Here is a 114,460-nt window from a genome sequence, read left to right as displayed (position 1 = left end):
GTTGTCCTCGCGGGACTCGACGTAGGCCTTGAGGAAGCCGTGGAAGGTGATGGTGCGACCAGACGCCGTGAACTCGACCGGGGCGCCCGCGTCGGCACCCGCGGCGTCGGAGGCCGTGGCCGCCAGCCTGATCGAGACCTGCTCGCCCCGGGCGTCCTTCATCTGCGAGGCGAGCGTGCGCTTCCAGATGAGCTCGTACAGCTTGTACTCGTCGCCGCGCAGACCCGTGGCCTGTGGCGTGCGGAACTTCTCGCCCGCCGGCCGGATGGCCTCGTGCGCCTCCTGCGCGTTCTTGACCTTGCCCGTGTAGGTGCGCGGCTTCTCGGGCAGGTACTCGGCACCGTAGAGCTCGCGGACCTGCGACCGGGCCGCGTTCAGCGCCGTCTGCGACAGCGTGATCGAGTCGGTGCGCATGTAGGTGATGTGCCCGCCCTCGTACAGACGCTGCGCCACCTGCATGGTGCGGGCCGCGCCGAACCCGAACTTGCGCGACGCCTCCTGCTGCATCGTCGTGGTCCGGAACGGGGCGTAGGGCTTGCGGGTGTAGGGCTTGGCGTCGACCGCGGCGACCGCGAAGGACTCGTCGCGCAGGCCAGCGGCCAGCGCCGTCACCCGGGCCTCGTCGAGGTGCGCGACCTCGGCGTTCTTGAGGGTGCCGTCGTCGGCGAAGGCCGAGCCGTTGGCCACCTTCTTGCCACCCACGCTCACCAGCCGCGCCGGGAACAGGCGGGCGTCCTCGTGCTTCTCGCCCGCGTCGAAGGTGGCGTCGAGGTCCCAGTACGACGCGGACCGGAATGCCATCCGCTCCCGCTCGCGCTCCACGACCAGACGGGTGGCCACCGACTGCACGCGACCGGCGGACAGGCCCGACATGACCTTCTTCCACAGGACGGGGCTGACCTCGTAGCCGTAGAGACGGTCGAGGATGCGCCGGGTCTCCTGCGCGTCGACGAGGTCCATGTCGATGTCGCGCGGGTTCTCGACCGCGCGGGTGATCGCTTCCTTGGTGATCTCGTTGAAGACGATCCGCTTGACCGGCACCTTCGGCTTCAGCTCGTCGTACAGGTGCCACGCGATGGCCTCGCCCTCGCGGTCCTCATCGGTCGCGAGCACGAGCTCGTCGGACTCCTTGAGCAGCTTCTTGAGCTTGGTGATCTGCGACTTCTTGTCGGCGGCGACCACGTAGACCGGCTCGAAGCCGTTGTCGATGTCGACGCCGAGGCGCGCCCACGGCAGCCCCTTGTACTTGGCCGGCACCTGGTCGGCGCCCTTCGGGAGGTCCCGGATGTGGCCCACGCTGGAGTCGACGACGTACCCGTCACCCAGGTACGACTGGATGCTGCGCACCTTGTTCGGCGACTCGACGATGACGAGCGTGGTCACGGTGATACTCCCTGCTGGACGGCGTCGGCCCCACTGGTCGGGGGCCGGACGGGGCAAACGCTAACGCGTCCTGTCAACAAACATCGTGCCCCGGGGGCCGACGTGGCGCGCGCCACGCCCTGCGCCGACGCCCTCAGGGCACCAGGAACCCGTCGGCCACGAGGTCGTGCACGACGGGTCGGTACGACTCACGCAGCTCGGTCGGGTCGCGGTCGAGCAGCTGGGCGAGCGCGTCGATCACCTGACCGGCCGTGAGGTCGCCGTCGAGGGCGCCGAGCAGCCCCGCCTCCACGGTGTCGACCTGCCTCGCACGACGCAGCCCCTCGCCCAGCCGCACCACGATCGCCTCCGGGTCGGCCGCGCCGGGCGGACCGTACGTCTCCTGCGCCAGGCCGGTGGCCTGGGTCCAGCGGACGTCGAGCACGTCGTCGGCGTCGGCCAGGGCGTCGACCCGCTCGGCCCAGTCGAGCACGGCGGCGCCGACCGGCGGCACGACCTCGTGCCGCCACTGCTCCATCCGCAGCACCGGGACGTCGCGGTGGACCGCCCGCAGGTTGATCCACCCGAAGGCCATCGCTTCCACGCCCTGCTCGTCGAACCAGCCCAGCCACGCGTCGTAGCGCTCGGCGTAGTCGGGTCGGTGGCGTGCGCCCGCGTCGGCCAGCCACATCTCCACGTACGCCGGCAGGTCGACGACCTCGCGCTGCACCACCCAGGCGTCGAGACCGGTGGGGGCGATCCAGCCGTGCAGACGTTCCTCCCACGGCTCGTCGGTGTGCACCCAGCTGCCCAGCACCTGGCACCAGCCGCCGGGACGCAGGTGATCCGCGGCGCCCGAGACGACGGTGCGCACCACGCCGTCGGTCTCGAGCGACCCCTCCCGGTACACGAGCCGCTCCCCCGTGGGCGGCGAGACGACGAACGGCGGGTTCGTGGCGATCACGTCGAACTGCTCGCCGGCCACCGGCTCCCAGAACGAGCCGTCGCGCACGTCGACGTCGGCGCCGTTCAGCTCAGCGGTGAGCCGAGCCGCCCACAGCGCCCGCGGGTTCACGTCGGTGGCGACCACCTGGTCGTGACGCTGCGCCAGGTGCAGCGCCTGCACCCCGCAGCCCGTGCCGAGGTCGAGCACGCGTCCACCCGACGTGGGCACCGTGAGCTGCGCGAGCGACGACGACGCCTCGCTGATGCCGAGCACGTGCTCCGGTCCGACCTCGATCGGGCTGGTGTCGAGACCGGGCGTGAGGTCGCAGACCACCCACCAGTCGTGCTCCTCGTCGCCGTAGGGCCGGACGTCGACGAGCGCACGCACGTCGGACCCGTCGCGTCCGAGCAGCCCCCGCTCGAGCAGGTCGTCGACGAGCCCCGGGAGGGCGGCCTCGACGGCACGGGCCGGCTCGGCGCGCTGGAGGGAGAAAAGCCGCACGAGCGTGGAGAGCGCGGAGCCGTCGCGCGTGGCGCGCTCGGCCGGCGTCGTCTCGTTGCGCAGCAGGGCGGCGTGGGCGGCGGGGCCGAGGAGCTCCTGGACCCGGTCCACCGTGAACCCGACGTCGGCCAGCCGTGCGCGCACCTGTTCCATGCGGCCAGCGTGTCACGCCGCCACGTCGATGCCACCCACTCACCCTGGTTCTCCCCCACTCACCTGGGCGGGCATCCCCAGGTGAGTCACGGAGTTCCGTGGTGGGCTCGCGATTCCCATCACCTGATGGGAATCGTGGGGACGGAGGGACGCGACGGTGCGCCAGACGCACGTGACCCCCGCGGCGGGGCCGCGGGGGTCACGTGGGGTGGTGCGGTCAGGCGGGCCTGGTCGCCTCGTCCATGGCGCCGTCCTCCTGTACGTCGCCGATGGCGATCGGACGACGCTTGGAGATGTACACGGCCACCACGATGATGAGCACCGAGACACCGGCGATGGTGTACCGGACCCAGTCCTTGGCGTCCTCGCCGTAGGTCACCTGCACGACGACCGGGACGATCAGCAGGGCGACGAGGTTCATCACCTTGAGCAGCGGGTTGATCGCCGGGCCGGCGGTGTCCTTGAACGGGTCACCGACCGTGTCGCCGATGATCGTCGCCTCGTGGGCGGGCGATCCCTTGCCACCGTGGTTGCCGTCCTCGACCAGCTTCTTGGCGTTGTCCCACGCGCCGCCGGAGTTCGCGAGGAACACCGCCATGAGCGTGCCGGCACCGATGGAGCCGGCCAGGTAGGCGCCCAGCGGGCCGACGCCGAGGCCGAAGCCGACGGCGATCGGCGCGAAGATCGCCAGGATGCCCGGCGTCGCCAGCTCGCGCAGCGAGTCGCGCGTGCAGATGTCGACGACCTTGCCGTACTCGGGACGACCGGTGCCCTCCATGATCCCGGGGATCTCGCGGAACTGGCGGCGCACCTCGTACACGACCGCGCCCGCGGCACGCCCGACGGCGCTGATCGCGAGCCCGGAGAAGAGGAACACGACCGAGACGCCGATGATGAGGCCGACGAGGTTGCTCGGGTCGGCCACGTTGAGGATGCCGGAGATGACCTGCCCGTCGGAGGAGCTGAGCCCACCGAGGAAGGCCTGCAGCGGCTCGGGGTCCTGGACGTCGAAGCCGGAGAGCACCTCGCCGAAGCCGTCGCGGATCGCGTCGGTGAACGACCCGAACAGCGCGGTCGCGGCCAGCACGGCCGTGGCGATCGCGATGCCCTTGGTGATCGCCTTGGTGGTGTTGCCCACCGCGTCGAGCTCGGTGAGGATCTGCGCGCCCTCCTCGCCGACGTCGCCGGACATCTCCGCGATGCCCTGGGCGTTGTCGCTCACCGGACCGAAGGTGTCCATGGCCACGATGACGCCCACCGTGGTGAGCAGGCCACAGCCCGCCAGGGCCACGGCGAACAGAGCCACGACGAGCGAGCCCGAGCCGAGCAGGAAGGCGCCGAACACCGCCGCGCCGATCACGAGAGCGGTGTAGACCGCCGACTCGAAGCCGACCGAGAGGCCGGACAGGATGACCGTGGCCGGCCCCGTGAGCGACGTCTTGCCGACGTCCTTGACCGGGCGCGTCTCCGTGCCGGTGAAGTAGCCGGTGAGCGCGAGGATCACGGCGGCCAGGACGATGCCGATGATCACGGCGACCATGGCGATGACGCGGGGGTCGCCGTCCAGGCCGGCCACGCTCTCCACGGGCAGCACCTGCGACAGGATCGACGACTCGTCGGCCGTCGGCAGCGACAGGTCCGCGAAGGACGACGGCAGGTAGAACCAGGAGAAGGCCGACGACCCCACCGCACCCAGGAACGCCGAGATGTAGAACGACCGGTTGATCGTGCTCAGGCCGCTCACGCCCGGCTGGGCGCGGGTGATGAAGACGCCGAGGATGGCGGTCAGCGCGCCGATGGCCGGGATGACGAGCGGCAGGACCAGGCCCTGCTCGCCGAACGCCACCGAGCCGAGGATGAGCGCGGCGACGAGCGTGACGGCGTAGGACTCGAAGAGGTCGGCCGCCATGCCGGCGCAGTCACCGACGTTGTCGCCCACGTTGTCGGCGATGGTCGCCGCGTTGCGCGGGTCGTCCTCGGGGATGTTGTTCTCGACCTTGCCGACGAGGTCGGCGCCGACGTCGGCGGCCTTCGTGAAGATGCCGCCGCCGACTCGCATGAACATGGCCAGCAGCGCGGCACCGAAGCCGAAGCCCTCGAGCACCGTGGGCGCGTCACCCTGGTAGATCAGCACGACGACCGAGGCACCGATGAGGCCGAGGCCCACCGTGGACATGCCGACGGTGCCACCGGTGCGGAAGGCGATGCGCATGGCCACCTCGCGCCCCTCGTTCTCGGCAGCCGCCGCCACGCGGACGTTCGCCCGCACCGCGAGCCACATGCCGAAGTACCCGATGAGGGCCGAGAACAGCGCGCCGGCCAGGAACGCGACCGAGCGACCGATGCGGACGTCGGTGGCACCGGGCAGCGCGAACAGCAAGGCGAACGCGGCCACCGCGAACACGGCGAGCGTCTTGAACTGGCGGGTCAGGTAGGCCGAGGCGCCCTCCTGCACCGCCAGTCCGATCTCCTGCATCTTCTCGGTGCCGTCGTCGGCAGCGAGGACCTGGGAGCGGAACAGTGCAGCGAAGAGGAGCGAGACGACTCCGATCCCGGCGACCACAGCGACGAACGTCGTGTTGCCTCCCGAGAGCTCGAGATCACTCGCCGCCGCAACGAACGTCGCGTCGACCATGTATTCCTCCGTGGTGTGGGACAGGGGTGTCGGCCCCAGCCAACCAGGAAAATGTGACGCGGGCTACACCCGGGTAACAATCCTGCGCGTGTCGTCCACGGCGGGCGCGGTCAGGCCAGCGACGCGGGTCCGTGGGCGGCGCGCGCCGCCTCCACGGAGTCGTGCAGGCCGAACACCTTGTCGAGGCCGGTGATCTCGAAGATCTTGAGCAGCCGCGGGTGGGTGCACACGATGTCGAGGGACCCGCCACCGGCGCGCACCTTCTTGAGGGCGCCCACGAGGACGCCGAGTCCCGTGGAGTCGAGGAACTCGACCCGCTCGACGTCGACGATGAGGCGCAGGTGCCCGGCCTCGACGGCCTCAACGATGGCCTCACGCAGGCGTGGTGCGGTGTACACGTCGATCTCTCCGCCGACCTCGATGATCTCGAACGGGTCGTCGGTGCGCGTGGTGAGGAGCAGGTCCATCAACGTCCTTCCGAAGGTGTGACCAGTCAACCACGAAGGAACCGAGCCCGCCCCCGTCTCGGGGGAGCCGTCGCGTGCCGCCTGGGAGACTGTGGGGGTGGACATCGGACGCCTGCTCTCGCGCCACGGCGACCGCATCCTCCACCTGCACGACGTGCCCGCCCGGGAGGCCGTGGTGGAGCCGTGGCCGGAGTGGGTCGATCCTCGCGTGCGGACGGCGTTCGCGGCCCAGGGCGTGACCCACCTGTGGGGGCACCAGGCCGAGGCGCTCGCGCACGTGCACGCCGGGCGGCACGTGGTGGTCTCGACCGGGACCGCGTCGGGCAAGTCCCTGACCTACCAGGTGCCGGCGCTCGACGCGCTGGTCCGAGGCAGGTCGGGCGACGCGCTCCAGGGCCACCGCGCTCCCACGGCGCTCTACCTCGCCCCCACCAAGGCGCTGGCGGCCGACCAGCTGCGTCGGCTCCCCCTCGGGCCCGACGGGGCGGCGCTCGTGCGCGCGACCACGGTCGACGGCGACAGCTCGCTCGACGACCGGGCGTGGGCCCGCGACCACGCCCAGCTGGTGCTCACGAACCCCGACACGATCCACCACACCCTGCTGCCCGGGCACGAGCGCTGGTCGCGCCTGTTCGCCGGCCTGCGCATCGTCGTCGTGGACGAGTGCCACCACTACCGGGGGGTCTTCGGCGCCCACGTCGCGCACGTGCTGCGTCGCCTGCTGCGGGTGTGCGCCCACCACGGGTCGCACCCCGTGGTGGTCCTGTCGTCGGCCACGGTCAGCGAGCCCGAGGCGTCGGCGCGACGTCTCACCGGGCTCGACGTGGTGGCCGTGACCGACGACGCGTCGCCCCACGGACCGCGGACGATCGCACTGTGGGAGCCGCCCCTGGTGGGTGCGGCGCACCCGTCGCAGCCGCCGACCCGTCGCTCGGCCGGGCGCGAGGCGGCCGAGCTGCTCACCGACCTCGTCCTCGACCGCACCCGCACCCTCGTCTTCTCCCGGTCGCGCCGCGGGGCCGAGTCCATCGCCCGCGGCGCCCAGCAGCGACTGGGCGAGGTCGCGCCCGAGCTGCCCGGCCGGGTCGCGACCTACCGTGGCGGCTACCTGCCGGAGGAGCGGCGCGAGCTGGAGGACCGGCTCCGATCGGGTGACCTGCTGGGCCTGGCCGCCACGAACGCGCTCGAGCTCGGGGTCGACGTGAGCGGTCTCGACGCGGTGGTGAGCGTGGGGTTCCCCGGCACCCGAGCGGCCTTCTGGCAGCAGGTGGGACGAGCCGGCCGCGACGGGCAGCCGTCGCTCGGGGTGCTCGTGGCCCGCGACGAGCCCATCGACACGTTCCTGGTGCACCACCCCGAGGCCTGGCTGGGCGCGCCGGTCGAGGCCACCGTGTTCGACCCCGACAACCCCTACGTGCTCGGGCCTCACCTGGCGGCCGCGGCACAGGAGCTACCGCTCACGGAGGACGACCTGCCGCTGTTCGGTCCTCGGGCGCGCGAGGGGGTCGACGCGCTGGAGGCGGCGGGGTGGCTGCGCCGGCGACCCGGCGGCTGGTTCTGGACCCGGCGCGACCGGGCCGCCGCCCTGGCCGACCTGCGCGGCAGCGGCGGTGCACCGGTGCAGATCGTCGACGGTCCCACCGGACGGCTGATCGGCACCGTCGACGCGGGGTCCGCCGATGGCGAGGTGCACGAGGGCGCCGTGTACGTGCACCAGGGCGTGGCCCACGTGGTCGACGAGTACGACGTGGAGGACGGCGTGGCGGTCGTGCACACCGAGGACCCGGGCTGGTCCACCTCGGCCCGGACCACGACGGAGGTCTCGGTGGTGTCGACGCAGCGCACCCGCACGTGGGGAGCCACCACGGTCCACGTCGGAGAGGTCGACGTGACCAGCCAGGTGGTCTCGTTCTCGCGCCGGCGGCACGACGGCAGCCTGGTGGGCGAGGAACCGCTCGACCTGCCCGCCCGCACGCTGCGCACCGTGGCCACCTGGTGGACGCTGCACCCCGACGTGGTGCCGCAGGTCCTGGAGCACACGGACGTGCCGGGAGCAGCGCACGCGGCCGAGCACGCCGCCATCGGCCTGCTCCCCCTGCTCGCCACGTGCGACCGCTGGGACCTCGGAGGACTGTCGACCGCGGTGCACGCCGACACGGGAACGCTGACGATCTTCGTGCACGACGGGCACCCGGGCGGGGCGGGCTTCGCCGAGCGAGGCTACGAGGTGGTGGAGCGCTGGCTCCGCGTCACCCGGGCCACCATCGCGGGCTGCGAGTGCCCGACCGGGTGCCCGTCGTGCGTCGTCTCCCCCAAGTGCGGCAACTTCAACGAGCCGCTCGACAAGGCCGGCGCGGTGCGGCTGCTCGACGCCCTGCTGGACGGCGCGCCGGAGGACGGGGCCTGACCGACCACCTGCGCCGGGTCAACGCTCGTACCAGGAAGGGGCGGCGCGGGCCTCGATGCGCGTGGTCCACGTCCCGCCCCACCAGGGGCGGGCCGAGCCCACCGCGGTCACGGTGGCGACGTCGAGGTCCATGCGGCAGCGTTCGAGCCGCACGTCGTTGCGGTGGGCCAGCCGGTGCGCGGCCGCGCAGCCGTCGGCGCCCTCGGCGCTCGCGCGGCTGCCCGCGAGTGCGGCCAGGTCGGCAGCGGACGCCACCTGGTGGCGCAGCGCCACGAGGGCCATGACCTGCAGCCCCAGCGCCACCACGCCGACCAGGACGGCGACGACCCAGAGCGCGTGCACCGTGACCGCACCGTCCTCGGGGTGTCGGCCGGACGCGGCCGAGCTCACGGTGCCTCCGCGGCCGCGACGGCCGTCGCACTGAGCTCGCGGGACCCGACGGTGGTGCCGAAGCCCAGCGGTGCGCGGGACCGGACCCTGACCGTGACCACGACCGTGCCGTCCTGCTCCTGCACCCGTACCCGGGCACCGGCCGGCGCGAGTCGGCGGACGAGCGCCGTGGCCCCACCGTCGGCCTCGCCACGTGCGACGAGCCGCGCACCCTCGCGAGCGGCGTCGACGAGCCGGACCTGGGTCACCCCGAGCGACGCCACCCACACGAGCAGCAGCACGAGCACGAGCGCGAACGGGGCGAGGACGGCCAGCTCGGCGGTGGCCGTGCCCTTCTCGCCGCGCCCGGTCATCGGATCGGGGTCCACGGCCTGCCCCGGCGCAGGTGCTCGACGAGCGTGGTCGGGTCGAGCGCGCGAGCGAAGATCTCGCGCAGCTGGTCGAAGAACCAGCCGTCGGCCCCGAGGTGGACCAGGACGGCGGCGCAGGTGGCGGCCCCGAGGGTGCCGACGGCGTACTCGGCGGTGGTCATGCCGTGCTCGCGTCGAGCGCCGCGGCGGGAGCGGCGGGCGGCGGTCCGGCAGAGGGACGAGACGTCGAAGGTGGAGGAGGTGCGCTGGTGCACGGTGGGCTCCTGGGGAGTCGGGTCGGTGCTGTGGTCGAGGTGCGGTGGCTCGATCCGGTGGGGCCGTCGGGGCCTGGTGAACGCCGCGACGGCCCCACCGGAGGTCGGTCAGAAGAGGTTGGGCAGGAGGCTCGGGATGTTGTCGATGACGTCGCGGACGAGCTCGCCGAACCACTCCGACTGGCCGACCTTCACGAGCACGCCACCGACGGTGCAGGCGCCGAGGGTGCCGACGGCGTACTCGGCGGTGGTCATGCCCTGGTCGCGACGCTGGGCGCCGCGGGCGAGCAGACGCGAGAGGCCGAGGGTCGCCCGGTCCTGGAGGGTGGAGTGCTGGAGGTTCTTCATGGGGTGTCCTTTCGTGGAACGTGCTGACACCCAGGAGATGGGTCGCACCCGTGCCCGGACGACCACCTCGTCGGCGACCTGTGGACGAGCGGGCCCGCGGGCGGTCCGGCCTGTGGACGGCCGAGCGGGCACACTCATCCGCCCAGCAGGTCGAGCCCCGACGCGACGCCGATGAGGGTCGGGACGATCCCCACGAGGAAGAAGGCCGGGAGGAAGCAGAGCCCGAGCGGGGCGGCGGTGCGCACGCCGACCGCCCGCGCGCGTTCACGCGCCTGGGACGCCCGGTCGCGGCGCAGGTCCGCTGCCGCGGCGGCCAGCACCGCGGCCACGGGCGAGCCGGACTGCTCGGCCCGCCGGAACGCGCGACCCAAGGCGCCCAGCACCCGGTGCCGGGCGAGCACCTCCCACACCGCAGGCAGGTCCGTGCCCGAGCGCAGCCGTCGCCCGACCTGCTGCAGCTCCGTCGCGAGCGGCTCAGGGACCACCTCGCCGACCACCTCGAACGCGACGACGGCCGGTCGCCCGGACGCCAGCACGGCGACGACGAGGTCGAGCGCCACGGGCAGCTGGCGCTGCAGCTGCTCGTCACGCCGCCGCGAGGACGCCGTGGCCATGGTCGCGACCGCCGCCCGCGCCGCCGGGGTGGCTGCGAGGGCGACGAGGAGACCGATCACCGGTCCGAGCACCACGAGGCAGGCGATCGGGGTGAGGACGGTCGCCACGCTGGTCGGCGACGGACGCCGACGCGAGGTCGGAACGGTGGTGAGCGCCCGGAGCCGGTCGGTGGCCGGGACGGGCACGGCCAGCCAGGCCGCGGCGGCCGCGACCAGCGCCGCTGCCAGGCTCATCGCGCGCCCACCTCGGCGCGGGTGGTGATGCGCTCGACCCAGGCCAGCCCCGTGGCCGCCAGCGCGCACCCGGCCGCGAGGCACACGACGCCCGGCAGGGTGCCGGTGAGCACGTGCACCGGGTCCCCGCCGAGACCGGAGCCGAGGCCGAGCCCGAGCAGCGGCAGGACCGCCAGCAGCCGAGCGGTGGCACGAGCCGAGGAGCACTCCGCCCGGACCTCTCGAGCAAGGTCGTGGTCCGCGCGCAACGCCTCGACCACGTGGTCGAGCACGTCCGCGACCGGCGCACCGGCACGTTCGGCCACACACCAGGCGGCAGCGACGTCGGCGAGGTCGCCGGCGCCCGGGAGACGGGACACGCCGTCGAGCGCGGCCGGCACGTCGCCGCCGCGGGCCGCCACCTCGGCGACGGGCCGCAGGTCGGGCAGGTCGTCGCACGCTCCGCGCAGGGCCACGGGAGGGAGCACCCCGGTGCGCAGCTCGGCCGCGAGCAGCTCGACTGTGGCCGCGACCCGCACCGCCAGCTCGCTCGCGGCGCGCGCGGCGCGGTGCCGCTCGACGAACGACGACGCCACCACGGCGACGGCCGCGACCGTGGCCAGGAGCAGGGCGGACACGGGCGACGTGACGAACCACGGGGCCGCAGCGGCTGCGAGCGCGACGGGCACCCACGACCGCCAGCGGCGCCACGCCACCACCCGCAGCAGGAGCGGGCGTGCCGCTGCGGACGGCGGCCCCTCACCCTGGTGCGGCGGCGACGTCGCGGGCCCGAGGCGCAGGGCGACCAGCCACGTCGGAGGCGGCAGCCAGAGCAGGACCGCGCACCCGGACAGTCCCGCCGCCACCACGGCGACCAGGACCGTGGACCCCGTCATGCGTGGCTGTCCAGCAGGTCCTCGAGCCGGTCACGACCGGGGCCGTCGGTCCAGCGACCGTCGACGAGCCCGGCTGCGCGCACGGAGCGGACCGTCCCGTGCCCGTCGGGCCCCGCCGCGTGCAGCACACCGACCTCCTCGACTCGACGAAGACCGTCGCGACCGCGACGCAGGTGCACCACGACGTCGACCCCGGCCGCCAGCTGGCTGTGCACGGCGTCGCGTGCCAGGCCTCCGGCCACCCCCAGCGCCTCGAACCGGGCCGGGACGTCGGCCGCGGAGTTGGCGTGGATGGTGCCGCAGCCGCCCTCGTGCCCGGTGTTGAGCGCGGCGAGCAGGTCGACGACCTCTCCCCCGCGAACCTCGCCGACGACGAGCCGGTCCGGCCGCATGCGCAGCGCCTGCCGCACGAGGTCGCGCACGGTCACGAGGCCGGCGCCCTCCGCGTTGGCGGGTCGGGCCTCCAACGATACGACGTGGGAGTGGTCCGGGGCCAGCTCGGCCGCGTCCTCGACCACGACGAGTCGTTCGGCGGACGGCACGAGCCCCAGCAGCGTGCCGAGCAGCGTGGTCTTGCCGCTGCCGGTGCCGCCGCTCACGACGAAGGCGACCCGGGTCGCGACGACGCGCTGCAGCAGCCGAGCGGCCTCGACGTGGATCCCGCCGGCGGCCACCAGCTGCTCGAGCGTGAACGAGCGCCGGGCCGGGACGCGCAGGCTGATGGCCGTGCCGGGGCGCACCAGCGGTGCCAGCACGGCGTGCAGACGGGTGCCGTCGGGCAGCCGCGCATCGACCCAGGGGCTCGCGTCGTCGAGCCGTCGGCCGGCCTGGGCGGCCAGTCGCTGGGCCAGTCGTCGCACCGCCGCGTCGTCGGGGAACCGCAGGTCGGTCCGCTCGAGCCCGTGCCCACGGTCCACGTGCACGGCGCCGGCCCCGTTGACCACCACGTCGGTGACGTCGGCGTCGTCGAGCAGCGGCTGCAGGACACCCGCGCCGCGCCGCTCCCGCTGCAGGGCGTCGACCACGGCGAGCACCGTGGCGCTGCCGTGCAGCCCGGCCTCGAGCCCCAGGGCCTCGGCCACGGCCTGCGCGCTGGGCTCGCGCACCTCGGCGGCGAGCCGCGAGCGCACCCGTCCGACGAGCGCGGCGTCGATCGTGGTCACGACGGACCTGCCGCCGCGAGGCCGAGGACGTCGAGCACCTGCCCCGACGCCCGCCGCAGCGGGCGCGACCGTCCGGGGCCGCGGCCGTGGTCGAGGTCGGCCCTCAGCCGACGGTCGTGGGCGACCCGCGCGACCACCGGGAGCCTCAGCGCCTCGGCCACCGGGCCCGAGCCGACGCCTCCGGCGCGCCGAGTCGTCACGAGCGCCACCCGTGGGACGTGCTCGCGCACCTGGGCCAGCACGATGCGCGCGGCCGCCACGCACCGCACGTCCTCGGGCACCAGCAGCACCGCTCCCTCGCACCGCGCGAGCACCGCCGACCCGAGCGGGTCGAGGTGCCGGGGCACGTCGGCGACGACCACGTCGAAGGCACGCGAGGCGGCGGTCAGCACGTCGGGGGCGACGTCGACCGGCACGGCGGAGCCGTCGCGGGGGCAGGCCAGCACGGCCACGCCGTGGTGCACGGGCAGCAGACGCGCGAGCCGGGTGGCGCCGACGTGCCCGCCGGCGCCACCGAGCTCGGGCCACCGCACCCCCTCGGCGCGCTCTGCGCCGAGGACGAGGTCGACGCCGGCCCCCCTGGTGTCGGCGTCGACGAGGACGGGGCGGTGGCCGCGCCGACCGGCGTGCAGGGCCACCGCGGTGGCGAAGGTGGAGGCGCCCGCCCCGCCGACGGCACCGACGACGGCGAGGAACGCCGCCTCGTCGCGTCCGTCGAGCAGCTCCCCGAGTCGCGCGAGCACGGCGGTCTCGTCGGTGGGGTCGAGCACGGCCGTGGCGCCGAGCAGCACCGCGTCGCGCCAGAGCGTGTCGCCGGCGGTGCCGCCGGGCTCCCCACCCAGCACGAGCACGCCGTCACGACGTGGCGGAGCCGTGCGGGCGAGCGGTCCCGCCAGGTCGGCCGAGAGCAGCACGGCCGACGCCGTGGACCAGGCGCGCCGAGCGGTGACCGCGTCGGACGCGACCTCCGGCGTGACGCCCACCGCGGCGCACCACCGGAGGGCGTCGTCGAGGAGGTCGGCGTCGCCCGTGGCGACCAGCAGGTGTGCGGCGTCCATGGCGCCCACAGAACCAGGGACGGGAGCCGCGGACGAGACCTCACGAGCGGCCTGTGGACGACGCCGCGCACGCCGCCGGGCGCCCTGTGGACGACGCGACCACCCAAGCCGTGTCCACGCGGGGACCACCTGACGGCCGGGTCGGCCTATCCTGGGCGGGTGAGCCCCCGTACGGCCGCGTTCTTCGACCTGGACAAGACGATCATCGCCCGGTCCAGCACCCTGGCCTTCAGCAAGCCCTTCTTCGAGGGCGGGCTGCTCACGCGCCGTGCGGTCCTGCGGAGCGCATACGCGAACTTCCTGTTCGGGCTCAACGGCGCGGACCACGACCAGCTCGAGCGGATGCGCACCTACCTCACGGCCATGGTCGCCGGGTGGGACGTGGAGATCGTGCGCGAGTCCGTGCGCCGCACGCTGCGCGACGTCATCGACCCCATCGTCTACGCCGAGGCCGTCGACCTGATCGAGCACCACCGACGTGCCGGTCGCGACGTCGTGATCGTCTCGGCCTCGGGGTCGGAGGTCGTGGAGCCCGTCGGCGAGCTCCTGGGCGTCTCTGACGTCATCGCCACGCGTCTCGTCGAGCACGCCGGCCGCTACACCGGCGAGGTCGCGTTCTACGCCTACGGCCCGCACAAGGCCACCGCGATGAAGCGACTGGCCGAGGAACGTGGCTACGACCTCGACGCGTGCTTCGCCTACTCCGACTCCGAGACCGACGTGCCCATGCTCGAGACGGTGGGTCACCCGTTCTGCGTCAACCCCGACAAGACCCTGCGCAGGATCGCCGCCGAGCGGGACTGGCCGGTGCTGGCCTTCGCCCGGCCGGTAGCGCTGCGCAGCAGGCTCGGCCTGCACAGCCCCACGGGTCGCGCCGCCTGGACCCTCGGGGCGGTCGCAGCGGCAGGTGGCGTCGCCCTGCTCGCCCGTCGGCGGTCGCGTCGCGCGTCACCGTCGCTGCTGCAGCGGGTCCTCCCCCACACCTGAACCGATCCGCCCCGACCCCGCACGGGCCACGTGCGCTTGTGAACCGCGGCACGCAAGGTTACGGCCCCGTAGGGCTACCGCGCGTCCTGGCAGCGGCGTACAACTGAGGGCAGGACAACTCCACAGACGGCCCGGCACCTCAGTACCCACGCGGCGATCTCCCGTCCCACTGGGCAGTCGCTCCCGGGACATCCGCGACGAGCGGCCCCGAGGCGACGATGACGAAGTGCACGCCTGGTAGCTGCAGCGCGGCCGGACCCATGGACGGCGTCACCCGAGCGGTGGCGCCGTCCTTCTTCGTGCGCGACCGTCGGTGCCGGCGTCCCCAGGGGGCCGACGTCAGACCGCGACGTGGGGCGGCAGCGCGTCGCGCGAGAACCAGGCCAGACCGAAGCCGGGGCCTCCGGTCTCGTGCCGCACCAGCGTCATGCCCGTGCCCTCGAGGAACGTCCGCAGGTCGTCGAAGCCGTGCTGTTCAGAGTGGTGGTACTCCATGACGAGCCGCCGCACGCCCGACCAGAGGGTCGGGTCGGAGTCGAGCAGGATCCCGTACTCCGCTCCCTCGGCGTCCATCTTCAGCAGGTCCACCCGACCGCCGGCCGCGGCGAACGCGTCGGCGATGCTGTCGCAGGCGACCTCGATCTCGACGGACCCGGCCTCGCCGAGGTGCAGGACGCCGTTGTGGCCGCTGCCCGGTCCGTTGTCGGCCATCACCAACGTGCCGGCCCGCGAGCCGACGGCGGTGCGGTGCACGGTGATCCGGTCGGCGAGACCGTTGGACTCGACGTTGCGCACGGTGTAGGCACCGGTGGACGGTGTCGGCTCGTAGGAGTGGACGGTGGCCCCGGGGAACCGCCGCAGGAGGTCGGTCGAGAAGCAGCCGATGTGCGCCCCGATGTCGACCACGTGCACGTCGTCGGGCAGGCCGTGCCCGAACCAGTCCAGCGAGTACTCGTCCTCGGCGAACACCTCGTACACGGGGACCCGCGCACCCGGCACGTTCGGGCAGTGGATCGTCAAGCCGTGCACCTCGAAGGCCAGCTCGTCGGCACGGGCGGCCAGCTGGCGCAGGACGCTCCAGCCGTTGTCGAAGACCGACACGGTCTGGCGGGTGCGGCGCGCCACCCAGGTGGCGCGGTCGAGGACGGTCATGCGGTCTCCCACTGGTCGGTCGAGGGAACGGTGTCGGCGGGGTCCGCCTCGGGGGCGCCGTCACCGAGACGGACGAGGAAGGGCAGCGCGAGCACGGCCCAGACGTAGCGGTCCCAGAGGATCGTGGTCATCAGGCCGATCATGGCGTAGCCGAGGACGGGCAGGGCCAGGAGCGCGGACGGGCCGGGGAGGGTGATCGCCCTCAGCGCCACTGACGCGAGCAGCACCAGGTAGACCGCGGTGCCGACGATGCCGACGGCCGCCGCGACCTGCAGGTAGATGTTGTGGGCCTCCATCACGTCGCCCAGCCCGATGCCGAGCACGGGGTGGGACGTGAAGGCGTCGAGCGCCACCTTGGCGAGGTACTCCCGCTCGGCGTCGGACCCGGCGGCCGTGCCACCGCCGAGGAGCCGGCCCAGCACGTTGTTCTGCATCGAGCCGCCGCCGGTCAGGGCGTTGCCGACGATCCACAGGGCGGGGATGGCGAGCCCGAAGAGCGCGAGGGCGACCTCGACCCGACGCTCCAGCGCCACGAAGAGCACGGCGACCGCGACGGCGACCACGAGCGCGGCCCGGCTGCCGCTGACCCAGACGTTCCACGCGCACGCGGCGCCCAGCAGGAGGACCAGCCAGGACCACCGGCGGGGAAGCACCCGCAGGAGGAACGGCACGAGTGCGAGGCCGAGCATCGCGCACAGGCCCATCACGTTGGGGTGCGTCGAGTAGCCGATGCGCCGTCCGTCCCAGGAGGACTCGCCGACCGTGTACGCCGCCACGAGGTTGCCCACGTTGCCGACCACGTACATGAGCGCGAAGCCGACGACCACGCCTCGCGATGGCCGCCAGACCATGAAGGCGACGGGCAGGAGCAGCGCGCCCACGAGCAGCCGGAGCAGGCTGTTGAGGCTCGCACCGCTCTCCTCGGCACCGGCGGACGACACCAGCCCGACGACGACGAGCCCTCCGGCGGCGGCGAGGAACAGCCACTCGCTCGGCAGGGGCTTGCGCAGCAGCACGGGCAGGAGGACAAGCAGACCCGCCAGCAGCACCAGGTCGGACAGCGACGCGAACGCCAGCGCCCCGATCGGACGGAAGTTGTCGAGCGGCGACAGGGCGATCCCGATCGCGAGGACCGCGACCGCCGTGCTCTCGACCCCGACCGCGGCGAGGACGACGAGACCGACCGCGAAGGTCAGCGCGAGCCCGGCCCCCACCCCGCCGAGCGACGACAACGGAACCAGCACGACCAGCAGCACACCCACGACCAGGACGGGCAGAACCGCGGCCCTGATCGCCCGACGCTCCCGTGGGCCCACGCGCTCCTTCACCGACTCCAGCACGGCCATGAGGCCTCCGTCAGCGCTTCACGCGGCGGCCGATGCGCCGACCGCGGGTCGAGGACGCCGGCTCGGCCGCCGGGGTGGGCGCGTAGCCGTACCCGTACCCGTGCCCGTAGCCGTACCCGTAGCCGTCGGCGTCGCCCGAGCGTCGCGGCGTGCGATTGAGGATCGTGCCGAACAGCCGGCCGCCCACGGCGTGGATGCGTGCCACGGCCAGACGCAGCTGCTCGCGCGTGGTGGAGCCGTGGCGCACCAGCAGGAGCGCCCCGTCGACCTCGGTCATGAGGATCGAAGCGTCGGCCACCGGGAGCATGGGGGGCGCGTCGATGATGACCGCGTCGTACTCCTTGCGCACCCGCGAGATGAGGTCGCGCATGGCCTGGGTGTCGAGGACCTCGGCCGGGTTCGGCGGGGCGGGTCCGGTGCCCATGAAGCTGATGCCGCTCACGTGCGGCTGCGTGGCGTCCTCGATGGACGTGCGCCCCACCAGCACCGTCACGATGCCGACGGAGTTCTCGAGGCCGAGCAGCTCCGCGACGTTGGGGTTGCGCATGTCGGCATCGATGAGGAGCACCGAGCGGCCGGACTGGGCCATGGTCAGCGCGAGGTTGGTGGCCACCAGCGTCTTGCCCTCGTCGGGCAGGGCGCTCGAGACCAGGATGGCCTGACGCTCGGCGTCGAGGTCGGCGAACTGCAGGTTCGTCCGCAGCACGCGGAAGGCCTCCGCGAGGCTGCCGCCCACCTCCGTGGCCAACGGGGTCTTCTTGACCTGTGGGTCGTAGGGCAGCGTCACGAGCACGGAGTGGCCGCTGATCTTCTCGACGTCCTGGCGCGACTTGACCGTACGGTCGAGCAGGTCGCGCAGCAGGGCGCCGACGATCGCGACGAAGAGGCTGACGAGCAGCCCGATGCCGAGGTTGAGCGGGATGTTGGGCGAGACCGGGGTGTCGCTGATGCTGGGTTCGGCGGCGATCCGGGCCGCGATGGCGGGCTCCTCGTCCTCGACGGCGGGCCGCTCGAGCTGCTCGACGAGGGCCACGACCTCCTCGGCCTCGGCCTTCGCGATCTGCTGGGCCAGCTCGGGCGTCTCGGCGGTCACGTCGAGCTCGATGGTCTGCGTCCCCGTGATCACGGAGGCCGACACACGGCCCTCGAGGTCCTCGCGCGTCATGTCCAGATCGAGGGAGTCCACCACGCGTTGGAGCACCGACGGGTCCGTGGCCAGCTCGGCGTAGGACGCGACGCGCTGGGTGACGATGAAGGAGGCCGCGTACTCGGCGGACCCGCCGGACGGTGTGGAGACGAACAGCTTGACGCTCGAACCGTACTGCGGGGTCATGAGGAACACCGCCGCGACGGTCAGGACCGCCCCGGCGAGGAACGTCACGGTGCTGAACACCCAGCGCGCGCGCAGAGCGCCCAAGAACTGCCGCAGCTCCACGGCTGTGCCTCCTCCTCCCGCCGAGCACGGCGGGTCTCCCGAGTGTAGGTGACCTGGGGGAGCCGGGAGGCTCCCTCGCACCACAACCCTGAACGAGTCGGGGCGCCCGCTGTCACGCTCTGGAGGCGACGGATCGAGACCGTCCGTGACGTGGGGTGCATCACGATCCACTCGTAACCTCTCGGACCTCGGTCGTTGTTAGGGGTACGACGGACCGCGGACGCAAGACGCCGCGGACCCCACAACTTCCCACGGAGGACGAGAGCGATGACGGTACTGGTGACGGGAGCGGGCGGCTTCATCGGCGGCCACCTTGTGGCGGACCTGCTGGCGCAGGGACGCGAGGTGCGCGCGGTCGACAAGAAGCCGACGTCCGAGTGGTACCAGGTGCACGACGACGCCGAGAGCCTCGTGGCGGACTGCTCCGACATGGGCGACGCCCACAAGATGTCGGTCGGCACCCAGGCGATCTACAACCTGGCCGCCGACATGGGTGGCATGGGCTTCATCGAGAACAACAAGGCCGAGTGCATGCTCTCGGTGCTCACCAGCACGAACATGCTCGTCGCCGCGCGCGACGCCGGCACCGAGCAGTTCTTCTACAGCAGCTCGGCCTGCGTCTACAACGGGACCAAGCAGACCGACCCGAACGTGACCGCGCTCAAGGAGTCCGACGCGTACCCGGCGGAGCCCGAGGACGGCTACGGCTGGGAGAAGCTGTTCAGCGAGCGCATGGCCCGCCACTTCCGCGAGGACTACGGCCTGCAGACCCGGGTGGCTCGCTACCACAACGTCTACGGCCCCGACGGCACGTACGAGGGGGGCCGCGAGAAGGCGCCCGCCGCGCTCTCGCGCAAGATCGCCTGGGCCAAGCTGACCGGTGAGCACACCATCGACGTGTGGGGCGACGGCGAGCAGAGCCGCAGCTTCATGTACATCGACGACTGCGTGCGCGGCACCCAGGAGATCCTGGCCGGCGAGAACGTCGAGCCGGTCAACCTCGGCTCGTCCGAGCTCGTGACGATCAACCAGATGATCGGGATCCTCGAGGACATCGCCGGGATCACGGTCAGCAAGGAGCACGACCTCACCGCGCCGCAGGGCGTGCGCGGCCGCAACAGCGACAACACGATGTTCCACGAGATCTACGGCTGGGAGCCCTCGATCTCGCTGCGCGACGGTCTGGAGAAGACCTACGCCTGGATCTACGACCAGCTCGCCCCGCGCGTCTGACGCCTGCCGACGCCCGGCTACCCGTGGGGTGGCCGGGCGTCGTCGTGTGCGGGCGCCGGCTGCGGCCAGGCCGCTCCGGTCGGCCGGCTCCGGTCGGTCGGGGCCGGTCAGCGGCGGCCGACGGCCAGGGGCGAGGCCTCGGCCGCGCGGGCCTGGGCCTGCGAGGCGTACTGGAGCCACTGCTGGATGCCGGTGGCGTCGCCCCGGGCGTAGGCCGTGAGCGCCGCCCCGTAGCCGGCGGGCTCGGCGGCGTGGCCCGCCTCCGGCACCACGACCGACGCCGGGTCGACGCCCTTGACGACGAGCACGAGCCGCTCGGCGGCACGCGCCACCATGCCCCCGTGGGCCGCGAACGCTCCTGACGTCGCGATCTCGGCGTGCACGAGGGCCGCCACCACCAGGCCGGGCGCCTCCGTGGGCTGGGCGACGACCCGGGCCAGCTCGCCGAGCCGGGCGGCGCCGGCGGCGTCGGCGGGCCGACCCAGCGCGTCGTCGGGCACGCTGCCCGCGGCCGCGAGGGCGTGCAGGCGCGCGAACGCCTGGAGCGGCGAGCGGCTCCACACCGGCACGAGCCCCAGCAGCTCCGTGCCGAGCCGGACCGCGGCACGCGCGACGGCGTCGCCACCGCCGGCCGCGAGCAGCTCGACCGCGGGATCGTCGTCGTCGACCGCGGGGAGGTCGCTGCCCTCGAGCCGAGCGGTCGCCACGGCACCCAGGAGCAGGGAGCGGGCGGTGTCCTCGGGGGTGCTCCGCCGCAGGCCCCGGTCACGCAGGAGCGCGTCGATGCCGTCGCGCGTTGCCGCGAAGGCCGACGGCACACCCTCGAGGGACGCCGCGGGCAGGAACGGATCGGGGGAGGTTGACACGCCCGAAGCGTACCGAGGGGGCGCGGTGCGACCGGTAGCCTGCGGGGGTGAGCGAGCTGTTCGACCAGTCGGCCCGCGCCTCGTCCCCCGGAACCGACGAGGCGCACGATCGACTCGTCAAGTGGCTCGTGGGCGACCGGCTCTCGTGCGTGCTGCTGCTCGAGGACTCCTCGCTCGCGTTCCGGCTCGCGGGCCAGGGCCACGAGGTCGTCGTCGCGGGAGACGACGTGCGCACCGTGCGCTCCGAGGACGTCCTCTACGTCCGCTCGGCCGGACCGCGGCTCCCGTTCGTGGCCGACTCCTTCGACGCCGTGGTCGCCCCCCAGCTGAACGACGACCAGACCGTGCTGGCCGAGTACGCCCGGGTCCTGCGGGCCGGCGGCGTGCTGTCGACGCTGTCGCGCACGCACGACGAGACCTTGCCCTGGGTGAGGCGCCTGCGGGAGGTGGTCGGACGTCGACCCACCGCTGCAGCCCCCGTCACCGACACGCTCGCCGCCTCCGGCCTGTTCGCCGCACCCGAGACCACCGAGACCGCGACGTGGGAGGAGCTGGACCTCCCGGCGCTGCTGCAGTACGCCCGCGAGACCGGCCGCCAGCCCGTCGAGGAGTCCACGCTCTCGCGGGTCCGTGAGCTGTTCGACCAGAACACCGCCCAGAGCGGGAGCCTGCGGCTGCGCCACCTGCTGCGCGGCGTGCGGTCCCGTGTGCAGAAGAGCAGTCCGCCGCCGGGGTCGCAGCAGCCCGAGACGCTGCTCTTCGACCTTCGGTGAACGACCTCCTCGGTCCCGTGCCCGGGTACGAGATCCGCATCCCCGTGACCTTCGCCGACGTGCGCGGTTGAATGGTCGAGGTTCGGCGACGAAGGAGAGACATGGCACTGCGCGGACTCGGGTACGCGGCCCGGCGGGTACGCCAGTCGTTCACCCACTTCCGGAACGGACCGCAGCTCCTGACGGCCATGGCGCGGGGTGGCGAGGTGACGTTCCGGACCCGCTCCGGGCTGACGATCCACACGCCTAACGCACCCGGAGCACGGTTCCCGGTGTACGAGATCACGGCCGACGACGTGTACCGCATCGACGAGCTCACGGCGGGCCTGCGCCCCGACTTCGTGGCCGTCGACGTCGGCGCCCACATCGGCAGCTTCTCGGCCACGCTCTGCTCGCGGGCGCCCGGGGCCACCGTGCACGCCTACGAGGCGTCGCCCTCCACCGCCGAGTGGACCCGCCGCAACGCCGAGGCCAACGGCTTCGTCGACCGGCTGCACGTGCACGCCCAGGCCGTCGCCGACCACCGCGGCACGCTCACGTTCGTCGACAACGGCGAGGCGAGCGCCCACAACGGCCTCACGGCGCCGGAGGGGCTCGGCGCCGAGGTGGAGGTCCCGTGCGTCACCTTCGCCGACGTGCACGCCGCGGCCGGCGGACGGGTCGACCTGCTCAAGAGCGACGCCGAGGGCGCCGAGTACGGCTACATCCTCACTAGCGACCCGGCGCTCTGGCGCGACGTCCAGCGGGTCGTCATGGAGTACCACCCCGTCGAGGGCCACCAGCTGCTGGACCTCGTCCGGTTCCTGCGCGACGTCGGCCTCGACCTCGTCCGCGACGAGCCCTCGCCGGACAAGCCCGGTCTGGGCAACGCCTGGTTCGCCCGCGCGGCATGACCCGTCTCCCCCCGGCGCTCATGCCGCTGTGGCCCGCGGCCAAGCGGGCCCACCGCGCGGCGACCCGGGCGGTCGGGGTGGCCACTCGGGCGGTCGGCGACGGTGGACCACGGTCGGTCCCCACGCGCATCAGCACCGAGTCCCGGGCCACCGCCGCCGCCGAGCCCGAGCACGTCCGCGTGCACGAGACCGGCGATCCGCTGGGCGTCGTGCGCGACGCGCCCGCGGGGCGACCGGGTGGTCTGCGCTTCTGGGACGACGTCCGCGTCCTGCAGCGTCCACCCCGCTCGGTGCTGGAGGTCAGCGGCGGACGGCTCGTCGGCGAGGCCGCCGCCACACTCACGCCGCGCGGCACGCTCGACCTCGAGACGAGCCCGTACTTCGGCATCCGACGCCCCACCGAGCACCCGGTGCACCTGCGACTGCGCCTGCCGGAGCCGGAGCACGTCCCGGGGACGGTCCTGTCGCTGGCCTCGCACGCGTCCGGGCGCAACTACTACCACTCCCTCATGGACGCCCTTCCGCGCTGGGGCCTGTTCCAGGACCTCTTCCCCGACGAGCGGCCCGACCAGGTGGTCGTGGGCCACACCAGCCGCTGGGACCGTCAGCTCGTGGCCATGACGGGCCTCGACCGGTACCCCCTCGTGCAGCCGACGTCGCGTCTGCACCTGCGGGCGGACCGCCTGCTCGTGCCCACGATCGACAACCACAGCACCCTCGCGCCGCCGTGGGTCACCCGCTGGCTGCGCGAGAACCTCCCCGCCCGCGACGTGTCCGACAAGCCGCGCCGGCTCTACGTCACCCGCGGCGACCGGCCGCAGACCCGCCGCTACGTGCAGGAGGCAGCCCTGCTGCCCCACCTGGAGCGGCAGGGGTTCGTCCGGTTCGACCCGGGCTCCGTGAGCGTGCAGGCGCAGATCGACCACTTCGCCGCCGCCGAGGTGGTGGTGGCTCCGCACGGCGCCGGGCTGGTGAACCTGAACTTCGCTCCCGAGGGTGTCAAGGTGCTGGAGCTGTTCGCCCCCCGCTACCTCAACCCTGGCTACTGGGCGATCACCTCCAACGTGCCCGCCTCGACGTACCGCTACGTCGTGGCCGAACCGGTCGAGCGCGACCGGCCCGAACGCGCCATGAACCGCGTGCAGGCCGACGTCGACATCCCGGTCGCGGTCGTGCTCGACGCCCTCGAGGAGCTGCTCGCCGCACCGACGTGAGGACCGGCCCGGTCAGCGCACCCGGCGGATCCAGAGCGACGACGGCGGGTTCGGGTCGTCAGCCAGCGGGACGTAGTCGTCGAGGAGGTCGACGAGCGCCGACTCGTCGTGGTGGCGCACGAGGGGCGTGGAGAGCGTGACCTCGAAGGCGCTGTTGAAGGCCAGGAAGGTCTGGACGACCATCGCCTCGTTCCAGTACACGGGCCACCGCTCGCCGAACAACCAGGTGTCGGCGGGGAACGGCGTGTTGTACGGGAAGTGCACGTCGTGGATGTGCACGTGCACGCCGGGCGCGAGGCGCGGCAGCACCTCCAGGAACAGGTAGGCGACGTCGCTGTCGATCTTCAGCGCGTGCGAGGAGTCGATGAACAGCACGTCGCCGTCCTCGAGGTTCTCGAACGTGGTGAGCGGGACGTCCTGCACGAAGCCCTCGACGAGCTCGAAGTCGGGCAGGGTGCGCAGCGCGTCGAACGGGTAGGGCTCGATGCAGGTGAGGCTCAGCGGCGATCCCTCGGCGGCGTTCTGCTGCGCGGCGAGCGACGCGTAGTAGGTGGACAGGCCCGAGCCGACCTCGAGGTAGCGGCGCGGCTTGTGCTCGCGCAGCACGTAGTAGAGGGTGCGGGCATCGAGCTCGGGGTAGCCGGGGCCAAAGCCGCGACCGGTGTTCTGGAGGTACTCGCCCGTGGTGGCGGCGAACTCCGGCTCCCACCGCTGCGCCAGGCCACGCAGCGTCGCGGTGAGGGCGTCGACGTCGAGATCGAGGCCTACCAGCGCGCTGGGACGGTCCCACCGCTCGCGGGTGTCCTCGATCTCGGACAGCACCGGCAGCGTGGAGTAGTAGTCGGCCCTCTTGACGATGTTCAGACCCGCCTTGCCGAGGACGGCGTGAGCCGCGCGGACCCTGCTGCGGCGCAGCCCGAACACGGCGCGGTCGAGGCCGGCGACCACCGGACCGGGCAGCACCTTGGCGGCGCGCTCCTTCGCCGAGGGCGGTCGGTGCGCGGGGACCTGCGACGTCGTCATGCGAGCGATCGTACGGAGCGCGGGGCGCTGCCGGAGGTGGAATCGCCGCGGTGGCGCAACGTCGTGGCGGTGGTGCCGGTGTGCATCGTCTGGTCCTCCCGGGACGCGCTCGGGTGGCGGTCCACCGGTCTCAACGAGCCAGGGCGGCCCAGGTCACCCGGCACCGGTCACCCGGCACCGACCTAGACTTCCGCGGGTGGAGTTCCTCAACGGCCTGCAGCCCGCGCACGACCTGACCTACAGCGACGTCTTCATGGTGCCGCGGCGCTCCGACGTCACGTCCCGCTTCGACGTCGACCTGTCCACCGGCGACGGCACGGGCACCACCATCCCGCTGGTCGTGGCCAACATGACGGCCATCTCGGGTCGCCGGATGGCCGAGACGATCGCTCGTCGCGGCGGGATCGCGATCATCCCGCAGGACATCCCCCTCGACGTGGTCGCCGCGACGGTGCAGCAGGTCAAGTCCGCGCACACCGTGTACGACACCCCGGTGACCGTCCCGCCAGCGACGACGGTCGGCGAGGCGCTCAGCCTCCTCCCCAAGCGCGCTCATGGCGCCCTCCTCGTCGTCGAGGACGGCCGGCCGCTGGGCGTGGTGACCGAGCGGGACGGTCTGGAGGTCGACCGCTTCACCCAGGTCCACGAGGTGATGTCGACCGACGTGCGGACCGTCGCGGCCGGCCTGGACCCCCGGGACTACTTCGACGCCCTGGCGGGCAGCCACCTGGCGGTGGCGCCGGTCGTCGAGGACGGTCGCCTGGTCGGCGTCGTCACCCGCACGGGCGCGTTGCGCTCCACCATCTACACCCCCGCCACCGACCCCGACGGTCGCCTCGTGGTGGGCGCGGCGGTCGGCATCAACGGCGACGTGCGGGCCAAGGCCCTGGCACTGCTCGATGCCGGCGTCGACGTGCTGGTCGTCGACACCGCGCACGGTCACCAGCACAAGATGCTCGACGTCCTGCCGCTCGTCCGCGACGCCCGCGACGAGGTGGCCGCGCGGACCGGCCGGCGCATCCCGGTGGCGGCCGGCAACGTGGTCTCGGCCGACGGCGTCCGCGACCTGGTCGCGGCCGGCGCCGACATCGTCAAGGTGGGCGTCGGACCGGGCGCCATGTGCACCACGCGGATGATGACCGGTGTCGGGCGCCCCCAGTTCTCGGCGGTGCTCGAGTGCGCGGCCGCCGCGCGCGAGCTCGGCACTCACGTGTGGGCCGACGGAGGGGTCCGCTACCCGCGCGACGTCGCGCTCGCGCTCGCCGCCGGTGCGGCCAACGTGATGATCGGGTCGTGGTTCGCAGGAACGCTGGAGAGCCCCGGCGACCTCAAGGTCGATGCCGACGGACGGGCCTACAAGGAGTCGTTCGGCATGGCCAGCTCGCGCGCCGTGGCGAACCGCACCCGCGACGCCGCCGGCTTCGAGCGCGCGCGGATGGCCCTCTTCGAGGAGGGCATCAGCTCCTCGCGCATGTACCTCGACCCGGAGCGGCCGGGCGTCGAGGACCTGGTGGACGCCATCACCGCAGGGGTCCGCTCGAGCTTCACCTACGCCGGCGCTCGCTCGCTGCCGGAGTTCGCGGAGCATGCCGTGGTCGGCCTCCAGAGTGCTGCGGGCTACGACGAGGGACGCCCGCTGCACCGGTCCTGGTAGTCGGCCGGCGGCGATCTACGGAGCGAGGTGGGGCTGCCCCTCGGCCCACTGCGTGATGCTCGCCGCGATTCGCTCGCCCACGGCCCGGTGCATGGCCGGGGAGTAGTGGAAGCCGTCGGGGATCGCGACCGCGAGATCGCCGCCCGCCACGCTGTCGACGAGGTCGGCCACACGCACGAACCGGACCTCGGGGTCGTCGAACCGGCGCACGAGGTCGTCGAGCGCCTCGTTCATGCGGTGGATGCGCCGCGGCATGCCCGGGAACCAGCTCACGTACTTCTCGTGCGGGGGCAGCAGCTCCACCAGGTGCACCAGCGGGCTGCCGACCTTGCGCACGTGGCGGACGTACGCCTCGAGGTCGGCGACCACCTTCTCGTGGCGACGGGTGCGGACACGGTGCCCGACCCTCACGTCGACCGCGGCCTGCACGCGGGCCAGGAACATCCAGACCGGCCGGACCACGCGGCGCCGGTAGAGCAGCCGGACCCGTCGCGGACGACCGCGCAGGCTGTTGGCATGACGCTCGAGCCACCGGGGCAGCAGCAGGTGGATGGTCTCGTAGTGGCCGTAGACGAGCACGATGGCGTCGGGCGAGAGACCCAGGACCTCGCGCTCCCACGTCTGCAGGACGCCGTGGGTGGGCTCCGACGCGACGCTGTGGGTGTGGACGGTGCACGGCCGACCGCTCGCGAGCAGCCGCTCCTCGATGACCCGCGGCAGGATGAAGTCGGTCCGCGGGCCGCCCATCCACGAGATCCAGTTGACGGTCGACGCACCCTTGACGAGCACGCGGACCGGCAGCGGCAGCGCCGGCGCGCCGTCCGCCCCGGAGGCGTCCGGGGCGGTCACGCCGTCAGACCACCGTCGACGACGAGGACCTGCCCGGTGAGATAGGTGTTCGCGGGGTCGGTGAGGAACCGGCACACGCGCGCGATGTCCTCGGGGTCGCCGAGGCGACCGGCCGGGGTGCGCCGCTCGATCTGGACCAGCTGGCCCTCGTCGAGCCCGTGGCTCATCTCGGTGCGCAGGTAGCCGGGGGCGATGCCGTTGACCACGATCCCCCGCGAGCCGAGCTCACGGGCGAGGGCACGGGTCATGCCGTCGAGCGCGGCCTTCGACGCGCTGTACACGGCGAGTCCCCGGTAGCCCGACAGGCCGACGATGGACGAGATGTTGACGATGTGGCCGCTGCGCCGCGCGAGCATGCGGCGGCTGACCAGGCGGGTCATGTAGACGGTGCCCTTGATGTTGAGGTCGACCACCGTGTCGACGTCGTCGTCGGAGAACAGTGCCAGGATCCCGTCGCGCGCCACCCCGGCGTTGTTGATGAGCACGTCGACCCGTCCCCACCGGTCGACGACGGCCTTCACGAACGCCTCGGCGTCCTCCACGCGCGACAGGTCGGCCGGCTGGAAGAGGAAGCGGTCGGCCGTGGCCGGGTCGGACTCCCACGCGTCGACCTCGTCGGTGCGGCTGCGCGAGCACGTGGCCACCAGGTCGCCCTCGGCGAGGTAGGAGCGGACGATGCCGGCACCCAGGCCACGGCTGCCGCCGGTGACGATGACGACGCGGCCCCCGGTCTGCTCGGTCTGCCCGGTCTGCTCGGTACTGGTCACTGCTGTCTCCTGACGATCTTCCCGCCGGCGGTCGCGACGTCGTCGACGAAGCGGATGCTGCGGGGGCGGGCTGCGGGTGGGAGGTCGGCGCAGGCGGCCTTGAGGCTCGCCTTGAGGGCGTCGTGGTCGTGCCCGGGTGCGGCCACGACCTCCAGCGCCACGACCGACCCCGTCATGGGGTTGGGGCGGGCGAACACCCGGGCGACGTCGACGCCGGGCACCGCCCCGACACGCTCCTCGATCGGCAGCGGGTGGACCTTGACCCCGCCGACGTTGATCACCTCCGAGGACCGGCCGCGGAAGAGGATGCGGTCGTCGACGACCTCGACGAGGTCCCCGGTGGGGCGCCACGCGTCGGGGTCGACCGGCTCGTCGCCGTGGTAGCCGAGCATCCCGGTGCGCGACCGGATCCACAGCTCGCCGTCGACGATCCGCAGGTCGACGTCGGCGTCGTCGCCGCGGTCGAGGACGTCGGTCGAGAGGCCCGGGCGGTCGTCGCGCTGCGACCCGGTGGAGCCGAACTCGGAGGCGGCGTAGACCTGCGACACCGAGGCGGAGGGGAACGCCGCGTGCACGTCGCCGAGCAGCGGACCGGGGATCGCCTCCCCACCCATCGTGACCTGCTCGAGCGGCGGGAGACCGAGACCGTCCCCGCGCGCCTCGGCCAGCAGGAAGCGCCAGTAGGTGGGGGTGGCGCTGGCGTGGGTGACGCCGAGCGCGCGCATGGCGGCCAGGCCCTCGCGGGGGCGGCGCGGTGCGGGAGCCACGAGCGTGGCGCCCGCGGCGAGCACGTGCAGAAGGACCTGCAGCCCGGCGAACTGGTGCAGGCCGTAGGCCAGCAGCCAGCGCTGCTCGGGAGCGGGGCCGACCCGGCGGACCCCGCGCAGCAGCCGCTCCCAGTCGTGCCGCACGCCCCGTGGTGCGCCGGTGGTGCCGGTGGTGAGGACGAGGTGGGGGCGGGCGTCCGCGTCCGCGACGGCCGCGGCGGAGGGCCCGCGGGGGCCGTCGTCGAGCAGGTCGCGGACGTCGAGCACGGTGGCGGCGGCCCCGTCGAGGTCGTCGCGGTCGGTCACGAGCACCTCGTGGTCGAGCCGACGTGCCAGGTCGGCGACCTCGTCCGGCTCCACGGGCGGGTAGAGGCAGACCTCCGCCCCCACCAGCGAGGCGGCTGCGAGCAGCGGCACGACGTCGGCCGCCTCGAAGTCGACGACGCCGAGCCGGCGGCCGCCCTGCGCGTCGCCGGCGAGGTCGGTCAGTGCCGACGCCGCACGCTCGGCGGCCTCGAGGACCTGCGCGTACGTCCACGAGCCGTCGTGGGTCACGACGGCCACCCGGTCGGGGTCGACGTCGGCGACCCGGCGCAGCAGCTCGTGCACGACGGTCTAGGAGGCGCCGGCGACCGAGGCGTAGAACGCCTGGATGTCCGCGAGCGTCTGCGGCATGTCGCCCGCGGAGTAGGGGTCGCTGCCGTGCTCGTCCTCGAGCGTGGCCGACAGCTCGGCGGTCTCGAGCGAGTCCAGGTCGGCGCCCCCGACGTAGAGCGGCGTCGTGGCGTCGAAGCCCTCGGGCAGCTTGTCGAGGCTCGTGAGGAACGCGACGACCGTGCGTTCGACGTCGGCGGGCGCGGTGCTCATGCTGTCTCCTGCGTCTCGGGGAAGGTGGCTGGTCCGCCACGCCGTGCACAACGACGTGACCGGGCGGGCGTCACGTACGGACTCAGCCGGGTCGACGGGCGGCCACGAGGCCGTAGCCGAAGGTGCCGTCGCGCCAGAACTCCTCGAGCACGTCGCACGAGCGCACGAAGGCCTCGTGCCCCTCGTGCCCGATGAGCTCGACCACCTCGTCGTGGTGGGTCGCGGCGTTGGCGCGCCAGCGGTCGAAGGTGGGGAGGGTCGGCTGCGTGAGGTCGTCGGCCACCTCCACCACGAGACCGAGCGCGGCCAGTCCGTCGGCGTAGTAGGCGAGCGGCTCGAAGTGCGCGTCGCCGAAGGCCTCACGGAGGGTCGCGAAGTCCTGGCGTCGTGCGCGCACCTCGGCGAACGGGATCTCGCGGTGCCGCAGCAGGTCGCACAGGACCACCCGCCCGCCGGGACGGACCACCCGGGCGCACTCGGACAGCAGCGCAGGACGGTCACGCATCAGGTGCGCCGACTCCAGCGCCCACGCCACGTCGAACGACGCATCGGGGAACTCGTTGGCTGTCCCGTCGCGCTGCTCGAAGCTCACGCCGTCGACGCCGAGGTCGGCGGCGCGCTGCCGTGCCGTCTGCACACCGACGGCACTCGTGGTGATGCCCACGACCTCGACCCCGAAGCCGGTCGCGAGAGCGCGTGCCGGACCGCCCGAGCCGCAGCCGACGTCGAGCAGGCGCAGCGTCGTGCCGGAGGCCGCGGCCTCCGGGAGGCGCGCGGCCTCGACCATGCGGCGGGTGAGCGCCGCGGTGGCGACGTCGAGCGGCTCGTCGCCGTCGGCGAACACGCCGTAGTGCAGCTCGTCGCCCAGCAGGAGCTGCCACGCTGCCGTGACGTGGTCGTAGTGGGCGGCCGGCTCGTAGGTGGGTCCCTGGCTCATGAGGCTGCTTCCGTCACGTCGCGCGAACCGACCCGGCGGGCCGGCGAGCCCATGACGACGGCCCCGTCGGGCACGTCGGAGAGGACCACGGAGTTGGCTCCGACCATGGCGCGGCGTCCGATGGTGACGCCGCCGACGAGCACGGCGTTGGCACCGATGACCGCGCCGTCGCCGATCGTCGCGAACTCCTGGTTGTCGGCACCGCGCTCGTCGTAGTACCGCGCGGCGCAGGTGACCCCGCCGGCGAAGGTGACGTCACGCCCGATGACCAGCCCGAAGCCGATGGTGGTGCCCACCGGGTGAGCCATCATGAAGCCGGGACCGACCGTCATGCCGGCGCCGAGGTCGGCACCGATGAGCACGTTGGCGAGGGTGCGGAGCTGGTCGGCGAGACGGCGCCGTCCTGCGCGGTAGAGGCACTGCTGGCTCCGCAGGATCAGGCTCGCGAGCAGACCCGGCAACGAGGGCAGCCGCACCATCACGGCGGGCCACGAGGCCCGCGCTCCCGGGCGGTAGCGCTCGTAGTCGGAGAAGACGAGCTGGGAGAAGCTGAGGTGGTCGGGCGACGAGGCGACCCCGGATTCGGTGACCATCGAGCGTCAGCCTAGGGCACCGGAGGGTGGGTTCGGGGCGTTGTGTGCCAAACCGCGATCGACAGCAGCGACACGCTCGCGATCGCCACGCCCAGCAGCACGACCGCCACCGCGGTCGCCGACTCCGACCCCGCCGCCAGCACCACGCCGACGACCATGACGGGGGTCAGCGCGAACTCGATCCGCGATGCCGTGCCGCCGCGCTCCCGCCCCTGCAGGATGGCGATGAGCACGCGGCGCAGGCCCAGCAGCCCCATCGCGGGGACGAGCCAGTGGGCGATCGGCACGGCGTCGAGGAACGCGGAGCCGAAGGCGATCTCGATGACGGGCTCGGCGAGCACGGTGACCACGACGACGATGGGCACGAGCACACCCACGCAGAGGGCCAGGCTGCGGCGCACGAGCCGGCCGTCACCGTCGGCCGCGGCCTGGGCTGAGGAGAAGCGGGGCAGGAGCACCACGGCGATGCCGGATCCCAGCATGGCCGCGAGCGAGGCGAGGGCCCCGGCGGTGGCGTAGAGGCCGAGCGAGACCGTGCCGGCGACCGCGCCCACGAGGATGCGGTCGAGGCCCAGGCCGTCGATCGGGCCCAGCGTGCCCACGTACGTGGACCGGGCCAGTCGCCACAGGTCGGACTCCTCGAGCGGCTCCCCTCCGCGTCGAGGCGCGAGCAGGCGCACGCCGACGACGAGACCGAGTGCGAACGAGCCCACCATCACCAGGCACACCCCGAGCGCCGTGGCGCTGCCGGAGACGATCAGCACGACCACGAGGCTCGCGGTGACGAAGGTCTGCGGGAGCAACGTCGCCACGGCCACCCGCGCCATCGACGAGCCCTCCCCCAGCAGCGCCGAGGTGACGATGCGGAACGCCATGTTCTCGAGTGCGAGCAGCACCACCGCCGCACCCAGCCACCACGTGCTCGAGGCGGAGAGGTCGCCGTGCGTCAGCACGAACACCACGCCGAAGGGCACGGCGCAGAGCACGGCCACGACCGACCACCGCCGGGCGAGGTGCCCCAGACCGTCGCGTGCGGCGAGACCTCGGTCGGCGAGACGCTTGATCACGACGTTGGGCAGGCTCCCACCGAGCGTCAAGGCGGCTCCGGTGCCGGAGAGGGCGACGACGAGGGCCACCTCACCGCGACCCTCCACGCCGAGCAGACGGGCGGAGATCACGCCGCTGACCGTCATGAGCAGCTGCACGACGAAGCCACCGCTGACGACGGCGAGCCAGGCGATCCGCTCCCCCCAGCGCCCACTCTCCTGGGTGGTCGTCACGGGTTCTCGTCCGGTCGTCCGCGCGGCTCCGACGTACCGAGCATGGCGCGGGCGTATCGGGCGGGCGTGACGAGGTCGCTCTCCCTGGTCGTCACCCGGTACCCCGGTGCGAGCACGGTGCGCAGGGCCCGACCGACCGACGCGACCTCGAGGTCGCACGCCTCGCCCGCCCCCAGGGCACGGGCCTCGCGGGCGCGCACCACGGACCCGGCGGTGACCACGGGGACCCCGGCCGACTCGGCCTTGCCCATGATGCCGCTCGGGCCGTTGTTGGTGAGCAGCAGCGGGATCGCGTCCATGGCGGCGATGTAGCGGTCGAGCGTCGGGTTGTCGAGGTAGGCGTCGCGGACGAGGAGGCGTTCGCGCGGGTGGGGCGCCAGACCCTCGACCCAGGCACGGACCTCCGGCGTGAGCGCGCCGGCGACCACGAGGACCGCGTCCAGGTCCTCCGCCACGAGGGCGTCGAGGATCATCGGCGCGTTGCGGCGTTCGCTGACGAACCCGAAGACTCCGACGAGCCGGGCGTCGAGCGGCAGGTCGAGCTCGGCCCGCCACCGTGCACGCTCGGAGGCGTGCGCGGTCCCGTCGTTGGGATCGCCGATCCGTCGGACCACCCAGCCGGTCCCGACGTCGTCGCGCCCGGAGAACCCGACGACGCGGTGCAGGCACCGTCGGGCCATGGCGGCGAGCGCCAGGGTGGCCTTCGGCACGCGCAGCCGCCAACCGGTGCGGTCGGTGAGCGCGAGCCGGGCCGGGTAGCGGGTGAGCATGAAGGTCACGCGGGGCCGCGTCGGCAGGTCCTTCAACGCCCGGGGGGCCACGAGCCACCAGCGCTTGAGCGGCTGGTCACCGTCCATGACGAGCACGTGCCCGACGTCGCCGCGCTCGCGGCAGACCCGGGCCACCTCCCGCGCGACGGCATCGGTGGCCGGCAGGACTCCGTCGAGCGCCTCCACGACCTCGACCCGTCCGGCGTCGTGCAGCTCCGCGAGGTGGGCCGCGAACTCCTCGGTGCCCCGGGCCCCGTGCGACGTCAGCAGCACCACCGGACCGCCGAGCACCGCCTGCTCGACGACGAAGGAGACGGACTGGAAGTGGTGTCCCGTGTGGTCCGGATCCACGACGAGCGTCGCCACGTGGTCCGCCATGCGCGCTCCTGTCGTCGTCCTGAGGCGCGCCAAGACTACATTCGTCCCCGGGACCTCCCGACCGGTTCCGAGAGGAGTGTCGATGTCCTGGCTCAGGAGCACCGCCGTCGAGACGCTGGCCCGACGGGGCCTCGCGCTGCGTCGTCACCCGGGCGCCCGGCGCCAGAGGATCCTGGCGGCCGCCGGTGTCGACCTCGTCGTCGACGTGGGTGCGGCCCGAGGTGGGTTCGCCCGCGAGGTGCGCTCGTTCGGGTACACCGGACGGCTCGTCTCGTTCGAGCCGCTCGCCGCCGCCTACGCCGACCTCGCGGCGGCCGCCGCCGACGACCCCGCCTGGGACGTGCGGAACCGGGCACTCGGCTCCTCCCCCGGCGAGGCCGAGATCAACGTCGCCTCCAACAGCGACAGCAGCTCGCTGCTGCCGATGGACGAGCGTCACGTGGCCGCGGCACCCGAGGTCGGCTACGTCGCCACCGAGACCATCACGGTGGCGCGGCTCGACGACGAGCTCGCCGACGACCCCGCCCGTCGACCGTTCCTCAAGCTGGACACCCAGGGCTTCGAGCGCGAGGTGCTCGCGGGCGGCCCGACGATGCTCGAGCGGGCCGTCGGGCTCCAGCTCGAGCTGTCGTTCGTGCCGCTGTACTCCGGCGGCATGCTGGTCGACGAGGCCGTCTCGTTCGCCTACGACCACGGGTTCACCATGGCCGCCATCGACGCCGGGTTCAGCGACCCGTCCGGGCGCCTGCTGCAGGCCGACGGCGTGTTCGTCCGGACGTGAGCGAGCTCGGGCCGCGGCCTGGCCCCACCCGCCGCGCGAACGCACGTAACCTCCCCAGCGCTCGACGGTTGAACGGGTGCCGACCCCGGCCCGAGGGAGCCCCGTGACCGACCAGACCATCGCCAACCGCGTGCGCGAGACCGCCAAGCTCGCGCTGCGACGAGCCCTGCAGCGCGCCGACCTCCAGATCGGTCGCGGCTCCTACTCCTCGCACCTCGCCCAGACCCTCCGCTCGCGCGACATCGACACGGTGCTCGACGTCGGAGCCAACGTCGGGCAGTTCGCCACGCTCCTGCGCAGCGCAGGCTTCCGCGGGACGATCCACGGCTTCGAGCCGTTGGCCGGCGCGTACGCGGTGCTCAGCGCCAGGGCGGCCAAGGACGCGGCGTGGTCGGTGCACCACACGGCGGTCGGTGCGGAGCCAGGCAGCACGCGGATCAACGTCTCCGCCAACTCCTTCTCCTCCTCGATCCGCGCCATGACCGACAAGCACCGCACCGCGGCACCCGGGTCGGACTACGTCGCGAGCGAGACGGTGCCCGTCACGACCGTCGCCGCGATCGTCCAGGAGCACGGCATCGACCCCGCGCGCACCCTGCTCAAGATCGACACGCAAGGCTTCGAGGACGAGGTGCTCGCCGGCGCCGGCCACCTCCTCGGCCGGTTCGGGGCCGTGCAGCTGGAGCTGTCGTTCGTCGAGCTCTACGCCGGCCAGCGGCTGCACGACGAGCTCGTGCAGGACCTGGCCTCGGCCGGTTACCGGCTCCAGCAGCTCGAGCCCGGTTTCTCCGACCAGGACGGTCGCCTCCTGCAGGTCGACGGTCTCTTCGTCCTCACCTCCCACGACCGCTAGGAAGACATCCGTGCACCCTCGAGTCCGATCCGTGGTCCGTCCCGCCGTGATGGCCGCCAACACCCCGCTCGCCCGCGCGAGGGCGAGTCGAGCCCTTGCGTCGGCGGCGCGTCCGTTCAAGCTCGAGATCGGCGGCATCGAGCCCCGGCCGGGCTGGGTGGTCACGAACGTCAACGCGGTCACCCGGCTCTACCTCGACGCCACGGCCCCGTGGCCGATCGAGGACGGCGCCCTCTCCCACGTCTACTCCGACAACGTCATCGAGCACCTGCCGCTCGAGGCCGGCCGCGCCCTCATGGCCGAGGCGCACCGGTGCCTGCGCCCGGGCGGCGTCATCCGCTTCGTCACCCCCGACCTGCGCGCCCACGTCGACCGCTACCTCGCGGGCACGTCCCCGCGGGGCGACGCCGAGGCACGTGTCTACGAGGAGATGGGGCTGACGGTGGAGCACCCGCTCGACTGGGTCCGGATCCCGATCGCCTCGTTCGGCCACCACGAGGGCTACGTGTACGACGACGCCACCCTCGCGGCCGAGCTGACCCGCGCCGGGTTCTCGTCGGTCGCCCGCGCCGAGCTCGGACGCAGCGACCACCCCGAGCTCGACGGGCTCGACAACCGGGTGGAGGAGGGCGGCGCGCAGATGGCCGTCGAGGCGATCCGCTGACGTCCGACCTGCCGACGCTGCCCTATCCTCCTGCCATGCCACCGGGAAGAGTGACGTCCGCCCTGGCGACATCGGTCTGGCGTCGTCGCCACCCGCAGTGGGCGGCCGGCCGGCCGGGCCACCTGGCGCCGACGCTGCAGCTGCGGCCACGCACGCTCCCGCGCACGGTCGCCGACGCGCTGTCCACGCGGTGGGCGGCCCGCCGCGCGGACAAGCCACCGTGGATCACGGCCGACGCCCTGGAGGCGCTGGACGAGCTGCTGCTCCCCGACGACCGCGCCCTCGAGTGGGGCTCGGGCGGCACCACCCTCTGGCTGGCCCAGCGGCTCGCCTCCGTGACCTCGATCGAGGGGGCACGGGCCTGGCACGACGACCTCGCGGCGAGGCTGCGCACGGAGCGGATCACGAACGTCGACCTGCACCTCGTGCCGTTCGACGAGCTGGGCTACGAGACCCCCGAGCACGAGGCGGCCTACGTCGGCGCGGTGCCCGAGCTGGAGCCGGAGTCGCTGGGCCTCGTGCTCGTCGACGGCGAGTACCGCGACCGATGCGCTCTGCGCGCGCTCTCCCTGCTGCGACCGGGCGGCCTGCTGGTGCTCGACAACGCCGAGACCTACCTACCGTCCACCACACGCTCCCCGTGGCACGTGAGCCGTCCGGCGACGACCCCCTGGGCGGAGTTCGCCGAGCGCACCGGTGGATGGCGCCGTCTCTGGACCACCAACGGGGTGTGGGACACCGCGCTCTGGATCAAGCCCCCACGCTGAGCCGACCCCCGCCGGCCGCTCGTCGACGCTCGACCTGCTCGGCGAGGTTCGCGGCCCAGGTGGCCGGGGTCGTGCGACGGGCGAGCGACCTGCTCACGTCCGAGAACGCGGCGAGCCGCTCGGCGGGGAGCTCGCTCGTGCGCACCATCGCGCGGGCCCACGCCTCGACGTCGCCCGCCGGGACCACCCAGCCGTTGGCGCCGTCCTGCACGAACCCGGCGGCAGCACCGGCGAAGTCGGTGGTGAGCACGGGCAGGCCGCACGCCGCGGCCTCGTGGACGACCACGCCGTAGGGCTCGATGTGCGACGGCAGCACGAAGCACGAGGAGCGACGCATCAGGTCGGCCACCTCCGGCGGGGCGAGGAAGCCGTGCCGGACGACACCCTCGAGGTCGTCCAGCAGGTCTGCCTGGGGTCCCATGCCGACGACGTCCAACGACCAGGGCTCGTCGGTGAGCTCTCGGTAGCGACGGTAGGCGCCGGCCAGGACGTCCACGCCCTTGTGGTCGACGAGGCGCCCGCACCACAGGAAGCGCCGCCGGGACCCGATCTCCTCGGCCGTGCGCTCGGCGCTGTGGAAGACGGCGTCGTCGGCCGTGAGCGAGCCGCGGATCACGTCGCCCGGGCCGAAGCCCAGCATGCGGGCGTAGATCTCGCTGCGCTCGCTCGGCACCATCGCCACGTCGGCCACCGTCGCCACGTACCAGCGACTCACGGCGCGGCCGAGCCACTGCCGCGGGGCCCCACGCCAGAGGTTGTCCATGACCAGGATGCGCACGACCGACGACGGGACCGCACGCATCACCGCGCGGTAGGACCGCGAGAAGTTCCACGCGCTCATCACGACCGCGTCAGGGTCGAAGCGGGAGACCCGCTCGACCAGCTCGGCACGGGTCGGCTCGCTCGACCACAGCAGGTGGTCGGCGTACTCGCCGATGCCGAGGTCGCCGAACGCGGTGTCGCGCATGGCGCCCACGGCCACGTCGGGCGAACCGGGCTGCACCACGAGCAGGTCGTGGCCGAGGGCATGGAGGGCTCGGTACTGGGCATCGAGGTAGCCCGTCATCCCGTTCCCCAGGAAGGCGATCCGCACAGGCGCAGGCTAGCAACGCCGACGTGGGGCGGGGCCGCTTCGGCGGGACTGGCCCTGCGGTGCGCTCACCGCAGGATGATGGCGAGCCCGCGCTGGAACGAGGCGTCGAGGTCGGGGTCGGCCTCGACGATGCCGACGGCGGCGGCCTGGCGGTGCAGCTGGGTGGCCTGGGTGTGCCCCACGACGTAGAGCAGCAGGGTGCGGGCGACGTCGCGGTCGCTGTGCGCGGCGAGCGCCTCCTCGAGCGCGAAGACCCCGAGCCGGAACGCGGCGGTCGTGGCCACCACCTCGGCACCGTCGCGCACGGCCAGCATCGCGGCGCGCAGCCGGGTCGAGGTGGCGGCGAGGTCCGCGTCGACCTGCACGTCGGCCACGATCCGGTCGGCCATGAGACCCAGGAGGGTCTGCTTGTCGGCCACGTGGTGGTAGAGCGCACCGGGCTGCACGCCGAGCTCGGCGGCCACCCGGCGCATGGTGCAGAACTCCAGGCCGTAGGAGTCCAGCACGCGCAGGGAGCCCGCCACGACGTCGTCGAGGCTGTTCGCCACGGTGGTCTCTCCTCCCGGTCGGGTCGCGGATGTGCCACACTACCTGAACGGCGTTCACCTGAACGCTGTTCAGTCCCCTGGTCACCCCCCTGACCACAGGCCGAAGGACGCACGATGCCCAGCACCAGCACACCCCAGTCCGGCACCGCCTCGCCGCGCTCACGCCGCCTCACCACCACCGACCTCGCGCTCGTGGCGGTGTTCGCCGCCCTCACCGCGGTGTGCGCCGTGGTGGCCGCCCTGCCCTTCGGCGTCAACGGCGTGCCGGTCACCCTGCAGCTGTTCGCCGTCTTCCTGGCCGGCGGGGTGCTCGGCGCGCGGCGCGGGTTCCTGGCCATCGCGCTCTACCTGGCCCTGGGCGCGATCGGTCTGCCCGTGCTCGCCGGCGGCCAGGCGGGTCTCGCCCCGTTCGTCGGCGTCACCGCCGGGTACCTGTGGTCGTTCCCGTTCGTCGCCCTCGCGGTCGGCTTCGCGGTCGAGCGCGCCCGGGCCGCCGGCGTGGCCGTGACGGCCGCCGTCGTCGCCGTCGGGGGGCTGGTCGGCGAGGCGATCTGTTGGTTCGCCGGCGGTCTGGGCATCGCCCTCTACGCCGACACCCCGCTCTGGACGACGCTCAAGGGCGCCGCGGTCTACGTGCCGGCCGATCTGGTCAAGCTCGCCGTCGCCGCGGTCGTGGCCGCCGCCGTGCACCGCGCGTTCCCGCAGCTGCTCACGCGGCGATGACCCCGGCGAGCACCCCGTGACGGCTGGGCGAGACTGACCCCATGGCGACGATCGAGCTGACCGACGTCACCGTCACGGCACCCACCGCCGACGGTCACGTGACGCTGCTGCGGGACGTCAGCGCGTGCCTCACCGAGCAGCGGGTCGTCGTCGTGGGCGCCAACGGCTCGGGCAAGTCCACGCTCGCGCGGCTGGTGAACGGTCTGGTCACGGCGTCGACCGGCACCGTGCGGGTCGACGGGCTCGACGTGGCCACCGACGGTCCTGCGGTGCGTCGCCGCGTGGGCTTCGTGTTCACGCAGCCGTCCGCGCAGCTCGTGATGCCGACCGTGCTCGAGGACGTGGCGCTGTCGTTGCGCCGTCACGTCCCCGACAAGCGCGAGCGCGAGGCCCGCGCCCGTGCCGTGCTCGCCGACATCGGCCTGGGCGAGCACGCCGACACGTCGGTCCACGCGCTCTCGGGCGGTCAGCAGCAGATGCTGGCCCTCGCCGGCGTGCTCGCCTGCGAGCCGTCCGTCGTGGTCGCCGACGAGCCGACCACCCTGCTGGACCTGCGCAACGCCCGCGCGGTGGAGGAACGCCTGCTCTCCATGCCCCAGCAGCTCGTCCTCGTCACGCACGACCTCGCCCTCGCGCGACGCTGCGACCGGGCGCTCGTGGTCGAGGACGGGCGCGTGAGCGTCGACGCCGACCCGGAGGCCGCCGTCGCGCACTACGTCGAGAGCGCCCGGCGATGAGGCGGCGTCGATGAGGCGGCGTCGATGAGGCGGGCCCTCCCCCTGGGGCTGCACGTGCCCGGCGACTCGATCTGGCACCGGATCCCGACCGGTCGCAAGCTGCTCGGGGTCGTGGTCGTCGGCGTGCTGGTGGTGGCCCTGCGCGGGCCCTGGCCACCGGTCGTCGCGCTCGGCCTCGCAACCGGCGTGGCCGTGCACGCCGGGGTGCCGTGGCGCTCGCTGGCCCTGGGTATCCGCCCGCTCCTCGTCGTGCTCGCCGTCCTGGCGGCCTTCCAGACGTGGCAGCGGGGCTGGCCGGTGGCCGTCGAGATCGTGGCGACGACGCTGACCCTCGTCGTGCTCGCCACGACCTTCACCGCGACGACCGCCACCGACGACCTGCTCGACGCGATCGTGCGCATCGCGGGCGTGCTGCGCCCCCTCGGGGTCGATCCCGAACGCGTCGCGCTCGCCTTCTCGCTGGCGATCTCCTCCATCCCCACCGTCATGACGCTGTTCGACGAGACCCGCGAGGCCGCGAAGGCCCGTGGCCTCGAGCGCAGCCCCCGCGCCACCCTCGCGCCGTTCGCCGTGCGCACGGTCGCCCACGCCCACGACGTCGGCGACGCCCTCGCCGCGCGCGGCCTCGGCGACTGACGGGCCCCCGCTCCCGTTTCGGACACTTGCGGGGCGGTCGGAGGGGTCTGCATGGCCCGGAACTGTCCGAAACCCGCGTCTTGACGCGTTGGAGTCGATCGATCGCCGCGAGATCGACGCGAAGTCGTCACAACGCGGAGTGGGAGCGGGGGAGCTCGGACGAGCCCGACGCTCCCGCTCCGTCGAGGCCTTTCGGAGGCCGCCGCGAGACCCAGCCGCAGCAACGCAGCCCCGCCCCGACGCCCAGCCACAGCGACGCAGCCCGACCGCGACCGACCGCCACTGCGCGACCCAGGCGCTACGGTCCTGGGATGGATGCGCTGCTCGGTGCCGTCGTCGGCGTGATCGTGACGGCGCTCGTGGGGCTCGTCTGGGTCCGGTCACGCCGCCCCGACGCCGCCCTCGGCGGGCCCGACGACCTGGCGACCTACGCCACCCTGCACACCGCCTCGCTGGCCGCTCCCGCCCTGCGGGCCGGGCTGGACGCCGACGGCGCAGCCGGCGCCCTGCCCCACGTCCGGGCCCTGCTGGGCGGGGCTCCCGCCGCACTGACCGACGGCACCGGCGTGCTCGCCTCCTCGGGCGAGGGCGACCACGCCCTGGCCGCGCCCCTCGTGGAGGCCGTGCTGGCCGAGGGCCGTACCCAGGCCTCCGACCGCGCGGTGGTCGCCCCGCTCGTGGTCGACGAGCTGGTCGTCGGCACGCTCGTGGTGCTCACGAGCCACCCCGCCGCCGGCATCGTCCGAGCCACCACCGAGGTGGCCCGCTGGATGTCCAGCCAGCTCGAGCTGAGCGAGCTGGCCGCGTCGCGGACCGCGCTCATGGAGGCCGAGCTGCGCGCCCTGCGGGCCCAGATCTCCCCCCACTTCATCTACAACTCCCTCGGCGCGATCGCCTCGTTCGTGCGGACCGACCCCGAGCGGGCGCGCGGCCTGCTCCTGGAGTTCGCGGACTTCACGCGCTACTCCTTCCGTCGCCACGGCGACTTCACGACCCTCGCCGACGAGCTGCTGTCGATCGAGCGGTACCTGGCGCTGGAGAACGCCCGCTTCGGGGACCGCCTGCGCGTGACGTCGAGCGTGGCGCCCGAGGTGCTCAACGTCGCCCTGCCCTTCCTGGCGGTGCAGCCCCTCGTCGAGAACGCGGTGCGCCACGGCATCGAGCCGAAGGACGGCCCCGGACACATCACGGTCGTCGCGCGCGACGTCGGCACCGCCTGTCTCATCGAGATCGAGGACGACGGCGTGGGCAGCGACCCCGACGTGGTGCGCGAGGCCCTCGCCGGTCGGGCGAGCGGCGGGTCGATCGGGCTGGCCAACGTCGACCAGCGCCTGCGCGCCGTCTACGGCAACGACCACGGGATCGTGGTCGAGACGGCCCCCGGCCTCGGCACGAAGGTCTCGCTGCGGATCCCGAAGTTCTCGCCCGACGCGCGGACGTGATGTCGCTCTACACTCCCCGGATGGACGACGTCGCCGGCACGCGCCACGCCGAGCCCGCTCCGGGCCTGCGCGCGCTCGTCGTCGACGACGAGCAGCCCGTGCTCGACGAGCTCGTCTACCTGCTCGGGCGCGACGACCGCGTCGGCGTCGTCGAGACGGCCCGCTCCGGGGCCGAGGCCCTGCGCAAGCTCGAGGCCGACCGGATCGACCTCGCGTTCCTCGACGTCGCGATGCCGGGCCTGTCCGGCATCGACGTGGCCCGCATCGTCGGGCAGTTCCGCACGCCGCCGCGGATCGTGTTCGTCACGGCGCACGACAACCACGCGGTCGACGCCTTCGAGCTGGGCGCCGTCGACTACCTCCTCAAGCCCATCCGCGAGGAGCGTCTGCGCGAGAGCATCCGGCGGGCCGTCGACGTCGGGGAGGCGACACCCGAGACCGACGAGACGATCCCCGTCGAGCTCGGTGGCGTGACCCGTTTCGTGCGGCGCTCCACCATCACGCACGTCGAGGCGCAGGGCGACTACGTGCGTCTGCACACCGCCGACGGCCACGGCCACCTGCTGCGCACCCCCCTGACCGGCCTCGTCGACGCCTGGTCCGACGCCGGCTTCGTGCGCATCCACCGCAGCATCGCCGTGAACCTCGCACACGTCCGCGAGGTCCGCATGCAGGCCGGCCGCTGCAGCGTGGTGGTGCCCCGCGGCGACGAGCTCACCGAGCTGCAGGTCTCCCGACGCCACACACCGCTCCTGCGCGACCGGATCCACGACCGGAGCCGCTGACGTGGACGCGACGCCCGAGCAGCCCCCGTCGTCGGGGCGGGTGCGGATCACGAGCCCGCTGTCGACGGCCCCGGCGCACGTGCGCCGCAGCGCACGGGAGGAGATCGACGAGGAGACCGGCGTCGGCGAGGTGTACATCCGCTCGCTCGTGCGCACCCAGCTGCGCTCGGCGCTGGCCGTCGTCACGCTCCTGGCCGTGGGCATCGGGTCGCTGCCGCTCGCCTTCACGCTCCTGCCGGGCCTCGCCCGCACCCAGGTGGGACCGGTGCCGCTGCCGTGGATCGTCCTCGGCGTGCTCGTCTACCCCGCGCTGCTGCTCGTCGGCTGGGTGTACGTGCGGCGGGCCGAGCGCGCCGAGGCCGACTTCGCCGCCCTCGTCGAGGCGGCCGAGCACCGGTGAACACGTCCTACGCCGTGGCGGCCGTGGCGCTCGTGTCGATCGCCACGCTCGGCATCGGGGCCTTCGGCCTGCGGGTGAGCCGCACGACGAGCGACTTCTACGTGGCGTCGCGCTCGGTCTCACCGGCGCTCAACAGCTCGGCGATCGGCGGCGAGTACCTCTCGGCCGCCTCGTTCCTCGGGGTCGCCGGGCTCGTGCTCGCCTCGGGGCCCGACGTGCTCTGGTACCCGATCGGCTGGACCGCGGGGTACCTGCTGCTGCTCGTGCTCGTCGCCGCACCGCTGCGCCGCTCCGGTGCGTACACGATCCCGGACTTCGCGCAGGTCCGGCTGCAGTCGAAGGCGGTGCGTCGGGCGGCCACCCTCCTCGTGGTCGGCGTGGGCTGGCTGTACCTGATGCCGCAGTTCCAGGGCGCCGGGCTGACGCTGCGGACCGTCAGCGGCGCACCCGGCTGGCTGGGGATGGCCCTGGTCGCGACGATCGTCGTGGTCAACGTCGTGGCCGGCGGCATGCGGAGCATCACCTTCGTGCAGGCCTTCCAGTACTGGCTCAAGCTGACCGCCCTCCTCGTGCCCGCCGTCTTCCTGCTGCGCGCGTGGGCGCTCGACGGCGCCCCGTCCCCGGTCGCGCCCGAGGCCTGGTTCGAGCCGTGGGGCACCACGGACGCCCAGGGCCTCTACACGACGTACTCGGTGATGATCGCGACGTTCCTCGGCACGATGGGCCTGCCGCACGTGGTGGTGCGCTTCTACACGAACCCCGACGGTCATGCGGCGCGTCGCACCACGCTCATCGTGCTGGCACTGATCGGCGGCTTCTACCTCCTGCCGACCGTCTACGGGGTCCTCGGCCGGGTGTACGCCTCGGACCTGGTGACCTCCGGGCGGGCGGACACCGTGGTGCTCGAGCTGCCCGGACGGGTGCTCGGCGGTGGTCTCGGCGAGGTGCTCTCGGCCCTCGTGACCGCGGGGGCGTTCGCGGCGTTCCTCTCCACGTCCTCCGGACTGACGATGGCGATCGCCGGCGTCGTCGGCCAGAGCCTCGCGTCGGCCGGCCCGCTGGCCGGGCGGGTCTCGCCCATCACGTCGCTGCGCCTCGCGGCGGCCGTCTGCGTGCTCGTGCCGCTGGGCCTCGCCCTCGTGGCCGAGCCGATCCCGGTCGCGAGCTCGGTGACGTTCGCCTTCGCCCTGGCCGCCTCGACGTTCTGCCCGCTGCTCGTGCTCGGGATCTGGTGGCGCGGGCTCACGGCGCCGGGTGCCCTGGCGGGCATGGCCGGGGGCGGCCTCAGCGCCCTGCTCGGCACCGTGGTGGCCATCTCCGCCCGTCCCGACGGCTGGGTGGGCACCCTCGCCGCACAGCCGGCCATGTGGAGCGTGCCCGTCGGCTTCGGTCTCATGATCGGCGTCTCGCTGCTCACGCGCGACCGCGTCCCGAGCACCGTCGCCCGCACCATGGTGCGCCTGCACACCCCCGAGCGCATCGACGTCCAGCGCTGACCCCTCCCCATCGGTGGATCCTCACCACCAGGGGCTGCATCGGTGGATCCTCGACCACGGACACCTCGCTGACGATCCACCCCTGGGTGGGAGAGAGCGACACCGCTCGTCGCGCGTGAACCGCCGCTCGTCGCACCGTCCGCGCCGCGCACCGCAGCCCTCGTGGCACCGACCGCACAGGAGTCGTTGTGACCTGGCGCACAGGTGTGCGCGCTCCCTAGCGTCGCTCCGTGGGACCCACGTCACACCGGCGACGGTTCCCTCCGGTCAGACATCCACCCCACGCAGAAGACGAGGTGCCCACCCGTGGCTGAGAAGATCACGCCCGAGGTCCATGCGGCCTACGAGCGCATCCATTCCACGCCGGAGTTCGCAGAGCTCCGGCGGCGGTACCTGAAGTTCGTCGTCCCGATGACGGTGACGTTCATGCTCTGGTACCTCCTCTACGTCGTGTGCTCGAACTGGGCGCCCGGATTCATGGGCACCAAGGTGTTCGGCAACATCAACATCGCCCTGCTGTTCGGCCTGCTGCAGTTCGCGACCACCTTCGGCATCGCCTGGTGGTACGCCCGCTACTCGGCCCGCGAGATGGATCCCATCGCGGGCGAGCTGCTCGTCGGCTTCGACAAGGAGGTCGGCCAGTGAGCACGCAGACCTTGATCGCCGCCGCCTCCTCGGACTCCGGCAGCCACCAGGCCCTCACGGCGACGCTGTTCCTCCTCGTCGTCCTCCTGACCGTCGGCATCACCTTCTGGGCAAGCCGCAACACCAAGACGGCCGCCGACTACTACGCCGGTGGACGGTCCTTCAGCGGCCTCCAGAACGGCTTCGCCATCGGCGGCGACTACATGTCGGCCGCCTCGTTCCTCGGCATCTCCGGCGCCATCGCGCTCTCGGGCTACGACGGCTTCCTGTACTCCATCGGGTTCCTCGTCGCCTGGCTCGTGGCGCTGCTGCTCATCGCCGAGCTCCTGCGCAACTCCGGCCGCTTCACCATGGCCGACCAGCTCGCCTACCGCATGCGGCAGCGGCCCGTCCGTACCGCGGCGGCCACGTCGACGATCGTCGTGTCGATCTTCTACCTCCTGGCCCAGATGGTCGGCGCGGGCGCCCTCGTGGCACTCCTGCTGGGCGTCGACTCCGCGGCGGCGAAGAACTTCACCATCGCCGGCGTCGGCGTGCTGATGATCGTGTACGTCGTGTTCGGTGGCATGAAGGGCACCACCTGGGTGCAGATCGTCAAGGCCGTGCTGCTGATGTTCGGCACGATCCTCATCTCCGCCCTCGTGCTCGCGAAGTTCAACTTCAACCTGTCCGACCTGCTCGGCCAGGCGGCCGACAACAGCGGCCAGGGCAGCGCCTTCCTCGAGCCCGGCCTCAAGTACGGCGTCAGCCTGACGAGCAAGATCGACTTCGTCTCGCTCGGCATCGCGCTGGTGCTCGGCACGGCCGGCCTGCCGCACATCCTGGTGCGCTTCTACACGGTGCCCACCTCCAAGCAGGCCCGCGTCTCGGTGCTCTGGGCGATCGGCATCATCGGCACCTTCTACCTGCTGACGCTCGTCCTCGGCTTCGGTGCCGCGGCGCTCGTCACGGGCGACGCGAAGGACCGCATCGTCGAGTCCGGCGGCAACCTGGCGTCCCCGCTGCTCGCGGAGGCCGTCGGTGGTGGCGCCGGCACGACAGGTGGCGCCATCCTGCTGGCCCTCATCTCGGCCGTCGCCTTCGCGACGATCCTCGCGGTGGTCGCCGGCCTGACGCTGACGTCGGCGTCGTCGGTCGCGCACGACCTGTACGCCAACGTGATCAAGAAGGGTGAGGTCACCGGGGCGCAGGAGGTGAAGGTGGCGCGGATCGCGGCCTTCTTCATCGGTGGCGTCGCGATCGCCCTGGCCATCCCCGGCCAGAAACTCAACGTCGCCTTCCTGGTGGCGCTGGCCTTCGCGGTCGCGGCCTCGGCGAACCTGCCGGCCCTGCTCTACAACCTGTTCTGGAAGCGGTTCAACACCCGCGGAGCGACGTGGAGCATCTACGGCGGACTCGTGTCAGCCGTGGGGCTGGTCGTCTTCAGCCCCGTGGTGTCGGGCTCGGAGACGGCACTGTTCACGACGGTGGACTTCGCCTGGTTCCCGCTGCAGAACCCCGGCATCGTCTCGATCCCGTTCGGCTTCTTCATGGGCTGGCTGGGCACGGTCACCTCGAAGGAGACCGAGAGCGAGGCACGGTTCGCCGAGCTCGAGGTCCGGTCCCTCACCGGAGCGGGCGCCGAGAAGTGACGTCGCGGGGGCCCGGTTCGCGCCGGGCCCCCGCACGCGCAAGGGTGGGGTCGGGACGTGTCCAGGGGCGTCCCGACCCCGCACGACGACACCGCGACCACGGCACCGGTGCAGCGACCTCGGTGCCGGCGAACGGGCAACCCCCGCGCAACCGCAGTTGAAGCACCCTGTCACCTGAGCCACCATGCAGACGTACCCCCTGATCGAGGAGAACCTTGTGAGCGAGCACGGCATCAGCAACCTGTCCCGTGAGGACCGCGTCTTCGAGCCCCCCGCCGACCTGGCCGCGCAGGCCAACGTGAAGGCCGACGTGTACGAGTCCGCGGACGCCGACCGCCTCGGCTTCTGGGCCGACGCCGCGCACCGCCTGACGTGGGGCACCGACTTCGAGGAGGTGCTCGACTGGAGCAACCCGCCCTTCGCGAAGTGGTTCGTGGGCGGGAAGCTGAACGTGGCGTACAACTGCGTCGACCGCCACGTCGAGAACGGCGACGGCGAGAAGGTGGCCCTGCACTTCGTCGGCGAGCCCGGCGACACGCGCGACCTGACCTACGCCCAGCTCAAGGACGAGGTGTCCAAGGCCGCCAACGCCATCGAGGAGCTCGGCGTCGAGGCCGGCGACCGGATCGCCATCTACATGCCGATGATCCCCGAGGCCGTCATCGCGATGCTCGCCTCGGCACGCGTCGGCGCCGTCCACACCGTCGTCTTCGGCGGCTTCTCCTCCGACGCGCTCGCGAGCCGGGTCGAGGACTGCGAGGCCAAGCTGGTCATCACCGCCGACGGCGGCTACCGCCGCGGCAAGGCCTCCGCGCTCAAGCCTGCCGTCGACGACGCGCTGGCGAAGCTGGGCGACGCCTCGCCCGTCGAGAACGTGCTCGTGGTCCGCCGCACCGGCGAGGACGTCCCGTGGAACGGTGACGTCGACGTGTGGTGGCACGAGGTCGTCGACGAGTCGTCCACCGACCACCGCTTCACCGAGTTCGACAGCGAGCACCCGCTCTTCGTCATGTACACGTCGGGCACCACGGGCAAGCCCAAGGGCATCCTGCACACGTCGGCCGGCTACCTGACCCAGGCGGCGTACACGTTCTGGGCGACGTTCGACCACAAGAGCGACGACGTGTACTGGTGCACCGCCGACGTCGGCTGGATCACCGGACACTCCTACATCACGTACGGCCCGACGGCGAACGGTGCCACGCAGGTGCTCTACGAGGGCACCCCCGACACCCCGCACAAGGGCCGCTGGTGGGAGATCATCGCCGACAAGAAGGTCAGCCTCTTCTACACCGCGCCCACCGCGATCCGCACGTGCATGAAGTGGGGCGAGCAGATCCCCGCCGAGCACGACCTCTCGAGCCTGCGGATCCTCGGCACGGTCGGTGAGTCGATCAACCCCGAGGCCTACGTCTGGTACCGCGACACCATCGGCGCCGGGGCGACCCCGATCGTCGACACGTGGTGGCAGACCGAGACCGGCGCCCACATGATCACCCCCCTGCCCGGCGTCACCGCCGCCAAGCCGGGATCGGCGATGACGGCGTTCCCCGGCATCACCGCCGAGGTCGTCGACGACGCCGGCAACCCCGTCGGCAACGGCGAGGGCGGCTACCTGGTGATCACCGAGCCGTGGCCGTCGATGCTCCGCACCATCTGGGGCGACGACGACCGCTACGAGGAGACCTACTGGTCGCGGTTCAAGGCCCAGGGCTACTACTTCGCCGGCGACGGCGCCAAGAAGGACGACGACGGCGCCATCTGGCTGCTCGGCCGGGTCGACGACGTCATGAACGTCTCGGGCCACCGGCTCTCGACCACCGAGATCGAGTCGGCGCTCGTCTCGCACCCGAAGGTCGCCGAGGCGGCCGTGGTCGGTGCCGCCGACGAGACCACCGGCCAGGCCGTGTGCGCGTTCGTCATCCTCCGCGAGTCCGCGGGTGACGGGGGCGAGGACGTGGTCGCCGAGCTGCGCAACCACGTGGCCAAGGAGATCGGCCCGATCGCCAAGCCGCGCCAGATCATGGTCGTGCCCGAGCTGCCCAAGACCCGGTCGGGCAAGATCATGCGCCGCCTGCTGCGCGACGTCGCCGAGAACCGCGAGGTCGGCGACGCCACCACCCTGGCCGACTCGTCGGTGATGGACCTCATCTCCGCCGGCATCGGCGACAGCAAGAACCAGGAGGACTGACCTCCCGGTCCACGCTCGCCACGACGCCCCCACGCCACCCGGCGCGGGGGCGTCGTGCTGGTACGTCATGCAGGAGGCGAGGGATCGACAGCAGCGGGTCAGGTTCCGTTCAGCCGTTCCTCATCCGGGCCGGGGAGGCTGGAGCCATGGACTCCTCATCCCGCATCGACATCGTGTTCGCTGCCTCGGTGGTCGCCGGGGCCTCCCTCACGGGCGTGCTGCTGCGCCTCCTCGGCGCCTGACCCCTCTCCCTGATCGTCGTCGCGGCCCGCCGGTGGCCGCGCGCCACACCGCTGACCGCCGGTAGGGTCGTCCCATGAGCGAGCGCCAGCGAGCGAAGCACCGACACGTCATGACGACACGCCCGTACCATGCTCCTTCGACGGGGGTGGCGTCATGAGCGAGCGCCAGCGAGCGAATCACCGACACGTCATGACGACACCCCCGTACCATGCTCCTTCGACGGGGGTGGCGTCATGAGTCATCGCGAGCCCGTGCGACCGATCCAGCCGGAGCAGCAGGACGAGCCCACGATCGGTCGGCTCGTCGCCGACGCCAGTCGTGACATCTCCGCGCTCGTCCAGTCCGAGATCGCCCTGGCCAAGAGCGAGCTCGTGGTCAGCGCGAAGGCCGGCGGCGTGGGCGCGGCACTCTTCGCCGTCGCCGGGTTCATCGGGCTGCTGGTGATCATCCTGGTCTCGATCGCCTTCGCGTTCCTGCTGTCGATGACCGGCCTGCACCCCGCGTGGTGCTTCCTGATCGTGGCCGGCGCCTACGTGCTGCTCGCCGGCGTCCTGGTCCTGGTGGGCGTGCGGCTCATGAAGAAGATCCGCGCACCGCAGAAGACGATCGCCACCGCCAAGCAGATCCCCGCGGCGCTCAAGGGCCAGCACCAGGGAAGCGGCGCGGCCCGACGCTAGAGCCGGCCGCTACGCGCGCCGCCCCACGAGCGCGCCGACCACGCCGAGCACGACCGCCACGGCCCCGCCGAGGGCGGTCCAGACGAGCCACCCGTCGAACGACGTCACGCCGACGTCGGCCAGGGCGCGGAGCAGGTCGGCCTGCAGGCCGCTCGCACCGGCGTCGGAGACCGCGCGGTCACGCACGAGCCGCGCGAGGGCGGCGTCGGCGCCCGCGGCCACGGCCGCGCCGACCCCGAGCCAGACGAGGACGACGGAACGACGCCGGGCTGCCAGCAGCGCCACCGCCGCGGCGATCGCCGCCACCGCCCCGGCACCCAGCGCCAGGCGCGGGCTCGCGTCGACGGCACGCAGCGAGGTGCCCGACGGGCCGCCGGCCACCTCCACCACCAGCTGGTCGGGCGCCTGCACCAGGCCGTCGGAGCGGTCGGCCACCAGGGCGGCGAGCGGGGCGAGGTCGAGCGGGACGGTCGAGGGGGCCGAGCCGGCGGCCGGGTCGTCGAGCAGGGCGGCGTGCGTGCGTCGCAGCGTCTCCTCCCAGGCGGCGGCGACGCGGCGGTCGGCGAGGGCGCGGTCCGCGGCCTCCTCGAGCAGACGACGCCCGGACTCGGCCACCTGCGAGGGCAGGCCGGCCTGCTCCACGAGCCGGTCGGCCACGAGGGCCGCGGCACTGTCGCGCACCGCGGCCGTCCCGGTCACGTCGCGCGACAGCGAGACGAACCCCTCCTCGTCCTCGACGTAGGTGCTCGTCCAGGCCGCCGGGAGGGCGACGGCGAGCGCCACCACGGCCACGAGCCCGGCCACCGTGGCCAGCAGTCCGCGCATCAGGCACACCTCCCGGTGTCGACGGCCCGGTCGGCGGAGATGCCTTCGCGTGCGTCGTCCTGCGCCTGCTCGGCGGTGACGGCGTAGCCGGTGGAGCTGTCGGACACCGAGGCCGCGAAGATGACGCCGAGCACCGCGCCGTCGGTGCTCACGAGCGGTCCGCCGGAGTTGCCGGAGCGGACCAGGCTGCGCACCGAGAACGCCTCGCGCAGCACCTGTCCGCGGTCGTAGATGTCGGGGCTGCGCAACGTGAGCTGCGAGCGGATCCGGGCCGCCCGCGCGTCGAAGGGTCCGTTCTCGGGGTAGCCCAGCACAGCCGCCTCCTGGCCGGCCACACCGGAGGTGTCGAGCTCGAGGGCGGGCACGCCGAGGTCGTCGGTGGCGATCACGGCGAGGTCGAGCTCGGGGTCGAAGACGACGACGCGCCCGTCGAGGCGCCGCTCGCCCTCGACCGTGACGGTCGGGTCGTCGACCCCGGCCACGACGTGGGCGTTGGTCATGACGCGACCCGGGGCGTACACGAACCCCGACCCCTCGATGCCCCGCCCGCACTCGGCCGAGCCGAGGATCTTGACCACGCTGCGCGACGCCTCGCGCACCCCCGGCTGCGAGAGCGTGGCGTCGTCGGGCGGTCCGACGGCCGTGATGGTCTCGTCGGCGAACGGGTCGATGTACCGCGGGAAGAGGTTCGCGTCGAGGGTCCGGCTGAAGGCACGCAGCGTGTCGGTGGCGGCACCGGGCATGACGGAGTCGACCTTGGCCAGCACGGTGGAGTCGCGCGACGCCTTGGCCAGGTACGGGATGGAGGTGCCGCTGACCGCGTAGCCGAGCGCCCAGGACGCGACGAGGACCGCGACCATGCTCAGCGCGGCACCGCCGACCGCGTCGACCGCGCGCAGGGGCGAGGCCCTGAGGCCGCCGCGCAGGTCGGTGCCGACGTACGTGCCGACGGCCTGCCCGACGGCGGCCGCGCCGATGACGATGCCGAGGCCCAGCAGCGAGGTGGTCAGGGAGGGGTCCTGCCGGTCGAGCAGGCGTGGGACGAGCCAGATGGCGCCGGCGCCGCCGACCACGAGGCCCGTGGTGGCCACCAGGTTGACCACGAACCCCTGCACGTACCCCGAGACCGCGTAGGCCACGAGCAGGACGGCGATGATGACGTCGAGGGAGCTCATGACGACGCCTCCGGGGGCTCGGGCAGGGCGCGGGTCACGGTGTCGTCCCACGGCTCGGCCCAGCCGAGCCGCTCGAACAGCCTCGAGATGATGCCGGCGGTGAAGCCCCACAGCGGCATCTCGGTGCCGATCTCGAACGCCGGACCGCGCCAGCCCGACGGGTGCTCGACGCTGAACCGGTTGTCGGGGTCGACGAGCAGCCGGAGGGGGTGGTGGATCACGTGCCCCACCTCGGCCGCCGAGACCGGCTCGAGCCGACGCGGCGCCGACCAGTAGCCGAGCACCGGGGTCACGGCGAAGTTGCTGGGCGGCAGCCAGAGCGTGGGGAGCGTGCCGAAGACCGTGACCTGGGCGGGGTCGAGCCCGACCTCCTCCTGGGCCTCGCGCAGGGCCGTGGCCGCCGCGTCGGCGTCGTCGGGGTCGCACGCCCCGCCCGGGAAGGAGATCTGGCCGGCGTGGTTGCGCAACGTCGGCGCGCGCTCGGTGAGCAGCAGCTCGGGACCGTGCTCACCGTCGGCGAAGCAGATGAGGACGGCGGCCGGTCGGGCGTCGGGCGGAGGGTGCGGGAACCGGGGTGCCAGCTGCTCGGCCTGCACCGAGCCGGCCAGGTCGGCGAGCGGCACGAGCCAGTCGGGAAGCCCGGACGGCGTGGGGCCGTCGGCCGGCGCGCGCCCCGCGGAGGCCTCAGGGCTCACGGCTGGACCTCCAGGTGCTGACGGACGGCGGCGGTCAGGTCGTCGTACGAGGTGAACGGGACCCGCTCGGTGGCGACCATTCTTCCCTGCGCGTCGACGAAGACCGTCTGCGGCAGGCCGACGACGCGCAACGGACCGCGCGTGGTGGAGTCCGGGTCGACGAGCTGGGGATAGGTGACGCCGGCGTCGGACGCGAGCCGCACGGCCGCCTCCGGGTCGCTGTCCTGCACGTCGATCCCGACGACGGTGAGCCGGTCCCCGGTCCGCTCGTCGAGCCGGGCGAGCAGCGGGAGCTCCTCGCGGCAGGGCTTGCACCAGCTGGCCCACAGGTTCACGACCGCCGGTCCGCGCAGGCGGGAGAGGTCGACCGTGCCGTCGGCGCCGAGGCACGCCAGCTCGAGCTCGGGAAGGGCGGCGTCACCGGAGGCGGGGGCGTCGTCGAGGCGCAGGTCGGAGCACGGGCGGATGCCGGCGTCCTGGGCCGCGGCGCGCGCCGCGGTGGTGTCGGGGTCTGCGGCGGGGGCGCCGGGACCGGCCGTGCCGCCGAAGGTCGGCTTGTCCGGTCCGGTGTCGACGTCGCTGCAGGCGGTGAGCAGCAGGGCCGTCGCGACGACGGCGATGGCGAGCCTCCTCACGCGCGGCCCTGCGTGGTGACCAGCTTCTCGGCCTCGACGGGATCGGTGGGTCCGGCGCCGAAGGCCGGGCACCAGTGGGCCACGGGGCAGGCGCCACAGGCCGGCTTGCGGGCGTGGCAGCGGCGGCGTCCGTGCCAGATGAGGCGGTGGCTGAGCATCGTCCAGTCCTTGCGGGGGAACAGCGCGGCCACGGCGTGCTCGGTCCTGACCGGGTCCTTGGCCGTCACCGGGTCGACCCACTCGAAGCGCTGCACGAGCCGCGCGAAGTGCGTGTCGACGGTCAGGCCCGGCACGTCGAACGCGTTGCCCAGCACCACGTTGGCGGTCTTGCGTCCCACCCCGGGCAGCGTGACCAGGTCGCGCAGCCGGGGCGGCACCTCGGCGTCGAACCGCTCGACCAGGGCCGCGGCGAGCCGGACGACGCTGTCGGTCTTGGCCCGGTAGAAGCCCGTCGACCGGATGATCTCCTCGACGTGCTCGCGCGGGGCGGCCGCGAGCGCGGTGGCGTCGGGGTAGGCGGCGAAGAGGACCGGCGTGACCGCGTTGACCCGCCGATCCGTGGTCTGAGCCGACAGCACGGTCGCGACGAGGAGCTCGAACGGGGTGGCGAAGTCGAGCTCGCAGCCTGCCTCCGGATAGGTCTCGGCGAGCACCCGGTGGGTCTTGCGGGCCCGGCGCACGAGGCTCGTCGGAGGCTTGGGGGAACCCCCGAGGGCGACGTCCGGCACGATGCCAGAGTACGTGGCGACACCGACACCGGCCCGGCGTGTGGCAATCGGGCGCCTGGTAGGACAGACTGTGACCGACTCAACAGCCGATAAGGATGCCTGTGAACGACGACGTGCTGCGCCAAGCGCCGCTCTTCTCCGGTCTCGACGACGATGCCGCAGGAGCCCTCGAGGCCTCGATGACCCCGCTCAGCCTGAAGCGTGGCGAGGTCCTCTTCAACGAGGGTGACGACGGCAACCAGCTGTACGTCGTCACCGACGGCAAGATCAAGCTCGGGCGCACGTCGCCCGACGGACGGGAAAACCTGCTCGCGATCCTCGGGCCCGGACAGATGTTCGGCGAGCTGTCGTTCTTCGACCCCGGACCGCGTTCGGCCACGGCCACCTCCGTCACCGACGTGACGGTCCAGAGCCTCAGCCACGAGGCGCTCACCCCGGTCCTGTCGAGCCACGCCGAGGTCGCGATGGCGCTGCTCAACCAGCTCGCCGGGCGCCTGCGCCGCACCAACGAGGTCGTCGGCGACCTGGTGTTCTCCGACGTCCCGGGTCGTGTCGCCAAGGCCCTGCTCGACCTCGCGAGCCGCTTCGGGCGCAAGGCCGAGGACGGCGTGCACGTCAACCACGACCTCACGCAGGAGGAGCTGGCCCAGCTCGTCGGCGCCTCGCGCGAGACGGTCAACAAGGCCCTCGCCGACTTCGCCTCGCGCGGCTGGCTGCGCCTGGAGCCCCGCTCCGTGGTCATCCTCGACCTCGAGCGTCTGCAGCGCCGCGCGCGCTGACCCCGTTCGACCGCGAGCCCCGGGACCTGCTGGTCCCGGGGCTTCGTCGTGCGCGACGCCTTTCGTCCTGCGGCTGCGTCGCTGCGGCTGGGTCTCGGCCTGCGGCTGCGCTCCCTTCGGCTGGGTCTCGGCTCGGCCTCCGAAAAGGCCTCGACCGGCGGACGGGCTCACGCTCGGCCGAGTTCCGATGCTGCGGGCTGGTCCTGGGGCGTCGGAGGTAGGTGACGCACCGACCCGGGGCGTCAGAGGTAGGTGACGCACTGATCGAGCGTGTCGGCGGTAGGTCTCGTACCTGAAACGACGTGCTTCACGTGCGTCACCTACCTCCCACTGCCCCAGCCGGGTCCGAGGTAGGTGGCCCGCGGAATCGGAGCGTCAGAGGTGGGTGGCCCGCGGTATGGAGGTCTGCATCCGCGCGCCACCTACCTTCGCCGTGCGAATAGCGCGCGCCACCTACCTCCGAGGGCCCCCGACCGATGCAGTCCCATCCGGGGCCCGCCGACGGCGCCCGCGTCAGAGCACGCCGCGGGGGCGGAACTGCACGCTGATCCGCGGGCCCACCGGCCTGGCGGTCTTGAGCACGGCGTGCTCCCAGGTGCGCTGGCACGAGCCACCCATGACGAGCAGGTCGCCGTGGCCCACGACGAAGCCGATGGTGTCGCCCGGGCCGTGGTCCGTCGGGCGCAGGCTGAGCCGACGCGGAGCGCCGAGCGACAGGATCGCCACCATCGTGTCCTCGCTGCGCCCACGGCCGATCCGGTCGCCGTGCCAGGCGACGCTGTCGCGACCGTCGCGGTAGTAGCAGAGCCCAGCCGTCACGAAGTCCTCGCCCAGCTCGGCGCCGTAGTGCCGGTTCAGCGCGTCGCGCGCGTCGTCGAGCGCCGGGTGCGGCAGCACGGCACCCGATCCGTAGTGCGCCAGCAGCCGCGGGACGTCGACCGTGTCGTCGTACATCTCCCGCCTCTCGGCCCGCCACCGGACCTCGGTCTGCAGGCTCAGGAACAACGGGTCGGCGCCCTGCACCCAGCCCGGGCGGACATCGACCCATGCGCCGTGGGCAAGCTCCCTGCGCTGCACCGAGGCGCCCAGCGGACCGACGACGGCCTCGTCGCCGACGTCGAGCAGCGAACCCTGGAACCACACCCGAGCATCGTAGGCGAGTTCGAACAGATGTTCTAGACGCCACGCCTTCCGAGGCTCGCCGGGGCGCCGACTACGCTGCCCCCATGAGCGCTTGGGACGCCCTCCTCGACCGGGTCGACGTGATCGCCGACGCGCGCGCCGACGTCGACGACGCCGTGCAGGCCGAGCTGACCGAGCTGCTGGTGGGGGCCATGCGCGACGGGACCGCCGACCGCGAGCTGGACCCCGGCCAGGCGGGCCTGTGGCTCGCCGCCCTCCTGCGCACCCACGCCGAGGTCCAGGACGAGGGCGAGGAGCGCTCCGACGACGCCCTCAGCATGCTCCGCGTCATCATCACGCGCTGGCTGCACCCCGGCCGGCTCGACCAGGCACCCCCGACGTTCGGCACCTGAGTCCCTAGCAGAGGACCGGCAGCCGAAGGCCCGGTCCCGCCATCCGGAACCGGACGCGTCCGGGCGCCGACGAGACGGAGGCTGTCGGCATGACCGACCGCCAGGACCACCCTGCCCCGCCCCGCCCCGACCGCGATCCCGCCGTCGATGACGCGCGCCGCTTCCACCTCTCCGAGGACTGGCTCGCGACGATCGTCGGCCTGACGCTGGTCGTGCTGACCGCCGCCGGCGTCGTCACCGAGGGCTGGTTGCCGCTGTGAGCGCCGACGCCTCCGCCGACGACCGGTCGGTCGTGGAGTACGGCGACCGACTGCACTCCCCCGCCGTGCTGGTGGGTCTGGCCGTGGTCGTCGCCACGGGCGCGGCCGCCCGCCTCCTGACCGAGAACGTGCCCACGTGGCTCGCCGACACCGCGCTCGCCGACGTCGGCGACGCCATCGAGTATCCCGTCTACGCGATCGCGCTGGGCCTGCTCGTCAACGCCCTGCTGTCCTCGCTCGGGGTGCGCGACCGCCTCGCGGGCGGCTTCCGCACCGAGTTCTTCATCAAGACCGGCCTGGTCGTGCTCGGGGCCACGGTGGTGCTCTCGGTCATCGCGCGGGCCGCAGGACCAGCGATCCTCCAGGGCCTGCTGCTCATCACGGGCGTCTTCGCCTTCACCTGGTGGTTCGCCGGACGCCTCGGGCTGGACGATCGCCTGCGTGCCCTCCTCGCGTCGGCCGTCGGCATCTGCGGGGTGAGCGCGGCCATCGCGGCCGCCGGCGCGGTGCGGGCCCGCAAGGAGCAGCTGGCCTACACGGCCAGCCTCGTCATCCTGTTCGCACTGCCCTCGATCTTCGTGCTGCCGTGGCTCGCCGACCTCCTCGGCCTCTCGCCCGCCGTCACCGGCGCCTGGCTCGGTGGCAACATCGACACGACGGCGGCCGTCACCGCTGCCGGCGCGATCGCCGGCGAGGAGCCTCTCCAGATCGCCTCGGTGGTCAAGCTGACGCAGAACGCGCTCATCGGCTTCGTCGCGGTGGGCCTGACGGCCTGGTTCGCGTTCAAGGTCGAGCGCGACCCCCAGGGTGAGCGCCCCCGCGCCATCGAGCTGTGGCACCGGTTCCCGAAGTTCGTGCTCGGCTTCATCGCCGCGTCCGTGATCGCGACGCTCTACCTGGAGCAGGCGTCGGCCGCGCGGGCCGAGGCGTTCGACACCGTCGTGAAGGGCCTGCGCGACTACGCGCTCATCCTGGCGTTCGTCTCGATCGGCCTGGAGTTCAAGGTGTCCTCGCTGAAGGAGGCGGGCTGGCGTCCGATCGGCGTCTTCGCCGCCGCGACGCTCGTCAACATCGGGCTCGCACTGGCGCTGGCCTCGGTGCTGTTCGCCGGGTTCACGATCTAGCCGCGCCCCGACGCACGTCCGCCCCGGTCCGTGCGGACCGGGGCGGACGTCCTCGTCGGGTCAGCTGGGGTCGTCCGGGCGCTCCTGCCGGCTGACCGTCACGCTGTCGCCACTCTCCGAGGGCTCCACGACGAGCGAGAAGTCGCCGTCGTGCTCCTCGACGCCCACGGCCACGGCCTCCTCGACGGCCTCGAGACCGAGTCGGTGGCGCACGATGACCGGGTCCGTCTGGAGGTCCTTGTACAGCGCGAGACACAGGCCCACCATGACGAACACGAACGGCACGGACGCGACGATCGTGATGTTCTGCAGACCGGTCAGGGCGTCGGAGCCCCCGATCACGAGCATGATCGCCGCGACGGCGCCGGTGAGGGCGCCCCAGAAGATGACCGACGGCTTGCTCGGCTCGGTGGATCCGCGTTCGCTCAGCGTCCCCATGACGATCGACGCCGCATCGGCGCCGGACACGAAGAAGATGCCGACGAGCACCATGACCAGCACCGAGGTGATGCTCGCCGCCGGGTACTGCTCCAGCAGCTGGAACAGGGCGAAGTCGGACTGGACGGCGCCATCGGCACCGACGATGCCTGCACCGGCGCGCTGCTCGAAGATCCCCGCGCCGCCGAAGATCGCGAACCACACGAGGCTGACCAGCGTGGGCACGAGCAGGACGCCCGTGACGAACTCGCGGATCGTGCGACCGCGGCTGATGCGGGCGATGAACATGCCGACGAAGGGGGTCCACGAGACCCACCAGGCCCAGTAGAAGATCGTCCAGCCGGAGAGCCAGGCCTCCATGGCGTCGTCGCCGCTGGCCGCGGTGCGCGAGGCCATCTCGGTCATCTGCGAGGCGTAGTCGCCGAGCGCGGTCGGCACGAGGTTCAGGATGAACAGCGTCGGCCCGGCCACGAACACGAACACGGCCAGCACGAGCGCCAGCACCATGTTGGTGTTGGACAGCCACTGGATGCCCCGCTCGATGCCGGAGACGGCCGAGAGGATGAACAGGATCGTCAGCACGGTGATGACGGAGACGAGCACGATCTTGCTCGGCTCGTCGATCCACCCGTTGAACTGCAGTCCGGCGCCGATCTGCAGGGCGCCGAGGCCCAGCGAGGCGGCGGATCCGAAGAGGGTGGCGAAGATCGCCAGGATGTCGATCACCTTGCCGGCCGGTCCTTCGGCGCGTCGGCCGAAGAGCGGGACGAAGGCCGACGAGATCAGCTGCTTGCGTCCCTTGCGGAAGGTGCCGTAGGCGATCGCGATGCCGACGACGGCGTAGATGGCCCACGGGTGCAGGCCCCAGTGGAACATCGTGGAGGCCATGGCGCTCTGGACGGCCTCGTCGCTCTGCGCCTCGCCCGTGCCGGGCGGCGGCGACGCGAAGTGCGACAGCGGCTCGGCCACGCCCCAGAACATGAGCCCGATGCCCATGCCGGCGCTGAACATCATCGCGATCCAGGAGACGGTCCGGAACTCCGGACCCTCGTCGTCGCGACCGAGCGGGATCCGGCCGTACTTGGAGGCCGCGAGCCACAGGACGTAGATCACGAAGAACGACGCGACGAGCACGAAGAACCAGCCGGTGTTCGTGATGACCCACGAGCGCGACGTGTCCGAGGCCGCCTTGAGGCCGGACGTGCTCACCAGGCCCCAGACGACGAACCCGATCGCCACCACGCCGGTGAACCCGAAGACGACGGGGTCGATCCGTCGCCTCCAGCGTCCTGCAGATGCATGTTCTCGGTCAGTGAGGGTACTCACGAGGGCACCACCTCTTCCTTCGGCTCAGTCGTCGTCGGCACAGTCGTTCGACATCGTCAGTCAGGTCCTGCGCACCCATGGGTGCACGGGACAACCTTTCGACCATAGCGACGCTGGCGCCGAGGCGCTAATCGCGGACGGGTCAGACGCGGCTGCCGCGCAGCTGCGCGAGGTAGACCAGCGCGGCCACGGTGCCGACGAGGTTGAGCAGCGACAGCGGGCTCCAGAGCACCAGGTGCGCCGCGAGCGTGAGGCCCAGGATCACGAGCCACGAGCTCTTCGGGAGCGTGTCGGCCACGGCGAACCGGGCGGGCGCGCGGGTGAGGCAGTCCACGAGCGCGAACGCCTTGACCGCGAACAGGGCGAGCGACAGCACCAGCATCAGACCCGACTCGACCTCGAACACGCCTGGACCCTACCGGACGCACGAAGCGGCGGGCCCCCGTCGGGGACCCGCCGCTCGTGTGGTGAGCCGTGGCTCAGGACTGGCTGGTGGTGCTGCCCGTCGAGCTGCTGCTCGAGGAGGTCTTCTTGGCAGGCGACTTCTTGGCCGTCGTCTTCTTCGCGGTCGCGGTGGACGACGTCGTCGTGGCCGGAGCCTTCTTGGCCGTCGTCTTCTTCGCGGTCCCGGTGGAGGACGCCTTCTTGGCCGTCGTCTTCTTGGCGGTGCTCTTCTTGGCCGTCGTCTTCTTGGCAGCCGACGTGGTGGCCGGGGCCTTCTTCGCGGCGGTCTTCTTGGTGGTGCTCGCGGCGGAGGCGGTCTTGGCCGGGGCCTTCTTGGCCGCGGCGGTCGTCGAGGAGGCGGCCGAGCGAGCGGCGGCCGACGTCTTGGCCGGGGCCTTCTTCGCGGACGACTTCGAGGCGGGGGCCTTCTTCGTCACCTTCGACACGGTGGCCTGGGCCTCGGCGACGATGTCCTCGGCGCGCTTCTGCACGTCGTCGGCCACGTCCTCGGCGGCCTTGCGGGCCTCCTTGATGTTCTTCTTGGCATCCTTGCGCAGGGCGTCGAGCAGCTTCTCGCCGCGCTTCTGCACGTCGTCGAGCTTGAGGGCGCGTGCCTGGGCGACGAACTCCTCACCCTTCTGGAGCAGCTCGGCGTAGCTGGACTGCGCCTGGGCCTGCGCGGAGCCGACGAGGCCGGTGGCCTGCGAGCGGAGGTCGTCGATCTCGACCTTCTTGAGGGTGTCGGTGAGGTTCTTGACCTCATCGACCAGGGTCTTGATCTGGGCGTTGATCTGATCGGTGATGCTCATGTGGGTGTCTCCTCGGGAGAGGTGTCGGGATTGGCCTGGGTGACCGTTTCGGCAAGTGCCTCGTCCGGTGCGACGTCGGTGCCGACGAACGAGCGGTAGATGTCCAGCAGTGCCGTCTTCTGCCGCTCCGTCAGTCGGGCGTCGAGGGCGATGGCGTCCTCGACCATCCGCGCGCCGGACTCGTCGATGTCGATGAGACCGGCACGGACGTAGAGCGACTCGGCCGAGATGCGCAGCGCCTTCGCGATCTGCTGCAGGACCTCTGCCGAGGGACGACGCACGCCCCGCTCGATCTGGCTGAGGTACGGGTTGGAGACCTCGGACTTCTCAGCCAGCTGTCGCAGGGACATCTGCGCCTGGCGTCGCTGCTCGCGCAAGTAGTCGCCGAGGTTCTCGACGGCTCCTCCTACGTCCAGCTTGGCCATGTCTCCAGTGTGCTTGCATTTGCAAGCAAGTGCAAGCAGATCTGCATGCGACCCGTCTCACAACCGGTCAGAGGACCGGCCGCACCTCTCCGACAGCACGCCCGCCACCGAGCACCACCGGACGTTCGCGCAGCAGGTCGGCCTCGACGCCGGCCAGCTCGAGCGCTCGGTGCAGCACCACGAACAGGGGACGCTCGCCACCGTCCTCGATCTTGACCGCGAGGGCGGAGCCGTCCGCCAGGCCGGCCACGACCACGCTCTCGGCACCCGACTTCACCAGCGATCCCGGCACGGCGCGGGCCAGCGCCAGGTCGGGTCGGCGGGTCCCGCTGACCTGCTCGGGGTGGGCCACCATCGCGTCGGCCACCCGTCGTGCCGCCGTCCCCGTCTCCGCCTGGACGAGCCGACCGATGCCGCGGGCGAGACGCTCGAGCGACGTCGCGAGCAGCGGGGCTCCGCACCCGTCGACCCCGACCGTGTCGGGCGGGCCCACCAGGGCGGTGAAGGTCTCGGTGACGGCGCGCTGGACCGGGTGGTCCGGATCCAGGTAGTCCTCGGTCGACCACCCCCGGACCACGCAGGTGAGCAGCATGGCGGCGTGCTTGCCCGAGCAGTCCATCCGGATCGGCAGACGTCCCTCGCCGGCACGCAGGACGGCTGCGTGCTCGTGCGGGTCCAGCGGGTAGGACGCCGGCGTCTGCAGGGCCGACTCGTCGAGGCCGCCCAGCGCGAGGATCTCGCGCACCCCCTCGAGGTGGAACGGCTCCGCCGAGTGGCTCGCGGCCGCGAGCGCCAGCAGGCGGGGCTCGAGGTCCAGGCCCGCCTCCACGAGGCCGGTCGCCTGGAAGGGCTTGTTCGTCGACCGCGGGAACACCACGACGCCGGGATCACCCAGCGACCACACCGTCTCGCCGTCGGGACCGACCCGCACGGCTGCTCCGCGGTGGCGGCTCTCCACGAGCCCGGACCGGGTGACCTCGGCGACGACGTCCATCGCTCCAGCGTAGGGCTCCACCGGCGCGGTCGAGCCCGCCCGGCCCTCCCGACCATCGGCTCATCCCACCAGTCCCATTGGTCACTTTCTTCCCACCCGTGTCGTTCTTCCACTACAGTGCCCTGATCTGGTACGGCGCACTCGGGCGTCGGCTTCCCTCACCAGAAGAGGACTGCATGCCTTCCCTGCGTCACGCCTTCGGAGCACCTGCTCTCGTCGTCGCCACCGTCATCGCCCTGCTCACCGGTGCCATGACGACCCCGGCAGCGGCGGCCGTCCCGGCCCCCCGTCCCACCGTGAGCACCACGCAGGACGCTGCCACGGTCAGCTGGCCGGCCGTGAAGGGTGCCGACCGCTACGCCGTCTGCCTCGTCCGCAACGTCGGCGACAGCTCGTGCACCGAGGGCTTCTTCACCACGAAGACCTCGCACACCTTCACGAAGCTCACCCCCGTCGCCGGGACCGACTACCTCGTGCACGTGCGCGCCTACGACGGCAGCGCTTCCGCCGCCAGCCCCCGCGTCGCGATCGACCTGCGTCCGGCCGCGCCGAAGGTGTCGGTCTCCACCGGGACCGACACCGCCGCCGTCTCGTGGACGGCGATCCCCGACGCGGACCGCTACGCCGTCTGCCTCGTCCGCAGCCTCGCCCAGACGTCGTGCACCGAGGGCTTCTTCACCACGAAGACCTCGCACACCTTCACGAAGCTCACCCCCGTCGACGGGACCGACTACCACGTGCACGTGCGCGCCTACGTCGGCAAGGCGTCCGCAGCCTCGCCGCGCACCCCGATCGAGCTGACCCTCAAGCCGGAGGCCCCCACCGGCCTCAAGCACGCGGTCAAGAGCTCCTCGGCCACCATCACGTGGAAGGCGGCCAAGAACGCCACCTCCTACGACGTGTGCGTCATGACCTTCGTCAAGGCCACGGCGTGCGAGCAGGTGACGCCTCGCACCACCGGGACCACCGCGACGCTCACCGGGCTGTCCCCCAACCTCGGGACCGACTACGTCTACATGGTCCGCGCCTACCGCGGCGACGCCCGCGCCGACAGCGCCCGCGCCCGCTTCGACCTGCCCGTCGGCGACGTCGCCTGGATCACCTTCGAGTCCTCCACCCCCACCAGCCTCACGCTGATCTGGAAGGCCGCCACCAACGCCGAGACCTACGTCGTGGACGTGTCGACGAAGAAGGACTTCAGCTCGGGCGTCCGTACGCAGCAGGTCGCCGGCACCCGGACCACGTTCACGGGCCTGGCCCCCGGCGTCCGCTACTACGCGCGGACCCGTGGCGACAACGCACCGGTCAAGGGCGCCGTCCGGGGCGTCACCACCCGGATCCTGCCGACCTCCGACGTCGACGTCCGCGTGGTCACCTACAACCTCTGCGGCCAGGACAAGTGCCGCTCCTCGAGCGGGATCGGCAGCTGGAAGAGCCGCAAGTCGCGTGCGGCGGCCGCCGTGCTCGGCACCGGCGCCTCGGTCATCTCGACGCAGGAGTCCGGCGACAAGGACACCAACTTCGGGTCGGTGCTCCCCGGGTTCCGCCGCGCGGCCTACATCTCGGCCAAGTCGCTGTTCTACAAGACGTCGGTCTACAACCTCAACCGCTCGGGCACGCTGACCCTCGACGCGGACCGCAGGCGCTACGCCGTGTGGGCCGAGCTCGTCGAGAAGAGCTCCGGCACCCCGTTCATCGTCGTCGACCCCCACCTCGAGCCGTACAAGGGCAAGACGAACGACGACCGCCGGTACGCCCAGACGCGCAGGATGCTGTCGCTGGTCGGGGCGCTCAACACCCGCGACCTGCCCGTCGTCTACGCCGGCGACGTGAACTCCAACAAGAACAACGCGAAGTACGCCGGCGGCTACGACGGCGTGCGCAAGGCGTTCCTCGCCGCCGACCACGTCGACTCCTTCGACCGGGCCCGCGCCGCCGACAACGGCGACCGGGCCGACGGCCACGCCTACAACGTCCTGTTCAACTCCTCCAACCAGGGCCAGGTCGTGCCGATCAAGAACGGCGACCACGTCGACGCGATCTACACCACCCCGGACGTCACGTCGCGCACCTGGAAGGTGGTCGTGGACCTCGCGTCGGCGAACCGGTACCGCACGCCGTTCGCGAGCGACCACAACCCGCTGACGGCCTACCTCGGCATCCCCGGGCAGACCCAGAAGCCCTGAGGTCGGCCGCGGGCAGCGGCGCAGAGGGTGGCCCGGCGAGCGTTCCTGAGCACGAACCTGCGGACCGGCCCACCCCAGGCGGCCGAGCCGGTTAGAATTCGCGCAGTCCGTCAGTCCGCCGCCATCCTCGTGCTGGAGCCTCTCCGTTGGTCACCCGTCGCCGCATCCCTGCAGGCCGTCGTGTCGCGACGCGTCCTGCGGGCCCGCCCTCACGCGGCGGCGCCCGGCGACGTCCCGGTGCGCGCGGCGGACGCAGCGGACGGCGTCGGCCCCGCCTCGGTCGCGTCGGGCTGCTCGTGGCCCTGGTCGCGGGCCTCGCGGTGCTGGCCGGTGGGTTGTGGTCGTCGCGCACGCTGCTCGACGACACCGCACCGCCGACCCGCCTCGCGGCGGAGACGCTGTCGCCCACGAGCGTCGAGCTCACGTGGGCGTCCACCGACGAGGTCGACGAGTACGTCGTCCACGTCGGCAGCGACCGCGCCCTGACGAAGGACGCCCTCAAGGTCACCTCCACCAAGAAGCAGGTGCTGGTCGAGGACCTGCAGCCCACCACGCCCGGCGGCGACCGCTTCTTCCGCGTCGACGCGGTCAAGGACGGCGAGATCGTGCGGTCGCGCACCGGTCGCTTCGTGCTGCCCCCCGGCGAGATGACGAAGGTCGCGGTCGACAAGACCGGCACCACGGGCGCCCGGCTGGAGTGGAAGCCGGTCGTCAACGCCCGGCAGTACGACGTGCAGGTCGCCACCGACAAGGACTTCGGTGAGCTGGTCCAGTCCGTGCGCACCGTGGGCAGCGAGCCCGAGCTGGTCACGGACGCCCTCGAGCCGGGTCGCCCGTACTGGTTCCGCGCTCGGCCGGTCAACGGCGACGTGGTCGGCGAGTTCGGGGCTGCGGTCGCCACCGAGACGCTGCCCGAGGACGTGCGGTTCAACGTCGGCACCTGGAACGTGTGCTCGGAGAAGTGCAAGGGCTACGCCGGACGGGCCCGGCAGATGGCGGCCTTCCTCAACGCCGAGAAGCTCGACCTGTTCGTCCTGCAGGAAGCGGGCGGCAAGCGGGTCGGCGGCACCACCAACGCGATCTTCACCGGCGGCGAGCGTGGCTTCCAGCGTGCGACGGGCGGCGCGAAGGCGCGCTACATCTTCTACCGACCGGCCCTGTTCACCCAGGAGAGCGGCGGCTTCTTCCCCGTCGGCCACGGTCGACACGCCACGTGGGCCCGGTTCACGGTCAAGGAGACCGGCCGCCAGTTCTTCGTCGTCGACGTGCACCTGGAGAACGGTCACGGCAACGACGGCAAGCGGCGCAGCGAGATGAACACGCTGATCTCGCGCATGCGGTCCATCAACGACGGCGGCCTGCCGATCGTCTACGCCGGAGACTTCAACTCCGGTCGCCACCGCGGCGCCGACTCCCCCGGCTCCATGATGCGAGGCATCGGACAGCGCGACACCGTCGACGTCGCGAAGAAGGTCGAGAACCGCGAGTTCAACACGGGCCACACGTTCTCCACGCGTCCCCTGCGCTCCGGCGCCCACGTCGACCACATCTTCGCCTCCGAGGAGTTCCAGGTGCTCGCCTGGAAGCAGCTCGTGCGGATGTCGGGCAGCAGCTACGCGTCACCGGTGCTGACGGACCACAACGCCCTGCGTGCCACGTTGTCGCTCGAGGGCAAGAAGGTCGACGTCGGCGAGCCGACGCCGGTCGTCGACGTCCCACCGGTCGACGTCGTCCCGTCGCCGGGCTGAGTCCACCGCCACGGCAGGAGTCCCGAACCGCATGAGCCCCGATCCTCTGGGACCGGCCGACCTGGCCGACCTGCACGTCATCATCCCCGCCGGGGGCGCCGGCACCCGGCTGTGGCCCCTCTCGCGCGCCGGCCGGCCCAAGTTCCTGCTCGACCTCACGGGCTCCGGCCGCACGCTGCTGCAGCAGACGTGGGACCGCGTGACGCAGCTCGTGCCGCCGGAGCGCGTGCACGTGGTCACCGGGCCCCGTCACGCCGACGCGGTGCGCGAGCAGCTGCCCTCGCTGACGAGCATCTTCGTGGAGCCGTCGCCGCGCGACTCGATGCCGGCCATCGGTCTGGCCACCGCCGTCGTCCACCAGGACCACCCCGACGCCGTGGTCGCGTCCTTCGCCGCCGACCACGTGGTCTCCGGGGCCGACCGCTTCGCCGACGCCGTCACCCAGGCGGTGCGCACCGCTCGCGACGGTCACGTCACCACCATCGGCATCGCCCCGCGGTCACCGTCCACGGCGTTCGGCTACGTGGAGTCCGGAGCGCCCCTGAGCGTCGAGGGCGCCCCGACCGCACGGACCGTCGTGCGCTTCGTCGAGAAGCCGGACGAGGAGACGGCCAAGGCCTACCTGCGCGCCGGGACCTTCAGCTGGAACGCGGGCATGTTCGTCACCCGCGCCGACGTGCTCCTCGACCACCTGGCTCGCCTCCAGCCGACCCTGCACGACGGGCTGCGGCGCATCGCCACGGCGTGGTCCGGCCCCGACCGGCAGGCCGTGCTCGAGCAGGTCTGGCCCACGCTCACCAAGATCGCGATCGACCACGCCGTCGCCGAGCCGGTCTCGCTCACCGGCGGCATCGCGACCGTCCCCGGGCGGTTCGGCTGGGACGACATCGGCGACTTCGCCGCCCTCCACGACCTCGGGCACGACCATGCGTCCTCGCCCGACGGCTCGTCGCGCGACGAGCACACCCTCTGGATCGACGCCGACGGGCTGGTGCGCGCCCGGCCGGGCGTCACGGTCGCGGTCGTCGGCATCCCTGGTGCCGTGGTGGTGCAGACCGACGACGCACTGCTCGTGACCACGCTCGAGCACGCCCAGCGAGTCAAGGAGGTCCCGGCCGCGCTGTCGGCGGCCGGACGCGACGACCTGGTCTGACTTCCTCTGCATCCGTGTGGCGGCGGGTGAGTGGTCGGCTACGGCTGCGGCGGCTGGCCTTCGTCCTGCGGGTGCGTCGCTGTGGCTCCGAGGCGGGGCGGTCTCCGAAAGGGCCTCGACCGGAGCAGCGGGTCTCGGGTCGGTTGGGCCTGCGGGGCGCGGCCACGATTCTCCATCTGCGCGGGATCCACGCATGATTCTTCCTTCGCGTGGACCGTGCCACGCGAAGGAGGAATCGTGGCGACGAAAAGGGCCCCGTACGGGCAGGGATTCTCCCTTCGTGAGGCACGGTCCACGCAAAAGGAGAATCCCTGCCCACCCGCCGCGCACCGGCGCCCCCGGCGGACGCAGGATTCTGCCTTCGCGCGCAGAACCCCGAACGATGCTGCATTCACGACGGGATCCCGTAGCCAACGCAGCATCCTTCGCCCCCTCGCGCACGAACGCAGAATCCTGCGTCCCCCCCGAGCCACGCTCCGAAAGCTCACCCGAGCCCGGACCCGCCGCCGGTCGAGGCCCTTTCGGAGACCGACCCGACTCGCACCCACAGCAACGCAGCAGCGAGCGAAGACTCAGACGAGGTCGGTCAGCTCGGCGGGCGGGAGGTCGGGAGCCGGCGTGTAGGCCTGCGCCACCTCGCCCGTGCCCACCGCGTGCAGCACGCCGTCGGACACGTCGGCGAAGAGGGCCTCGCCGCGGGCGAGCTTCTCCCGCTCCCCGATCTCGTTGACGACCTCCACGTCACCCCCGAGGCAGACCACGATCCGCCGACCGTCGTCGGGCAGGCGTGCACCGTCGGGCTCGGCCGACGAGCACTGCGTGATCGACAGCGCGAACTCACGCAGGCCGGGGCTGTAGACGTCGGTGGAGAAGCCGAACTGGTCGGCCTCGACGCGCGCCAGGCGCGACATGCCGCGGTCGAGGCACCGCACCAGGCCCTGCGGGTCGAGGTGCTTGCCGGTGAGGCCGCCACGCAGCACGTTGTCGGAGGACACCATGACCTCCACGCACAGCCCGCTGAGGTGGGCGTGGATGATGCCCGCACCGAGGTAGGCCGCCTCGCCGGGCTGGAGGGTGAGTCGGTTGAGCAGCAGCGACATCACGACACCGACGTCGCCCGGGTGGTGCTCGCCGACCAGGACCGCCGTGGCGTAGGCACGCTTGATGTCGATGCCGCGCTGCTCAGCGTCGCGGCACGCCGTCACGACCTCGGCGACCTCCTCGGGCGACGGCGGATCGGTCAGCAGGTCCTCCACGACGCGCACGATGCCGAGGAACCCGGGCTGACGACGCAGGCTCTCGACGAGGTCCTGGACCCGCGGGACGTCGATGGCGGCCAGCACGCGCAGGATCTCGGCCGTGGGCCGGAAGCCGACGAGCGTGTCGAACGCCGTCAGCGCGTAGACCATCTCCGGCTTGGGGTGGGGGTCCTTGTAGACGCGGTGGGGCGCGTCGAGCGGGACGCCGGCCGCCTCCTCGGCCCGGTAGCCCTCCTGGGCCATCACGGCGTTGGGGTGGACCTGGATGGAGAGCGGCCGGTCCGCGGCGAGGATCTTCAGCATGAAGGGCAGCTCGCCGGCGACCTCGCGCAACGAGACCGGACCCTTCGCGCCCTGCACGCGCGAGGGGTTGAGCGGGTGGGTGCCCATCCAGATCTCGGCCACCGGGCCCCCGGCCGGCGGCCGACCGAGGAAACGAGGGATCGCCTCCGGCGAGCCCCAGTCGTAGTCGCGATCAGGGTTCTCGAGTCGTCGCATCTCGTCCTCTCGGAAGGCCGTGGCCGTCGTCAGCCCTTGGGGTGGCGAGGCTTGCGGTACTTGTCCTTCGCGCCCTTGCCGGGCGGTCCGCCCTTCGAGCGGTAGCCGCCCGCACGGTCGTCGCGCCCGCCGCCGTGGCTGCGGCCCTGCGGGCCGCCGTCGCGCTTCAGGTCGATCCGCCGGCCGGAGATCCGGGTGTCCGAGAGCGCCTCGAAGACCGCGTCCGGCAGGTCCTGCGGGAGCTCGACGACGGCGTGGTCGACGCCGATCGTGATCTTCCCGAAGTCGGCGCGCCGCAGCCCTCCCTCGTTGGCCAGGGCGCCCACGATCATCGAGGGCGAGACCTTGTGGCGCTTGCCCACCGCGATCCGGTACGGCGTCCACCCGTCCTTCGAGGGACGCGGTCCGCGGTCGCTCGTGTCGCGTGCCGGACGCTCGGGGCGCTCGCGCCGCGCCGCCTTGGGCGGGTCGGGGCGCAGGAAGAACTCCTTGTCGTCGGTGCTCATGACGGCCAGGGCGGCTGCGACGTCGAGCATCTCGACGTCGTGCTCGCGCACGTAGTCCTCGACCAGGCCGCGGAACGCGTGGAACTGGGGCGAGCCCATGCTGTCGGTGATGGCCTGGGCGAACTTGGCCGTCCGGCGGGCGTTCACCTCGTCGACGCTCGGCACGCCCGTCTCCTCGACGGCGCGACCCGAGACCTTCTCGATGGCCGACAGCAGACGGCGCTCACGGGGGGTGACGAAGAGGATCGCCTCGCCGCTGCGTCCGGCGCGCCCGGTGCGGCCGACCCGGTGCACGTAGGCCTCGGGGTCGTGCGGGATGTCGTAGTTGACCACGTGGGTGATGCGGTCGACGTCGAGCCCGCGGGCCGCGACGTCGGTGGCCACCAGGATGTCGAGCGCACCCGACTTGAGGGCGTTGACCGTGCGCTCGCGCTGGGCCTGGGCGAGGTCGCCGTTGATGGCGGCAGCCGAGAAGCCGCGCGTCCGCAGACGCTCGGCGAGCTCCTCGGTGGCCGACTTGGTGCGGACGAAGATGATCATCCCGTCGCCGCTCTCGACCTCCAGCAGGCGCGTGAGCGCGTCGAGCTTCGCGTGGTGCGAGACCGGGATCCAGCGCTGGCGCACCGTGCTCGTGGAGGAGCGCGCCTGCGGCGTCGCGATGTCGGCCGGGTCGTGGAGGTAGCGCTTGGCCAGGCGTCGGATCGCCGGCGGCATCGTGGCCGAGAACAGCGCCACCTGCTTGTACTCGGGGGTGTCGGCGAGGATCCGCTCCACGTCCTCGGCGAACCCCATCGCCAGCATCTCGTCGGCCTCGTCGAGGACGAGGTGGTCGAGACCGGTGAGGTCGAGGCTGCCGCGGTCGAGGTGGTCCATCACGCGGCCGGGCGTGCCGACGACGACGTGGGCGCCGCGCTCGAGGCCCGCCAGCTGGGCGCCGTAGCCCTGGCCGCCGTACACGGGCAGCACCCGGATCCGACGCCCCTTGGGCGTGTACGACGTCATGGCCTCGCACACCTGGAGCGCGAGCTCACGGGTGGGAGCCAGCACCAGCGCCTGGGTGGAGGCACGGTCGGGGTCGATCTTCTGCAGGATCGGCAGGGCGAACGCGGCCGTCTTGCCGGTACCGGTCTGGGCGAGACCGACGACGTCACGACCGGCCAGGAGGGCCGGCACGGCCGCCTCCTGGATCGGCGTGGGGGTCTCGTAGCCGAGGCGCTCGAGGACCTGCACGAGCTCGTCGTCGAGACCGAGGTCGGAGAACGGCCGAGTCGGCGCGACCGGCTGGTCGGGGGCCGGCTCGACCACGGTCTCCGCAGGGCTGGTCTCGACAGGGCTCGTCTCGACAGGGCCGGCCTCGAAGGGACCGGTGCCGCCGGGAGCAGGCTCGCCAGGGACGGTGTCGTCGGGAGCAGGCTCGCCGGGGACGGTGTCGTCGGGGGTCGCGGGCGCGGGTACGTCGTCGTTCATGGGACTCCTGGTGCTGACTGCGAGACGGGGGAACCCCGTCGTGACGCAGGGTGCAAGCGATAGTGTTCCGTACCGGTGCCCCCGAGACCAATCCCGGCGACCCGAGAAGGACCCTCAGCAGGCCCGCCCATCCCCCAGCCAGCAAGGAGACGGTGCGCGATGCCGACGCCGACCCCCCGTCGTTCCCTCGGCTCACGGTGGATCCTGGTCGTGGTCCTCGGCGTGCTGGGTGCCGTGGCGGGGCAGCTGCTCGTGTCCGGCATCACACCGCGCTACGAGGCCTCGGCCGAGGTCCTCGTCGAGCCGCCCGTCGGCACCGAGGAGGTGCCCGCCCGCACGCTCTCGGCCCGGACGCTCGAGTCGTACGGTCGGATCCTGGGCGGACCCGCGCTCGTGGGCCGCGCCGGCGAGGCGCTCGGCACCACGCCGATCCCCCGCGACGACGTCACCTCCGGCGTGGTCGGCGACAGCACGATCCTGAAGGTCACCGTGCGCGACGACAGCCTGGCCGACGCGCGCGAGGCCGCCGGACAGGTCGCCGAGGAGTTCACCACCTGGCTCGCCACGAAGCAGGAGGACCTCGACGCCGCACAGCGCGAGACCACGCTCGTGATCGACCCGGGCTCGGGCTCCGCCTCGCCCGTGGAGCCGACGCGGTGGCCCTACCTGCTCGGCGGGCTGCTCGCGGGCCTGCTGATCGGCCTGGCCGTGGCTCGGTGGCGCCAGTCGACCGACCGGGGCATCGCCACCACCGACGACCTCGAGGCGGCCACCGGCTCACCCGTGCTGGGCGCGATCGCGCACGACCGGGCCGCGCACGACTCCCCCCTGCTCACCTCGCTGTCCCCTCAGCACCCCCGCGCCGAGGCGGTGCGCATCCTGCGCACCAACCTTCAGTTCGTCGACGTCGACCACGACCGGACCGTCGTGGCCGTCACCAGTGCCGTCGAGGCCGAGGGCAAGACGACCACCGCCTGCAACCTCGCCATCGCCCTCGCGCAGTCGGGCCTGCGGGTCGCGCTGGTCGAGGGCGACCTGCGCCGGCCCCAGCTCGCGGAGTCGTTCGGCCTGGAGAGCACCGTCGGCCTGACGACGGTGCTGGTGGGCCGTGTCGACCTCGACGAGGCCTTGCAGGAGACCGAGGTCCCCGGGCTCGACGTCCTCGCGAGCGGCGCCCGTCCGCCGAACCCGGCCGAGATCGTGCAGACCGGTGCCATGGAGCGCCTCGTCGCCGACCTGCGCCAGCGCTACGACGTCGTGCTGATCGACGCACCGCCCCTCCTGCCGGTCGCCGACGCCGCGATCCTGTCGCTGCTCGCCGACGGCGCGCTGCTCGTGGTGCGCCACGGACGCACCGGGCACGACCAGGTGCGCGCCGCGGTCGACCGGCTCGACACGGTCGGCGCGAAGCTGTTCGGCAGCGTGCTCTCCATGACGCCCCGCCGGGCCGCCGGCCGCTACGGCTACGGGTACGAGTACGCCCAGGGGAAGTCCTCGCGCCGACGTCGGCGCTGACTATGTCGCCGGCGTCAGGCCGGCTGCAGCAGCGACAGCGTGCGCGCGATCGACGCCGTCGCGTCGTCGATCAGGTCGGCCGTGCTGCGGTGCACCGCCGGTGAGCGCCGGAAGGGGTCCGGCACGTCGGCGCGCGCCGGTCCCGTGCTGCGGCGGCGGGCCGCGTCGGCGACGAGCTCGGGCAGCTGCGTCGCCTCGTGCCCCTCGACGAGCGCCGCGAACTCGAGCAGCGTGAAGGTCTTGCGCAGGGCACCGGGGTCGAGCTCCAGCACGGCGGACCGGTGCTCCTTGGTGGCGGTCAGCACGAGGTCGGCGCCCCGGACGTGGCGCACCTCCAGCGGCTGCGAACGGAAGTCGGAGCCGTCGATCTCGAGCCGGGCGAGCTCGAGGCGCACCATGCTGTCGACGGGCGCGTCGCGCCAGCCCATCACCCCGGCGCTGGCGACCTCGAAGGTGGACGGGTCGAGTCGTTCCTTCAGGAGCAGCTCCATGAGGGGCGAACGACACACGTTGGCCGTGCACACCGCGAGGATGCTCCACCGACTGCGCTCGGGACGGGCGCCCACCTCAGGGGCCCGACCGCGGTCGGACGTGCAGCCCCACCTCGGGGTCGACCACGGGCTCCTGTCCTGCGGCCACACCGTCGACGACCAGCGCGGCGTCGACCGGGACCGAGCGCTTGACGAGGGCCAGACCGATGGGACCGAGCTCGTGGTGCAGGGCGCGCGACCCGAGCACGCCGACCGCCTTGCCCGGCTCGTCGGAGCGCTCCACGGCGCTGCCGGGTGCGGGCAGCCGGTCGGGCGAGCCGTCGAGGTGCAGCAGGACCAGCCGACGCGGCGGCCGGCCCAGGTTGTGCACGCGGGCGACGGTCTCCTGGCCCCGGTAGCAACCCTTGTCGAGGTGGACGGCCCGCTCGAGCAGCCCGACCTCGTTGGGGATCGTGCGGTCGTCGGTGTCGACGCCGAAGCGTGGCGTCCCGGATGCGATGCGCAGGGCCTCCCAGGCCCACGTCCCTGCCGGGCGGCCGTACCGCTGGGGCCACGAGGCCACCGTGTCGCGCGGCTCGATGGCCCATCGCGCGCCCCCGCCGTCCTGCTCGGCGGCGTGCAGCCCCACGACGGCGTGGGTGGCGGTGACGTCGGCGACCTCGACCCGCGTCATGAACCGCATGCGGTCCAGGAACGTGACGAGCGCCGCGCCGGCGCCGGGCTCGGTGTGCGCCCAGAAGGTGGTGCCGTCGTCGACGCCCTCGAACGCGTGCTCGATGCGGCCCTGAGGGGTGAGCACGAGCCCCTCGGTGGCCAGCCCGGGCTCGAGCCGCTCGAGGTGCTGGGTCGTGAGCGAGTGCAGCCAGGTGAGCCGGTCGGGGCCGGTGACCGTCAGCACGTCCCGGTGCGAGAGGTCGACGAAGCCGTCGCCCTTCTCGAGACGACGTTGCTCGACGGTGAGCTCGCCGTAGTGGGCCGCGACCCCGTGGTCGGGGCGGTCGGCCTCGACGGCACCCTCGAGGTCGAGCAGGGGGCTGCGGCGCCGCGCCGGGGCGAGGTCGTCCGCGGCGGCGGGGTCGGGCTGCGGCTCAGACACGGGCGAGCTTCCCCCACAGGTGCGACTGCATGGTCTGGCCCTCGGCGGCCTTGTCGATCGCGTACATGAGCGAACCGTCGACCAGGCCGTACATGCGCTGGCCGGCGGTGTACTCCGCCGCCGACTGGGTGCGGGCGACGATGTCGGTCGCGAGCGTGATGCGGGGTCCCTCGGCGACGCCGTACCAGACCTCGGCGTACCCGGTGGGGTGCGCGAGGACCAGCTCGACGTTGATGCCCTTGCCGCCCTCCACGAGACCGGCAGGCCTCAGGAAGCCGGTCTCGAGGTCGCCGGGGCCGATCCGCTCGCCGGACTCGTCGGTGACCCACGACCGGCTGAAGTAGTGCAGGAAGGGCCGGGTGTCGTGGGCGAGCACGACGTCCTGCTCGAAGGAGTAGGGCTCGATCGTCGGGTAGTCGCCACGCCCGTTGCCGTGCCAGGTACCGAGCAACCAGGCCAGGGGCGCGACGTCGGGGTGGAGGTCGGCGGGGATCTCGAAGGCCATGGGGTCCATCGTATCGACGCGCGCTAACCTGCCGACGTGCGTGCGGTCGTCCAGCGGGTGAGCGAGGCCTCGGTCGTCGTCGACGGCGAGGTCGTCGGCTCCGTGGGCGGCACCGACGCGGACGCCGACCATCTCCTCGTGCTGCTCGGCGTCACCCACGACGACACCGTGCAGAAGGCCGACGCGCTCGCGCGGAAGGTGCACGGCCTGCGCATCCTGCACGACGAGGTCTCGGTCGCCGACACCGGCGGCGCGGTCCTCGTCGTCAGCCAGTTCACGCTCTACGGCGACGCGCGCAAGGGGCGGCGTCCCACGTGGACGGCCGCCGCACCGGGCGCCGTGGCCGAGCCGCTGTACGACGAGTTCTGTGCCGCCCTGCGGGCCCTGGGCACGACGGTCCCCACCGGCCGCTTCGGTGCCGACATGCAGGTCCGCTCGGTCAACGACGGGCCGTTCACCGTCCTGCTCGAGCTGTAGCGCCTTCGCATTCTGACCGTCCTTTCAGGTGAAGGACGTAGGATTCTCGAATCGGCGTCGGCGAACGTGCCCCGGCGCCGTCGTCCTGACCCCACCAGAACATCGAACGGGAGTGCCATGTCGCGTCGCGAGAAGCGAGCGCGCCGCGAAGTCAAGGGCAAGCGTCGCGCCGGCGGCGTCCCCTTCCACCGCCGGCACCGCAAGCTGGTCGTGGGTGTCGTCGGCGCCCTCGTCCTCGTCCTCGGCACGGGCACCGCGTACGCCTACTACCTCAACGCCCAGCTGGGCAACGTCGGGCGGGTCGAGAACAAGCTGAAGGAAGCCGACCGCCCCGATCCCGACAAGGGCAAGGCGCTCAATATCCTGCTGCTGGGCTCCGACAAGGGCAAGAAGGTCGAGGGCGCCGAGGACACGACGCTGGCCGAGGACGCCGCCTCCGGGTCGTGGCCGGCCGGCAAGTACCGCAGCGACACGTTGATGATCGCGCACATCACGTCGGACCGGAAGAAGGTCTACCTCGTCTCGATCCCGCGTGACACCTACACCGACATCTACGACGAGACCGGCACCAAGCAGTCGACGCAGAAGATCAACGACGCCTTCGCGGAGTTCGGCCCGAACGGTGCGATCTCGACCGTCGAGAACCTCACCGACCTGCGCATGCGGCACCTCGCGATCATCGACTGGGACGGCTTCAAGAGCCTCTCCAAGGCCGTCGGCGGCGTGCCCGTCTACATCCCCCGGCCGTTCTACGACCCCAAGCAGAAGGTCCAGTGGGAGGCCGGCGAGCAGACCCTCGAGGGCAAGAAGGCCCTCGCCTACGTGCGCACGCGCTACGGCCTGCTCCGCGGCGACTTCGACCGCATCGCCCGCCAGCAGAACTTCCTGCGGTCGCTCATGAAGAAGATGCTCGCGCGCGACACCATGAGCAACCCCATCAAGCTGACCCGCACCCTCACCGCGGTCACCAAGAACCTCACCGTCGACGCCGGCTGGGACCCGGGCGACATGCGTGCGCTCGCGCTCTCGCTGCGCGGCACCGGGTCCGACGACGTCACGTTCCTCACGGCTCCGGTGGCCACCACCGAGACCATCCCGGTCGTCGGCAGCATCGTCAGGCTCGACGAGGCCAAGAACGCCGAGCTGTTCACCGCGCTGCGCGAGGACCGCATGGACGAGTACCTGGAGAAGTACCCCGACGACCAGCTCGCCGACGAGGACCAGATCGGCTGACGCGCCGGCTCAGCCGCAGGCCGAGCGGACCCGGACGTCGTTCGCGCCGGCCTCGATGCCGGGCGTGGTCGTGAGCACCGCGTCGCTCGTCTGCCCCTCGCCCGTGCGCACCTGGACCTCCAGGTCGACCGACTCCCCGGGTCGCAGGGTCACGGGGACGACCGTCACCCGACGGTCGCCGATCCGCCCGCCCGACGGTGTCCGCTCGACGTCGGCCAGCCGCACGCGCTCGAACACGCCGCCGGCCGGTGCCACGACCCGCACGGAGAGCCGCTGGTCCCCCGGACGCAGTCCCGGGAGCTCGAGCCCCGTGATGGAGATCGGGAGCGCGGTGTCGGGGACCGTGGAGGTGAGCGTGGTGCGCAGCGTGAGCACCTGCGCCCGGTCGTCGACGCACCGCACGGAGCGCAGCGTGGACGACGCGTCGAGGTAGTACTGCAGCTTCGCGCCCTTGCTGTCGTCGACGTACACGCCCACGTGGGCCCGGTCCCGCGTCTGCGGGAGCGCACCCGCGACGCCCGTGGAACGGATGCGGCGCTGCTCGGACTCGTCAGCCGACCACACGAGGACCCGGTTGTCGACGCTGGCCTGCACGAGGGCCTCGAGCACGGGCTGGGTGGCGCCCTGCCCGTCCACGAACGCGTCGAAGATGCGGCGGGCGGCGTCCTCGAACACGGCGTCCTGCCCGAGCAGGTCGGTGGCGTAGCGGCGGTAGACGCCGTTGAGCAGCTCGTCGACGGCGTTCTCGGCCGTGAGCCGCGTGCCGTCCTCGAGCGTCACCGGCCCGAGCCCCTGCAGGAGGTAGCCCAGCGTCACCGGGTCGACGGACACGACGCCGTCGAAGCGCGTGTCGAGCTCCTCGCCCACGAGGGAGCTCGCGAAGGCCGCGGCCTCGGGGAAGTCGGGCACGGCGGTCGTGTTGCGCAGGTCCGTCGCGGCGGTCACCGGCACGGCACCGAGCTGGTCCTCCGGCACCGTCAGACGCGGCCTGTCGATCGGCGGCACGTCGATGGCCGAGCCCTGCGTGCGCATGCGCACCTTGCCGCGATCGGCCTCGATGACGGCGAACGATCCCGGGATGCCGCCGAGCGAGCGGATCTCGGCGTTGTTCTGGATGAGCAGGAGGTAGCGGCGGCGCTCGCTCCCGCCCAGCATCTCCGGCAGCAGCGCGGCCGCGGTGTCCGCGACGCGTGCGGCCGACGCGGCGCTGGTCAGGGAGCCCTGCAGGCGGCGGACCGGCGCCTGGAGCCGGCCCGCGACCTTCTGCGGCTCGATCTCGCCCACGCCGCGTGCAGCGCGCTCGAGGGCCTCGCGCGGGCCGGCCAGGCGCGGTGCCACGGCCTCGAGGTTCGCGATGTCGACCCGTCCGTCGCGCGGCGAGAACGCGTCGAGCCCCACCTGGGCGGTGACGTCGACGATCGTGGGCACGGCCTGGGTGGCGACCCGGTCGACCTCGCGCGCGACCACGCGCACGGCGTCGACGTCGTCACCGACGATCGGGACGTGGGAGAACACCGCCCACAACGGACCATCCGTCGAGGCGTGCGCGCGGCCCGCGGCGTCGGTCAGGACCGCCGACGTCTGCCGCGCACCGTCCGCGTCGCCCTGCGCCACCTGGGCCAGGAGCAGCTGGGACTGGTCGCTCGCCCGCGACAGCAGGATCGCTGCGCGCACCCCCTGCCAGGCCAGGACCACGACGCAGACCGTGAGCACCGCTCCCGTCACGGCCAGACCCAGCCGGACCCACCCTGCCCGGTCGTACCGCTCGGGCAGGAAGCGTGGCGACGCCACGACGGGTCAGCTGCTGCGGCGGCGTTGGACCACGGCGCCGATGCCGGCGAGCACGAGCAGTGCACCGAGCACCAGCAGCCAGAGGTCGGTGCCACCGGTGCCGGGCAGGATGCCGGCCGCGTCGCCGGCGTCGGCGTCCGCGTCGGCCGCGGCGTCGCCGTCGTCGCCACCACCGACCACGACGAGCACCTCGGCGCTCACGGCGCCGAGGTCGCCGCACGTCGCGACGACCTGGGTGCTCCGGGTGCTGGAGGCGGCCGGTGCCGTGAAGGTCGCCACGAGCTTCGTCGTGTCGTCCTCGCTGAACGACTGGTCCTCGTAGCTGACCGTGATGATCGTGGGCTGGTCCGCCGTGACCGTCGCGGTGAACGTCTCACCGGGGGCGACCCGCGTCTTCGACAGCTGCAGGTCGCAGACGGTGGGCGGGTAGGGCGCGTCGGCCGAGGCGAGGCCGGCCGCCGAGGCGGGAGGGACCGCTGCCACGAGGGCGAACGCGGCCAGCGCGGAGGCGACCAGAGTCGCGACGATCTTCTTCATGACACTCCCAGGCGGTGACGGATCCCACGCGCACGCGGCCCCGTGGAGGAGCGTGCTCGACGGTAGAACGACGCTCGGTGCCGGAAGGTCACGCCCGAGGACGCGAAAAACCCCGGACCGGCAGGTCCGGGGTCTCTCGGGTCGAGCCGTGGTGCGTGACTCAGACGTGCACGGGCACCCGGTCGATGTCGACGACCACGTCGGCGACCACGCCGACCGCGGCCGCGACCGCGAGATCGACGGCCTCCGAGCGCGGCGCGAGCGTGCGCAGCGTCCACTCGCCGGGGCCGGCGAAGAACCGGAACTGGCCGGTCGCCGAGGTCGGGACCTCGGCGGTGAACTCGCCGGTGCGGTCGAGGAGACGCACGTAGGCGTTGCCGACCGGCTCGTCACCGCGGACGACGACGCCCTGGATGACGGCCTGGTTCGCGACGTCGACACCCTCGAGGCTGGGTCCGCCCTTGATCGCTCCGCACATGTCAGGCCTCCCCGCGCTCGTCGCCGATCGCCACGGGGACGCCCCGCAACGAGCCGTACTCGCTCCACGAGCCGTCGTAGTTCTTGACGTTCGGGTAGCCGAGGATCTCGTTGAGCACGAACCACGTGTGCGAGCTGCGCTCACCGATGCGGCAGTACGCGATGGTGTCCTTGCCCTCGTCGAGGCCGGCCTGGGCGTAGAGCTCCTTGAGCTCCTCGTCCTTCTTGAAGGTGCCGTCGTCGTTGGCGGCCTTGCTCCACGGGACGTTGCCGGCCGTGGGGATGTGACCGGCGATCTGCGCGGCCTCCTGCGGCAGGTGCGCCGGGGCGAGCAGGCGTCCGGCGAACTCGTCGGGGCTGCGGACGTCGATGAGGTTCTTCGTGCCGATCGCCTCGATGACCTCGTCGCGGTAGGCGCGCACGGACTCGTCCGGCTCCTGTGCGGTGTACGTGGTGGCCGGGCGGTCCGGGACGTCGGCGCTCAGCTCGCGGCTGTCGAGCTCCCACTTCTTGCGGCCACCGTCGAGCAGACGGAGGTTCTCGTGGCCGTAGTAGGTCAGGTACCAGTAGGCGTACGCGGCGAACCAGTTGTTGTTGCCGCCGTAGAAGACGACGGTGTCGTCGTTGGCGACGCCCTTCCTCGAGAGCAGCTCCTCGAGCTTCTCCTTGGAGATGAAGTCGTGGCGCACGCCGTCCTGGAGGTCCTTCTTCCAGTCCAGCTTGATGGCGCCGGGGATGTGGCCCTTGTCGTAGGCCTCGGCGTCCTCGTCGACCTCGATGAGGACGACCTTGGGGTCGTCGAGGTGCTCCTCGACCCAGTCTGCGGTGACGAGCGCGGTGTCGCGGCTCATGGTGATACCTCCGTGTGTTGACCCACTGGGCGTGGGGATGGGGCTGTGTGGTCGGGGTGGGTGGTGGTCAGGCGGGCTGGCGCGACGCGGTGGCGCGACGCGCGAGCAGGTAGAGCTCGCAGCCGAGGCAGAAGCCGACGGCCGCGTTGAGGAGCGCGGCCACGAGGGCGAGAGCCGTGGCGGCGTAGCCCACGGCGTCCGCTCCGGAGACGAAGCCCACGAGGGCGACGGCCACGAACGCGAGGCCGACCGTCTGCGCGAACCGCGGAGGGCGGGCGTCCTCGGGCTCGGCCGGCGGGCCGATGCGCGGTCGGACGAGCCGCGCGAAGGCGACCGCGTACGGCGAACGGTGCAGGTGACCGCTCGCGCCGATCGCGAACACGATGCCCTGCGCGGCGAGCAGGACGACGGCGGCCGAGGTCGGCAGGACCAGGGCCAGCGCCAGCACGACCGACGTGATCGCCGCGGCGAAGCGCTGGCCGCGCGGGTCCACGTGCGTGGGACGTGACATGAGGAACTCCTGGAGGAGGGAGGCGCGCGCGACCGCAGGGGTCGACGTCGGCCGGGACAGGTCGGCTCGTGACCGCGGGTGGGTGCTCGCGCGGTCGATCAGCGAGGACGACAGAGCGCGGAGCGCGTGCGGCAGTGGTCCACCGCGAGGCGCCGCGTCAGGTTCGTCGAGCCGGTCATGGGACCAGCGTAGGCCGCGAGCGGCTGCGACCCTGCTTTCTGTCTCGCATGACGGACAGCCGTCTCACAAAATGGACGGGTTGCCCGCGGAGACCGAGAGTGTCAGCGAGGCGCGTCAGGCGTCGAGGACCGCCACCACCTGGTCCCGACGCGGGAGACCGGACGCGCGGCTCAGCACCACGCCGTCGGCATCGACGACGAGCACGGTGGGCGTGCGCAGGATGTTCAGCCTTCGGACCAGGTCGAGGTGGGACTCCGCGTCGACCTCCACGTGCGCGACGTCGGCCCGGGTCGAGACGACGTCGGTGAGCAGGGCCCGGGTGGCGCGGCACGGGCTGCAGAAGGCGCTGGAGAACTGGACGAGCGTGAGCCGGTCGCCCAGCGCCGCACCGATCTCGTCGGCCGTGACGCGCGGGACGTCCGCGAGCTCGCCCGACCCACCGGGCTCGACCGGGTCGGCGGCGCCCTCCGTGGCGGCCGCGGGACGGCTCGTGAACCGGCCGTTGCGCCGCTGCATCACGAGGGCGAGCAGGGCCGTGGCCACCAGGGCGGCGACGAGGACGAGGGCACCGGTCACCCGCCCAGGCTACGTGGACGGACCACGTCCGGATCAGACCACGAGGACCGCGAGCTGGGCGCCCAGGTGCGCCACCGGGGCCGCCAGGGCCACCGAGAGCGCCGCCGGGAACACCCAGAGCTCCGGCCCCGACGTCGTCCCACCGGCGGTCCAGGCACGGCCGACCACCTGGCCCAGCAGGGCGCACAGCGCCGCACCCGCGCCGACGGCCGTGCCGAGGACCCACGTGCCGGACCCGTCGACGACGAGCGGGACGGCCGCTCCCGCACCTGCCCCGGCCAGGACGGCCACCGACGCGAGCACCACGCGGTCGCCCGGCGCGGCCCAGACGAGCACGGCGACCGACAGCCCGACGCCGGCCATGAGGACCACGTCGGTCGACAGGGACGCCCGCGCTGCGGCCACCCAGCCGGCAGCCAGCGTGGCCAGGACGCCGAGCGTCACCGTCGCGGCGGCGGAGCGGACGAGGTGCTCCCGGCCGTCGCGGCGCAGCATCTGGGTGAACCAGGCGAGGGCCACCACGACCGCCACCCCGGCGAGGACGCCCGCGAGGACGCCGGACGACAGGAGCGCGTCGCGGGCCGCCCGCGTGCCGGAGGTCCCGGCGAGCAGGCTCGGGTCGAGGGCCAGACCGGTGGCCACCAGGCTGCCGGCCGCGACCGGCACGAACGAGCCCGAACGGACCTGCTCCAGGCCCGCCGAGGGTGGGGCCGCGGCCACCAGGACCTGGACGAGCAGGACGCCGGCGGCGACCAGCCACAGCTCGCCCGTGGTCACGGCGAGAGCGAGCAGCCCCGCGAGCGCGGTCGACAGCAGCGACGACACGAGGCGGGGCACCACAGCATGATGCCAAACCGGCCGGTGCCCCGCGGCCGGTTCAGCCACCGGCGAAGGGGGGCAGGAACTCGACCAGCGACCCCGGCTCGAGCGCGACGTCGGCGTGGTCGCGACCCCCGACCGGTACCTCGCCGACGAGCACGGAGCAGATGCCCAGGACGTCGGAGAAGCGCCGGTCCCCCGGTCGTCGTCGCACCACGGCGGCCTCGACCTCGGCCAGCGTGGCGCCGACGACGGTCTCCGTCTCGACACCCGCGGCGGCACGCGCGGCAGCCCAGTAGCGCACCGTGACGCCGTCACGACCGCTCGCAGCGGCGAGTGTGACGTCGTTCTCTTCCGCGACACCTTCTGGTGATTCGTCCGACACATGCACTATTCTCGACCATGCGACGAGGCCACGGTGACATCACCTGGCCTCTTGTCATAACCAGCACCATCCGCACGGAAGAAGCACGGAAGCACTGACGCAGGCGGTCCCCTCGGGGTGACGCTCCGGACCGGTACCACCTGCGTGCGGCGGGCACCGCGCCCGCGGCAGAACGACGGAGGGACCTCGTGTCGCACCTCTTGCTCCTGACCAAGAGCACCCAGTCCTCGGTGGAGGTGCTGCCCGCGCTCGCGCTGCTGCCCCACCACGTCAAGATCCTCCCCGCCGAGGCGAGCGCGCTGATCGACGCGCCACCGTCCGACGCGGTCCTCGTCGACGGTCGCCACGACCTCGCCCAGGTGCGCAGCCTCACCCGGGTCATCCGCACGACCGGCATCGAGTGCCCGCTCGTGCTGATCCTCACCGAGGGCGGCCTCGCGGTCGCCGCCTCGGACTGGGGCATGGACGACGTCATCCTCACCACGGCAGGACCCGCCGAGCTGGAGGCACGCCTCCGCCTCGCCATGGGACGCGTGGCCGCCGGCCAGGACGGCGACGACGACTCCCACCTCATCGCCTCCAGCGGCCTGGTCGTCGACGAGGCCACCTACACCGCCAAGCTCGAGAACCGCACGCTCGACCTCACCTTCAAGGAGTTCGAGCTGCTCAAGTTCCTCGCCCAGCACCCCGGAAGGGTGTTCACCCGCCAGCAGCTGCTGCAGGAGGTGTGGGGCTACGACTACTTCGGCGGCACGCGCACGGTCGACGTCCACGTGCGTCGACTCCGCGCCAAGCTGGGCACCGAGCACGAGACGCTCATCGGTACCGTGCGCAACGTCGGCTACCGCTTCGTCGCCACCACCCCCGACACCGAGGAGCGTCCCTCGCAGCCCGCCTCCAGGGTCCCGGGTCCGGGTGCCCGCGCCTGACGGACCACGACGCGCGGCAGGTCAGCCCCGCAGCATCAGGGCGGCCACGGTGACGCCGGAGGCCACGACGAGCGCACGCAGGACCAGGTCGGGCAGGCGTCGACCGATGATCGACCCGACGTAGCCGCCGCCGACGGACCCGGCCCCGAGCAGGAGCACGACGGTCCAGTCCAGGGGTGCGACGAAGACGAAGATCGCGGTCGCGACGAGGTTGGACGCGAGGATCGCGGCCGTGCGCAGTGCGCTGATCACGGCCATCGGCAGCTCCAGCCCGAAGGCCAGCACGGCGATCATCATGACGCCCTGCCCGGCGCCGAAGTAGCCGCCGTAGACCCCGCACGCCGCGGTGCCGAGCCCCACGCCGGCGCCCACCCGCGGCGGGCCGGTCACATGGTCGGGGCCCCGCCGGGACCGGACCCGTCGCGAGATGAGCGGCTGCGTGGCCACCAGCGAGCAGGCGAAGAGGATGAGCCAGGGCACGGCCGACTCGAACACCGAGGAGGGGAGCCGCAGGAGCAGGAGCGCGCCGACCACGGCGAACAGGCCGCTGAGCCCGAGCACGGTCGCGGTCACGCGAGGGTGCAGGGAGAGCTCGCGGCGGTAGCCGAAGGACCCGCTGAGCCCGGCCGGCACCAGTCCCACGGTGTTGGAGGCGTTGGCCGTGACGGGCGGGACGCCGAGCGCCACGAGGACCGGGAAGCTCACCAGGGACGCCACGCCGATCGACGCGGTGGCGATGCCCGCACCGAAGCCCGCCGCGACGATCGCGGCGACCTCCCCCGCGCTCACGCGGGTGGTTCGCGCAGGATCGCGACGTCGCTGACCTGCTCGACGTGGTCGTGCATGGCTCGCGCCGCCTCGTCGGCGTCGCCGGCGCGGATGGCGGCCGCGATCCGTCGGTGGGCGGCGAGCGAGTCGCGGGGCCGGCCGGGCTGGCCGAGGGACTCGATGCGGGTCTCGAGCACGAGCTCGCTGATCTCGGCCATCATGCGGGCCAGCAACGTCGAGTGCGCGGCGGCGGTGACGGCGGCGTGGAACTGCTCGTCGCCGGCGACGCCGCGACCGCCGGCGTCGATGTCGGCCTCCATGCCGTCGAGCGCGGCGTCGATGGCGTCGGCGTCGGCGTCGCTGCGGCGCTGCGCGGCGAGCGCGGCGATCTTGGTCTCGAGCGCGTCGCGGGCGTCGATGACGTCGGGCAGCCGCTGGGCGTGCTCGCGGATCGCCTCGGTGATGCGCCGGACCCCGGAGCCCCCCGTGAGGATCGCGCCGTCGCCGTGGCGCACCGTGACGGCGCCGACGACCTCGAGCGCGACGAGCGCCTGGCTGACCGTGGCGCGGCTGACGCCGAGGCGCGTGGCGAGGTCGCGCTCGGGCGGGAGACGGTCGCCGGCGCCGAGCCCGTTGTCGGCGACCCACGTGGCGATCTGCTCGGCCACCTGCTCGTAGAGGCGGGGGCGCGCGACCGGTCGGAGGCCGTCGTTCGGGGAAGCCATGGAGCCAGGGTATTGACAATCGGCTCAGATGACTATTGGCTAGGCCACTGATCCATCGGGGGTGACTCCCGTCACACGACCCTCGTCACGACTGCACAGGAGGCTCCCGCCATGGGACCGGAACTCATCGCGATCATCGCGCTCGTCGCGCTGTTCGTCATCGGCACGCTGCTGCCGATCAACATGGGAGCCCTGGCCTACGTGGCCGCGTGGCTCGTCGGCATGTACGCGCTCGACCTCGACGAGAAGGAGATCCTCGCCGGAGTGAGCGGCGACCTGATCCTCACCCTGATCGGCGTCACCTACCTCTTCGCGATCGCGAAGAACAACGGCACCGTCGACCTCATCGTCACCACCGCCGTGAAGGCGGTCGGCGGGCGCGTCGCGCTGATCCCGTGGGTCATGTTCGCGGTCACCGCGCTCCTGACGTCCATCGGCGCAGCGAGCCCCGCGGCCTGCGCCATCATCGGCCCCATCGCGCTCGGCTTCGCCGGCAAGTACAAGATCAGCCCGCTCATGATGGGCATGTTCGTCGTGCACGGCGCCCAGGGCGGCGGCTTCTCCCCCATCAGCATCTACGGCACCATCACCAACTCGGTCATGCGCGAGAACGGCCTGCCCGTCAGCGAGATGACGGTGTTCCTCGCCAGCCTCGTGGTCAACCTGGTCATGGCCGCCATCCTGTTCTTCGCCCTCGGTGGTCGCCGCCTCATGTCGCAGCGCATCGAGCCCGGCGACGACGACACCCTGACCGCCGACCTGCACACCGGTGGCGCGAAGGTGACCGCCCGCGGCTACGGCGTCGACGCCCCCACCGGCACCGCCGCGACGGGCGTCCGCACCGACCAGGTGCTCACGCTCGTCGCCTTCGTGGGCGTGGCCGTCGTGGCCCTCGCCTTCGACAAGAACATCGGCTTCGTGGCCATCACCGCCGCCGTCATCCTCGCCATGCTGTCGGCACAGGAGCACAAGGGCGCCGTCAGCCAGATCGCCTGGCCGACCGTCCTGCTCGTGGCCGGTGTCAGCACGTACGCCGCGATCCTCACGCAGGCCGGCTCGCCGGAGTACGTCGGTGGCTGGGCTGCCGGCCTCGGCGCCGTGGCCATCGGCGCCCTGATCCTCTGCTACGTCGGCGGCGTGGTCTCGGCGTTCGCGTCCTCCACCGCGCTGCTGCCCGTGATCGTGCCGATCGCCATCCCGCTCATCGTCGACGGCGGCATCCACCCGGCCATGTTCATCGCGGCCCTGGCCATCAGCTCGACCATCGTCGACGTGAGCCCGTTCTCCACGAACGGCGCGCTCATGCTCGCGAACCGGCCGGACACCGTGACCGAGCAGGTCTACTACAAGCAGATCCTGACCTACAGCGTGATCGTGGTGCTGGTGGGTCCGCTGCTCGTCTGGGCCGCGCTCGTGCTGCCGGGATGGGGGGCCTGACATGACGAGCTCCGGACCGCTCTCGGACCTGCTGGTCGTCGACCTCTCCCGCGCTCTCGCCGGGCCGCACGCCACGATGATGCTGGGCGACCTCGGCGCCCGCGTGGTCAAGATCGAGGCCCCCGGCCACGGCGACGACACCCGCGGATGGGGTCCGCCCTTCCGCTGGCCCCACGCCGACGGGCACGTCGGCACGGCCGACGAGGCCGACCCCGACGGGCAGCGCGAGTCGACCTACTTCCTGTCGGCCAACCGCAACAAGGAGTCGGTGGCGCTCAACCTCAAGGACGAGGCCGACCGCGACGTCTTCCTCGCCCTGGTCGACCGCGCGGACGTGCTGGTCGAGAACTTCCGCACGGGCGTGCTCGAGCGTCTCGGGCTCGGCCTCGACGGCCTGTGCGAGCGCAACCCCCGCCTCGTGGTGCTCTCGATCACCGGCTTCGGGCACGACGGGCCCGAGGGGGGCCGCTCCGGCTACGACCAGATCGCCCAGGGCGAGGCCGGGCTGATGTCCATCACGGGCTCCTCGCCGGACGATCCCCAGAAGGTCGGCACCCCGATCTCGGACATCCTGGCCGGCATGTACGGCGCGTACGGCGTCATGACCGCGCTGCACGAGCGGGAGCGGACCGGCCGCGGCCAGGTGGTGCGCACGTCGCTGCTCGCCGCCACGGTCGGCGTCCACGGCTTCCAGGGGACCCGCTGGACCGTCGCGGGCACCGTCGGCCGGGCGCAGGGCAACCACCACGCGTCCATCTCGCCGTACGGCCTGTTCCGCTGCGCCGACGGAGCCGTGCAGATCGCCGTCGGGAGCGAGGGCCTCTGGCACGACTTCTGCGCCGGCTTCGACGTCGACCCCGACCTCGAGGGCTTCGCGACGAACCCCGAGCGGGTCGCCCGTCGCGAGGAGGTCGTCGAGCTGGTCGAGCAGGTCTTCGCCGACTGGAAGGCCGAGGACCTGCTCGCGCGGCTCGCCGAGGTCGGCATCCCCGCCGGCAAGGTGCGCACCCTCGACGAGGTCTACGCCTGGGACCAGACCCACAGCCAAGGGCTCCTCGTCGACGTCGAGCACGCGACCCTGGGTAGCGTGACGCTGCCGGGTCCGCCGTTGCGGTTCTTCGACGGCGGCGGGGTCGAGACGACCCGCACCGACCACCAGGCACCCCCCACGCTGGACCAGCACGGCGGCTCCGTCCGTCGCTGGATCGACGAAGGAGAACGATGACCGAGCGTCAGAGCGGTGGGCGGATCGGCGCCCACGACCTGGTGGAGCTCGTGCTCGACCCCGGGTCCCACGAGTCCTGGGACGAGCCGATCGACGTCTCGGGCTACTCCCCCGAGTACCGCGCCGCGGTCGAGAAGGCCGCGGCACGGGCCGGCACCGACGAGTCCGTGATCACCGGGCGGGGCCTCGTGAAGGGCCGGCCCGTGGCCTTCGTGCTCAACGAGTTCGGCTTCCTCGCCGGATCCATCGGTCGAGCCGCCGCCCAGCGCATCACGAGCGCCGTCCGCCGGGCCACGGCCGAGGGCCTGCCCCTGCTCGCCTCCACGGCCTCGGGCGGCACCCGCATGCAGGAGGGCACGCCCGCGTTCGTGCACATGGTCGACATCTCCCGAGCGATCATGGACCACCGCGCGGCCGGTCTGCCCTACCTCGTGCACCTGCGGCACCCCACCACCGGCGGCGTGTTCGCCTCGTGGGGCTCGCTCGGGCACGTCACGGTGGCCGAGCCCGGCGCCCTCGTCGGCTTCCTCGGGCCCAAGGTCTACGAGCTGCTGGAGGGTCGGCCGTTCCCGGCCGGCGTCCAGGTCAGCGAGAACCTGGCCGAGCGGGGCATCATCGACGAGGTCGTGCTGCACGACGAGCTGCCGATGGTCGTCGACCGCGCCCTCGGCATCCTGGTGGACGCCGCAACGGAGTCCACGCGGGACCGCCGCCCGGGTCGCGAGCCCGACGCCGAACGTCGCCTGAGCACGTGGGAGTCCATCGAGCTCACCCGCGGCGAGGGACGCGCCGGGGTGCGCCACCTGCTCCGGCACGGCAGCGACGCCACCGTGCGGCTGCAGGGAACCGACGAGGGCGAGCGTGACAGCGCGATGCTCGTGTCCCTGGCGCGCCTGGACGGCGTCCCGTGCGTCGTGGTCGGCCAGGACCGCACCACCCAGACGCCCGCCAACCCCATGGGGCCGGCAGCGCTGCGCGAGGCACGGCGCGGGATGCGTCTGGCCCAGGAGCTGGGCCTGCCGCTCGTCTCCGTCATCGACACGCCGGGCGCCGAGCTCTCCCCCGAGGCCGAGGAAGGATCGATCGCCGGCGAGATCGCCCGCTGCATCGCCTCGATGTCGACCCTCACCGTCCCGTCGGTGTCGGTGCTGCTGGGCCAGGGCTGCGGTGGCGGCGCGCTCGCGCTGCTGCCGGCCGACGTCGTGGTGGCCACCGAGAACGCGTGGCTGTCGCCCCTGCCGCCCGAGGGTGCGAGCGCGATCGTGCACGGCGACGTCGACCACGCGCCCGAGATGGCCGAGCAGCAGCGGGTCTCGGCGCTCGACCTGCACGAGCTCGGCACCGTGCACCACGTGGTGCCGGAGCCGGCGGACGACACGCCGGAGGCGCTCGCGAGCGCGGTGGCGGCGGAGGTCGGCCACCAGCTGCGTCGGCTCGCCGACCTGCACCGCGGCTGACCCCCGCGGCGCGCCGACCACGGACCCGGTGCGCCGCGGGGTCTCGCACCCCGCGTCATCATGGAGGCATGAGCCTGTCCGACCTCGCCCGTGCCGCCACCGACGTCGACGGCGTGGAGCCCCTCAACGAGGCGACCCGCATCGCGCTGCGGGAGGGCGACGAGCCCCGCGTGCTGCTGGAGCGCGACGAGGTGGCGGCCGCGGTCGCCTTCTCCGACGCACCCGCCGAGCTGGTGGTGCATCCCGACCACCGCCGACAGGGCATCGGCCGGGCGCTCCTGGACCAGCTGGTCGACCGCGGGGAACGTCGGCTCTGGGCGCACGGCGACCTGCCCGCCGCACAGGCGCTGGCCGCCTCGGCCGGGTTCACGCCCGAGCGCACCCTGCTGGTCCTGCGTCTCGTGCTCGGCGAGCAGGCCCCCCAGGAGCGGGCGATCGAGGGCGTCACGCTGCGCGGCTTCCGTCCCGACGACACCGACGCGGTCGTCGCGGTGAACGGGCGCGCGTTCGCCCACCACCCCGAGCAGGGCGCCATGGACCGCGCCGACTTCGAGCGGCGCGCTGCCGAGCCGTGGTTCGACCCCGCAGGCCTGTTCGTCGCGGAGGACGAGCGGGGCGAGGTCGTCGGCTTCCACTGGACCAAGGTCGAGGGGGACACCGGCGAGGTCTACGTCGTGGGGGTCGACCCGGCCGCGCACGGCCGCGGGCTCGGCACCGCCCTCACCGCGCGCGGTCTGCGCCACCTGCACGAACGGGGCCTGCGGACCGTCGACCTCTACGTCGAGGGCGACAACGACGCCGCCCTCACCGTCTACCGTCGCCTCGGCTTCGTCGAGCACGCACGCGACACGCTCTACGCCCGCGCGTGAGCGGCGCCGACGTCAGCTGAGACCGCGCTGCAGCGCGGCGGCGGCCCGGCGCATGGCCCGCGGCGCGGAACGACCGATGCCCACCATGTTCGCGAAGCCGTGGATGAGCCCGCGCTCCTCCACGTGCTCCACCGTGACGCCGGCGGCCCGCAGGTGCTCCACGTACGCGGTGCCCTCGTCGCGCAGCGGGTCGAAGCCCGCCGTCACGACGTAGGCGGGTGCCGCTCCGGTGGCGTCCTGGCGCAGCGGGGACAGTCGCGCGTCGGCCCGGTCCTCGTCACCGGCCAGGTAGCTGTCGGAGCACAGGTCCATGAAGGCCTTCGTGAGCAGGTACCCCTCGCCGAGGAGCGTCCGGCTGGGGAGCTCCTCCACGAAGTCGGTGGCCGGGTAGATCAGCAGCTGGAAGGCCGGCGCGACCACGTCGTCGGCGTGGGCGGCGTGCTGCGCCACGAGGGCCGAGAGGTTGCCGCCGGCACTGTCGCCGCCCACGGCGATGGCGGACGGCTCGATGCCGAGGCCGGTGGCGTGCTCGGTGACCCAGCGCCAGGCGGCCCACGCGTCCTCGAAGCCGGCCGGGAACTGCGCCTCCGGCGCCAGGCGGTAGTCGACGGAGACGACCCGCACCTGCGCCTCCTCGGCCAGGAACCGGCAGACGGCGTCGTAGGCGTCGAGGTCGCCGTAGACCCAGCCGCCGCCGTGCAGGTACACGAGCGCCGGGGACCGGCCGCTGAGTCCTCGGGGCGTGTAGAAGCGCAGGGCGAGCGGTCCGCCGGGGCCGTCGATGGTGCGGTCGGTGACCGCACCGATCGGCTGGGCGCCGCCGAGCATCTGGAAGGCCTCGGTGTACATGCGACGGCCGCGGGTGATCGACAGGGTCTCCACGGCGGGGCCCTGCAGGCCCATGATCCGCAGGAGGAGCTGCATCTCCGGATCGAGCGTGCGGCCCTCGACGGTGCGGGGCCGACCGGCGAGCCGCCTGATCACCGGCGTGGGGAGGGAGAAGAGGCCTTGGGCGCCCTTGGCCTGCACCAGCGCCAGCAGCTTCGTCGTCGACACCATGCGCGCACCATAGCGCCCCACGTCGGTCCATGACCCCCGTGTCCGCCGCGACGTCGGCGTCCGTCGAGCCCGGCACACGTCGTCGTTCAAGCACTGTTCACCTGGGCTTGCGACACTCGACGTGTGGACACCACCGATCTGGACCTCCCCGCGGTCGAGACACCCGCATCACCCGACGAGTTCGACGTGGACCCGCCGTTCGACCCCGCCGACGGCGAGCTGCCCGCGGACCGCTTCCTCGACCGAGAGCTGTCGTGGATCGCGTTCAACGCCCGGGTGCTCGAGCTCGCCGACGACGCCTCGCTGCCCCTGCTCGAGCGCGTGCGCTTCCTGTCGATCTTCGCCAGCAACCTCGACGAGTTCTTCATGGTGCGCATCGCCGGCCTCAAGCGCCGCATCGCCGCCGGCGTGGCCGTGCCCTCGGCCAGCGGCTTCCACCCCAAGGACGTGCTCGCCAGCAGCCTCGAGGCCAGCCACGGCCTCATGATCGAGCAGGCACGTGCCTTCGCGTCCGACGTCGTGCCGGCGCTCGCCGAGGCGGGCATCGCCCTCGTCCGCTGGGACGACCTGACGCCGAGCGAGCGCGCCGACGTCAGCGCCACCTACCGCGACCGGGTCTTCCCGGTGCTCACGCCGCTGGCGGTCGACCCGGCCCACCCCTTCCCCTACATCTCCGGCCTCTCGCTGAACCTCGCCCTGGTGCTGCGCAACCCCGAGACCGGCAAGCAGCACTTCGCGCGCGTCAAGGTCCCGCCGATCATCGACCGCTGGATGCCGACGAGCGACGGTCGCCACGTCCCCCTCGAGGACGTCATCGCCGCCCACCTGGACCTGCTGTTCCCCGGCATGGAGATCGTGGCCCACCACGCGTTCCGCGTGACCCGCAACGAGGACCTCGAGGTCGAGGAGGACGACGCCGAGAACCTGCTCAAGGCGCTCGAGAAGGAGCTGCTGCGACGCCGCTTCGGCCCGCCCGTGCGGCTGGAGGTCGAGGAGACGATCGACGCCGAGGTGCTCGACCTGCTCGTCTCCGAGCTGGGCATCAGGCAGGACGAGGTGTTCCGTCTCCAGGGTCCGCTCGACCTGCGCAGCCTGGGCGAGATCGCCGACCTCGACCGTCCCGAGCTGAAGTTCGACCCGTTCGTCCCGGGCACCCACGAGCACCTGGCGGAGGTCGAGACCGCGAGCCCCGCCGACCTCTTCGGCACGCTGCGTCGCCGCGACGTGCTCGTGCACCACCCGTACGACTCCTTCGCCACGAGCGTGCAGCGCTTCATCGAGCAGGCCGCCGCCGACCCGCACGTGCTCGCCATCAAGCAGACCCTCTACCGCACGTCGGGCGACTCCCCCATCATCGACTCCCTCGTCGACGCGGCCCGTGCGGGCAAGCAGGTGCTCGTGCTCGTGGAGATCAAGGCCCGCTTCGACGAGCAGGCCAACATCCGCTGGGCCCGCAAGCTGGAGCGCGCCGGCTGCCACGTCGTCTACGGCCTGGTGGGGCTGAAGACGCACTGCAAGCTGGCGCTCGTGGTGCGCGACGAGCCCGACGGGCTGCGCCGCTACGCCCACCTCGGCACGGGCAACTACAACCCCAAGACCGCCCGCCTCTACGAGGACTTCGGGCTGCTGACGAGCGACCCCGACATCACCAACGACCTGCTCGAGCTGTTCAACGCCCTCTCGGGGTTCGCCCACCAGAGCGAGTACCGCAGCCTCATGGTGGCCCCGTCCGGCCTGCGCGAGGGCCTGCTGGAGCACATCGGTCGCGAGATCGAGCACCACCGGGCCGGACGGCCCGCCGGCATCTCGTTCAAGGTGAACTCCCTCGTCGACGAGGGCGTCATCGACGGTCTGTACCAGGCGTCGCGCGCCGGCGTCCCCGTGCGACTCGTCGTGCGCGGCATCTGCACGCTCCGACCGGGCGTACCGGGGCTGAGCGACAACATCGAGGTGCGCAGCGTGCTCGGGCGCTACCTGGAGCACAGCCGGGTCTACTGGTTCGCCGGTGGCGGGAGCCCCGAGGCCTGGATCGGGTCGGCCGACCTCATGCACCGCAACCTCGACCGCCGTGTCGAGGTGCTGGTGCGGGTGCCCAGTGCCGAGCACGTGCAGACGCTCGGTGACCTGCTCGCCAGGATGGCCGACGACGCCACCAGCTCCTGGCACCTCGGCGCCGACGGCACGTGGACCCGCCACGCGACCGAGCGCGACGTGCAGACCGAGCTGATCGCCCGCGCCAAGCGCCGTCGCAGCCGCGCGACCTCCTGAGGCCGTTCAGCAGGCGGCGAAGAGCAGGGCACCCGTGCCGAGCATGAGCACGGTGCCGTCGGCGGACCGGTCGAACGACAGCGCCACCGTGGCCTGGTCCACCGTGGCGGAGGGGTCGCGCAGCTCGTCCTCCACCTGGCCGGTGCGCCCGATGAAGGGGCCGGTCGCGAGCCGCTCGCGGATCGGCGCCTGCTCCCGGGCGGTCGAGACGTCGTCGAACGTCATCGCGAAGGTCGCGGTCTGTGCACTGGCGCCGGAGCCGCCACGGTCGGTGAGGGACCGCCCCGCGAACGAGTAGGCCTGCAGACGACCCTCGCGCGCCTGCGCGGCGTCGGCGGCGGCGCGGTCGGTGTCGGGCACCGCGGCGGCGTCGCACCCCAGCGAGCCCGCCTGCAGCAGCACGGTGTCGGTGCCGGTCAGGGCCTGGGCGGTGTCGGCCGCCTGGCGCACCGTGGCGAGCGACGCGTCGCGGCCCGTGGCCGTCCGCACGACCTGGTCGGCGGCCTCGGGCGCGGTGGCGGCCACCAGCACGCCGGCCGAGCGCACGAGCCGCACCGCGGTGAACTGGTCACCGAGACCGTTCTCGGTAAGGACCTGCGGCGTGGCGCTCCACCCGTCGCCGTCCTGGTCGAACCCGGCCTCGCGAAGACCGTCCTCGACCTCGCTCCAGGACAACGCGTCACCGGGTGCGACCACCAGGACCCCGGCACCGAGGTCCTGCACGAACGCCTCCCAGCGGACGTCGTCGGTCGACCAGCCGAGCGCCTGGGGCACGGCCTCGCCGATGTCGGAGAGCGCCGACCGCGTGGCCAGGTCGCGCGTGGCGGGATCGGCCACCCCGGAGTCGCGGATGCGGTCCCAGTCGGTGAAGCCCAGCACCGTCGTGTCGGCCGGGGCGACCGCCAGCGCCGACGCCAGCGGCCCGCGGACGTCGGCCCGCCCGAGGACCTGCTGCCCCGGTCCCGTGACGGCCCAGGCGACCCCGGCGGCGAGCGCGAGCACCACGAGCGGGACGACGACGAGCACCACGGCCGACGGGCTCCTGCGCACCACCGGACCACCTCCTCGTCGTCTCACCAGGTCGGTTCGTCACCGTCTGGACACCTTGGACGTGAACAATACGAGGCATGTCACGTGAACGTCCGCTGACCGCCGCCGGCGCCGTCACCTGGAGGCGCGCCACCCCTCGTCCCGACGACACGAGTCGACGCCCCGTCGAGCTCCTCCTCGTGCACCGTCCGCGCTACGACGACTGGACGTTCCCGAAGGGCAAGCCCGACCCCGGGGAGGACCTGGTGACGACCGCGGTCCGCGAGGTCGCCGAGGAGACCGGGCAGCGGATCCGGCTCGGCCACCCGCTGCCCGACACGCAGTACCGCGTGGCCGGCGGCCCCAAGCGGGTCAGCTACTGGGCGGCCCGTGTGGTCGGCCGCACCGAGACGCCCTTCGTGCCGAACCGCGAGGTCGACGAGGTGCGGTGGGTGCGGCCGGGGCACGCCCGCAAGCTCCTCAGCTACGACCACGACCACGACCTGCTCGAGGCCTTCCTGGACCTGCGCGACGACAAGGCCCACCGCACCCGCACGCTCGTCGTGGTCCGCCACGGCAAGGCGAGGGCGCGCGAGAGCTGGTCCGGGGAGGACGCGCTCCGCCCACTGACCCTCGTCGGCGAGCGCCGCGCCGAGGCCCTCGTGCCGATCCTGCAGGCGTACGGGGTGCGGCGCGTCGTCACCAGCCCGGCCGAGCGCTGTGCGGCCACCGTGGAGCCCTTCGCCCGGTCCATCGGCGCGTTCCTGAAGATCGACGACCGGCTCACCGAGGACACCCGCCGCTCCGACGTGCGCCGCTGCGTCGACGCCGTCCTCGACGCCAAGCCCCCCGCCGTGATCTGTGGGCACCGCCCGACGCTTCCGTGGGTGTTCGAGGCACTGGGGGTCGAGGCCCCCGACCTCGCCCCCGGCGAGGGGGTCGTGCTGCACCACCGCCGCGGGAAGGTGCTCGCCTCCGAGCCGCTGGGGAGACCTGCGTCACCCCGCTGACCAGCGACGAGTCCGCTTCCTTCGCCCATCGTTCACCGGCCGTTCACCGTCCTACGGGTCCCGATACACCTGGCTTCCCTAGCGTCCACGACGACAGAAGCATGTGATCATCGAAGGGACACCCCCCGTGAACCGCACCACGCTGCGTGCAGCCGCCCCCGCGGCACTCGCTCTCACCCTCGCTCTCGGACTCTCCGCCTGTGGCGCCTCCAACGAGGGCGACTCCGGCTCGGGCTCGGGCGACTCGTCGCTCTCCGGCACCCTCAACGGTGCCGGTGCCAGCTCGCAGGAGGCTGCCGTCGGCGCCTGGAAGGCCGGCTTCCAGTCCGCCAACAGCGACGTGACCGTGAACTACGACCCCGCCGGCTCCGGCGCCGGTCGCGAGCAGTTCATCGCCGGTGGCGTCGACTTCGCCGGCTCCGACGCCTACCTCGAGGACGACGAGCTCACCAAGGCCAAGGAGCGCTGCGGCGGTCCGGTCGTCGAGGTCCCCACCTACGTCAGCCCCATCGCGGTCATCTACAACCTCGAGGGCGTGGACGACCTGAACCTCTCGCCCGAGAACATCGGTGCGATCTTCGAGGGCAAGATCACCAAGTGGAACGACTCGGCCATCGCGGCCGACAACCCCGACGCCGACCTCCCGGACACCACGATCACCCCCGTCCACCGCTCGGACGACTCGGGCACCACCAAGAACTTCACCGCCTACCTCGAGGCCGCCTCCGGTGGCTCGTGGAGCGGCGGCGAGGTCGAGACCTGGCCGATCAAGGGTGGCGAGGCCGCTCAGGGCACGTCGGGCGTCGTCCAGGCCGTCACCAACGGCAACGGCACGATCGGCTACGCCGACGAGTCGCAGGCCGGTGACCTCGGCCAGGCCAAGGTCAAGGTCGGCGACGAGTTCGTCGAGGTCAGCCCCGAGGCCGCGGCCAAGGTGCTCGACACCGCCACCGAGGTCGAGGGCCGCGACGCCACCGACATCGCCCTCGACATCGAGCGCGACACCACCGAGGCCGGCGTGTACCCGATCGTCCTCGTGTCGTACATGATCGGCTGCGAGTCCTACGACGAGGCGCCGAAGGCCGACCTCGTCAAGGGCTGGCTCGAGTACGTGACCAGCGACGAGGGCCAGAAGACGGCCGCCGAGCAGGCCGGCTCCGCGCCGCTCACGGCGGACTTCGCCAGCAAGGTCGCCGAGGCCGTCGGCGCCATCAAGGCCGCCAGCTGATCGGATCCGGTCCCCGACCTCAGGCCCCCACGGGCCGGGTCGGGGACCGGACCGGCTCGTCTCCCCCCTACCCGGAAGGACCGTCGTGACCTCGAAGCTCGCCCCCGAGCCTCCCCAGGCCCGCCGCGCCCCGACGCGCCCCGGCGACCGAGTGTTCTTCGGCCTCTCCTTCGGCGCCGCGCTCCTCATCCTGCTGACGCTCGCCGGCGTCGCCCTCTTCCTGACCGTCGAGGGCATCCCGGGCATCACGGCCTCGCCCGACGAGGTGAAGAGCGGCCAGAGCTTCGTGCCCTACGTGTGGCCGCTCGTCTACGGCACGCTCCTCGCCGCGGTGCTCGCCCTGGTCATCGCGGTTCCCGTGGCCATCGGTGTGGCGCTGTTCATCTCGCACTACTCGCCGAAGCGACTCGGGTCGGTCTTCGGCTACGTGATCGACCTGCTGGCCGCGGTCCCGAGCGTCGTCTACGGAGCCTGGGGCATCATCTTCCTCGCCCCGACGATCGTGCCCTTCTACCGGTGGCTGAACGAGAACCTGGGCTTCATCCCCCTGTTCGCCGGACCGCCGTCGCCGACGGGGAGCACCATCCTCACCGCCGGCATCGTGCTGTCGATCATGATCCTGCCGATCATGACCGCCATCTGCCGGGAGATCTTCCTGCAGACGCCGCGTCTGCACCAGGAGGCCGCGCTCGCACTCGGCGCCACCCGCTGGGAGATGGTCCGCATGGCCGTCTTCCCGTACGCGCGATCCGGCATCGTCTCCGGCGCGATGCTCGGCCTGGGCCGCGCGCTCGGCGAGACGATGGCGGTGGCCATGGTGCTCTCGCCCGCGTCGGTCGTCACGGCCAACCTGATCAGCTCGACCAACCCCAGCACGATCGCGGCCAACATCGCCCTCAGCTTCCCCGAGGCCAGCGGCCTGACCGTCAACGCGCTCATCGCCTCCGGCCTCGTCCTGTTCGTCATCACCTTCGCCGTCAACTTCGCCGCCCGCGCGATCGTGGACCGGCGCAAGGACTTCTCGGGAGCCAACTGATGACCACCACCGATCCCCGTCCCCAGCGCTCCCGCGAGACCGAGGAGCTCCTCGACTCCCTGCGCGGCGCGACGCTGCCGCTATGGGCGCCGCGCGTCGTGGTCGGAGCCGCTGCCACGGTCGCGGTCCTGGCCTCCCTCTCCGGCATCGGACCGGTCCGGGGCGTCCTGCTCGGCTGGTTCCTCACCTTCGCGCTGCCGATCTGGTCGCGCCTCGTGGAGGGCAGCCGCAAGGCCGTCGACCGGCTCGTCACGCTCCTCGTCTTCTCCGCCTTCGGCCTCGCGCTCATCCCACTGGCCAGCATCATCTGGACCGTGCTGTCGCGCGGCGTGCCCGTGCTGTCCGGCGAGTTCCTCAACGCCTCGATGCGCAACGTCGTGGGCGAGGGCGGCGGGATCTACCACGCCATCATGGGCACGCTGCTCATCACCGGCGCAGCGACGCTCATCAGCGTGCCGATCGGCCTGTTCACCGCCATCTACGTGGTGGAGTACGGCGCCGGCAAGAAGATCTCCAGCTGGATCCGCTTCCTCGTCGACGTCATGACCGGCATCCCGTCGATCGTGGCCGGCCTGTTCGCCTACGCCCTGTTCGTCATCTTCTTCGGTGAGGGCGTGCGCATGGGCATCGGCGGCTCGGTGGCCCTCTCGGTGCTGATGATCCCCGTGGTGGTGCGCTCCAGCGAGGAGATGCTCAAGCTCGTGCCGAACGAGCTGCGCGAGGCCGCGTTCGCCCTGGGCGTGCCGAAGTGGCGCACCATCGCGAAGGTCGTGGTGCCCACGGCCCTGGCCGGCATCGTCACCGGCATCACGCTCTCGATCGCCCGTGTGATCGGCGAGACGGCCCCGTTGCTGATCATCGCCGGCGCCACGGACTCCACCAACTTCAACCTCTTCGACGGACGCATGGCCACGCTGCCGGTGTTCGCCTACTCCTCGATCCGCTACCCGGGCGTCCCGCCGGAGTTCAGCATCGACCGCGCATGGGGAGCGGCGCTCGTGCTGCTCGCCCTCGTGATGCTGCTCAACCTCGTCGCACGTCTCGTGTCGTACTTCTTCTCACCCAAGGGCGAAAGGTAAACCCCGATGGCCAAGAGCATCGACGTCTCCGACCTGAACATCTACTACGGCGACTTCCTCGCCGTGGAGGGCGTCAACATCGCGATCCCCGCACGCGCGGTGACCGCGTTCATCGGCCCCTCGGGCTGCGGCAAGTCGACCTTCCTGCGGTCGCTGAACCGCATGCACGAGGTCATCCCGGGTGCCTACGTGCAGGGCAAGGTGCTCATCGACGGCGAGGACCTCTACGCCGACGAGATGGACCCGGTGAACGTGCGCCGCATGGTGGGCATGGTCTTCCAGCGCCCCAACCCGTTCCCGACGATGTCGATTTACGACAACGTGCTGGCGGGCCAGAAGCTCAACAGCAAGCGGATGAAGAAGTCCGAGTCCGACGACATCGTCGAGCGCTCGCTGCGCAGCGCCGGTCTGTGGGCCGAGGTCAAGGACCGCCTCGCCCGCCCGGGCTCCGGGCTGTCGGGTGGTCAGCAGCAGCGCCTGTGCATCGCGCGCGCCATCTCGGTGGAGCCCGAGGTGCTGCTCATGGACGAGCCGTGCTCGGCCCTCGACCCGATCTCCACGAGCGTCATCGAGGACCTGATCCACGAGCTCAAGGAGAAGTACACGATCGTCATCGTCACCCACAACATGCAGCAGGCGGCGCGTGTCTCCGACGACACCGCGTTCTTCAACCTGGCGGGCGTGGGCAAGCCGGGCAAGCTCGTCGAGTTCGGCCGCACGGAGAAGATCTTCTCCAACCCCGAGGAGTCGGCCACCGAGGCCTACATCCAGGGCCGGTTCGGCTGAGCCGAACGAGCAACGCGTCCTCGACGCCCGTCCCTCTCCGGGGCGGGCGTCGCTGCGTTCCGCCCCGTCTCGCCGATTCCCAGGTCGACCTGGGAATCCCCCGGCCTGCACGGTTCTCCCACGGCTGCACGGGAAGCAACCCGTGCGTCCCTGGGTTTCCCAGGTCGACCTGGGAAACCCCGACGGGGCGCAGCCCCGGCCGGGTCAGGGCAGGAAGAACTGGGCGACGCCGTAGAACCCCGCCGCGACCGCGGCAGCCGCGGGGATGGTGACGATCCAGGCGGTGACGATGCCCTTCGCCACGCCCCAGCGCACCGCGCTGAAGCGCTTGGTGGCGCCCGAGCCCATGATGGCCGACGTGATCGTGTGCGTGGTCGAGACGGGGGCGTGCAGGCCGATCGCCATCACGTAGAGCACCGTGGCGGCCACGCCCTCGGCCGCGAAGCCGCGGGGCGGGTCGAGGTCGATGATGCGACGCCCGAGGGTGCGCATGATGCGCCACCCGCCCGAGTAGGTGCCGGCCGCGATGGCGGAGGCGGCGGCGATGATGACCCAGAGCGGGACGTCGGAGCCGTCCTCGAACCCACCGGCGACGAGCGCGAGGACGATGACGCCCATCGTCTTCTGCGCGTCCTGCAGGCCGTGGCCGAGCGACATGCCGGCCGCCGAGACGGTCTGCGCGTGGCGGAAGCCGCGGGCGACCTTCCCTGGGTTGGCCTTGCGGAATATCCACATGATGGCCGTCATCAGGGCGAAGGCACCCGCGAAGCCCAGCAGCGGCGAGAGCACCATCGGGATGGCGACCTTCTCGACGAGGGTCGCCCAGTCGACTGCCGTGGCCGAGGCAGCGCCGGCGCCGACGATGCCGCCGATGAGGGCGTGCGACGACGACGAGGGGATGCCGAAGTACCAGGTGATGAGGTTCCAGGTGATCGCGCCGATCAGCGCCGCCAGCACGATCGTCAGGCCGTGGGCGCGATCCATGTCGACGCCGGACGACACCCGTGAGTCGATGTCGATGATGCCCTGGATGGTCTGGGCGACCCCCACACCGAGCAGGGCTCCCACGAAGTTGAGGACCGCCGCCATCGCCAGGGCGATGCGCGGCGTGAGGGCACGCGTCGAGATCGAGGTCGCGATCGCGTTGGCCGCGTCGTGGAACCCGTTCGTGTAGTCGAAGACGAGCGCGATCACGACGACGGCGATCACCATCGTCAGGACGAGGTCCATGGCTCAGGACTCCTTGACGGCGATCTGCTCCACCGTGTTGGCCACGGACTCCAGGGCGTCGATCGCGTGCTCGAGGGAGTCGACGACGTCCTTGAGCTTCAGGACCTCCAGCGACTTGTAGCTGCCGCTGAACAGGTCGGCGAGGATGCGCCGGTAGGACCGGTCGCCCTGGTTCTCGAGCCGGTTGATCTCGATCCAGTACTCCTCGAGGTCCTTCATGGTGCGCAGTCGGGGCATGGCCTCGGCGGTCAGCTGGCAGGCGCGCTGCAGGACCTCGACCTGGGCGGCGAACTGGCTGGGCAGCTCGCCGATCTCGTAGAGGCCGATCAGGTCGACCGTCTCCTCCATGAAGTCCATGACGTCGTCGAGGCTGCTGGCGAGGCGGTAGATGTCCTCGCGGTCGAACGGCGTCACGAACGTCGAGTTGACCCGCTTGACGATCTTGTGGGTCGTCTCGTCGGCCTGGTGCTCGGCGTCGCGCATCTGCTCGCCGAGGGCGACGCGGTCGACGTCGGGGTCGAGGACTTGTGCCAGGAGGTTGGCACCGTGCACGAGGTGGGATGCGGCTTCTGCGAAGAGGTCGTAGAAGGACGTCTCCACCGGACGGATGCGAAATCGCACGCCAAGCTCCTGTCGATTCGGTTCAGGCCGAGACAACTGTAGGTGCTGACGTTCACCAAGTGTCAATCGGCCGGACCTCGAGGGTCCGTTCAGCGGATGTCGAGGCCGAGGAACGCGTCGACCTCGGCCTGCGTCATGGGGGTCTCGCGGTTCGACGCGGCGATGATCAACCGGCTCGTGAGCTCGATCTCGTCGAGCACGTCGTCGTCGCGAAGACGATCGTCGAGGGGCTCGAGCATGGGGTGCTCCGATGATGCAAGGGGGATGTCCACCGCCCGGGGGGAGGCGGTGCGCCCAGGGTAACCCGCCCGGCCGCCTCTCGGCAGCAGTTCGCGCCGATGACGACGGCCTGGCGGCCGCGCCCTGCGAACGCTGGCAGACTGGCCTCGCCAGGGCCTCTAGCTCAACTGGCAGAGCAGCGGACTTTTAATCCGCGGGTTGTGGGTTCGAGTCCCACGGGGCCCACTGATATGGGCAAGTCCGGCGCCTGCAGACGCGCACGCCACCGATGCAGTTGCCTGCAAGCCTTTCTGGCGCCGCGAGATGTCCTCCAAACGATGGCGACAAATTGCGACCCCGGCGCGAACGTGTCGATCTGCACGAACTGTCGGCTGCAGCGATCGCCGATTCGACAACCCCCCGCGTTCGCACCCAGGCAAAGACCCGACGGCCGCCGAACCGCGGCTATCCGCGACGCCCGAACAAGCTCATGGCATGTCGCCACATTGCCGCTGCTCGGACGCCAAGGTCGACTATGGCCCCCGCGATGATCGCAGCTTCACAGACGACGATGAGCCATGGAAAGACGCGCACCATGGTGGCAAAATTGCCCTGCTCCCGCGGCGATCCCAGTAGCGGCTCGTCCTCCACTGTTGTGACACCCGACATGATCGAGAGCGCGGGAAGCAGGCTGAGCAACCCTGCCGAAGTAGTTTCCTCATCTGAACGACATCGGCAGATGCCTCGGCCAGCGCCAACTGGGAAGTCAATGACGCTTCTCGGCCGATCGCGTCCTTGGTCATGGCGATCGGGAGGTTGGTCCAGGGACTGAGCGAGTTCGCGCACCCGACGAAGGCAAGGATTGCCGGAGTAGTACAACGCCGCGAGTGGGATCACCGCCCAAGGCCAGGCGGACCGTCAGACGTCATCGGCTAGTCCGGACCGGCTCGATAACGCGAGTCCAAAGACCACGTCTCGATACCAGTCTCGGACAGGCCCGCGGCGCCGAAGACATTAAGACGGTTGGCCGTCGGCTCGCCACGACGCCACGTGATCTTCTCGCCGAGGGCCCACGACCACCACGACAGCCCCCGACTCTTCAAGGCGTCATACAGCGCGGAAGCACGAACGAGTAGAGCTGACGGATTATCCCAGTCGGAGCCCCCCGTCGAAAACATGACAATGCCATCAGACGTGCTCCAGCTGTACTCGCGCTCAACACCACCGAGCCCCAGCGTCGGCTCCACGTTCATGCGGTCCGCCGACGTGTGCCATGCGCCAAGCACATCGAGCAACGTCGGAGACGGAAGGATGCTCGACGGCGAGTCTTTCGCCGACATGTCGCTCTCGAATATTCCACTACGAGCGAACGTCGCCAGTGCCTGCGGATACTGCGGAAACTCACGAACTGACGGCTGATACCAGCCGTCTTCCACTCGGAACCTGTCCGAATCCGTGGGCGCCGACTCGCCGTCCCACCCAGCGGTGTGCTCCTCCAAGCTCTCTCGAAACCACCCAGCCCACGGTTGCGCGTCGGGGTACTGCCTAAAGAACCCCTGCCCATGGTCCGGAGGCGTGTGCATCCACAAGCCCATCCAGTCCTTACCTTTCGACCACGCACGCAAGTCGACGATCGACTTAGTTGGCGTCAGATAGGACTGGGACCTCAGCCACATCTCGCGACGGTCCTGCCGGAAGCTCTCCACCGCGTCATCGGTGTCCGCCTTCCAGGTCACGTGAGACTCCAGGACAACCCACTTGTCTCCAACGGGATCTGTGACCGAGAGAATCCTGCCAAGTAGCGGAAGATCCGCGTCGTCCTGGAGCCACGCATCGTCGTTGGTTGCCCCAGCATCCAACGGCGACGCGAAGCCATGTAGCCACCACGCTTCGGCAAGTTCGCTGTCTCGCTGTCGGCGTCGAAGACGTGCGCTGGAGGAGTCTGTCGGCGGACGGTCTCCCCGCAGCGCAACGGTCGGATCGATGTCCACGCCTTCACGAAGCTGCCACGCCGACTCGAATGCCACTGGGGTATCCAGCGACCAGTCGGCCACTCTGCAGTGCTGAACAAGGATCGCCTGGAGTTCTCTCAGGGCGATCCACAAGTACTTCTTGCCCCGCCGTTCAACCTTGTCCTCGGCGCCGCCAAGTTGACCGTTCCTCAGATAATTGTACTTCTCCTCGCCGCTGTCGGACGACCACCCGAGGTTCAGCACGCGGTCGACCAGCCACCGTTCAACCATGTCAATGGTCGGGCCGATGTTCTTTGGGGACCGCAGGTCACCGTCGGCGTTGGTGATGCGGCGAGTATCGTCCGGATGCTCGTTGCGGATCCGTTCTCCCTCAGTATGGGTGCGCTCCTGTTTGGCGCCGCTAGTATCAGACGTGCCACCACCGCCGTACGACTCCAGTAGTGTTTCGACGCTTCCGAACACGTCGTCGAAGGACCGGTTGTGGTCCGGCGAGTACAGGAAGTTCTCCACTTCCTGGACCGTGACTTCTTCGGCTTCGGCGATGCGCCGCAGAGCGGCGACGCGCTCCTGCTCGACCGCCTGGCGGGCAACGCGTTGAAGTTCGTCGTGATTCGGCAGGGCGAAGTTCTCGACAACGCGCTCAAGTGTGTACCGGCGAAAGTCGTAGCCGATGGGCGAGTTCCTCAAGAACTGGCGGTCGGAGTCGCTCCCGAGTCGCGCCGCGAGTTCGGTTCGCGACGGCGGTTCGGGTGGCCAAGTCGCAGTCGGCTCGTCGTAGGAACCGACTTCGACGCCCGGGAGTCGGACTGAAACTTCGCGTGACAACTCTCGCATGTAGTGGGTGAGAAGAACGCTCGCGACCGGGCCGTGCGATGCCATCTCCAGTGCCGCGGCGTGCACACCCTCGACTACCTGCCGTTGTTCTGGGTCGTCAATGACATTGGGGAGGCGGCAAGCGAATCCTAGGGCTACAGCGGCCAACCGCTCTCTGATGTATGGGTCGTTGACCGTTCTCATCCGTCGCAACACGTGCAGCAGGCCATCGGCCCGTCGGTCGGTGAGCGTCACAAGCACCTTCGTGGCGCTGTCGCGGAGTCGGCGACTGGTGCTCGACAGAAACCACGCCACCAAGAGCATCGAGTCTTGCCTCGCGTGTGACGAAAGAGCGGCATCGTTGCTGGACAGCCAATCCAGCATCCGCGCGACTGGGTTGTCCCACTCGAGCCACACGTCTTGGACCCAGATCGTCCATGCCTCGTCACTCTCCAGCATCGACATCCCGATGAGACGCTTGTGAATGAAGTCCGCACCAAGCGGGTGCCCGGGAACGCAAGCAACACCCAACAGGGTTGACAGCCACTCGCTGTACTCGATGACCTCGTCGTCAATGAGGTCGCTAACCAGCCCGGCGGTCCGTTCAGAAATTGAACTCGGCGGACGCCACGCCACACTGTCCAGCAACGCCCGCCCCAACGTGTACTTTGCCCGTTCGACCCACGCGTCGTCGACGACAAGGTCCACTAGCTCGAAGTCGAACCGGACAGGCACCATCGAGGACAACGCTTCGAGCATGCCGCCGTCCATCCACCCACGAGCAGCGTGATAGGTGATGAGACCAGCGCGCAGATCCGCTGCCTCATCGCATCGCTCAAGCAGAACCCGGGCCCGATAGTGGTCGGACATCCGCTGATAGGTGAATCGAGTGACGTCGCCATCGGACTCGCGACTCGGTTCGCGCAGAAGGACTCCCTCGCGTTCGAGCACACTGACGAGTCGACGGCTCTGGCGTCCGCCATCATCGAAGATGCCGCTACCAATTTCCGCCGCGATTCGTCGGGGCAGTGTCTCCGCGTTGGCGTCAACCATGGCCCCAGCAACGGCCCGCACATACTTCTGCACCAGTTGTTCATCCTCATCGAGGTCCAGCTGGTCGCTGCTCGACACCTTCTGATTGATCGCCGCGAGCAGGCCATCGAAAATCCAGTCCTCGCCCATCGACGTGTCCGGGACCGAAGTCAAACCCCGCGCTTTCGCGGCGCGACACATCGACCTGAGGAGCAATGGGTTGCTGAACTCAGGGTTGAGAGGCGGCACCTGCGGAGCCGACAGTCCGGAGTCCTCGGCGTACACGTGGATGGCTTCGCTTTCGCGCCCTACAAGGCCACGATGCACCACCCGTTCCATCTCCGCGCCGGCAGCTTCGGACACAACTGTCCGCTCGTAGCTGTCCCGAATAGACAGAGCGAGTGCGACTCCCGGCGCTCTCTCGAGCTCCTTGAGCAGGCCAGGAAGTCGGTCCTTCCACAGCTGGCCACCCGGTCCTTCGTTGATGGCGTCGACCACGATGAGCGCCCTGCCCTTGCCCGAGAGCTGGGCCGCGACCTGGAGCCCGTCGATGAGATCCCGCCACGGGCCGAGTTCGATGAAGCGCGCCAACTCGTCACTGAGTGACGTGTTCGTCGACAGTAGGTTGCCCAGCACCAAGCAGGTTGGCGCGCCGGCTTTCGTCCGCGCCATCGCTATGTCGGCCAGGCTGTGGCTCTTTCCGACACCCGCCGCTCCCACCACCAGCAGCGGCGAATGCCCGGACAGCTTCAACGCGCTGTCATTCAACAGAGCGCCGAGAACCTGCAGTGCGCGTAACGCCTCACTCAACGAGTCGCGCGGGTTATACGCCTTCCGCCCATCCGAACTCATTCCCACCTTCTCGAACGTCTGCCAGTCACCGCGGACCGCGTCCTCGGCCTGAAAGGCGGCCTGCCTCAGGTCCGGAAGACCATCACCGCTATCAACGCCCAACAGTTCCTTGCAGCGCGATCGCACCCGTGCGAAATGCGTTGAAGCCCCCTCGGTCTCGGGGACCGCGACGTTCGTCTCCTTCTTCAATGCTCGAACAAGGCGATCCAAGGCACGCTCCGACTTCGCGGCTGCGTCGCGAACCCGGTCCTTGAACACCGGCGTCAGACACAGCGCGTCGATGACCTCAGGGAAATCGGTCGCCACGTTCGTTCGTGGCAGGTACCTGTCACCCAGATTCGTCGCAGCCCGCTCCACCTGTCCGGTGAACGCCTCTGGAGAGAGAAAGTCGGAGTCGAAGAAGTACCGATGGGCCCCGGCGTGCTCCGGCTTCAGTAACGCCTTGAGGACGTCCGAATGCCCGTAGAACTCGAACTCGACTATGACCCCGCGCTTCTTCGCGTAATCGGTCCACTCGTCAACCTTCTCGTTCCACCTCTTCATCGCGCTCACGCCATGAGCCCCGGCAGGTCGGTCGACCGGAAGAATGAACGCATACCGGGACAGAGAAGGCACGTTGGCAAGAGCGTCCTTAACACTTTTGGTCATCTGCGTGTACGTGCTCGCCGACAAGTCGAACAGATACTTGGCCTGCCACGCCCATGTGCCTTGACCATCCGGGGCTTCGCTATGGAACTCCACGCCGCCATCGGGAGTCCCTCGTCGAATGATGCGGCAGTTGGTAGGCAGCCCATCAAGCGTCGGCGTCAAGATGAACGCCAACTCCTCCCACGCCCTATGCTGCGATCCGGCGTGCTCACGAATGTTTTCGAACTTCACCGCCGGTAGAGCAACGACATTCATCCGGCCCTCCAGCCGCTAGAGTCACGCAGCAAATCGTAGTCGAGCGAGTGTTCGATCAGGCCGCCCGCGTGCAACGATTCACGCGACCGGCGGCCAGCAGCAGCACGACAGGTTGGCTCTCGCCTGATCGCCGCGGGATACCCCGTAGAACGTCCCACCCTCGGAGATTGTCCCAGTGACTCTGGACTGGAAGGTCTCTTCGGTACCGGGCATCGAGCCGAGCGAGTTGCTCGTACCACATCGCGGCGATTCAGAACCGGTCTACTGGTGACTCCCTAAGTCGTTAGGCAGAACTTATCGGGAAACGATCACGGCCGCGCCAGCAGCCAAGCTGCCAAGAACTAGATGCCCGCCCAGGTTCACAGACGTCTTGGCGAGCGGCTGCCTGAACTGCCGGTTGTGGGTTCGAGCCCCATAAGAAGCCCACCAATACCAATGGATACCTCGGCAGACCGCCAGGTCCTGTCGCACCCACAAACACTGTTCCCGACAGGCAGGCGGGGGCGAATCCCACGGGGCCTACGGCGCCGCCGTCGCTCGCCGGACTCAGGCTCTGGTCCTGACCGGTCAGCCCAGCCCGGCCGTCGGGTCGATCGAGGGCAGGGGCTCCGCGCACAGGCGCTCGGCCTCGACCCGTTCCAGCCCGAGGGCCACGAGGACGTCGGACGTGACACCGTCGACCGTCTCGGCCTCGTCGAGCCCTGGGCGCTCGTGCAGGAGGTGACCCAGCTCGATCATGGCGCCGGTGACCACCACCATCGCGCGGTCCAGGTCCATGTCGAGGAAGCGTCCGGCCTCCTGCGCCGCACGGATGTCGCGGCGGGCGCGCGGCCCCATGCCGTCCGGCGACTGGGAGAGCGCGTGGCCCTGGCTCAGGAGCACGCGACTGATCTGCGGCTCGAGCCGGTGCAGGCGACCCGTGAGCCGAAAGCTGCGCGCGAAGAGGGCGGCCGGATCGGTCGTGCCGTCGTCGACGGCGTCCAGGGACTCCGCCCACTGCGACAGGGCGGACTCGATCGCGGCGGCGAACAGCTCGTCCTTCGAGGCGAAGTGGTTGTAGAAGGTCCCGATGCCCACGTCGGCGCGCTCGGTGACCTCCTGGATCGGGACCCCGAGCCGGCCCTCCACCAGCAGGCCCTGCGCGGCCTCGATCAGGGCGGCGCGCGTGCGGGCACGGCGCTTGTCGAAGCGTGACGTGCTCGCAGGGACACCGGACATGACGACGATCCTAGCCCGCGCCATTGCTTGACCACGGACCCTTCGATCCCTACGCTGAAGAAATCTTCAGTTCCGGAGGAATCCTCAATGAGCCACCACGACCTCAGCCACCGCGACCTGCACAGCGAGCAGGGCCCGCGGCCGGGTGAGCACCGCCACCGGTCGGCGCAGCCCGTCATCAAGGTGCACGACATCGCGTGGCTGGAGTTCGAGAAGCCCGACCTGGCGGCGGCCGAGGTATTCGCGCGGGCCTTCGGGTTCTCCGTGACGCACCGCTCGGCCCACGAGCTGAACCTGCGAGGCGCGCTGCCCGGCAGCCCCTGCGTCATCATCCGCAAGGGCGAGGGCTCGCGGTTCGTGGGTCCGGCCTTCCGCGCCGCGGCCACGACGGACCTGCTCCGCCTTGCCGAGGCCACCGGCACGAAGGCCCGCCGCCTCCCCGAGCACCTGGGCGGTCTCAGCGTCGACGTCCGTGAGCCGGCCGGTGCTCTGGTGCGCGTGGTGGCCGACACCATCGAGCACCCCGCCCTGGAGACCCAGCCGGTCCACACGTTCAACTTCGGCGCCACGACGGACCGCGCGAACCGGACCCAACGCCCACCGCGTGCGCCTGCGGTCGTGGAGCGCCTCGGCCACGTCGTGCTGCAGACCACGCGGTACCTGGCGTCGCTGGACTGGTACCTCGACCACCTGGGCCTGATCGTCTCGGACTTCCTGTACTTCCCGGGCCAGCGCCACCGCGGGCCGACGATGAGCTTCATCCGCTGCGACCGCGGCGACACCCTCGCCGACCACCACACGCTGGCGATGACGCTCGGGCCCCGCAACCGCTACGTGCACTCGGCATACCAGGTCGCCGACCTCGACGCGCTCGCCGCCGGCGGCGAGCACCTGAAGGACCTCGGCTACCACCACTCCTGGGGCATCGGCCGTCACATCCAGGGCAGCCAGATCTTCGACTACTGGCGCGACCCGGACGGCTTCCTCGTCGAGCACTTCAGCGACGGCGACTTGTTCGACGCCTCGCTCGAGCCCGGGTGGGCCGAGATGACCGCCAGCGGCCTCGCCCAGTGGGGCCCGCCCGCGACCGCCGACTTCCTCGGCATCGCCCCCGGCCGGGAGTCCCTGCTCGAGGCGCTCTCGATGACCACCGCCCTGCGTACCGACAACGAGTTCGACCTGACCCGCCTGCTCGGCCTGATGAAAGTTGCCCGCTCATGACCCTCCCCGTCCTGCGCACCGTCGACGCCTGGTGGCTGCAGCGTCCCGACGGCGCCGTCCGCATCGCGACCGACGCCACCACGACCGCCGAGCTGCTCGCCGACCGCGACGCAGTCATCGCGGCCCGCGACGCCGGCGATCCCGTCCCGGTCACCGACCTCGCCCTCGTCTCGCCCGTCACGGCCCCGTGCCGCGTCGTGGCCCAGATGGCGAACTACGCGAGCCACGCCAAGGACGCGGGCATGGACCCGGGCTCGGTCCCGCTGGCGTTCTTCCGCAAGGCCTCCGGGTCGATCAGCGGCCCCACCGACGACATCGTGCGTCCGGCCCACGTCGCCCTGCTCGACTACGAGGTGGAGATCGGCCTCGTCCTCGGGCGCGAGGTCCCGGTCGGCACCGAGGTCGCGGAGTCCGACCTCCCGGGCATGGTCGCGGCACTCGTCGTCACCAACGACGTGTCGGCGCGCGACCAGCAGCTGCCCAAGACCCAGTTCTACGAGTCCAAGTCCTATCCCACGTTCACACCGACGGGGCCCGTCCTGCTGATCCTCGAGGACGGTGAGCTGGCCCGGTTCACCGAGCTGCGGCTGCGCCTCTGGGTCAACGGGGAGCTCCGCCAGGACCAGCCGGCCTCCGACATGATCTACGGTCCGCTCGCTGCGTTCCGGGCGCTTGCGCGGTTCCAGCAGCTCGCCCCCGGCGACCTGCTGCTCACCGGCACCCCGGTGGGCACGGCCCTGAGCGCGCCGCCCAAGCCGATCGAGGTCATCGGCTCCCTGCTGCCGCCGGCGACCAAGTGGCGCATCTTCTTCGCCAAGCAGGCCAAGAACCCGCGATACCTGCAGGACGGCGACCTCGTGGAGGTCTCGATCGCGACCGACGACGGCGCGATCGACCTCGGGTCCCAGCGGACCCGGGTGCGATGGACGGCGTGAGCGCCGTGACCGCCGCGGCGAAGGCTCCGATCCCGGTCATCATCGTCGGGGCGGGACCCACGGGCGCGTGCGCCGCGCTCGAGCTCGCCCGGCACGGCACCCCGAGCGTCGTGATCGACCGCTGGGAAGGGGTGTACCCGCAACCGCGAGCCGTCCACCTCGACGACGAGGTGCTGCGCATCCTCGACCGGCTCGGCGTCGCCGAGCGCTTCGCCGCGATCTCGCGCCCGGGCGGAGGGCTGCGCCTGGTCGACGCTGCACTGCGGGTGCTGGGCGAGTTCCCCCGCGAAGGGGTCTCGCCGACCTCGGGCTTCACCCGCGCCAGCATGTTCGACCAGCCCGACCTCGAGGGCCTGCTGCGCGCCCGGTTGGCCGAGACGCCCGAGGTCACGCTCCTCGGGGGGCACGAGGTGACCACCGTCGAGCAGCCCTCCCCCGGCCGGGTCCGCGTGCGTGCGCGCGCGATCACCACCGGGGAGGAGCAGCTCCTCGACGCCGAGGTCCTGCTGGGCTGCGACGGCGCCAACAGCCTCGTGCGCCGGTCGATCGGCTCGACCATGACCGACCTCGGGTTCGAGCAGCGGTGGCTCGTCGTCGACATCCGGACCGGCGAGGACCTGCGGCAGTGGGAGGGCGTGCACCAGGTGTGCGACAGCACCCGGGCGGCCACGTACATGCGCATCGGGCCGGAGCGGTACCGCTGGGAGTTCCAGCTGCTCGACCACGAGACCGCGGCGGACTTCGCCTCGCTCGCGTCGATCGCCCCGCTCGTCGCACCCTGGACCGCCGGCACCGACCTGGCGGCCCTCGAGGTCATCCGGTCCGCCGAGTACACGTTCCGTGCCGCTGTCGCCGACCGGTGGCGGTCAGGGCGCATCTTCCTGCTCGGCGACGCCGCCCACCTGACCCCGCCGTTCATCGGCCAGGGCATGGGGGCGGGCATCCGGGACGCGAGCAACCTCGGGTGGAAGGTCGCCGGGTTCCTCGAGGGTTCCCTGCCGGCCGACGTGCTCGACACCTATGAGCCCGAGCGGTCCCGTCACGCCCGGTCGATGATCGACACGGCACGCCTCCTGGGCACGATCATGACGCGCGGTGGTCGTGCGGGCGACGCGCTGCGCGCCGGCGCCGTGCCGGTAATGAACCGCACGCCGATCGTGCGTCGACGCTTCATCGACAGCGCCACGCCGCCCCTGGCACGGTCCTCGTTCGTCTCGGCGCGCAGCGGGGACCGCCTGGCCGGGCAGCTCTGCCCGAACACCGCGCAGGGCCGCCGCGTGGTCGACGACCTGATCGGTCCCGGCTGGGCACTCCTGACCTCCGCGGCGCCCTCCCCCACCGACCGGCACGAGCTCGAGGCCCGAGGCTGCACCGTGGTCGGGACGACCGGTCGCCCCGAGCTCTCCGCGTGGTTGCACGCGGGCCGCGCGACAGCTGCGCTGGTGCGCCCCGACCGCACCACCATGGCGTCCGGCCACGACGTGTCGGCGCTCGTCGCCCTGGCTGCATCGCTCATCACCCCCGCGAGGACCGAGGTGTCCGCATGACCACGACCGTCCCGACCTACCGCGCGGACGTGTACGCCCGCGACGCGATCCTCGATCCGTACCCCCACTATGAGCGGATGCGGGCCCTGGGTCCCGTCGTGCGGCTCGCCAAGCAGGGCGTGCTCGCGGTGACGCGCTACGACGACTGCAAGCAGGTGCTGCTGGACGACGCGACGTTCGTCTCCGGCCGTGGCGTCGCCCTCAACCCTGTGGCCAACCGGCTCAGCCGCGGCACGACGCTCAACAGCGACGGCGAGGAGCACGACCGCCGCCGCAGGCTCCTGGCCTCCCGTCTGACCCCGAAGTCCCTGCGGTCGATGCGAGACGAGGTCGAGCAGCGGGCCGACGCCGTCGTGGCGGCTGCCGTGGAGAAGGAGCACGTCGACGGTGTCGGCGACATCGCCGAGGCGCTGCCGACGTCGTTCGTGCCGGACCTGATCGGCTGGCCCCACGAGGGGCGCGAGAACCTGCTCCGGTGGGCCGGCGCGACGTTCGACTCGCTCGGTCCCGTCAACACTCAGACCGTCCGCACGGCACCCTCGACGATCGGGATGATGCGGTTCGCACGCTCGGTCGTCCGCCGTCGAGCGGTGCTGCCGGGCTCGATGGGAGCCGACCTCCTCGAGAAGGTCGGGAGCGGTGAGGTGCAGCGCGGTGAGTGCCCCGCCCTCATGATCGACTACCTCGCGCCCTCGTTGGACACGACGATCAGTGCGATCGCGAGCGCCCTGATGCTGCTGGCCGAGCACCCCGACCAGTGGGCAGCGCTCAAGGCGGACCCCTCCCTGATCCCGAACACGGTCAACGAGGTCGTCCGTCTGGAGTCGCCGCTGCGGGCCTTCTCGCGACACGTCGAGCGCGGCGCCGAGATCGGTGGAGTCACCGTGGAGGCCGGGTCGCGGGTGGCCGTGTTCTACGCCGCGGCCAACCGCGACGACCGCTTCTGGGACGCGCCCGACCGCTTCGACATCACCAGGAACGCCACTCCGCAGCTCGGCTTCGGCCAGGGTGCGCACGGGTGCGCGGGCCAGGGCCTGGCTCGTCTCGAGACACAGTCGATCCTGCACTCGGTCGTCCGGCGCGTCGACCGTCTCGAGATCACGGACGCCCCCACGTGGGGCCTCAACAACATCATCCACAAGCTCGACCACCTGCCCCTGCGGCTGGTGGCCGCCAAGAAGGGCCAGTGACCATGCGGATCGTCGCCGACTACGACCGGTGCGAGGGCCACGGGCTCTGCGTCGACCAGGCACCTGACGTCTTCGACCTCGACGACGAGGGCGACCTCGTCCACCACTTCGACGGGACGGACCTGCCGAGCGAGCAGGAGGCCGCCGGACGACGCGCGGTCGACTCCTGCCCCGTGGCAGCGCTGCGGCTGGCATGAGCCCCAGCGACGTGGTGGTCGTGGGCGGGTCCACCGCCGGTGCGACCGTGCTCAGGGAGCTCCGTTCCCGGGGGTACGAGGGGCGGTTGACGCTCGTCGACCCCGAGCCGGGCACGAACCGGCCACCGCTGTCGAAGGCCGTGCTCGCCGACTCCGCTGCCGAGAGCACGGTGCTCATGGACCACTCCTCGCTCGAGGTCGAGCTCGTGCGGTCCAGGGCCACGAGCCTCGACCACGCCGGCCGCACGGTCTCGACCGACGACGGGAGCACCCACCGCTTCGACGCCCTGGTCGTCGCCACCGGCTCACGCGCCCGGCGCATCGCCGCTCCCGGGCAGACCGGTGAGCTCGTCCTCAGGACCGTCGACGACGCCCGCCGCGTCCGTGAGCGGTTCGCCGACGCCTCGACCGCCGTGGTCGTCGGCGCAGGATTCCTCGGCCTTGAGGTGGCCACGGCCGCCGCGACGGCGGGCCTGCGGGTGACGGTCGTCGACGTCGACCCTCCCCTGCAGCGCCTGCTCGGGGATCACCTGGCCACCGCCATCTGCGAGCGCGCCACGACGCTCGGCATCGACTTCCGCCGCTCGGGCGCCGCCCTCGTGGGCGACCCCGTGTACGCCGTCAGGCTGGACGACGGCGAAGAGCTGGCGGCCGATGTCGTCGTGAGCTGCGTCGGCGACGAGCCGGTGACGGACTGGTTGCACGGCTCGGGAGTGGAGATCGACCACGGGATCGTGATCGACGACCACGCCCGCACGAGCCTCGCCGACGTCTACGCCGCCGGCGACGTCGCAGCGGTCCGTACGCCGGAGGGGGTCGTGCGCCGTCCCTTCTGGGCGAACGCGGTGGCCCACGGTCGCGTCGCCGCCGCCACCGTCCTGGGACAGCCCGTCGACACCCCGATCGTGGACGACTACTTCTGGAGCGAGATCGCGGGCGTCTCCCTCAAGGTCGTCGGCTGCCTGCCCGTCGAGGGCGAGCCCGAGGTGCTCGAAGACGCCGGTTCCGGGCACGGACTGCTCGCGTGGGGCCGGTCGACCGTGGTGGCCTGCGGAATCCGGCGCTCGGCACCACGCCTGCGCGCCGTGCTCCGTGAGCGGGCATCGTCAGGCGCACCCACCGTCGACTGAGCGCTGGCGTGCACCCGACGTCGACGGCGCCAACGCGCGTCTACACGGGAAATGCAGCGAGGCCGCTCCCTGAAGGGAGCGGCCTCGCGCTAATGATTGTCCGGCGGCGTCCTACTCTCCCACGCAGTCTCCCACGCAGTACCATCG

General features: G+C 72.0%; 109 protein-coding genes and 1 tRNA gene (1 of these 110 cut by a window edge). 50 read left to right on the top strand and 60 right to left on the bottom strand.

Annotated elements, in window-relative coordinates:
* The 4 genes from topA to ASF37_RS15305 all read right to left on the bottom strand — a co-directional run.
* Positions 1–1,383: the 5' portion of a type I DNA topoisomerase gene (topA, locus tag ASF37_RS15320; RefSeq protein ID WP_056581520.1), read on the bottom strand. The gene continues 1,371 nt to the left of window position 1, outside the view; only the first 1,383 of its 2,754 coding nucleotides appear in the window; the start codon lies at positions 1,381–1,383; its stop codon lies beyond the left edge, outside the window.
* Positions 1,384–1,516: 133 nt separating this feature from the next.
* Positions 1,517–2,962, bottom strand: a complete 1,446-nt coding sequence (locus ASF37_RS15315; protein ID WP_056581517.1) for a methyltransferase — start codon at positions 2,960–2,962, stop codon at positions 1,517–1,519.
* Between the two features lie 217 nt (positions 2,963–3,179).
* Complete coding sequence (locus ASF37_RS15310) at positions 3,180–5,597, bottom strand: sodium-translocating pyrophosphatase (protein ID WP_056581514.1); 2,418 nt, start codon at positions 5,595–5,597, stop codon at positions 3,180–3,182.
* A gap of 110 nt (positions 5,598–5,707) precedes the next feature.
* The gene (locus tag ASF37_RS15305) at positions 5,708–6,064 is read right to left on the bottom strand and encodes an STAS domain-containing protein (RefSeq protein ID WP_055969612.1); all 357 of its coding nucleotides are present in this window, start codon (positions 6,062–6,064) and stop codon (positions 5,708–5,710) included.
* A 97-nt stretch (positions 6,065–6,161) separates the two neighbouring features.
* On the opposite strand from ASF37_RS15305, the gene ASF37_RS15300 reads away from it, so the two are divergent.
* A complete protein-coding gene (locus ASF37_RS15300; RefSeq protein ID WP_200931245.1) occupies positions 6,162–8,471 on the top strand; it encodes a DEAD/DEAH box helicase in 2,310 nt (769 codons plus the stop codon).
* Between the two features lie 18 nt (positions 8,472–8,489).
* On the opposite strand, the gene ASF37_RS17395 is transcribed toward ASF37_RS15300, so the two are convergent.
* From ASF37_RS17395 to ssd, 8 genes are all read right to left on the bottom strand, one after another.
* A complete protein-coding gene (locus ASF37_RS17395; protein ID WP_056581505.1) occupies positions 8,490–8,861 on the bottom strand; it encodes an Rv3654c family TadE-like protein in 372 nt (123 codons plus the stop codon).
* Positions 8,858–9,229, bottom strand: a complete 372-nt coding sequence (locus ASF37_RS17390; RefSeq protein WP_162239964.1) for a TadE family type IV pilus minor pilin — start codon at positions 9,227–9,229, stop codon at positions 8,858–8,860. Before ASF37_RS17390 ends, ASF37_RS17395 begins: the two co-directional genes overlap by 4 nt.
* Complete coding sequence (locus tag ASF37_RS15285) at positions 9,211–9,486, bottom strand: DUF4244 domain-containing protein (protein ID WP_056572980.1); 276 nt, start codon at positions 9,484–9,486, stop codon at positions 9,211–9,213. The genes ASF37_RS17390 and ASF37_RS15285 overlap by 19 nt, the downstream gene beginning before the upstream one ends.
* Positions 9,487–9,594: 108 nt before the next feature.
* A complete protein-coding gene (locus ASF37_RS17280) occupies positions 9,595–9,834 on the bottom strand; it encodes a DUF4244 domain-containing protein (RefSeq protein WP_056552781.1) in 240 nt (79 codons plus the stop codon).
* 134 nt (positions 9,835–9,968) lie between these two features.
* Positions 9,969–10,682 (bottom strand): type II secretion system F family protein, encoded by a 714-nt coding sequence (locus ASF37_RS15275; RefSeq protein WP_056581499.1) that lies wholly within the window; start codon positions 10,680–10,682, stop codon positions 9,969–9,971.
* On the bottom strand, positions 10,679–11,557 hold the full coding sequence (locus tag ASF37_RS15270; protein WP_056581497.1) for a type II secretion system F family protein: 879 nt from the start codon (positions 11,555–11,557) through the stop codon (positions 10,679–10,681). The genes ASF37_RS15275 and ASF37_RS15270 overlap by 4 nt, the downstream gene beginning before the upstream one ends.
* Entirely contained in the window at positions 11,554–12,720 is a 1,167-nt protein-coding gene (locus tag ASF37_RS15265; RefSeq protein ID WP_055969637.1) for a TadA family conjugal transfer-associated ATPase, read from the bottom strand. The genes ASF37_RS15270 and ASF37_RS15265 overlap by 4 nt, the downstream gene beginning before the upstream one ends.
* Positions 12,717–13,778, bottom strand: a complete 1,062-nt coding sequence (gene ssd, locus ASF37_RS15260) for a septum site-determining protein Ssd (RefSeq protein ID WP_082506552.1) — start codon at positions 13,776–13,778, stop codon at positions 12,717–12,719. Before ssd ends, ASF37_RS15265 begins: the two co-directional genes overlap by 4 nt.
* Before the next feature lie 159 nt (positions 13,779–13,937).
* On the opposite strand from ssd, the gene ASF37_RS15255 reads away from it, so the two are divergent.
* Entirely contained in the window at positions 13,938–14,765 is an 828-nt protein-coding gene (locus tag ASF37_RS15255) for an HAD family phosphatase (protein ID WP_082506551.1), read from the top strand.
* 339 nt (positions 14,766–15,104) lie between these two features.
* Here ASF37_RS15255 and ASF37_RS15250 read toward each other — a convergent pair whose 3' ends face one another.
* Genes ASF37_RS15250 through ASF37_RS15240 form a run of 3 tightly spaced genes read right to left on the bottom strand, consistent with a single transcriptional unit; the run spans position 15,105 to position 18,698 of the window.
* A complete protein-coding gene (locus tag ASF37_RS15250) occupies positions 15,105–15,917 on the bottom strand; it encodes an FkbM family methyltransferase (protein WP_156368221.1) in 813 nt (270 codons plus the stop codon).
* The gene (locus tag ASF37_RS15245) at positions 15,914–17,263 is read right to left on the bottom strand and encodes an O-antigen ligase (RefSeq protein WP_056581488.1); all 1,350 of its coding nucleotides are present in this window, start codon (positions 17,261–17,263) and stop codon (positions 15,914–15,916) included. Before ASF37_RS15245 ends, ASF37_RS15250 begins: the two co-directional genes overlap by 4 nt.
* Before the next feature lie 10 nt (positions 17,264–17,273).
* Complete coding sequence (locus ASF37_RS15240; protein WP_056552793.1) at positions 17,274–18,698, bottom strand: polysaccharide biosynthesis tyrosine autokinase; 1,425 nt, start codon at positions 18,696–18,698, stop codon at positions 17,274–17,276.
* Between the two features lie 267 nt (positions 18,699–18,965).
* Here ASF37_RS15240 and ASF37_RS15235 point away from each other — a divergent pair, with 267 nt between their 5' ends.
* A complete protein-coding gene (locus ASF37_RS15235; protein ID WP_056552797.1) occupies positions 18,966–19,931 on the top strand; it encodes an NAD-dependent epimerase/dehydratase family protein in 966 nt (321 codons plus the stop codon).
* A gap of 107 nt (positions 19,932–20,038) precedes the next feature.
* Here ASF37_RS15235 and ASF37_RS15230 read toward each other — a convergent pair whose 3' ends face one another.
* On the bottom strand, positions 20,039–20,797 hold the full coding sequence (locus ASF37_RS15230) for a hypothetical protein (protein WP_056581484.1): 759 nt from the start codon (positions 20,795–20,797) through the stop codon (positions 20,039–20,041).
* Between the two features lie 47 nt (positions 20,798–20,844).
* Between ASF37_RS15230 and ASF37_RS15225 the strand changes: the two genes are divergently transcribed.
* The 3 genes from ASF37_RS15225 to ASF37_RS15215 all read left to right on the top strand — a co-directional run bounded on the left by ASF37_RS15225 (position 20,845) and on the right by ASF37_RS15215 (position 23,677).
* Positions 20,845–21,570, top strand: a complete 726-nt coding sequence (locus ASF37_RS15225) for a class I SAM-dependent methyltransferase (protein WP_055969657.1) — start codon at positions 20,845–20,847, stop codon at positions 21,568–21,570.
* A 101-nt stretch (positions 21,571–21,671) separates the two neighbouring features.
* Positions 21,672–22,463 carry an FkbM family methyltransferase gene (locus tag ASF37_RS15220; protein ID WP_055969660.1) on the top strand — a complete coding sequence of 264 codons (792 nt, stop codon included), beginning with the start codon at positions 21,672–21,674 and terminating at the stop codon, positions 22,461–22,463.
* Positions 22,460–23,677 carry a DUF563 domain-containing protein gene (locus ASF37_RS15215; protein ID WP_082495559.1) on the top strand — a complete coding sequence of 406 codons (1,218 nt, stop codon included), beginning with the start codon at positions 22,460–22,462 and terminating at the stop codon, positions 23,675–23,677. Before ASF37_RS15220 ends, ASF37_RS15215 begins: the two co-directional genes overlap by 4 nt.
* A 12-nt stretch (positions 23,678–23,689) precedes the next feature.
* Here the strand turns inward: ASF37_RS15215 and ASF37_RS15210 are convergent, their stop codons facing one another.
* Positions 23,690–24,700, bottom strand: coding sequence for a class I SAM-dependent methyltransferase (locus tag ASF37_RS15210; protein ID WP_056552807.1), 1,011 nt, complete (start codon positions 24,698–24,700; stop codon positions 23,690–23,692).
* Positions 24,701–24,896: 196 nt separating this feature from the next.
* On the opposite strand from ASF37_RS15210, the gene ASF37_RS15205 reads away from it, so the two are divergent.
* Positions 24,897–26,354 (top strand): GuaB1 family IMP dehydrogenase-related protein, encoded by a 1,458-nt coding sequence (locus ASF37_RS15205; RefSeq protein WP_056552810.1) that lies wholly within the window; start codon positions 24,897–24,899, stop codon positions 26,352–26,354.
* A gap of 15 nt (positions 26,355–26,369) precedes the next feature.
* On the opposite strand, the gene ASF37_RS15200 is transcribed toward ASF37_RS15205, so the two are convergent.
* The 8 genes from ASF37_RS15200 to ASF37_RS17275 form a co-directional block, all read right to left on the bottom strand.
* Positions 26,370–27,203: an SGNH/GDSL hydrolase family protein gene (locus ASF37_RS15200; protein WP_056581473.1), complete on the bottom strand. Its 834-nt coding sequence runs from the start codon at positions 27,201–27,203 to the stop codon at positions 26,370–26,372.
* Positions 27,200–27,970, bottom strand: a complete 771-nt coding sequence (locus ASF37_RS15195) for an SDR family NAD(P)-dependent oxidoreductase (protein ID WP_055969671.1) — start codon at positions 27,968–27,970, stop codon at positions 27,200–27,202. Before ASF37_RS15195 ends, ASF37_RS15200 begins: the two co-directional genes overlap by 4 nt.
* Positions 27,967–29,346: a class I adenylate-forming enzyme family protein gene (locus ASF37_RS15190; RefSeq protein WP_056581471.1), complete on the bottom strand. Its 1,380-nt coding sequence runs from the start codon at positions 29,344–29,346 to the stop codon at positions 27,967–27,969. Before ASF37_RS15190 ends, ASF37_RS15195 begins: the two co-directional genes overlap by 4 nt.
* Before the next feature lie 6 nt (positions 29,347–29,352).
* Entirely contained in the window at positions 29,353–29,604 is a 252-nt protein-coding gene (locus ASF37_RS15185) for a hypothetical protein (protein WP_055969676.1), read from the bottom strand.
* 82 nt (positions 29,605–29,686) lie between these two features.
* Positions 29,687–30,541 carry a cyclopropane-fatty-acyl-phospholipid synthase family protein gene (locus ASF37_RS15180; protein WP_056581468.1) on the bottom strand — a complete coding sequence of 285 codons (855 nt, stop codon included), beginning with the start codon at positions 30,539–30,541 and terminating at the stop codon, positions 29,687–29,689.
* On the bottom strand, positions 30,538–31,134 hold the full coding sequence (locus ASF37_RS17700) for a serine O-acetyltransferase (protein WP_055969682.1): 597 nt from the start codon (positions 31,132–31,134) through the stop codon (positions 30,538–30,540). Before ASF37_RS17700 ends, ASF37_RS15180 begins: the two co-directional genes overlap by 4 nt.
* An 11-nt stretch (positions 31,135–31,145) precedes the next feature.
* Positions 31,146–32,414, bottom strand: coding sequence for a lipopolysaccharide biosynthesis protein (locus ASF37_RS15170; protein ID WP_055969685.1), 1,269 nt, complete (start codon positions 32,412–32,414; stop codon positions 31,146–31,148).
* The gene (locus ASF37_RS17275) at positions 32,411–33,562 is read right to left on the bottom strand and encodes a hypothetical protein (RefSeq protein ID WP_056552827.1); all 1,152 of its coding nucleotides are present in this window, start codon (positions 33,560–33,562) and stop codon (positions 32,411–32,413) included. Before ASF37_RS17275 ends, ASF37_RS15170 begins: the two co-directional genes overlap by 4 nt.
* An 82-nt stretch (positions 33,563–33,644) precedes the next feature.
* On the opposite strand from ASF37_RS17275, the gene ASF37_RS15160 reads away from it, so the two are divergent.
* The 4 genes from ASF37_RS15160 (at position 33,645) to ASF37_RS15145 (ending at position 36,627) form a co-directional block, all read left to right on the top strand.
* On the top strand, positions 33,645–34,343 hold the full coding sequence (locus tag ASF37_RS15160; RefSeq protein ID WP_055969691.1) for an FkbM family methyltransferase: 699 nt from the start codon (positions 33,645–33,647) through the stop codon (positions 34,341–34,343).
* 103 nt (positions 34,344–34,446) lie between these two features.
* Positions 34,447–35,196, top strand: coding sequence for an FkbM family methyltransferase (locus ASF37_RS15155; protein ID WP_056581465.1), 750 nt, complete (start codon positions 34,447–34,449; stop codon positions 35,194–35,196).
* A gap of 31 nt (positions 35,197–35,227) precedes the next feature.
* Positions 35,228–35,860 (top strand): methyltransferase domain-containing protein, encoded by a 633-nt coding sequence (locus tag ASF37_RS15150; RefSeq protein WP_055969699.1) that lies wholly within the window; start codon positions 35,228–35,230, stop codon positions 35,858–35,860.
* A gap of 35 nt (positions 35,861–35,895) precedes the next feature.
* The gene (locus tag ASF37_RS15145; protein ID WP_156364682.1) at positions 35,896–36,627 is read left to right on the top strand and encodes a hypothetical protein; all 732 of its coding nucleotides are present in this window, start codon (positions 35,896–35,898) and stop codon (positions 36,625–36,627) included.
* Here the strand turns inward: ASF37_RS15145 and ASF37_RS15140 are convergent.
* Together ASF37_RS15140 and ASF37_RS15135 are read right to left on the bottom strand one after the other, a co-directional pair.
* Positions 36,611–37,720: a glycosyltransferase family 4 protein gene (locus tag ASF37_RS15140; RefSeq protein ID WP_055969704.1), complete on the bottom strand. Its 1,110-nt coding sequence runs from the start codon at positions 37,718–37,720 to the stop codon at positions 36,611–36,613. The two genes, ASF37_RS15145 and ASF37_RS15140, sit on opposite strands and share 17 nt — an antisense overlap.
* 65 nt (positions 37,721–37,785) lie before the next feature.
* On the bottom strand, positions 37,786–38,268 hold the full coding sequence (locus ASF37_RS15135) for a TetR family transcriptional regulator (protein WP_055969707.1): 483 nt from the start codon (positions 38,266–38,268) through the stop codon (positions 37,786–37,788).
* A 114-nt stretch (positions 38,269–38,382) separates the two neighbouring features.
* On the opposite strand from ASF37_RS15135, the gene ASF37_RS15130 reads away from it, so the two are divergent.
* From ASF37_RS15130 to ASF37_RS15080, 11 genes are all read left to right on the top strand, one after another.
* Positions 38,383–38,991: a biotin transporter BioY gene (locus ASF37_RS15130; RefSeq protein ID WP_055969710.1), complete on the top strand. Its 609-nt coding sequence runs from the start codon at positions 38,383–38,385 to the stop codon at positions 38,989–38,991.
* Between the two features lie 41 nt (positions 38,992–39,032).
* Positions 39,033–39,728 carry an energy-coupling factor ABC transporter ATP-binding protein gene (locus ASF37_RS15125; protein WP_056581463.1) on the top strand — a complete coding sequence of 232 codons (696 nt, stop codon included), beginning with the start codon at positions 39,033–39,035 and terminating at the stop codon, positions 39,726–39,728.
* Positions 39,729–39,752: 24 nt separating this feature from the next.
* Positions 39,753–40,364 carry an energy-coupling factor transporter transmembrane protein EcfT gene (locus tag ASF37_RS15120; protein WP_056581462.1) on the top strand — a complete coding sequence of 204 codons (612 nt, stop codon included), beginning with the start codon at positions 39,753–39,755 and terminating at the stop codon, positions 40,362–40,364.
* A 311-nt stretch (positions 40,365–40,675) separates the two neighbouring features.
* Positions 40,676–41,806, top strand: a complete 1,131-nt coding sequence (locus ASF37_RS15115) for a sensor histidine kinase (protein ID WP_055969719.1) — start codon at positions 40,676–40,678, stop codon at positions 41,804–41,806.
* A gap of 20 nt (positions 41,807–41,826) precedes the next feature.
* A complete protein-coding gene (locus ASF37_RS15110; RefSeq protein WP_056573107.1) occupies positions 41,827–42,591 on the top strand; it encodes a LytTR family DNA-binding domain-containing protein in 765 nt (254 codons plus the stop codon).
* 1 nt (position 42,592) lies between these two features.
* Entirely contained in the window at positions 42,593–42,991 is a 399-nt protein-coding gene (locus ASF37_RS15105; protein WP_055969724.1) for a hypothetical protein, read from the top strand.
* The gene (locus ASF37_RS15100; RefSeq protein ID WP_055969727.1) at positions 42,988–44,487 is read left to right on the top strand and encodes a cation acetate symporter; all 1,500 of its coding nucleotides are present in this window, start codon (positions 42,988–42,990) and stop codon (positions 44,485–44,487) included. The genes ASF37_RS15105 and ASF37_RS15100 overlap by 4 nt, the downstream gene beginning before the upstream one ends.
* Positions 44,488–44,793: 306 nt before the next feature.
* The gene (locus ASF37_RS15095) at positions 44,794–45,132 is read left to right on the top strand and encodes a DUF485 domain-containing protein (RefSeq protein WP_082480128.1); all 339 of its coding nucleotides are present in this window, start codon (positions 44,794–44,796) and stop codon (positions 45,130–45,132) included.
* On the top strand, positions 45,129–46,763 hold the full coding sequence (locus ASF37_RS15090; RefSeq protein WP_055969731.1) for a cation acetate symporter: 1,635 nt from the start codon (positions 45,129–45,131) through the stop codon (positions 46,761–46,763). The genes ASF37_RS15095 and ASF37_RS15090 overlap by 4 nt, the downstream gene beginning before the upstream one ends.
* A gap of 184 nt (positions 46,764–46,947) precedes the next feature.
* The gene (gene acs / locus ASF37_RS15085; RefSeq protein WP_200931244.1) at positions 46,948–48,954 is read left to right on the top strand and encodes an acetate--CoA ligase; all 2,007 of its coding nucleotides are present in this window, start codon (positions 46,948–46,950) and stop codon (positions 48,952–48,954) included.
* A gap of 476 nt (positions 48,955–49,430) precedes the next feature.
* Complete coding sequence (locus tag ASF37_RS15080; RefSeq protein ID WP_055969992.1) at positions 49,431–49,874, top strand: phage holin family protein; 444 nt, start codon at positions 49,431–49,433, stop codon at positions 49,872–49,874.
* A gap of 9 nt (positions 49,875–49,883) precedes the next feature.
* Here ASF37_RS15080 and ASF37_RS15075 read toward each other — a convergent pair whose 3' ends face one another.
* From ASF37_RS15075 to nth, 5 genes are read right to left on the bottom strand one after another with little or no spacing between them, the layout of a single operon-like run.
* A complete protein-coding gene (locus tag ASF37_RS15075) occupies positions 49,884–50,699 on the bottom strand; it encodes a hypothetical protein (protein WP_056581460.1) in 816 nt (271 codons plus the stop codon).
* A complete protein-coding gene (locus ASF37_RS15070; protein ID WP_055969997.1) occupies positions 50,699–51,874 on the bottom strand; it encodes a MarP family serine protease in 1,176 nt (391 codons plus the stop codon). Before ASF37_RS15070 ends, ASF37_RS15075 begins: the two co-directional genes overlap by 1 nt.
* Positions 51,871–52,569 carry a CoA pyrophosphatase gene (locus tag ASF37_RS15065; protein WP_055970000.1) on the bottom strand — a complete coding sequence of 233 codons (699 nt, stop codon included), beginning with the start codon at positions 52,567–52,569 and terminating at the stop codon, positions 51,871–51,873. The genes ASF37_RS15070 and ASF37_RS15065 overlap by 4 nt, the downstream gene beginning before the upstream one ends.
* The gene (locus ASF37_RS17270) at positions 52,566–53,204 is read right to left on the bottom strand and encodes a TlpA disulfide reductase family protein (protein WP_056572898.1); all 639 of its coding nucleotides are present in this window, start codon (positions 53,202–53,204) and stop codon (positions 52,566–52,568) included. Before ASF37_RS17270 ends, ASF37_RS15065 begins: the two co-directional genes overlap by 4 nt.
* Complete coding sequence (gene nth, locus ASF37_RS15055) at positions 53,201–53,932, bottom strand: endonuclease III (RefSeq protein WP_055970006.1); 732 nt, start codon at positions 53,930–53,932, stop codon at positions 53,201–53,203. Before nth ends, ASF37_RS17270 begins: the two co-directional genes overlap by 4 nt.
* Before the next feature lie 101 nt (positions 53,933–54,033).
* Here nth and ASF37_RS15050 point away from each other — a divergent pair, with 101 nt between their 5' ends.
* Positions 54,034–54,711, top strand: a complete 678-nt coding sequence (locus ASF37_RS15050; RefSeq protein WP_055970009.1) for a Crp/Fnr family transcriptional regulator — start codon at positions 54,034–54,036, stop codon at positions 54,709–54,711.
* 513 nt (positions 54,712–55,224) lie between these two features.
* On the opposite strand, the gene ASF37_RS15045 is transcribed toward ASF37_RS15050, so the two are convergent.
* The gene (locus tag ASF37_RS15045; protein WP_055970012.1) at positions 55,225–55,854 is read right to left on the bottom strand and encodes an alpha-ketoglutarate-dependent dioxygenase AlkB; all 630 of its coding nucleotides are present in this window, start codon (positions 55,852–55,854) and stop codon (positions 55,225–55,227) included.
* An 83-nt stretch (positions 55,855–55,937) separates the two neighbouring features.
* Between ASF37_RS15045 and ASF37_RS15040 the strand changes: the two genes are divergently transcribed.
* From ASF37_RS15040 to ASF37_RS15035, 3 genes are all read left to right on the top strand, one after another.
* The gene (locus ASF37_RS15040; RefSeq protein WP_056552850.1) at positions 55,938–56,246 is read left to right on the top strand and encodes a hypothetical protein; all 309 of its coding nucleotides are present in this window, start codon (positions 55,938–55,940) and stop codon (positions 56,244–56,246) included.
* An 89-nt stretch (positions 56,247–56,335) separates the two neighbouring features.
* Positions 56,336–56,506, top strand: a complete 171-nt coding sequence (locus ASF37_RS17505; protein ID WP_164468775.1) for a hypothetical protein — start codon at positions 56,336–56,338, stop codon at positions 56,504–56,506.
* On the top strand, positions 56,503–57,630 hold the full coding sequence (locus tag ASF37_RS15035; protein WP_056581457.1) for a YeiH family protein: 1,128 nt from the start codon (positions 56,503–56,505) through the stop codon (positions 57,628–57,630). Before ASF37_RS17505 ends, ASF37_RS15035 begins: the two co-directional genes overlap by 4 nt.
* A 60-nt stretch (positions 57,631–57,690) precedes the next feature.
* Here ASF37_RS15035 and ASF37_RS15030 read toward each other — a convergent pair whose 3' ends face one another.
* The 5 genes from ASF37_RS15030 to ASF37_RS15010 form a co-directional block, all read right to left on the bottom strand.
* On the bottom strand, positions 57,691–59,394 hold the full coding sequence (locus ASF37_RS15030; protein ID WP_082506549.1) for a BCCT family transporter: 1,704 nt from the start codon (positions 59,392–59,394) through the stop codon (positions 57,691–57,693).
* A gap of 142 nt (positions 59,395–59,536) precedes the next feature.
* Complete coding sequence (locus ASF37_RS15025) at positions 59,537–59,800, bottom strand: DUF2516 family protein (protein WP_055970024.1); 264 nt, start codon at positions 59,798–59,800, stop codon at positions 59,537–59,539.
* Between the two features lie 73 nt (positions 59,801–59,873).
* The gene (locus ASF37_RS17265; protein ID WP_056581452.1) at positions 59,874–60,647 is read right to left on the bottom strand and encodes a hypothetical protein; all 774 of its coding nucleotides are present in this window, start codon (positions 60,645–60,647) and stop codon (positions 59,874–59,876) included.
* Positions 60,644–61,072 carry a helix-turn-helix domain-containing protein gene (locus ASF37_RS15015; protein ID WP_055970030.1) on the bottom strand — a complete coding sequence of 143 codons (429 nt, stop codon included), beginning with the start codon at positions 61,070–61,072 and terminating at the stop codon, positions 60,644–60,646. Before ASF37_RS15015 ends, ASF37_RS17265 begins: the two co-directional genes overlap by 4 nt.
* A gap of 67 nt (positions 61,073–61,139) precedes the next feature.
* Positions 61,140–62,066, bottom strand: a complete 927-nt coding sequence (locus ASF37_RS15010; protein WP_055970033.1) for an asparaginase — start codon at positions 62,064–62,066, stop codon at positions 61,140–61,142.
* 176 nt (positions 62,067–62,242) lie between these two features.
* On the opposite strand from ASF37_RS15010, the gene ASF37_RS15005 reads away from it, so the two are divergent.
* From ASF37_RS15005 to ASF37_RS14995, 3 genes are all read left to right on the top strand, one after another.
* Entirely contained in the window at positions 62,243–64,252 is a 2,010-nt protein-coding gene (locus ASF37_RS15005) for a hypothetical protein (RefSeq protein ID WP_056581451.1), read from the top strand.
* Positions 64,253–64,548: 296 nt separating this feature from the next.
* Positions 64,549–66,000, top strand: a complete 1,452-nt coding sequence (locus ASF37_RS15000; protein ID WP_056581450.1) for an endonuclease/exonuclease/phosphatase family protein — start codon at positions 64,549–64,551, stop codon at positions 65,998–66,000.
* A gap of 31 nt (positions 66,001–66,031) precedes the next feature.
* Positions 66,032–67,153: a mannose-1-phosphate guanylyltransferase gene (locus tag ASF37_RS14995; protein WP_056581449.1), complete on the top strand. Its 1,122-nt coding sequence runs from the start codon at positions 66,032–66,034 to the stop codon at positions 67,151–67,153.
* 572 nt (positions 67,154–67,725) lie between these two features.
* On the opposite strand, the gene manA is transcribed toward ASF37_RS14995, so the two are convergent.
* Together manA and ASF37_RS14985 are read right to left on the bottom strand one after the other, a co-directional pair.
* Positions 67,726–68,910, bottom strand: a complete 1,185-nt coding sequence (gene manA / locus ASF37_RS14990) for a mannose-6-phosphate isomerase, class I (RefSeq protein ID WP_056581446.1) — start codon at positions 68,908–68,910, stop codon at positions 67,726–67,728.
* A gap of 29 nt (positions 68,911–68,939) precedes the next feature.
* Entirely contained in the window at positions 68,940–70,883 is a 1,944-nt protein-coding gene (locus tag ASF37_RS14985; RefSeq protein ID WP_082506547.1) for a DEAD/DEAH box helicase, read from the bottom strand.
* 159 nt (positions 70,884–71,042) lie between these two features.
* Between ASF37_RS14985 and ASF37_RS14980 the strand changes: the two genes are divergently transcribed.
* A complete protein-coding gene (locus ASF37_RS14980; protein WP_056581444.1) occupies positions 71,043–72,398 on the top strand; it encodes a CpsD/CapB family tyrosine-protein kinase in 1,356 nt (451 codons plus the stop codon).
* A gap of 14 nt (positions 72,399–72,412) precedes the next feature.
* On the opposite strand, the gene ASF37_RS14975 is transcribed toward ASF37_RS14980, so the two are convergent.
* Genes ASF37_RS14975 through ASF37_RS14965 form a run of 3 tightly spaced genes read right to left on the bottom strand, consistent with a single transcriptional unit; the run spans position 72,413 to position 74,490 of the window.
* Complete coding sequence (locus ASF37_RS14975) at positions 72,413–72,922, bottom strand: hypothetical protein (protein WP_156364684.1); 510 nt, start codon at positions 72,920–72,922, stop codon at positions 72,413–72,415.
* A 43-nt stretch (positions 72,923–72,965) separates the two neighbouring features.
* Complete coding sequence (locus tag ASF37_RS14970; protein WP_200914343.1) at positions 72,966–73,985, bottom strand: folate-binding protein YgfZ; 1,020 nt, start codon at positions 73,983–73,985, stop codon at positions 72,966–72,968.
* Positions 73,978–74,490, bottom strand: coding sequence for an FABP family protein (locus ASF37_RS14965; RefSeq protein WP_056553017.1), 513 nt, complete (start codon positions 74,488–74,490; stop codon positions 73,978–73,980). Before ASF37_RS14965 ends, ASF37_RS14970 begins: the two co-directional genes overlap by 8 nt.
* 36 nt (positions 74,491–74,526) lie before the next feature.
* Here ASF37_RS14965 and dtd point away from each other — a divergent pair, with 36 nt between their 5' ends.
* Both dtd and ASF37_RS14955 read left to right on the top strand, forming a co-directional pair.
* Entirely contained in the window at positions 74,527–74,967 is a 441-nt protein-coding gene (gene dtd / locus ASF37_RS14960; protein WP_056552875.1) for a D-aminoacyl-tRNA deacylase, read from the top strand.
* A gap of 117 nt (positions 74,968–75,084) precedes the next feature.
* Positions 75,085–76,200, top strand: coding sequence for an LCP family protein (locus tag ASF37_RS14955; RefSeq protein ID WP_055970059.1), 1,116 nt, complete (start codon positions 75,085–75,087; stop codon positions 76,198–76,200).
* Between the two features lie 9 nt (positions 76,201–76,209).
* On the opposite strand, the gene ASF37_RS14950 is transcribed toward ASF37_RS14955, so the two are convergent.
* The 8 genes from ASF37_RS14950 to ASF37_RS14915 all read right to left on the bottom strand — a co-directional run bounded on the left by ASF37_RS14950 (position 76,210) and on the right by ASF37_RS14915 (position 82,327).
* Positions 76,210–77,991, bottom strand: a complete 1,782-nt coding sequence (locus tag ASF37_RS14950; protein ID WP_056581441.1) for a DUF4012 domain-containing protein — start codon at positions 77,989–77,991, stop codon at positions 76,210–76,212.
* 6 nt (positions 77,992–77,997) lie between these two features.
* On the bottom strand, positions 77,998–78,528 hold the full coding sequence (locus tag ASF37_RS14945) for an LPXTG cell wall anchor domain-containing protein (RefSeq protein WP_055970065.1): 531 nt from the start codon (positions 78,526–78,528) through the stop codon (positions 77,998–78,000).
* Between the two features lie 160 nt (positions 78,529–78,688).
* Positions 78,689–79,006, bottom strand: coding sequence for a DUF1416 domain-containing protein (locus tag ASF37_RS14940; RefSeq protein WP_055970068.1), 318 nt, complete (start codon positions 79,004–79,006; stop codon positions 78,689–78,691).
* 1 nt (position 79,007) lies between these two features.
* Positions 79,008–79,856 (bottom strand): sulfurtransferase, encoded by an 849-nt coding sequence (locus ASF37_RS14935; protein WP_055970071.1) that lies wholly within the window; start codon positions 79,854–79,856, stop codon positions 79,008–79,010.
* A 67-nt stretch (positions 79,857–79,923) separates the two neighbouring features.
* Complete coding sequence (locus ASF37_RS14930; RefSeq protein WP_056581439.1) at positions 79,924–80,367, bottom strand: DUF4395 domain-containing protein; 444 nt, start codon at positions 80,365–80,367, stop codon at positions 79,924–79,926.
* Between the two features lie 294 nt (positions 80,368–80,661).
* On the bottom strand, positions 80,662–81,123 hold the full coding sequence (locus ASF37_RS14925; protein ID WP_056581436.1) for a thioredoxin family protein: 462 nt from the start codon (positions 81,121–81,123) through the stop codon (positions 80,662–80,664).
* Between the two features lie 33 nt (positions 81,124–81,156).
* Entirely contained in the window at positions 81,157–81,960 is an 804-nt protein-coding gene (locus ASF37_RS14920; RefSeq protein WP_156364685.1) for a hypothetical protein, read from the bottom strand.
* Positions 81,961–82,000: 40 nt separating this feature from the next.
* Entirely contained in the window at positions 82,001–82,327 is a 327-nt protein-coding gene (locus tag ASF37_RS14915; protein ID WP_082480117.1) for a MoaD/ThiS family protein, read from the bottom strand.
* A gap of 188 nt (positions 82,328–82,515) precedes the next feature.
* Here ASF37_RS14915 and ASF37_RS14910 point away from each other — a divergent pair, with 188 nt between their 5' ends.
* Positions 82,516–83,256: a response regulator transcription factor gene (locus tag ASF37_RS14910; protein WP_056572857.1), complete on the top strand. Its 741-nt coding sequence runs from the start codon at positions 82,516–82,518 to the stop codon at positions 83,254–83,256.
* 21 nt (positions 83,257–83,277) lie between these two features.
* On the opposite strand, the gene ASF37_RS14905 is transcribed toward ASF37_RS14910, so the two are convergent.
* Positions 83,278–84,045, bottom strand: a complete 768-nt coding sequence (locus ASF37_RS14905) for a sulfite exporter TauE/SafE family protein (protein ID WP_056572853.1) — start codon at positions 84,043–84,045, stop codon at positions 83,278–83,280.
* Entirely contained in the window at positions 84,042–84,749 is a 708-nt protein-coding gene (locus ASF37_RS14900) for a FadR/GntR family transcriptional regulator (RefSeq protein WP_055970090.1), read from the bottom strand. Before ASF37_RS14900 ends, ASF37_RS14905 begins: the two co-directional genes overlap by 4 nt.
* A 111-nt stretch (positions 84,750–84,860) precedes the next feature.
* Here ASF37_RS14900 and ASF37_RS14895 point away from each other — a divergent pair, with 111 nt between their 5' ends.
* The 4 genes from ASF37_RS14895 to mshD all read left to right on the top strand — a co-directional run bounded on the left by ASF37_RS14895 (position 84,861) and on the right by mshD (position 89,737).
* Positions 84,861–86,186, top strand: a complete 1,326-nt coding sequence (locus ASF37_RS14895) for an SLC13 family permease (protein ID WP_055970093.1) — start codon at positions 84,861–84,863, stop codon at positions 86,184–86,186.
* A gap of 1 nt (position 86,187) precedes the next feature.
* A complete protein-coding gene (locus ASF37_RS14890; protein WP_055970096.1) occupies positions 86,188–87,411 on the top strand; it encodes a CaiB/BaiF CoA-transferase family protein in 1,224 nt (407 codons plus the stop codon).
* The gene (locus ASF37_RS14885; RefSeq protein ID WP_055970099.1) at positions 87,408–88,868 is read left to right on the top strand and encodes a carboxyl transferase domain-containing protein; all 1,461 of its coding nucleotides are present in this window, start codon (positions 87,408–87,410) and stop codon (positions 88,866–88,868) included. Before ASF37_RS14890 ends, ASF37_RS14885 begins: the two co-directional genes overlap by 4 nt.
* Positions 88,869–88,936: 68 nt before the next feature.
* On the top strand, positions 88,937–89,737 hold the full coding sequence (gene mshD / locus ASF37_RS14880) for a mycothiol synthase (RefSeq protein ID WP_055970102.1): 801 nt from the start codon (positions 88,937–88,939) through the stop codon (positions 89,735–89,737).
* A gap of 12 nt (positions 89,738–89,749) precedes the next feature.
* Here mshD and ASF37_RS14875 read toward each other — a convergent pair whose 3' ends face one another.
* Entirely contained in the window at positions 89,750–90,796 is a 1,047-nt protein-coding gene (locus ASF37_RS14875; protein ID WP_055970105.1) for an alpha/beta hydrolase, read from the bottom strand.
* A 186-nt stretch (positions 90,797–90,982) separates the two neighbouring features.
* Between ASF37_RS14875 and ASF37_RS14870 the strand changes: the two genes are divergently transcribed.
* Positions 90,983–93,064, top strand: coding sequence for an RNA degradosome polyphosphate kinase (locus ASF37_RS14870; protein ID WP_082506559.1), 2,082 nt, complete (start codon positions 90,983–90,985; stop codon positions 93,062–93,064).
* Between the two features lie 6 nt (positions 93,065–93,070).
* Here ASF37_RS14870 and ASF37_RS14865 read toward each other — a convergent pair whose 3' ends face one another.
* On the bottom strand, positions 93,071–94,117 hold the full coding sequence (locus tag ASF37_RS14865; RefSeq protein WP_056581430.1) for a hypothetical protein: 1,047 nt from the start codon (positions 94,115–94,117) through the stop codon (positions 93,071–93,073).
* Between the two features lie 74 nt (positions 94,118–94,191).
* Between ASF37_RS14865 and ASF37_RS14860 the strand changes: the two genes are divergently transcribed.
* The 5 genes from ASF37_RS14860 (at position 94,192) to pstB (ending at position 99,232) form a co-directional block, all read left to right on the top strand.
* The gene (locus tag ASF37_RS14860) at positions 94,192–95,103 is read left to right on the top strand and encodes an NUDIX domain-containing protein (RefSeq protein ID WP_055970110.1); all 912 of its coding nucleotides are present in this window, start codon (positions 94,192–94,194) and stop codon (positions 95,101–95,103) included.
* Positions 95,104–95,230: 127 nt separating this feature from the next.
* Entirely contained in the window at positions 95,231–96,331 is a 1,101-nt protein-coding gene (gene pstS, locus ASF37_RS14855; RefSeq protein WP_056581427.1) for a phosphate ABC transporter substrate-binding protein PstS, read from the top strand.
* A gap of 85 nt (positions 96,332–96,416) precedes the next feature.
* A complete protein-coding gene (gene pstC, locus ASF37_RS14850; protein WP_055970115.1) occupies positions 96,417–97,367 on the top strand; it encodes a phosphate ABC transporter permease subunit PstC in 951 nt (316 codons plus the stop codon).
* On the top strand, positions 97,367–98,446 hold the full coding sequence (gene pstA, locus ASF37_RS14845) for a phosphate ABC transporter permease PstA (protein WP_055970119.1): 1,080 nt from the start codon (positions 97,367–97,369) through the stop codon (positions 98,444–98,446). Before pstC ends, pstA begins: the two co-directional genes overlap by 1 nt.
* Before the next feature lie 6 nt (positions 98,447–98,452).
* Positions 98,453–99,232, top strand: a complete 780-nt coding sequence (gene pstB, locus ASF37_RS14840; protein WP_055970123.1) for a phosphate ABC transporter ATP-binding protein PstB — start codon at positions 98,453–98,455, stop codon at positions 99,230–99,232.
* Between the two features lie 204 nt (positions 99,233–99,436).
* On the opposite strand, the gene ASF37_RS14835 is transcribed toward pstB, so the two are convergent.
* The 3 genes from ASF37_RS14835 to ASF37_RS17260 form a co-directional block, all read right to left on the bottom strand.
* On the bottom strand, positions 99,437–100,462 hold the full coding sequence (locus ASF37_RS14835; RefSeq protein WP_055970125.1) for an inorganic phosphate transporter: 1,026 nt from the start codon (positions 100,460–100,462) through the stop codon (positions 99,437–99,439).
* Between the two features lie 3 nt (positions 100,463–100,465).
* The gene (locus ASF37_RS14830; protein ID WP_055970137.1) at positions 100,466–101,083 is read right to left on the bottom strand and encodes a DUF47 domain-containing protein; all 618 of its coding nucleotides are present in this window, start codon (positions 101,081–101,083) and stop codon (positions 100,466–100,468) included.
* A gap of 89 nt (positions 101,084–101,172) precedes the next feature.
* Positions 101,173–101,322, bottom strand: a complete 150-nt coding sequence (locus ASF37_RS17260) for a hypothetical protein (protein WP_156364687.1) — start codon at positions 101,320–101,322, stop codon at positions 101,173–101,175.
* A gap of 153 nt (positions 101,323–101,475) precedes the next feature.
* Here ASF37_RS17260 and ASF37_RS14825 point away from each other — a divergent pair.
* Positions 101,476–101,548 (top strand) — tRNA-Lys (locus tag ASF37_RS14825).
* A 686-nt stretch (positions 101,549–102,234) separates the two neighbouring features.
* Here ASF37_RS14825 and ASF37_RS14820 read toward each other — a convergent pair.
* Together ASF37_RS14820 and ASF37_RS14815 are read right to left on the bottom strand one after the other, a co-directional pair.
* Positions 102,235–106,851 (bottom strand): hypothetical protein, encoded by a 4,617-nt coding sequence (locus tag ASF37_RS14820; RefSeq protein ID WP_156368218.1) that lies wholly within the window; start codon positions 106,849–106,851, stop codon positions 102,235–102,237.
* A 591-nt stretch (positions 106,852–107,442) separates the two neighbouring features.
* Positions 107,443–108,093, bottom strand: coding sequence for a TetR/AcrR family transcriptional regulator (locus tag ASF37_RS14815; protein ID WP_056581420.1), 651 nt, complete (start codon positions 108,091–108,093; stop codon positions 107,443–107,445).
* 87 nt (positions 108,094–108,180) lie between these two features.
* Between ASF37_RS14815 and ASF37_RS14810 the strand changes: the two genes are divergently transcribed.
* The 6 genes from ASF37_RS14810 to ASF37_RS14785 are packed head-to-tail and all read left to right on the top strand — an operon-like array spanning position 108,181 to position 114,313.
* Positions 108,181–109,314, top strand: coding sequence for a VOC family protein (locus ASF37_RS14810; RefSeq protein ID WP_056581418.1), 1,134 nt, complete (start codon positions 108,181–108,183; stop codon positions 109,312–109,314).
* On the top strand, positions 109,311–110,249 hold the full coding sequence (locus tag ASF37_RS14805; RefSeq protein ID WP_056581415.1) for a fumarylacetoacetate hydrolase family protein: 939 nt from the start codon (positions 109,311–109,313) through the stop codon (positions 110,247–110,249). The genes ASF37_RS14810 and ASF37_RS14805 overlap by 4 nt, the downstream gene beginning before the upstream one ends.
* On the top strand, positions 110,246–111,796 hold the full coding sequence (locus tag ASF37_RS14800; RefSeq protein ID WP_235500012.1) for a bifunctional 3-(3-hydroxy-phenyl)propionate/3-hydroxycinnamic acid hydroxylase: 1,551 nt from the start codon (positions 110,246–110,248) through the stop codon (positions 111,794–111,796). The genes ASF37_RS14805 and ASF37_RS14800 overlap by 4 nt, the downstream gene beginning before the upstream one ends.
* Positions 111,793–112,986, top strand: a complete 1,194-nt coding sequence (locus ASF37_RS14795; protein ID WP_056581412.1) for a cytochrome P450 — start codon at positions 111,793–111,795, stop codon at positions 112,984–112,986. The genes ASF37_RS14800 and ASF37_RS14795 overlap by 4 nt, the downstream gene beginning before the upstream one ends.
* Positions 112,987–112,988: 2 nt before the next feature.
* Positions 112,989–113,183, top strand: coding sequence for a ferredoxin (locus ASF37_RS14790; protein ID WP_056581409.1), 195 nt, complete (start codon positions 112,989–112,991; stop codon positions 113,181–113,183).
* Complete coding sequence (locus tag ASF37_RS14785; protein WP_056581407.1) at positions 113,180–114,313, top strand: NAD(P)/FAD-dependent oxidoreductase; 1,134 nt, start codon at positions 113,180–113,182, stop codon at positions 114,311–114,313. The genes ASF37_RS14790 and ASF37_RS14785 overlap by 4 nt, the downstream gene beginning before the upstream one ends.
* The last annotated feature ends 147 nt before the right edge of the window (positions 114,314–114,460 follow it).

Source organism: Aeromicrobium sp. Leaf289, assembly GCF_001423335.1.
In the GTDB taxonomy this organism is placed as follows: Bacteria; Actinomycetota; Actinomycetes; order Propionibacteriales; family Nocardioidaceae; genus Aeromicrobium.
This window is presented reverse-complemented; position numbering and strand designations above follow the sequence as displayed.

What these genes read in the sequence shown, in the direction of transcription:
- ASF37_RS15315 (WP_056581517.1), bottom strand. Translation starts at nt 2,962, where the DNA reads ATGGAACAGGTGCGCGCACGGCTGGCCGACGTCGGGTTCACGGTGGAC.
- ASF37_RS15310 (WP_056581514.1), bottom strand. Translation starts at nt 5,597, where the DNA reads ATGGTCGACGCGACGTTCGTTGCGGCGGCGAGTGATCTCGAGCTCTCG.
- ASF37_RS15305 (WP_055969612.1), bottom strand. Translation starts at nt 6,064, where the DNA reads ATGGACCTGCTCCTCACCACGCGCACCGACGACCCGTTCGAGATCATC.
- ASF37_RS17280 (WP_056552781.1), bottom strand. Translation starts at nt 9,834, where the DNA reads ATGAAGAACCTCCAGCACTCCACCCTCCAGGACCGGGCGACCCTCGGC.
- ASF37_RS15275 (WP_056581499.1), bottom strand. Translation starts at nt 10,682, where the DNA reads ATGAGCCTGGCAGCGGCGCTGGTCGCGGCCGCCGCGGCCTGGCTGGCC.
- ASF37_RS15270 (WP_056581497.1), bottom strand. Translation starts at nt 11,557, where the DNA reads ATGACGGGGTCCACGGTCCTGGTCGCCGTGGTGGCGGCGGGACTGTCC.
- ssd (WP_082506552.1), bottom strand. Translation starts at nt 13,778, where the DNA reads ATGGACGCCGCACACCTGCTGGTCGCCACGGGCGACGCCGACCTCCTC.
- ASF37_RS15250 (WP_156368221.1), bottom strand. Translation starts at nt 15,917, where the DNA reads ATGACCGTCCTCGACCGCGCCACCTGGGTGGCGCGCCGCACCCGCCAG.
- ASF37_RS15245 (WP_056581488.1), bottom strand. Translation starts at nt 17,263, where the DNA reads ATGGCCGTGCTGGAGTCGGTGAAGGAGCGCGTGGGCCCACGGGAGCGT.
- ASF37_RS15235 (WP_056552797.1), top strand. Translation starts at nt 18,966, where the DNA reads ATGACGGTACTGGTGACGGGAGCGGGCGGCTTCATCGGCGGCCACCTT.
- ASF37_RS15220 (WP_055969660.1), top strand. Translation starts at nt 21,672, where the DNA reads ATGGCACTGCGCGGACTCGGGTACGCGGCCCGGCGGGTACGCCAGTCG.
- ASF37_RS15215 (WP_082495559.1), top strand. Translation starts at nt 22,460, where the DNA reads ATGACCCGTCTCCCCCCGGCGCTCATGCCGCTGTGGCCCGCGGCCAAG.
- ASF37_RS15210 (WP_056552807.1), bottom strand. Translation starts at nt 24,700, where the DNA reads ATGACGACGTCGCAGGTCCCCGCGCACCGACCGCCCTCGGCGAAGGAG.
- ASF37_RS15185 (WP_055969676.1), bottom strand. Translation starts at nt 29,604, where the DNA reads ATGAGCACCGCGCCCGCCGACGTCGAACGCACGGTCGTCGCGTTCCTC.
- ASF37_RS15180 (WP_056581468.1), bottom strand. Translation starts at nt 30,541, where the DNA reads ATGAGCCAGGGACCCACCTACGAGCCGGCCGCCCACTACGACCACGTC.
- ASF37_RS17700 (WP_055969682.1), bottom strand. Translation starts at nt 31,134, where the DNA reads ATGGTCACCGAATCCGGGGTCGCCTCGTCGCCCGACCACCTCAGCTTC.
- ASF37_RS17275 (WP_056552827.1), bottom strand. Translation starts at nt 33,562, where the DNA reads ATGGCGGACCACGTGGCGACGCTCGTCGTGGATCCGGACCACACGGGA.
- ASF37_RS15160 (WP_055969691.1), top strand. Translation starts at nt 33,645, where the DNA reads ATGTCCTGGCTCAGGAGCACCGCCGTCGAGACGCTGGCCCGACGGGGC.
- ASF37_RS15145 (WP_156364682.1), top strand. Translation starts at nt 35,896, where the DNA reads ATGCCACCGGGAAGAGTGACGTCCGCCCTGGCGACATCGGTCTGGCGT.
- ASF37_RS15130 (WP_055969710.1), top strand. Translation starts at nt 38,383, where the DNA reads ATGCCCAGCACCAGCACACCCCAGTCCGGCACCGCCTCGCCGCGCTCA.
- ASF37_RS15125 (WP_056581463.1), top strand. Translation starts at nt 39,033, where the DNA reads ATGGCGACGATCGAGCTGACCGACGTCACCGTCACGGCACCCACCGCC.
- ASF37_RS15120 (WP_056581462.1), top strand. Translation starts at nt 39,753, where the DNA reads ATGAGGCGGGCCCTCCCCCTGGGGCTGCACGTGCCCGGCGACTCGATC.
- ASF37_RS15115 (WP_055969719.1), top strand. Translation starts at nt 40,676, where the DNA reads ATGGATGCGCTGCTCGGTGCCGTCGTCGGCGTGATCGTGACGGCGCTC.
- ASF37_RS15110 (WP_056573107.1), top strand. Translation starts at nt 41,827, where the DNA reads ATGGACGACGTCGCCGGCACGCGCCACGCCGAGCCCGCTCCGGGCCTG.
- acs (WP_200931244.1), top strand. Translation starts at nt 46,948, where the DNA reads ATGCAGACGTACCCCCTGATCGAGGAGAACCTTGTGAGCGAGCACGGC.
- ASF37_RS15080 (WP_055969992.1), top strand. Translation starts at nt 49,431, where the DNA reads ATGAGTCATCGCGAGCCCGTGCGACCGATCCAGCCGGAGCAGCAGGAC.
- ASF37_RS15075 (WP_056581460.1), bottom strand. Translation starts at nt 50,699, where the DNA reads ATGCGCGGACTGCTGGCCACGGTGGCCGGGCTCGTGGCCGTGGTGGCG.
- ASF37_RS15070 (WP_055969997.1), bottom strand. Translation starts at nt 51,874, where the DNA reads ATGAGCTCCCTCGACGTCATCATCGCCGTCCTGCTCGTGGCCTACGCG.
- ASF37_RS15040 (WP_056552850.1), top strand. Translation starts at nt 55,938, where the DNA reads ATGAGCGCTTGGGACGCCCTCCTCGACCGGGTCGACGTGATCGCCGAC.
- ASF37_RS17505 (WP_164468775.1), top strand. Translation starts at nt 56,336, where the DNA reads ATGACCGACCGCCAGGACCACCCTGCCCCGCCCCGCCCCGACCGCGAT.
- ASF37_RS17265 (WP_056581452.1), bottom strand. Translation starts at nt 60,647, where the DNA reads ATGAGCATCACCGATCAGATCAACGCCCAGATCAAGACCCTGGTCGAT.
- ASF37_RS15015 (WP_055970030.1), bottom strand. Translation starts at nt 61,072, where the DNA reads ATGGCCAAGCTGGACGTAGGAGGAGCCGTCGAGAACCTCGGCGACTAC.
- ASF37_RS15010 (WP_055970033.1), bottom strand. Translation starts at nt 62,066, where the DNA reads ATGGACGTCGTCGCCGAGGTCACCCGGTCCGGGCTCGTGGAGAGCCGC.
- ASF37_RS15005 (WP_056581451.1), top strand. Translation starts at nt 62,243, where the DNA reads ATGCCTTCCCTGCGTCACGCCTTCGGAGCACCTGCTCTCGTCGTCGCC.
- ASF37_RS14995 (WP_056581449.1), top strand. Translation starts at nt 66,032, where the DNA reads ATGAGCCCCGATCCTCTGGGACCGGCCGACCTGGCCGACCTGCACGTC.
- manA (WP_056581446.1), bottom strand. Translation starts at nt 68,910, where the DNA reads ATGCGACGACTCGAGAACCCTGATCGCGACTACGACTGGGGCTCGCCG.
- ASF37_RS14985 (WP_082506547.1), bottom strand. Translation starts at nt 70,883, where the DNA reads ATGAACGACGACGTACCCGCGCCCGCGACCCCCGACGACACCGTCCCC.
- ASF37_RS14980 (WP_056581444.1), top strand. Translation starts at nt 71,043, where the DNA reads ATGCCGACGCCGACCCCCCGTCGTTCCCTCGGCTCACGGTGGATCCTG.
- ASF37_RS14965 (WP_056553017.1), bottom strand. Translation starts at nt 74,490, where the DNA reads ATGGCCTTCGAGATCCCCGCCGACCTCCACCCCGACGTCGCGCCCCTG.
- ASF37_RS14955 (WP_055970059.1), top strand. Translation starts at nt 75,085, where the DNA reads ATGTCGCGTCGCGAGAAGCGAGCGCGCCGCGAAGTCAAGGGCAAGCGT.
- ASF37_RS14945 (WP_055970065.1), bottom strand. Translation starts at nt 78,528, where the DNA reads ATGAAGAAGATCGTCGCGACTCTGGTCGCCTCCGCGCTGGCCGCGTTC.
- ASF37_RS14940 (WP_055970068.1), bottom strand. Translation starts at nt 79,006, where the DNA reads ATGTGCGGAGCGATCAAGGGCGGACCCAGCCTCGAGGGTGTCGACGTC.
- ASF37_RS14935 (WP_055970071.1), bottom strand. Translation starts at nt 79,856, where the DNA reads ATGAGCCGCGACACCGCGCTCGTCACCGCAGACTGGGTCGAGGAGCAC.
- ASF37_RS14930 (WP_056581439.1), bottom strand. Translation starts at nt 80,367, where the DNA reads ATGTCACGTCCCACGCACGTGGACCCGCGCGGCCAGCGCTTCGCCGCG.
- ASF37_RS14900 (WP_055970090.1), bottom strand. Translation starts at nt 84,749, where the DNA reads ATGGCTTCCCCGAACGACGGCCTCCGACCGGTCGCGCGCCCCCGCCTC.
- ASF37_RS14895 (WP_055970093.1), top strand. Translation starts at nt 84,861, where the DNA reads ATGGGACCGGAACTCATCGCGATCATCGCGCTCGTCGCGCTGTTCGTC.
- ASF37_RS14890 (WP_055970096.1), top strand. Translation starts at nt 86,188, where the DNA reads ATGACGAGCTCCGGACCGCTCTCGGACCTGCTGGTCGTCGACCTCTCC.
- ASF37_RS14885 (WP_055970099.1), top strand. Translation starts at nt 87,408, where the DNA reads ATGACCGAGCGTCAGAGCGGTGGGCGGATCGGCGCCCACGACCTGGTG.
- mshD (WP_055970102.1), top strand. Translation starts at nt 88,937, where the DNA reads ATGAGCCTGTCCGACCTCGCCCGTGCCGCCACCGACGTCGACGGCGTG.
- ASF37_RS14875 (WP_055970105.1), bottom strand. Translation starts at nt 90,796, where the DNA reads ATGGTGTCGACGACGAAGCTGCTGGCGCTGGTGCAGGCCAAGGGCGCC.
- ASF37_RS14860 (WP_055970110.1), top strand. Translation starts at nt 94,192, where the DNA reads ATGTCACGTGAACGTCCGCTGACCGCCGCCGGCGCCGTCACCTGGAGG.
- pstA (WP_055970119.1), top strand. Translation starts at nt 97,367, where the DNA reads ATGACCACCACCGATCCCCGTCCCCAGCGCTCCCGCGAGACCGAGGAG.
- pstB (WP_055970123.1), top strand. Translation starts at nt 98,453, where the DNA reads ATGGCCAAGAGCATCGACGTCTCCGACCTGAACATCTACTACGGCGAC.
- ASF37_RS14835 (WP_055970125.1), bottom strand. Translation starts at nt 100,462, where the DNA reads ATGGACCTCGTCCTGACGATGGTGATCGCCGTCGTCGTGATCGCGCTC.
- ASF37_RS17260 (WP_156364687.1), bottom strand. Translation starts at nt 101,322, where the DNA reads ATGCTCGAGCCCCTCGACGATCGTCTTCGCGACGACGACGTGCTCGAC.
- ASF37_RS14815 (WP_056581420.1), bottom strand. Translation starts at nt 108,093, where the DNA reads ATGTCCGGTGTCCCTGCGAGCACGTCACGCTTCGACAAGCGCCGTGCC.
- ASF37_RS14810 (WP_056581418.1), top strand. Translation starts at nt 108,181, where the DNA reads ATGAGCCACCACGACCTCAGCCACCGCGACCTGCACAGCGAGCAGGGC.
- ASF37_RS14805 (WP_056581415.1), top strand. Translation starts at nt 109,311, where the DNA reads ATGACCCTCCCCGTCCTGCGCACCGTCGACGCCTGGTGGCTGCAGCGT.
- ASF37_RS14795 (WP_056581412.1), top strand. Translation starts at nt 111,793, where the DNA reads ATGACCACGACCGTCCCGACCTACCGCGCGGACGTGTACGCCCGCGAC.
- ASF37_RS14790 (WP_056581409.1), top strand. Translation starts at nt 112,989, where the DNA reads ATGCGGATCGTCGCCGACTACGACCGGTGCGAGGGCCACGGGCTCTGC.
- ASF37_RS14785 (WP_056581407.1), top strand. Translation starts at nt 113,180, where the DNA reads ATGAGCCCCAGCGACGTGGTGGTCGTGGGCGGGTCCACCGCCGGTGCG.